This is a genomic window from Luteimonas sp. S4-F44, assembly GCF_022637415.1.
Classification (GTDB): domain Bacteria; phylum Pseudomonadota; class Gammaproteobacteria; order Xanthomonadales; family Xanthomonadaceae; genus Luteimonas.
Genome location: NZ_CP093340.1, coordinates 1589059 through 1703180 on the forward strand (window position 1 = coordinate 1589059; position 114122 = coordinate 1703180).

General features: G+C 69.0%; 100 protein-coding genes, 2 tRNA genes, 1 other RNA gene, 1 pseudogene and 2 riboswitches (2 of these 106 only partly in view). Of the genes and pseudogenes, 64 read left to right on the forward strand and 40 right to left on the reverse strand.

Annotated features, from left to right (window positions below; translation table 11 throughout):
* Nucleotides 1-1012 carry the 5' portion of a phospholipase D family protein gene (locus tag MNO14_RS07175; RefSeq protein WP_241946007.1) on the reverse strand. Its footprint begins 551 nt before the window's first position, so the window shows 1012 of its 1563 coding nt (coding positions 1-1012); the start codon lies at nt 1010-1012; the stop codon falls past the left edge of the window.
* 161 nt (nt 1013-1173) lie between these two features.
* On the opposite strand from MNO14_RS07175, the gene mltG reads away from it, so the two are divergent.
* The 4 genes from mltG to MNO14_RS07195 are packed head-to-tail and all read left to right on the forward strand — an operon-like array spanning nt 1174 to nt 4292.
* A complete protein-coding gene (gene mltG / locus MNO14_RS07180) occupies nt 1174-2334 on the forward strand; it encodes an endolytic transglycosylase MltG (RefSeq protein ID WP_241946008.1) in 1161 nt (386 codons plus the stop codon).
* Complete coding sequence (gene tmk / locus MNO14_RS07185; RefSeq protein WP_241946009.1) at nt 2331-2972, forward strand: dTMP kinase; 642 nt, start codon at nt 2331-2333, stop codon at nt 2970-2972. The genes mltG and tmk overlap by 4 nt, the downstream gene beginning before the upstream one ends.
* Nucleotides 2969-3904: a DNA polymerase III subunit delta' gene (locus MNO14_RS07190; protein WP_241946010.1), complete on the forward strand. Its 936-nt coding sequence runs from the start codon at nt 2969-2971 to the stop codon at nt 3902-3904. The genes tmk and MNO14_RS07190 overlap by 4 nt, the downstream gene beginning before the upstream one ends.
* 28 nt (nt 3905-3932) lie before the next feature.
* A complete protein-coding gene (locus MNO14_RS07195) occupies nt 3933-4292 on the forward strand; it encodes a PilZ domain-containing protein (RefSeq protein ID WP_183426345.1) in 360 nt (119 codons plus the stop codon).
* Nucleotides 4293-4325: 33 nt separating this feature from the next.
* On the opposite strand, the gene MNO14_RS07200 is transcribed toward MNO14_RS07195, so the two are convergent.
* A complete protein-coding gene (locus tag MNO14_RS07200; protein ID WP_241946011.1) occupies nt 4326-4586 on the reverse strand; it encodes a hypothetical protein in 261 nt (86 codons plus the stop codon).
* 74 nt (nt 4587-4660) lie between these two features.
* Between MNO14_RS07200 and MNO14_RS07205 the strand changes: the two genes are divergently transcribed.
* Entirely contained in the window at nt 4661-5239 is a 579-nt protein-coding gene (locus MNO14_RS07205; protein ID WP_241946012.1) for a TetR/AcrR family transcriptional regulator, read from the forward strand.
* A 33-nt stretch (nt 5240-5272) separates the two neighbouring features.
* Here MNO14_RS07205 and MNO14_RS07210 read toward each other — a convergent pair whose 3' ends face one another.
* On the reverse strand, nt 5273-7342 hold the full coding sequence (locus tag MNO14_RS07210) for a 3-hydroxyacyl-CoA dehydrogenase NAD-binding domain-containing protein (protein WP_241946013.1): 2070 nt from the start codon (nt 7340-7342) through the stop codon (nt 5273-5275).
* 220 nt (nt 7343-7562) lie between these two features.
* Here MNO14_RS07210 and rpoE point away from each other — a divergent pair, with 220 nt between their 5' ends.
* The 10 genes from rpoE to recO all read left to right on the forward strand — a co-directional run bounded on the left by rpoE (nt 7563) and on the right by recO (nt 16880).
* A complete protein-coding gene (gene rpoE / locus MNO14_RS07215) occupies nt 7563-8189 on the forward strand; it encodes an RNA polymerase sigma factor RpoE (protein ID WP_241946014.1) in 627 nt (208 codons plus the stop codon).
* Nucleotides 8186-9145, forward strand: coding sequence for a sigma-E factor negative regulatory protein (locus MNO14_RS07220; RefSeq protein WP_241946015.1), 960 nt, complete (start codon nt 8186-8188; stop codon nt 9143-9145). Before rpoE ends, MNO14_RS07220 begins: the two co-directional genes overlap by 4 nt.
* 86 nt (nt 9146-9231) lie before the next feature.
* Entirely contained in the window at nt 9232-10761 is a 1530-nt protein-coding gene (locus MNO14_RS07225) for a Do family serine endopeptidase (RefSeq protein WP_241946292.1), read from the forward strand.
* Nucleotides 10762-10942: 181 nt separating this feature from the next.
* On the forward strand, nt 10943-12739 hold the full coding sequence (gene lepA / locus MNO14_RS07230; RefSeq protein ID WP_241946293.1) for a translation elongation factor 4: 1797 nt from the start codon (nt 10943-10945) through the stop codon (nt 12737-12739).
* Nucleotides 12740-12832: 93 nt separating this feature from the next.
* Nucleotides 12833-13627 (forward strand): signal peptidase I, encoded by a 795-nt coding sequence (gene lepB, locus MNO14_RS07235; protein WP_241946016.1) that lies wholly within the window; start codon nt 12833-12835, stop codon nt 13625-13627.
* Nucleotides 13628-13655: 28 nt separating this feature from the next.
* On the forward strand, nt 13656-14036 hold the full coding sequence (locus MNO14_RS07240) for a DUF4845 domain-containing protein (RefSeq protein WP_183426337.1): 381 nt from the start codon (nt 13656-13658) through the stop codon (nt 14034-14036).
* Entirely contained in the window at nt 14020-14703 is a 684-nt protein-coding gene (gene rnc, locus MNO14_RS07245) for a ribonuclease III (RefSeq protein ID WP_241946017.1), read from the forward strand. Before MNO14_RS07240 ends, rnc begins: the two co-directional genes overlap by 17 nt.
* A 64-nt stretch (nt 14704-14767) precedes the next feature.
* Nucleotides 14768-15673 (forward strand): GTPase Era, encoded by a 906-nt coding sequence (era, locus tag MNO14_RS07250; RefSeq protein ID WP_241946018.1) that lies wholly within the window; start codon nt 14768-14770, stop codon nt 15671-15673.
* The gene (locus tag MNO14_RS07255) at nt 15670-16122 is read left to right on the forward strand and encodes a GFA family protein (RefSeq protein ID WP_241946019.1); all 453 of its coding nucleotides are present in this window, start codon (nt 15670-15672) and stop codon (nt 16120-16122) included. Before era ends, MNO14_RS07255 begins: the two co-directional genes overlap by 4 nt.
* 17 nt (nt 16123-16139) lie before the next feature.
* The gene (recO, locus tag MNO14_RS07260) at nt 16140-16880 is read left to right on the forward strand and encodes a DNA repair protein RecO (protein WP_241946020.1); all 741 of its coding nucleotides are present in this window, start codon (nt 16140-16142) and stop codon (nt 16878-16880) included.
* 12 nt (nt 16881-16892) lie between these two features.
* Here recO and MNO14_RS07265 read toward each other — a convergent pair whose 3' ends face one another.
* Entirely contained in the window at nt 16893-17627 is a 735-nt protein-coding gene (locus MNO14_RS07265) for a response regulator (protein WP_241946021.1), read from the reverse strand.
* A 34-nt stretch (nt 17628-17661) separates the two neighbouring features.
* Between MNO14_RS07265 and MNO14_RS07270 the strand changes: the two genes are divergently transcribed.
* From MNO14_RS07270 to MNO14_RS07310, 9 genes are all read left to right on the forward strand, one after another.
* Nucleotides 17662-19698 (forward strand): YdbH domain-containing protein, encoded by a 2037-nt coding sequence (locus MNO14_RS07270; protein ID WP_241946022.1) that lies wholly within the window; start codon nt 17662-17664, stop codon nt 19696-19698.
* 35 nt (nt 19699-19733) lie between these two features.
* Nucleotides 19734-20333, forward strand: a complete 600-nt coding sequence (locus tag MNO14_RS07275; protein WP_241946023.1) for a YdbL family protein — start codon at nt 19734-19736, stop codon at nt 20331-20333.
* A 543-nt stretch (nt 20334-20876) separates the two neighbouring features.
* Nucleotides 20877-22214, forward strand: coding sequence for a 23S rRNA (uracil(1939)-C(5))-methyltransferase RlmD (gene rlmD, locus MNO14_RS07280; RefSeq protein ID WP_241946024.1), 1338 nt, complete (start codon nt 20877-20879; stop codon nt 22212-22214).
* Between the two features lie 4 nt (nt 22215-22218).
* Complete coding sequence (locus tag MNO14_RS07285; protein ID WP_241946025.1) at nt 22219-22722, forward strand: CYTH domain-containing protein; 504 nt, start codon at nt 22219-22221, stop codon at nt 22720-22722.
* A gap of 34 nt (nt 22723-22756) precedes the next feature.
* Nucleotides 22757-23440 (forward strand): DsbA family oxidoreductase, encoded by a 684-nt coding sequence (locus tag MNO14_RS07290; RefSeq protein WP_241946026.1) that lies wholly within the window; start codon nt 22757-22759, stop codon nt 23438-23440.
* A gap of 88 nt (nt 23441-23528) precedes the next feature.
* Entirely contained in the window at nt 23529-24509 is a 981-nt protein-coding gene (gene nagZ / locus MNO14_RS07295; RefSeq protein WP_241946294.1) for a beta-N-acetylhexosaminidase, read from the forward strand.
* The gene (locus MNO14_RS07300; RefSeq protein ID WP_241946027.1) at nt 24506-25066 is read left to right on the forward strand and encodes a hypoxanthine-guanine phosphoribosyltransferase; all 561 of its coding nucleotides are present in this window, start codon (nt 24506-24508) and stop codon (nt 25064-25066) included. The genes nagZ and MNO14_RS07300 overlap by 4 nt, the downstream gene beginning before the upstream one ends.
* Nucleotides 25067-25177: 111 nt before the next feature.
* Nucleotides 25178-25933, forward strand: a complete 756-nt coding sequence (locus tag MNO14_RS07305; protein ID WP_241946028.1) for an S-methyl-5'-thioinosine phosphorylase — start codon at nt 25178-25180, stop codon at nt 25931-25933.
* A 93-nt stretch (nt 25934-26026) separates the two neighbouring features.
* Nucleotides 26027-26233 (forward strand): cold-shock protein, encoded by a 207-nt coding sequence (locus MNO14_RS07310; RefSeq protein ID WP_241946029.1) that lies wholly within the window; start codon nt 26027-26029, stop codon nt 26231-26233.
* A gap of 96 nt (nt 26234-26329) precedes the next feature.
* On the opposite strand, the gene MNO14_RS07315 is transcribed toward MNO14_RS07310, so the two are convergent.
* On the reverse strand, nt 26330-26887 hold the full coding sequence (locus MNO14_RS07315) for a TetR/AcrR family transcriptional regulator (RefSeq protein ID WP_241946030.1): 558 nt from the start codon (nt 26885-26887) through the stop codon (nt 26330-26332).
* Nucleotides 26888-26972: 85 nt separating this feature from the next.
* Here MNO14_RS07315 and MNO14_RS07320 point away from each other — a divergent pair, with 85 nt between their 5' ends.
* Complete coding sequence (locus MNO14_RS07320; RefSeq protein ID WP_241946031.1) at nt 26973-27716, forward strand: glucose 1-dehydrogenase; 744 nt, start codon at nt 26973-26975, stop codon at nt 27714-27716.
* An 87-nt stretch (nt 27717-27803) separates the two neighbouring features.
* On the opposite strand, the gene dld is transcribed toward MNO14_RS07320, so the two are convergent.
* From dld to MNO14_RS07350, 6 genes are all read right to left on the reverse strand, one after another.
* Nucleotides 27804-29516: a D-lactate dehydrogenase gene (gene dld / locus MNO14_RS07325; RefSeq protein ID WP_241946032.1), complete on the reverse strand. Its 1713-nt coding sequence runs from the start codon at nt 29514-29516 to the stop codon at nt 27804-27806.
* The gene (gene lldD, locus MNO14_RS07330) at nt 29513-30655 is read right to left on the reverse strand and encodes an FMN-dependent L-lactate dehydrogenase LldD (RefSeq protein ID WP_241946033.1); all 1143 of its coding nucleotides are present in this window, start codon (nt 30653-30655) and stop codon (nt 29513-29515) included. The genes dld and lldD overlap by 4 nt, the downstream gene beginning before the upstream one ends.
* A gap of 11 nt (nt 30656-30666) precedes the next feature.
* Nucleotides 30667-31470, reverse strand: coding sequence for a transcriptional regulator LldR (gene lldR, locus MNO14_RS07335; protein WP_241946034.1), 804 nt, complete (start codon nt 31468-31470; stop codon nt 30667-30669).
* 467 nt (nt 31471-31937) lie between these two features.
* Nucleotides 31938-33809, reverse strand: coding sequence for a TonB-dependent vitamin B12 receptor (btuB, locus tag MNO14_RS07340; protein WP_241946035.1), 1872 nt, complete (start codon nt 33807-33809; stop codon nt 31938-31940).
* A 132-nt stretch (nt 33810-33941) separates the two neighbouring features.
* Nucleotides 33942-34161: riboswitch (cobalamin riboswitch) on the reverse strand.
* Nucleotides 34162-34181: 20 nt separating this feature from the next.
* Complete coding sequence (locus tag MNO14_RS07345) at nt 34182-34538, reverse strand: TfoX/Sxy family protein (protein WP_343226417.1); 357 nt, start codon at nt 34536-34538, stop codon at nt 34182-34184.
* A complete protein-coding gene (locus MNO14_RS07350) occupies nt 34535-35017 on the reverse strand; it encodes a GAF domain-containing protein (protein ID WP_241946036.1) in 483 nt (160 codons plus the stop codon). Before MNO14_RS07350 ends, MNO14_RS07345 begins: the two co-directional genes overlap by 4 nt.
* A 72-nt stretch (nt 35018-35089) precedes the next feature.
* Between MNO14_RS07350 and bioD the strand changes: the two genes are divergently transcribed.
* Entirely contained in the window at nt 35090-35791 is a 702-nt protein-coding gene (gene bioD / locus MNO14_RS07355) for a dethiobiotin synthase (RefSeq protein ID WP_241946037.1), read from the forward strand.
* 49 nt (nt 35792-35840) lie between these two features.
* On the opposite strand, the gene MNO14_RS07360 is transcribed toward bioD, so the two are convergent.
* The 3 genes from MNO14_RS07360 to MNO14_RS07370 form a co-directional block, all read right to left on the reverse strand.
* Entirely contained in the window at nt 35841-39020 is a 3180-nt protein-coding gene (locus tag MNO14_RS07360) for an efflux RND transporter permease subunit (RefSeq protein WP_241946038.1), read from the reverse strand.
* A 63-nt stretch (nt 39021-39083) separates the two neighbouring features.
* Complete coding sequence (locus MNO14_RS07365) at nt 39084-40226, reverse strand: efflux RND transporter periplasmic adaptor subunit (protein ID WP_241946039.1); 1143 nt, start codon at nt 40224-40226, stop codon at nt 39084-39086.
* A gap of 56 nt (nt 40227-40282) precedes the next feature.
* Nucleotides 40283-41056, reverse strand: coding sequence for a TetR/AcrR family transcriptional regulator (locus tag MNO14_RS07370; protein ID WP_241946040.1), 774 nt, complete (start codon nt 41054-41056; stop codon nt 40283-40285).
* 180 nt (nt 41057-41236) lie between these two features.
* Here MNO14_RS07370 and MNO14_RS07375 point away from each other — a divergent pair, with 180 nt between their 5' ends.
* The 4 genes from MNO14_RS07375 to MNO14_RS07390 all read left to right on the forward strand — a co-directional run bounded on the left by MNO14_RS07375 (nt 41237) and on the right by MNO14_RS07390 (nt 49385).
* Nucleotides 41237-42445, forward strand: a complete 1209-nt coding sequence (locus MNO14_RS07375; protein ID WP_241946041.1) for an efflux RND transporter periplasmic adaptor subunit — start codon at nt 41237-41239, stop codon at nt 42443-42445.
* A gap of 4 nt (nt 42446-42449) precedes the next feature.
* On the forward strand, nt 42450-45668 hold the full coding sequence (locus MNO14_RS07380) for a multidrug efflux RND transporter permease subunit (RefSeq protein WP_241946042.1): 3219 nt from the start codon (nt 42450-42452) through the stop codon (nt 45666-45668).
* Nucleotides 45669-46400: 732 nt separating this feature from the next.
* Entirely contained in the window at nt 46401-47687 is a 1287-nt protein-coding gene (locus MNO14_RS07385; RefSeq protein ID WP_241946043.1) for an NAD(P)/FAD-dependent oxidoreductase, read from the forward strand.
* 57 nt (nt 47688-47744) lie between these two features.
* A complete protein-coding gene (locus MNO14_RS07390) occupies nt 47745-49385 on the forward strand; it encodes an acyl-CoA dehydrogenase family protein (protein ID WP_241946044.1) in 1641 nt (546 codons plus the stop codon).
* Between the two features lie 34 nt (nt 49386-49419).
* Here MNO14_RS07390 and MNO14_RS07395 read toward each other — a convergent pair whose 3' ends face one another.
* From MNO14_RS07395 to MNO14_RS07410, 4 genes are read right to left on the reverse strand one after another with little or no spacing between them, the layout of a single operon-like run.
* A complete protein-coding gene (locus MNO14_RS07395; protein WP_241946045.1) occupies nt 49420-51198 on the reverse strand; it encodes an ABC transporter transmembrane domain-containing protein in 1779 nt (592 codons plus the stop codon).
* Nucleotides 51198-51788, reverse strand: a complete 591-nt coding sequence (locus MNO14_RS07400; protein ID WP_241946046.1) for a YigZ family protein — start codon at nt 51786-51788, stop codon at nt 51198-51200. The genes MNO14_RS07395 and MNO14_RS07400 overlap by 1 nt, the downstream gene beginning before the upstream one ends.
* 7 nt (nt 51789-51795) lie before the next feature.
* Nucleotides 51796-52683, reverse strand: a complete 888-nt coding sequence (locus MNO14_RS07405) for a hypothetical protein (protein ID WP_241946047.1) — start codon at nt 52681-52683, stop codon at nt 51796-51798.
* Nucleotides 52680-53246, reverse strand: coding sequence for an RNA polymerase sigma factor (locus tag MNO14_RS07410; RefSeq protein ID WP_241946048.1), 567 nt, complete (start codon nt 53244-53246; stop codon nt 52680-52682). The genes MNO14_RS07405 and MNO14_RS07410 overlap by 4 nt, the downstream gene beginning before the upstream one ends.
* Before the next feature lie 193 nt (nt 53247-53439).
* On the opposite strand from MNO14_RS07410, the gene MNO14_RS07415 reads away from it, so the two are divergent.
* Complete coding sequence (locus MNO14_RS07415) at nt 53440-56319, forward strand: GGDEF and EAL domain-containing protein (protein ID WP_241946049.1); 2880 nt, start codon at nt 53440-53442, stop codon at nt 56317-56319.
* 18 nt (nt 56320-56337) lie between these two features.
* Here MNO14_RS07415 and MNO14_RS07420 read toward each other — a convergent pair whose 3' ends face one another.
* Entirely contained in the window at nt 56338-57591 is a 1254-nt protein-coding gene (locus tag MNO14_RS07420; protein WP_241946050.1) for a TIGR03862 family flavoprotein, read from the reverse strand.
* Between the two features lie 91 nt (nt 57592-57682).
* Here MNO14_RS07420 and MNO14_RS07425 point away from each other — a divergent pair, with 91 nt between their 5' ends.
* The gene (locus MNO14_RS07425; RefSeq protein WP_241946051.1) at nt 57683-57946 is read left to right on the forward strand and encodes a DksA/TraR family C4-type zinc finger protein; all 264 of its coding nucleotides are present in this window, start codon (nt 57683-57685) and stop codon (nt 57944-57946) included.
* Nucleotides 57947-58026: 80 nt separating this feature from the next.
* Nucleotides 58027-58374 carry a RidA family protein gene (locus tag MNO14_RS07430; protein ID WP_241946052.1) on the forward strand — a complete coding sequence of 116 codons (348 nt, stop codon included), beginning with the start codon at nt 58027-58029 and terminating at the stop codon, nt 58372-58374.
* A 115-nt stretch (nt 58375-58489) separates the two neighbouring features.
* Here MNO14_RS07430 and MNO14_RS07435 read toward each other — a convergent pair whose 3' ends face one another.
* The 3 genes from MNO14_RS07435 to MNO14_RS07445 all read right to left on the reverse strand — a co-directional run bounded on the left by MNO14_RS07435 (nt 58490) and on the right by MNO14_RS07445 (nt 59807).
* Entirely contained in the window at nt 58490-59107 is a 618-nt protein-coding gene (locus MNO14_RS07435; protein ID WP_241946053.1) for a mechanosensitive ion channel family protein, read from the reverse strand.
* Between the two features lie 197 nt (nt 59108-59304).
* A tRNA-Val gene (locus tag MNO14_RS07440) sits at nt 59305-59379 on the reverse strand.
* A 155-nt stretch (nt 59380-59534) separates the two neighbouring features.
* Nucleotides 59535-59807: a polyhydroxyalkanoic acid system family protein gene (locus MNO14_RS07445; RefSeq protein ID WP_241946054.1), complete on the reverse strand. Its 273-nt coding sequence runs from the start codon at nt 59805-59807 to the stop codon at nt 59535-59537.
* Nucleotides 59808-59911: 104 nt separating this feature from the next.
* Here MNO14_RS07445 and MNO14_RS07450 point away from each other — a divergent pair, with 104 nt between their 5' ends.
* Both MNO14_RS07450 and MNO14_RS07455 read left to right on the forward strand, forming a co-directional pair.
* Nucleotides 59912-60715 carry an FHA domain-containing protein gene (locus tag MNO14_RS07450; protein ID WP_241946055.1) on the forward strand — a complete coding sequence of 268 codons (804 nt, stop codon included), beginning with the start codon at nt 59912-59914 and terminating at the stop codon, nt 60713-60715.
* A gap of 32 nt (nt 60716-60747) precedes the next feature.
* On the forward strand, nt 60748-60981 hold the full coding sequence (locus MNO14_RS07455; RefSeq protein ID WP_241946056.1) for a hypothetical protein: 234 nt from the start codon (nt 60748-60750) through the stop codon (nt 60979-60981).
* A gap of 22 nt (nt 60982-61003) precedes the next feature.
* On the opposite strand, the gene MNO14_RS07460 is transcribed toward MNO14_RS07455, so the two are convergent.
* A complete protein-coding gene (locus tag MNO14_RS07460; protein WP_241946295.1) occupies nt 61004-61612 on the reverse strand; it encodes a protein-methionine-sulfoxide reductase heme-binding subunit MsrQ in 609 nt (202 codons plus the stop codon).
* Between the two features lie 41 nt (nt 61613-61653).
* A complete protein-coding gene (gene msrP, locus MNO14_RS07465) occupies nt 61654-62619 on the reverse strand; it encodes a protein-methionine-sulfoxide reductase catalytic subunit MsrP (protein ID WP_241946057.1) in 966 nt (321 codons plus the stop codon).
* A 131-nt stretch (nt 62620-62750) separates the two neighbouring features.
* On the opposite strand from msrP, the gene serC reads away from it, so the two are divergent.
* The 3 genes from serC (at nt 62751) to aroA (ending at nt 66462) form a co-directional block, all read left to right on the forward strand.
* Nucleotides 62751-63851 carry a phosphoserine transaminase gene (serC, locus tag MNO14_RS07470; RefSeq protein ID WP_241946058.1) on the forward strand — a complete coding sequence of 367 codons (1101 nt, stop codon included), beginning with the start codon at nt 62751-62753 and terminating at the stop codon, nt 63849-63851.
* Nucleotides 63852-64021: 170 nt separating this feature from the next.
* The gene (pheA, locus tag MNO14_RS07475; protein ID WP_241946059.1) at nt 64022-65143 is read left to right on the forward strand and encodes a prephenate dehydratase; all 1122 of its coding nucleotides are present in this window, start codon (nt 64022-64024) and stop codon (nt 65141-65143) included.
* The gene (aroA, locus tag MNO14_RS07480) at nt 65140-66462 is read left to right on the forward strand and encodes a 3-phosphoshikimate 1-carboxyvinyltransferase (RefSeq protein ID WP_241946060.1); all 1323 of its coding nucleotides are present in this window, start codon (nt 65140-65142) and stop codon (nt 66460-66462) included. Before pheA ends, aroA begins: the two co-directional genes overlap by 4 nt.
* A gap of 149 nt (nt 66463-66611) precedes the next feature.
* On the opposite strand, the gene MNO14_RS07485 is transcribed toward aroA, so the two are convergent.
* Both MNO14_RS07485 and MNO14_RS07490 read right to left on the reverse strand, forming a co-directional pair.
* A complete protein-coding gene (locus MNO14_RS07485; RefSeq protein ID WP_241946061.1) occupies nt 66612-67187 on the reverse strand; it encodes an energy transducer TonB in 576 nt (191 codons plus the stop codon).
* A gap of 76 nt (nt 67188-67263) precedes the next feature.
* Nucleotides 67264-67914 (reverse strand): energy transducer TonB, encoded by a 651-nt coding sequence (locus MNO14_RS07490; RefSeq protein WP_241946062.1) that lies wholly within the window; start codon nt 67912-67914, stop codon nt 67264-67266.
* A 118-nt stretch (nt 67915-68032) separates the two neighbouring features.
* On the opposite strand from MNO14_RS07490, the gene serS reads away from it, so the two are divergent.
* The 3 genes and pseudogenes from serS (at nt 68033) to MNO14_RS07505 (ending at nt 71036) form a co-directional block, all read left to right on the forward strand.
* Complete coding sequence (serS, locus tag MNO14_RS07495) at nt 68033-69313, forward strand: serine--tRNA ligase (protein WP_241946063.1); 1281 nt, start codon at nt 68033-68035, stop codon at nt 69311-69313.
* A gap of 135 nt (nt 69314-69448) precedes the next feature.
* Nucleotides 69449-70375: pseudogene (locus tag MNO14_RS07500) on the forward strand (LysR family transcriptional regulator); the annotation flags it as partial.
* A gap of 571 nt (nt 70376-70946) precedes the next feature.
* A tRNA-Ser gene (locus MNO14_RS07505) sits at nt 70947-71036 on the forward strand.
* A 10-nt stretch (nt 71037-71046) separates the two neighbouring features.
* On the opposite strand, the gene MNO14_RS07510 is transcribed toward MNO14_RS07505, so the two are convergent.
* Both MNO14_RS07510 and mntP read right to left on the reverse strand, forming a co-directional pair.
* Nucleotides 71047-71544, reverse strand: a complete 498-nt coding sequence (locus tag MNO14_RS07510) for a hypothetical protein (RefSeq protein WP_241946065.1) — start codon at nt 71542-71544, stop codon at nt 71047-71049.
* 107 nt (nt 71545-71651) lie between these two features.
* Nucleotides 71652-72242: a manganese efflux pump MntP gene (mntP, locus tag MNO14_RS07515; protein ID WP_241946066.1), complete on the reverse strand. Its 591-nt coding sequence runs from the start codon at nt 72240-72242 to the stop codon at nt 71652-71654.
* 53 nt (nt 72243-72295) lie between these two features.
* Nucleotides 72296-72424: riboswitch (yybP-ykoY riboswitch) on the reverse strand.
* Between the two features lie 198 nt (nt 72425-72622).
* On the opposite strand from mntP, the gene ssrA reads away from it, so the two are divergent.
* Nucleotides 72623-72975: a transfer-messenger RNA gene (ssrA, locus tag MNO14_RS07520) on the forward strand.
* Between the two features lie 88 nt (nt 72976-73063).
* On the opposite strand, the gene MNO14_RS07525 is transcribed toward ssrA, so the two are convergent.
* The 4 genes from MNO14_RS07525 to MNO14_RS07540 all read right to left on the reverse strand — a co-directional run bounded on the left by MNO14_RS07525 (nt 73064) and on the right by MNO14_RS07540 (nt 75049).
* The gene (locus tag MNO14_RS07525; protein WP_241946067.1) at nt 73064-73297 is read right to left on the reverse strand and encodes a hypothetical protein; all 234 of its coding nucleotides are present in this window, start codon (nt 73295-73297) and stop codon (nt 73064-73066) included.
* 354 nt (nt 73298-73651) lie between these two features.
* Nucleotides 73652-73918, reverse strand: coding sequence for a hypothetical protein (locus MNO14_RS07530; protein ID WP_241946068.1), 267 nt, complete (start codon nt 73916-73918; stop codon nt 73652-73654).
* Nucleotides 73919-74273: 355 nt separating this feature from the next.
* Entirely contained in the window at nt 74274-74531 is a 258-nt protein-coding gene (locus MNO14_RS07535) for a hypothetical protein (RefSeq protein WP_241946069.1), read from the reverse strand.
* A gap of 242 nt (nt 74532-74773) precedes the next feature.
* Complete coding sequence (locus MNO14_RS07540) at nt 74774-75049, reverse strand: hypothetical protein (protein ID WP_241946070.1); 276 nt, start codon at nt 75047-75049, stop codon at nt 74774-74776.
* 284 nt (nt 75050-75333) lie between these two features.
* Here MNO14_RS07540 and MNO14_RS07545 point away from each other — a divergent pair, with 284 nt between their 5' ends.
* The gene (locus MNO14_RS07545) at nt 75334-77487 is read left to right on the forward strand and encodes a CHASE domain-containing protein (protein WP_241946071.1); all 2154 of its coding nucleotides are present in this window, start codon (nt 75334-75336) and stop codon (nt 77485-77487) included.
* A 12-nt stretch (nt 77488-77499) separates the two neighbouring features.
* Here the strand turns inward: MNO14_RS07545 and smpB are convergent, their stop codons facing one another.
* Entirely contained in the window at nt 77500-78000 is a 501-nt protein-coding gene (gene smpB / locus MNO14_RS07550) for an SsrA-binding protein SmpB (RefSeq protein ID WP_241946072.1), read from the reverse strand.
* 38 nt (nt 78001-78038) lie between these two features.
* On the opposite strand from smpB, the gene MNO14_RS07555 reads away from it, so the two are divergent.
* Together MNO14_RS07555 and MNO14_RS07560 are read left to right on the forward strand one after the other, a co-directional pair.
* The gene (locus MNO14_RS07555) at nt 78039-78473 is read left to right on the forward strand and encodes an SRPBCC family protein (protein WP_241946073.1); all 435 of its coding nucleotides are present in this window, start codon (nt 78039-78041) and stop codon (nt 78471-78473) included.
* Between the two features lie 8 nt (nt 78474-78481).
* Nucleotides 78482-78748 (forward strand): RnfH family protein, encoded by a 267-nt coding sequence (locus MNO14_RS07560; RefSeq protein WP_241946074.1) that lies wholly within the window; start codon nt 78482-78484, stop codon nt 78746-78748.
* Nucleotides 78749-78755: 7 nt separating this feature from the next.
* On the opposite strand, the gene bamE is transcribed toward MNO14_RS07560, so the two are convergent.
* The gene (gene bamE / locus MNO14_RS07565; RefSeq protein WP_241946075.1) at nt 78756-79139 is read right to left on the reverse strand and encodes an outer membrane protein assembly factor BamE; all 384 of its coding nucleotides are present in this window, start codon (nt 79137-79139) and stop codon (nt 78756-78758) included.
* 129 nt (nt 79140-79268) lie between these two features.
* Between bamE and fur the strand changes: the two genes are divergently transcribed.
* The gene (gene fur, locus MNO14_RS07570; RefSeq protein WP_241946076.1) at nt 79269-79673 is read left to right on the forward strand and encodes a ferric iron uptake transcriptional regulator; all 405 of its coding nucleotides are present in this window, start codon (nt 79269-79271) and stop codon (nt 79671-79673) included.
* Between the two features lie 72 nt (nt 79674-79745).
* Here the strand turns inward: fur and recN are convergent, their stop codons facing one another.
* On the reverse strand, nt 79746-81413 hold the full coding sequence (gene recN / locus MNO14_RS07575; RefSeq protein WP_241946077.1) for a DNA repair protein RecN: 1668 nt from the start codon (nt 81411-81413) through the stop codon (nt 79746-79748).
* Between the two features lie 117 nt (nt 81414-81530).
* Between recN and hrcA the strand changes: the two genes are divergently transcribed.
* The 4 genes from hrcA (at nt 81531) to dnaJ (ending at nt 86545) form a co-directional block, all read left to right on the forward strand.
* A complete protein-coding gene (hrcA, locus tag MNO14_RS07580; protein WP_241946078.1) occupies nt 81531-82616 on the forward strand; it encodes a heat-inducible transcriptional repressor HrcA in 1086 nt (361 codons plus the stop codon).
* Nucleotides 82617-82724: 108 nt separating this feature from the next.
* Entirely contained in the window at nt 82725-83255 is a 531-nt protein-coding gene (grpE, locus tag MNO14_RS07585) for a nucleotide exchange factor GrpE (protein WP_241946079.1), read from the forward strand.
* 121 nt (nt 83256-83376) lie between these two features.
* Entirely contained in the window at nt 83377-85302 is a 1926-nt protein-coding gene (gene dnaK / locus MNO14_RS07590) for a molecular chaperone DnaK (RefSeq protein ID WP_241946080.1), read from the forward strand.
* A 115-nt stretch (nt 85303-85417) separates the two neighbouring features.
* Complete coding sequence (gene dnaJ / locus MNO14_RS07595) at nt 85418-86545, forward strand: molecular chaperone DnaJ (protein ID WP_241946081.1); 1128 nt, start codon at nt 85418-85420, stop codon at nt 86543-86545.
* A gap of 123 nt (nt 86546-86668) precedes the next feature.
* On the opposite strand, the gene MNO14_RS07600 is transcribed toward dnaJ, so the two are convergent.
* Entirely contained in the window at nt 86669-87028 is a 360-nt protein-coding gene (locus tag MNO14_RS07600) for an NmrA family NAD(P)-binding protein (RefSeq protein ID WP_241946082.1), read from the reverse strand.
* Nucleotides 87029-88123: 1095 nt separating this feature from the next.
* Between MNO14_RS07600 and dapB the strand changes: the two genes are divergently transcribed.
* From dapB to MNO14_RS07655, 11 genes are all read left to right on the forward strand, one after another.
* Complete coding sequence (gene dapB, locus MNO14_RS07605; protein ID WP_241946083.1) at nt 88124-88858, forward strand: 4-hydroxy-tetrahydrodipicolinate reductase; 735 nt, start codon at nt 88124-88126, stop codon at nt 88856-88858.
* Between the two features lie 131 nt (nt 88859-88989).
* Complete coding sequence (gene carA, locus MNO14_RS07610; protein WP_241946084.1) at nt 88990-90111, forward strand: glutamine-hydrolyzing carbamoyl-phosphate synthase small subunit; 1122 nt, start codon at nt 88990-88992, stop codon at nt 90109-90111.
* Between the two features lies 1 nt (nt 90112).
* On the forward strand, nt 90113-93397 hold the full coding sequence (gene carB, locus MNO14_RS07615) for a carbamoyl-phosphate synthase large subunit (RefSeq protein ID WP_241946085.1): 3285 nt from the start codon (nt 90113-90115) through the stop codon (nt 93395-93397).
* Entirely contained in the window at nt 93394-93870 is a 477-nt protein-coding gene (greA, locus tag MNO14_RS07620) for a transcription elongation factor GreA (RefSeq protein ID WP_183426838.1), read from the forward strand. The genes carB and greA overlap by 4 nt, the downstream gene beginning before the upstream one ends.
* Before the next feature lie 4 nt (nt 93871-93874).
* Nucleotides 93875-94834, forward strand: coding sequence for a phosphoglycerate mutase (locus MNO14_RS07625; RefSeq protein ID WP_241946086.1), 960 nt, complete (start codon nt 93875-93877; stop codon nt 94832-94834).
* Nucleotides 94831-96558 carry a single-stranded-DNA-specific exonuclease RecJ gene (gene recJ, locus MNO14_RS07630; RefSeq protein ID WP_241946087.1) on the forward strand — a complete coding sequence of 576 codons (1728 nt, stop codon included), beginning with the start codon at nt 94831-94833 and terminating at the stop codon, nt 96556-96558. The genes MNO14_RS07625 and recJ overlap by 4 nt, the downstream gene beginning before the upstream one ends.
* Before the next feature lie 147 nt (nt 96559-96705).
* Nucleotides 96706-98040 carry a hypothetical protein gene (locus MNO14_RS07635; protein ID WP_241946088.1) on the forward strand — a complete coding sequence of 445 codons (1335 nt, stop codon included), beginning with the start codon at nt 96706-96708 and terminating at the stop codon, nt 98038-98040.
* Nucleotides 98041-98133: 93 nt separating this feature from the next.
* Nucleotides 98134-99262 (forward strand): peptide chain release factor 2 gene (prfB, locus tag MNO14_RS07640; RefSeq protein ID WP_241946089.1). Its coding sequence is split into 2 segments (ribosomal slippage): nt 98134-98208 and nt 98210-99262, totalling 1128 coding nucleotides; the frame shifts between segments, so codons are not numbered across the junction.
* 229 nt (nt 99263-99491) lie between these two features.
* Complete coding sequence (gene lysS, locus MNO14_RS07645; RefSeq protein WP_241946090.1) at nt 99492-101012, forward strand: lysine--tRNA ligase; 1521 nt, start codon at nt 99492-99494, stop codon at nt 101010-101012.
* Nucleotides 101013-101107: 95 nt separating this feature from the next.
* Nucleotides 101108-102199 (forward strand): two-component system response regulator, encoded by a 1092-nt coding sequence (locus MNO14_RS07650; protein WP_241946091.1) that lies wholly within the window; start codon nt 101108-101110, stop codon nt 102197-102199.
* Between the two features lies 1 nt (nt 102200).
* Nucleotides 102201-104333: an ATP-binding protein gene (locus MNO14_RS07655; RefSeq protein ID WP_241946092.1), complete on the forward strand. Its 2133-nt coding sequence runs from the start codon at nt 102201-102203 to the stop codon at nt 104331-104333.
* A gap of 18 nt (nt 104334-104351) precedes the next feature.
* On the opposite strand, the gene MNO14_RS07660 is transcribed toward MNO14_RS07655, so the two are convergent.
* The 4 genes from MNO14_RS07660 to MNO14_RS07675 form a co-directional block, all read right to left on the reverse strand.
* Complete coding sequence (locus tag MNO14_RS07660) at nt 104352-105269, reverse strand: crotonase/enoyl-CoA hydratase family protein (RefSeq protein ID WP_241946093.1); 918 nt, start codon at nt 105267-105269, stop codon at nt 104352-104354.
* 168 nt (nt 105270-105437) lie between these two features.
* Nucleotides 105438-107117: a long-chain fatty acid--CoA ligase gene (locus MNO14_RS07665; RefSeq protein ID WP_241946094.1), complete on the reverse strand. Its 1680-nt coding sequence runs from the start codon at nt 107115-107117 to the stop codon at nt 105438-105440.
* Between the two features lie 198 nt (nt 107118-107315).
* Nucleotides 107316-110075 carry an aconitate hydratase AcnA gene (acnA, locus tag MNO14_RS07670; protein WP_241946095.1) on the reverse strand — a complete coding sequence of 920 codons (2760 nt, stop codon included), beginning with the start codon at nt 110073-110075 and terminating at the stop codon, nt 107316-107318.
* A 151-nt stretch (nt 110076-110226) separates the two neighbouring features.
* Nucleotides 110227-111144 (reverse strand): LysR family transcriptional regulator, encoded by a 918-nt coding sequence (locus tag MNO14_RS07675; RefSeq protein ID WP_241946096.1) that lies wholly within the window; start codon nt 111142-111144, stop codon nt 110227-110229.
* A 48-nt stretch (nt 111145-111192) separates the two neighbouring features.
* On the opposite strand from MNO14_RS07675, the gene MNO14_RS07680 reads away from it, so the two are divergent.
* The 3 genes in view from MNO14_RS07680 to MNO14_RS07690 are tightly spaced (at most 56 nt apart) and all read left to right on the forward strand, a layout consistent with a single transcriptional unit that may run on beyond the window.
* On the forward strand, nt 111193-112362 hold the full coding sequence (locus MNO14_RS07680) for a 4-oxalomesaconate tautomerase (protein WP_241946097.1): 1170 nt from the start codon (nt 111193-111195) through the stop codon (nt 112360-112362).
* A gap of 55 nt (nt 112363-112417) precedes the next feature.
* A complete protein-coding gene (locus tag MNO14_RS07685) occupies nt 112418-113443 on the forward strand; it encodes an ABC transporter substrate-binding protein (RefSeq protein ID WP_241946098.1) in 1026 nt (341 codons plus the stop codon).
* Between the two features lie 56 nt (nt 113444-113499).
* On the forward strand, nt 113500-114122 hold the 5' portion of the coding sequence (locus MNO14_RS07690; protein WP_241946099.1) for an ABC transporter ATP-binding protein. It continues 169 nt past the right edge of the window; 623 of the gene's 792 nt are visible here — the first part of the coding sequence; it begins with the start codon at nt 113500-113502; its stop codon lies off the right edge, out of view.

Consider the following 114122-nt stretch of genomic DNA (forward strand, 5'->3'; position numbering starts at 1 on the left):
AGTACGGCGAGATCAACAAGGCACTGCGCTCGGCCGCGCCGATCTCGCCGACCAGGTGCTCGATCAGCCAGTTCTCGCGGCTGTCGCCACGCCACTTGATCGGCGGATCGGACAGGATGCGGATGTGCTCGCTCCAGATCGGCGTCAGTTCCTGGGAAAAGTAGCGGCGCACGCTGGGCGAGATGTCCATCGCGTCGAGGAAGCGGCGCGCCTCGGGGCTGCCGGCCTCGTCGCGGATCCGCTCGAGCACCGTGCGCAGCGTGCGCGGCGGTTTGCGATTGAGCGCGGCGATCGGCACCGCGGCCTCGCTGTTCCAGAAGTCGTCGAAGATCGCACTGGCCTCGGCGACCGCAGGGCCGAACACGGCGATGTCGAGGTCGTGGAAGTTGAACGCCTCGGCGGCGCTGAAATACTCCACGCCGATGTTGCGCCCGCCGACCACCGCAAACCGCCCGTCGGCGATCCACGCCTTGTTGTGCATGCGGTGGTTCACACCCCAGGCACGCTGGATCATTTCCAGCACCCGCAGCGGGCCGCTGCGGTTGCGGAACGGGTTGTACACGCGCAGTTCGATGCGCGGGTGGGCGTCCATCGCCAGCAGCGTGGCGTCCATGTCGCCCACGCCCACGTCGTCGAGCAGGATCCGCACCCGGACGCCGCGCTCGGCCGCCTCCCAGGCCGCGTTGGCGAGCATGCGGCCGGTTAGATCGTCGTGCCAGATGTAGTACTGCAGATCGAGGCTGCGTCCGGCCTGGCGCGCGGAGATCGCACGCGCGGCGTAGGCGTCGATGCCGTCGGGCAGCATGATCGCGCCGGTCTGACCTGGATGTCGGGCGAGCAGCGGCGCAAGTTCGCGATCCAGCGCGGTTGCATCCTCGGACAGCGGCAGGGTCGTGCTCGGCACCCCGGTCGCCGGCGGCATCAGCCGGTCGGCGACGAACACGCTGCTGATCGCCATCACCAGCAGCGTGAACAGACCCCAGGCGAGGATTCTCTTGACGCGCTTCTTCATCGAGGGGCGGAGGCGGGGAAGGCCGGCTAGGATCGCAGAAGTCGGGTCGTCGCCGCGCCGTGGCGGTCTTGCGGCGCCGATCACGGGGGCAGGTCACGCCCTGCACGGGAGCGCCACGGTATCCTGACGCCCCGATTCGGAACCGACGGCCTTCGCCGCCCATGACCCCACCCGTGAAACGCCGCTGGCGCGGCCTCGGCCTGCTGTTCGTGCTCTCGGCGCTGCTGACCGGTGCCGGCGCCTACCTGCTCTACGACCGCTACATCCGCTTTGCCGATACCCCGCTGTCGGGCATCGAGGACGGCCGTACCTTCACCGTCGAGCGCGGTGATTCGTTCCAGCGGGTGCTGGCGCGGCTGCGCGAGGCCGGCGTGGTCGAGGGGCATGCGCTCGAATGGCGCCTGCTCGCGCGCCAGCTCGGCGCCGACGCCAAGATCCAGGTCGGCGAGTATCCGCTCGACGCCACGACGACGCCGCGCGCGCTGTTGCTGCGGATGCGCGACGGCAAGGTCATCCTCCACCGCTTCACGATCGTCGAAGGCTGGACCATGCGTGAACTGCGCGCTGCACTCGCGCGCAACGCGTTGCTGGAACAGCGCGTGCCCGAGCTCGACGACGCGCGCCTGATGGCCGAGATTGGCCTGGAGGGCGTGCACCCCGAAGGCCGCTTCCTGCCCGAAACCTACCTCTACAGCCGCGGCGACAGCGACCTGGACGTGCTGGTGCGAGCCAACGCCGCGCTCGAGGCCGCGCTGGACCGTGCCTGGGAGACGCGCGATCCCGGCCTGGCGCTCGAGAACCGCGAGCAGGCGCTGGTACTGGCGTCGATCATCGAAAAAGAGACCGGCGTGCCCGAAGAGCGCCCGCAGATCTCCGGCGTCTTCAACCGCCGGCTGCAACAGGGCATGCGCCTGCAGACCGATCCCACGGTGATCTACGGCATGGGCACCGCGTACGACGGCAATATCCGGCGTCGCGACCTGCAGACCGATACGCCCTATAACACCTATACCCGCGATGGCCTGCCGCCCACGCCGATCGCGATGCCCGGCCAGGCCGCGATCGAGGCGGCCACCCACCCGGCGCCCGGCGACACCCTGTACTTCGTCGCGGTCGGCGATGGCAGTGGGCGCCATGTATTCTCACGCAGCTACGCCGAGCACAACGCCGCGGTCCGCGAGTACGTGCGGCGCTACCGGGCGCGCTTCGGCGGCGGCGATGCCAGCGCCGGCAGCGCCGCCCAGGCCGCCGCCGGCGACGAGACCTTGCCGCCGAACGAGGCGGAGGTCGAGGCCGCGACCGGCGAGGAGGTGCAGCCGTGAGCGGGCTGCGGTCGTATCCGCGCTTCGTCACCATCGAAGGCGGCGAAGGCGCCGGCAAGACCACCGTGCTGCGCGCGCTGTGTGCAGCGTTGCAGGCCGACGGCAGCGAGGTCGTCTGCACACGCGAGCCGGGCGGGACACCGCTGGCCGAAATGATCCGCGGTCTGCTGCTCGATCCCGGGCACGAGCCCGCACGGGCGCACACCGAACTGCTGCTGGTGTTCGCCGCGCGCGCCCAGCATGTGGCCGAGACCCTCGTGCCGGCGCTCGAGCGCGGCGCCTGGGTGATCAGCGACCGGTTCACCGATTCAAGCTACGCCTACCAGGGCGGTGGGCGCGGGTTGGATGTCGCGCGGATCGCCGCGCTCGAGCGCGAATATGTCGGCATCGAGCCGGCCCTGACCCTGCTGCTCGACCTGGGCGTGGCGCAGGGCCGGGCGCGCGCGCGCGGCCGCGATCCGAGCCCGGATCGCATCGAGTCCGAGCAGGACGATTTCTTCGAGCGCGTGCGTGCGACGTTCCTGCAACGCGCGCAGGCGCATCCGGCGCGCTTCCGGGTGATCGACGCGGCCCGGCCGGCCGATGCAGTCGCCGCCGACGCCGTGCGCGCGCTCCAGGCACTGCAGGTGTCGGCATGAGCGCCGACGTGACCGGCTTCGCGCCCTGGCAGCAGCGCATCTATGCGCACACGCGCGCCACGCTCGATGCGCAGCGGCTGGGCCATGCGCTGCTGTTCTGCGGGCCTGCGTTGCTGGGCAAGCGCGCGGTCGCCGAGGCGCTGGCCGCGCATGTACTCGGGGCCGACCGCGAGCCGCGGGTCGCGCAGTTGCTGGCCGCGGGCAGCCATCCCGATTTCCACCCGGTGTCGTTCGTGCCGACCAAGGACGGCACCAAGCTGCGCACCGAGATTGTCATCGAGCAGATCCGGGGCCTGTCGGACAAGCTGTCGCTGACGCCGCAGTACGGGCAGGCGCAGGTCGCGATCGTCGATCCGGCCGACGCGATCAATCACGCGGCCTGCAACGCCTTGCTCAAGACCCTCGAAGAACCGCAGCCCGGACGTCATCTGTGGCTGGTGGCGGCCAATCCGGCGCGGCTGCCGGCGACGATCCGTAGCCGCTGTCAACGCATCGAGTTCCGTCTGCCGCCACGCGAGGAGGCGCTGGCGTGGTTGGCTGGTAAGGGCTACGCCCAGGACGAGGCGATCGAGGCGCTCGACGCGGCGAAGGGGCATCCGGGACTCGCGGCCGACTGGCTCGCGGCCGGCGGTATGCAGCTGCGTCGCGAGGTCCATCGCGATCTGGCCGGGTTGGCCAAGGGCGAACTGCCGGCGGTCGCGACTGCGCAGCGCTGGGCCGGCGACGAGCAGGCGGTCGACCGGCTGCGCCATGCCGCCGATCTTGCGCTCGCGCGCGCGGCCACCTTGACCGACCCGGCGGGAATCGCGAAGCTCGCGGCGTGGTTCGACGCGGCCAACCGCACGCGCGATCTGCTCAGGACTACCGTCCGCGCGGATCTGGCGATCGCCGAACTGCTCCAGGGTTGGCGCGGCGCCGCCGCCCGCCCATGACCATGACCATGACCTGGGAACCGAATCGATGAGCGCCACCGGAGCCGCCGCGCGCCAGGGCATCCTATCGCTGACCATCAAGGACAAGGCGGCGCTGTACAACGCCTACATGTCCTATCTCAAGCAGGGCGGGGTGTTCGTGCCCACGACCAAGCGCTACTTCATCGGCGATGAGGTGTTCCTGCTGCTGACGCTGCCCGAATCGAGCGAACGCCTGCCCACCGCAGGCAAGGTGGTGTGGGTCACGCCGGCCGGCGCCCAGGGCAACCGTGCGGCCGGGGTCGGGGTGCAGTTCGCGGACACGCCCGAGGGCGAAGCGCTCAAGGGGCGGATCGAGACCCTGCTGGCCGGCGTGCTGACCTCCGAGAAGCCGACCCACACGATGTAGCGCGACAGCGCGGTGCGTGCGGCGTGACGCCTTTCAGCGCGCGTCGGCGACCATCGCGCGCAGGGCGGGGTCGCGGATCTGCATGACGTCGAACAGGCCAGCGGCACGCAGATAGACCGCGCGGCGCAGTAGCTCGTCTTCGTAGCGGCGCCGCAGCGTTTCGTCATCGTCCTCGGCGATCGCCAAGCGGGCGAGCTCGACGAATTGCTCGACCCAGGATAAGGCCGCGTAGGCATCTGCGGCCGCGACGTTTGCGGTGTCGACGCGCGTCGGGCCTGGATGGAGGGAGGTCATCACGTTAAATCCTTGACTGTACCGGCTGGACGGTATCGTCTAGACTTATGGGCTCGTCGTCAAGCCCGGCAGCCATGACCCGTAAACCCCGCAGCGATGCCCGCGAACGCATCCTCGATGCAGCCTTGGTCGTGTCCCAGCAGGTGGGGGCCGCCCACCTCACGCTCGATGCGGTCGCGGCCGAAGCCGGGGTCAGCAAGGGCGGGCTGCTGTATCACTTCGCCAGCAAGGACGCGTTGCTGCGCGCGATGGTCGAGCATCATCTCGACGCGCACCGGGAGACCTTGCGGACCGCGATGGCCGAGTTCCCGGCCTCACCCGGCGGTTATCTGCAGGCGTTGGTGCAGGCGCATCGCGCCGAGCGCAAGGACGGCTTCCACGAGCCCCATGCCATGCGCTCGTTCATCGCGGCGGCGGTTAATACGCCCGAGCTGATGGAAGGTCCGCGGCGGTTCGCGAGCGAACAGGTCGCCCAGCTGCGGCGGCTGGGGCCGCATTTCTCCGAGGCCATGCTGCTGACGCTGGCCTTCGACGGGCTGTTCTTCGGCGAGACCTTCGAGATGCTCGATCTCACGTCGGCCGAGCGCGAGACGATCGTGCAGACGATCGCCGAGCGTGCCGCGGCCATCGCGAAGGCCGCCGACGGGCAATAGAGGATGGCCGGGCATCTCGCTCGGCCGTGCGCATCAGCCTTGGCGCAGCGCGGCGGCGTCCCAGCCTGGGCGCGGTGCGAAACGGTCGCCGTGGCGCGCCTGCAGCGTCCGCAGGCGCTCGAGCACCGCGTCGACACCGGTTTCGCGGATGTACTGGATCGGGCCACCGCGGAACGGGGCAAAGCCGGTGCCGAAGATCACGCCGGCATCGAGTAGGTCGGCGTCGGCGACGACACCGTCATGCAGCGCGGCGACCGCCTCGTTGAGCAGCGGCAGCACCAAGCGGTCCTGCAGGTCCTCGGGCGCGCGATAGCCCTTCGGCAGTTCCGGCTTCTTCGGCTTGCCGTCCACCCACGTGTACAGGCCCTGGCCGTCCTTCTTGCCACGCTTGCCGGTCTCGGGCGGCGTCGCCAGCGAGGCGGGAATCTGCAGGCCGAGGAACGGCGCCAGTTCCTGGCCTACGCCTGAGGCGATATCCAGTCCGACCGTGTCGATGAGTTCGATCGGCCCCATCGGCATGCCGAAGTCGACCGCCGCACGGTCGATTGCAGCCCCCGGGATGCCTTCTGCGTATGCGGTCGCGGCTTCAAGCATGTAGGGAAACAGCAGCCGGTTGACCAGGAAGCCCGGCGTGCCGGCGACCGGCACCGGCAACTTATCGATCGCCTTGCAGAAGGCCGCCAGCCGCTGGATCGTCGCCTCGGCGACGCCGTCGTGGTGGACGATCTCCACCAGCGGCATCGACGCCACCGGATTGAAGTAGTGCAGCCCTGCGAACTGCGCCGGCCGTTGCACATGGGCGCGCAACTCGTCGAGCGGGATCGACGAGGTGTTGGTGGTCAGCAGCGCGTCGGGGCCGAGCTTCGGTTCGACCGTCGCATACAGGGCACGCTTGGCCTCGGGGTTCTCAATGATCGCCTCGATCACCAAGTCCGCCTGGGCGATGCCGTCGCCAGCCAGATCCGAGCGCAGCCGGGCGGCGACTTCGGGGCGCTTGGCCGCGTCGCGGACCTTCTTCTCGAACAGCTTGGCCGCGCGCGTCTGCGCCTTGTCGATGAATCCCTGCTCGCGGTCCTGCAGTGTGACCTCCAGCCCCTTGTAGGCCGACCACGCGGCGATGTCGCCGCCCATTACGCCGGCGCCGACCACGTGCACGTGCCGGATCGGCGCCTGCTGCGCGCCGGCCTTGCCGCCCAGGCCCTTGAGCCGTTCCATCAGGAAGAACACGCGCGTGAGGTTGCGCGCCGTCGATGTGCCGGCGAGCTTGACCACCGAGCGGCGCTCGGCCGACAGCAGGGCGCGGGTGTCGCCGGACGCGCGCTTCCAGGTCTCGATCAGCGCATACGGCGCCGGGTAGTGCGCCTTCCTCGCCTTGCGTGCGACCTGTTTGAGCAGGACCGGGGCCAGCGCCTGACGCGCCGGCCACAGGTTGGTCAACCGGGCCAGTGCGCGTTGCTTGAAGGACCGCGTCGTGCCCTTGAGCGCAAGCGCGGCGGCCGCATCCACCAGGAGCGCCGGCTCGACGACCTTGTCGACCAGGCCGATCCCGCGCGCGGCCTTGGCCGGCAAGGCGCGTCCGGTGAGCATCATGTCGAACGCGGCCGGGGCACCGACCAGGCGCGGCAGGCGCACGCTGCCGCCCCAGCCGGGATAGATGCCCAGCTTGACCTCGGGCAGGCCGATCTTGGTCGAGGGATCGTTGCTGGCGACCCGGTAGTCGCAGGCCAGCGCGATCTCGGTGCCACCGCCCATGCAGAAGCCGTGGATCGCGGCCACGGTCGGGCAGGGCAGTTCGGCCAGGCGCTGGAAGGTGGACTGGCCGCGGCGGATCGAGTCGCCGATCGTGCCCTTGGCATCGAACGCCTGGAACTCGCGGATGTCGGCACCGGCGATGAAGCCCTTGGCCTTGGCCGAGCGGATCACCAGCGCCTTGGGCGGGTCGAGCGCCAGACGTTCGAGCAGCGTGTCGAGCTCGATGAGCACATCCTGGGCGAAGGTGTTGACCGACTCGCCTGCGCGGTCGAACGCGAGCACCAGGACACCGTCATCACGCGATTGCGCTTGCCAGTGGCTGAAGCGAAGCCCGTCGAGGCCTGCGAGCATACGGCACCATTCTTTAGAGTACGGAGGTTGGTCCTATGATCCCGAGGTCGCTTCCGTGCCGTCAAATCGTGCTCGATCGCCGGCTTGCGGAACGTCGGTCGCGGCCCCAGCACATGTGTTCCCGGTGCGGTGACGATGCCATATCCGTCGTGACGGAACTTTTCGCGCGACCGCCTGTCTTATTGCCCGTGCCAGGCCGGGCCCCAAGGAGGTCCGGCCGATGGCCGAACAACGCGACAGCTCGGAGTACGGCAATCTGGACGAGGAACTGGTCAAGCGGGTACAGCGCGGTGATACCGCGGCGTTCGACCTGCTGGTGCGCAAGTACCAGCATCGCATCGCTGCGTTGATCGGGCGCTACGTGGCCGATTGGAGCGAATGCCAGGACGTCGCCCAGGAGACCTTCATCCGCGCTTATCGCGCGATCGCCAGCTTCCGCGGCGACGCGCAGTTCTACACCTGGCTGCACCGCATCGCGGTCAACACGGCCAAGAACCATCTGGTCGCGCACAACCGGCGGCCGCCGACCGACGATGTGGACGTCGACGACGCCGAGCACTTCGAATCGGCGATCCGTCTGCGAGACGGCGACACACCGGAACGTGAACTGATGCGTCAGCAACTGGAACAAACCGTGGTGCGCGCGGTCGAAGCTCTGCCTGAGGAACTGCGTGTGGCGATCAATCTGCGCGAGGTCGATGGTTTGAGCTACGAGGAGATTGCCGAACGCATGGGCTGTCCGATCGGCACGGTGCGTTCGCGGATTTTCCGGGCGCGCGATGCGATCGATCGCGAACTCAGGCCCCTGATGGACAACGAGAGACAAGTGGAGCGCGTGACCCGATGAGCCCTTCCGACGACATCGATGCCCTGCAGCTCGGTCCCGATCCGGACAAACTCGAGCTGTACCACCGTCAGCAGCTGTCGGCGATGCTCGACGACGCGCTGCCCCAGGACCAGGCGCGCTTCCTGCGGCGCCGGCTGCAGCACGACGCCGAACTGTCGGCGTGCTTCGAGCGCTGGCAGGTCTGCGGCGACGTGCTACGCGGCCGCCACGTCTCGCTGCTGCCGCCTGATTTCGCCGATCGCGTCGCCCGTGGCATCGCCAACGACGGCGTTGCCGTCGCGCCGGCAGCGGCCGGGCGCCGTCCGCGTCTGCTGCGCTGGGGCGGCGGCGGCGCGGCGCTGGCCGCCTCTGTCGCGCTGGCCGCCTTGTTCGTCGGTCGCCCCGGCGGCGTGCCGGGCGCGGACGAGAAGATCGCGCTGCCGGCTGCGCGGGTCGCCACGACTAGCGAGCCGCTGGCCACCGATGCCGCGGCCGATGCGTCGGCCTTCGCACACGAGCCGACGGCACCGGTCCAGGTGGCCGCAGCCGCGGGTGCGGCGGCGATTGCGATCGCCGAAGTGCCCCGGCGCAGCCGTGCCGAGCGCGCGGTCGCGGCCCCGACGGCGCGTCGGACGCGCGACGCAGTGCCGGTGCAAGTGGCGGCCGCCGCGACGCCACCGGAGGTCGCGCCCGATGGCTCGCTGCCAGTGCTGGCTACCGCGTCGCGGGTCGAGGCCGCGTTCGCGTCCGCCGCGTCCGACGTCGGACTGCCGGCCGCGCCCTCGGGTACGCGGCCCTGGCCGAAGGCGAGCGAGCTGACGCCCGATGCCCGTTTCTCGGTGCGCTACAGCGGGGGCTTCGACGCACCGTCGTGGGCACGCAGCGATGCGCCGGCCAGCGATGTGCTGCCGAGCTTCCCGGTCGAGCCCGGCCATGCACGCCAGGCGCCCGACCAGGCGTCCGCCGCGCAGCCCTGAGCGACCGGCCGCAGCCGTCCGGTGTGTCGCCGCGCTGCGGCGACCGATCCCCCTGTCTCGAACTTTTCGGATGCCCCATGACTTCGATGAAGAAATCCCTGTTGGCCGTGTCCCTGGTCGCGGTGCTGTCGGCGGCGACCACGGCGCTCGTGCTGCCCAATGCGACCGCCCAGTCGAACGCGCCCTCGGCCGCTGATACCGCCAATACCGTCTCCGCCACGCCCCAGGCACCGCTGGTCAGCGGCCTGCCGGACTTCACCCGGCTGGTCGAGCGGGTGGGCCCCGCCGTGGTCAGCATCGAAGCGACCGCCGGCACCCGCCAGACGCGCGGCCAACAGGTGCCCGACGATGCGCAGATCCCGGAGATCTTCCGGCGTTTCTTCGGGCCGGGCTTCGAGTTCCCGGGCGGGCCCGGCGGTCCCGGGCAGGGCATGCCACGCGCCTCGATGGGCACCGGCTTTCTGATCTCGTCCGACGGCTATCTGCTGACCAACCACCACGTCATCGAGGGCGCCGACGAGGTCAAGGTGCGGTTGTCGGACCGGCGCGAGTTCCAGGCCGAGGTCGTCGGCAGCGATCCCGAATCCGATGTCGCGGTGCTCAAGATCAACGCCAGCGGCCTGCCGATGCTGCGCATGGGCAATGCGGCGGCGGTCAAGCCCGGGCAGTGGGCGGTCGCGATCGGGTCGCCGTTCGGCTTCGAGCAGTCGGTGACGGCCGGCATCGTCAGCGCGGTGCAACGCTCCAATCCGTACGCCAACCAGCAGTACGTGCCTTTCATCCAGACCGACGTGCCGATCAATCGCGGCAACTCGGGCGGCCCGCTGCTCAACGTCGCCGGTGAGGTGATCGGGATCAATTCGCAGATCTTCAGCAACTCCGGCGGCTACATGGGCGTGAGCTTCGCGATCCCGATCGATGTCGCGTCCAATGTCGCCGACCAGATCAAGCGCACCGGCAGCGTGCAGCGCGGGCAACTCGGCGTGCAGATCGGGCTGGTCGGCGCCGACGAGGTGGCCGGCTTCAAGCTGCCCGATGCGCGCGGCGCCCTGGTGACCGTGGTCGCGCCGGGCAGCCCGGCCGAGAAGGCCGGCCTGGAGCCGGGTGATGTGATCCGTGCCGTCGACGGCACGCCGATCAATACCTTCAGCGACCTGCCGCCGCTGGTCGGCAGCAAGGCGCCGGGGACCCGGGTCAAGCTCGAGGTCTTCCGTGACGGCCGCAGCCGCAACTTCGACGTGACGCTGATGCAGCTCGACGGCCAGGCCTCGGCCGGCACGCCGCGGACTGCGCCCGAGCGCGGGACCACGCCATCGACCCAGGGCAATCCGCTCGAGTTGGCTGGTCGTGACCTCGATGCCGCGCAGCGCCGTCAGTACGGGCTGTCGAACGACGAGGGCGTGCTGGTGACCGGCGTCGGCCGCGGTGCCGCAGCGACCGCGGGCATCGCTGCGGGCGATGTGATCCTGCGCGTGGGCCGGACCCCGGTCGCCAGCGCGGCCGCGCTGGACCGCGCGCTGCGCGACGTCAAGCCGGGCGACACGGTGATGCTGCTGGTGCGCGGCCGCGGCGGCGCCACCCAGTACCGCGCAGTCTCGGTGCCCGACGCGCCCTGACCGCGCGCCCAGTGCTGTGTTCATGCAAGGCCCGCGGTCATCGCCGCGGGCCTTCGCGCATCCGGGCGCCCGGGTGTCGCGCCGGCAGATCGCACGGCGACCGCGGCGCGGCGGCAGCGCTATGCGATAATCGCCCGTTATCCCGACGACGGCCCGGCCGCCGCACATGACCCACGATCCCATGCGGAACATCCGCAACTTCTCCATCATCGCCCACGTCGACCACGGCAAGTCGACCCTGGCCGACCGCATCATCCAGCTCTGCGGTGGCCTGCAGGCGCGCGAGATGGAGGCGCAGGTGCTCGACTCCAATCCGATCGAGCGCGAGCGCGGCATCACGATCAAGGCGCAGTCGGTCTCGCTGCCGTACACCGCACGCGATGGCCAGACCTACCATCTGAACTTCATCGACACCCCCGGCCACGTCGACTTCAGCTATGAGGTCAGCCGTTCGCTGGCCGCCTGCGAAGGCGCGTTGCTGGTGGTCGATGCGGCCCAGGGCGTGGAGGCGCAGTCGGTCGCCAACTGCTACACCGCGGTCGAGCAGGGGCTCGAGGTGGTGCCGGTGCTCAACAAGATCGACCTGCCCACGGCCGACATCGAGCGGGCGAAGAGCGAGATCGAGGCGGTCATCGGCATCGATGCCGAGGACGCGGTCGCGGTCAGCGCCAAGACCGGCCTGAACGTCGAAGAGGTGCTCGAGGCGATCGTGCACCGGATACCGCCGCCCAAGCCGCGCGACACCGACAAGCTGCAGGCGCTGATCATCGACTCGTGGTTCGACAACTACCTGGGCGTGGTCTCGCTGGTGCGCGTGATGCAGGGCGAGATCAAGCCCGGCGCCAAGCTGCTGGTGATGTCGACCGGGCGCAGCCACCAGGTCGATAACGTCGGCGTGTTCACGCCCAAGCGCAAGCCCTTGCCGCAGCTGCGGGCCGGCGAGGTCGGCTGGATCACCGCGTCGATCAAGGACGTGCACGGCGCGCCGGTCGGCGACACCCTGACCCTGGCCGGCGATCCGGCGCCCAGTCCGCTGCCCGGCTTCCAGGAAATGCAGCCGCGCGTGTTCGCGGGCCTGTTCCCGATCGACGCCGAGGACTATCCGGCGCTGCGCGAGGCGCTCGAGAAGCTGCGCCTCAACGACGCCGCGCTGCGCTTCGAGCCCGAGAGCTCGGAGGCGATGGGCTTCGGCTTCCGCTGCGGGTTCCTGGGCATGCTGCACATGGAGATCGTGCAGGAGCGGCTGGAGCGCGAGTACAACCTCGACCTGATCAGCACCGCGCCCACGGTGATCTACGAGGTGCTGCGCACCGACGGCGAGATCGTCAGCCTCGACAATCCGGCCAAGCTGCCACCAGTCAACCAGATCGAGGAGATCCGCGAGCCGATCATCCGCGCCAATGTGCTGACCCCGCCCGACTACGTCGGCAATGTCATCACGCTGTGCGAGGAGAAACGCGGTACGCAGATCGGGATCAGCTACCTCGGCAGCCAGGTACAGATCAGTTACGAACTGCCGATGGCCGAGGTCGTGCTCGACTTCTTCGACAAACTCAAGTCGGTCAGCCGCGGCTACGCCTCGCTCGACTACCACTTCCTGCGGTTCCAGGCCGGGCCGTTCGTGCGCGTGGACACGCTGATCAACGGCGACAAGGTCGATGCGCTGTCGCTGATCGTCCATCGCCAGCATGCCGACCGCCGCGGCCGCGAGCTGACCGAGAAGATGAAAGAATTGATCCCGCGGCAGATGTTCGATGTCGCGATCCAGGCCGCGGTGGGCTCGCAGATCATCGCCCGCACCACGGTCAAGGCGATGCGCAAGAACGTGCTGGCCAAGTGCTACGGTGGCGATATCTCGCGCAAGAAGAAGCTGCTCGAGAAGCAGAAGGAAGGCAAGAAGCGCATGAAGCAGGTCGGCCGCGTCGAGATCCCGCAGGAAGCGTTCCTGGCGGTGCTCAGCAACAGCCGTGATTCGTGATCGCGGGTCAGCGATCGGCGTGCGCCACGGCGACGCCGCGTTTGTCCCGACCCTCGATCGCCCATCAGGCACCACCGCTCCCAAGGAGCTCCCATGAAATGGTTTGAGACTGCATTGGTCGTTCTGACGCTGCTGACCGGCGTCATCTGGTTGCTCGACAAGCTGGTGCTGGCCAAGCGGCGCGCGCGCCGCAGCGGGCTGATCGAGGAGAAGGAGCCGGTCGCGGTCGACTACGCCAAGGCCTTCTTCCCGGTCCTGTTCGTGGTGCTGATCCTGCGCAGTTTCGTCGCCGAGCCGTTCCGCATCCCGTCCAGTTCGATGATGCCCACGCTGCTGATCGGCGATTTCATCCTGGTCAATAAGTTCAGCTACGGCATCCGGTTGCCGATCACCAACAAGAAGGTCATCGACATCGGCGAGCCGGCGCGTGGCGACGTGGTGGTGTTCCGGCCGCCGCAGCACCCCGACCAGGACTGGATCAAGCGCGTGATCGGCCTGCCGGGCGACACGGTCGAGTTCCGCGACAACCAGGTCTTCGTCAACGGCACCCCGTTCGGCTACCAGCGGCTGGGCACCTACGAAGGCGTGGGGCGCGGTGCGGAGATGACCGGCGCCTCGCTCTACGAAGAGACGATGCCCGGTCGCAGCCACGAGATCCTGCACATCGACGAGGCCGCGCCGTTCCATATGGGCGAGGGGCGCTACGAGGTCCCGCAGGGCCATTACTTCGTCATGGGCGACAACCGCGACCGCAGCGACGACGGCCGCTTCTGGGGTACGCTGCCGGAGACCCAACTGCGCGGCAAGGCGTTCCTGATCTGGATGAACGTCGATTCGCAGGCGCCGGGCTGGGTCGACTGGGGCCGGATCGGCAGCAGCATCCGCTGAGCCGGCGGGGGCGACTGAAGGGGACACCATGAAACGTACGCAACGCGGCATCACCTTGCTGGGCTTCGTCGTCGTGCTGGCACTGATCGGCTTCTTCGCCTATGTCGGCATGAAGCTGTTTCCGATGTACTCGGAGTACTACAGCGTCCGCTCCGCGCTCAAGGGCCTGGCGGCCGAGCCGGGTATCGCCAGTGCGGACACCGCGCGGATCCGCGAGCTGTTCTTCCGTCGGCTGCAGATCAGCTACGCGGAGACCGTCAAGCCCCAGGACGTGACGATTACCCGCGTGCCCGAAGGCCTGCGCATGGACGTGAACTACGAAGCCCGCAAGCCGCTGATCGGCAATCTCGATGTGGTGGGCCGCTTCCAGGCCACCCAGACATTCGCAGGCGATGGCGGGCGCGGTTGACCGCCAGCAGGGCCGGTTCGCAGGGCATGTGTTCCGCGATCCGGGGTTGCTGGCCCAGGCGCTGACCCACCGCAGCGCCGGTGCGCCCCATAACGAGCGGCTGGAGTTCCTTGGCGACGCTGTGCTCGGCGCGCTGATCGCCGAGGCGTTGTTCGCGCGTTGCCCCGGCGCCGACGAAGGCACGCTGACGCGGGCGCGGGCCGAACTGGTGCGCGAGTCCTCGCTCGCTGCGGTCGCGCGCGAACTTGATCTGGGATCGCGTCTGGTGCTGGGCCCCGGCGAGATGAAATCCGGCGGGCATCGTCGCGACTCGATCCTGTCCGACGCGCTCGAGGCGGTGATCGCGGCCGTCTATCTCGATGCGGGCCTCGACACCTGCCGCGCGGTGGTGCTGCCGCTGTTCGAGCGCGCATTGGCGGCGCTGGCCAGCGGGCGGATCGCCAAGGACGCCAAGACCCGGCTGCAAGAATGGCTGCAGGCGCGGCAGCGCGCGCTGCCGGTCTACGAATTGCTGGCCGAGACCGGCGAGGAGCATGCGCGGACCTTCATCGTGCGCTGTGTGCTGGCCGATGCCCAGATCGCTGCCGAGGGGCAGGGCAGTTCCCGCCGAGCGGCCGAGCAACAGGCTGCCGAGGGCGTAGTCGCGCTGCTCGAAGCCGGCACCTGAGCACGGCGGCGCTCGGGCGACGCTGGCCGCCGGCTGAAGCGGGTTTTTTCCGTAGAATGCCGGCATGACAGATCCCCACTCCGCGCCCCATCGCGCCGGCTTCGTTGCCGTTATCGGTCGACCCAACGTCGGCAAGTCCACCCTGGTCAATGCGCTCGTGGGCGCCAAGGTCAGCATCGTCTCCAACCGGCCCCAGACCACCCGGCACCGTCTGCTGGGCATCGCGACCCTGCCCGAGGGGCAACTGTTGCTGGTCGATACCCCGGGCATCCATCGCGAGCAGAAGCGCGCGATGAATCGCGTCATGAACCGCGCCGCGCGCGGTGCGCTGGAAGGGGTGGATGTCGCCTTGCTGGTCGTGGTGGCCGGACGCTGGGATGAGGAGGACACGCTGGCGTTCGATGCGCTGCGCGGCGCCGGCGTGCCGGTGGTGCTGGTGGTCAACCAGATCGACCGGATGAAGGACAAGACCGCGTTGCTGCCGTACCTGCAGCAGGTGGTCGAGGGGCGCGAGTTCGCCGGTGTGGTGCCGTTGTCGGCGCTCAAGCGCAACGGCCTGCAGCAACTGGTGGCGACGGTGCTGCCGCTGCTGCCCGAGCAGCCGCCGTTGTACGGCGAGGACGAGATCACCGACAAGAGCCAGCGCTTTCTCGCCGGCGAGCTGGTGCGCGAGCAGTTGATGCGCCAGCTCGGCGCCGAATTACCCTATGCCACGACCGTGGAGATCGAGAGTTTCACCGTCGACGGCGCGATGCTGCGCATCGGCGCGGTGATCTGGGTCGAGCGCGACGGCCAGAAGGCGATCGTCATCGGCAAGGGCGGCGCGCGGCTCAAGGACATCAGCACCAAGGCGCGGCTGCAGATGGAACGCTTGTTCGACGCCAAGGTGTTCCTCGAGACCTGGGTGCGCGTGCGCCAGGGCTGGTCCGATGACGAGGCGGCGCTCAAGGCGCTGGGTTACGGCGAATGACCGAGGCCGCGACGGTGCCGGGCCAGAACGAGGCAGCGAGACTGCAGGGCCGTTGTCTGTGCGGCGGTGTGGTGCTGAGCGTGCCCGCCGGGACGCACGAGGTGCATGCCTGCCACTGCGGGGCCTGTCGCCGTTTCCATGGCAGCCTGGCGATGCTGCTGCCGGTCGGCAGCGCGTTGCGCATCGAGGCCGGCGAGGCACTGGTGCGCAGGTTCGCGTCCTCCGATTGGGCCGAGCGCGCGTTCTGCGCGACCTGCGGCAGCAGCCTGTTCTTCACGACCACCGGCGACGGCCACCACTACGTCGCCGCGGGGCTGTTCGATGCGATCCCGGAGGCGCACTTCGCGCTCGAGATCTTCATCGACGCCAAGCCCGACTGGTACAGCCTGGCGGGCCCGGACGAACGCCTGACCGGCGAAGCGTTCTTCGCCCGTATCGGCGCAGGCTAAAGCGGCGCCGGACCGCCGTGCGCATCGAGAACGAGCCCGCGTTCGTCCTGCATGCGCGGCCGTGGCGGGAGACCAGCCTGCTGGTCGAAGTTTTGAGCCGCGAACATGGGCGCCTGGGCCTGGTGGCGCGCGGCGTGCAGGGCCCGAAGAAGCACGTGCTGCGCGCGGCGCTGCAACCGCTGCAGCATGTGCGGTTGGAGGCGCAACTGCGCGGTGAACTGGCACAACTGCGCGGAGCCGAGGCGCTCGACGCGGCGCCGCGTCTGCTCGGCGATGCGATGCTCGCCGGCTTCTATCTCAACGAACTGGTGCTGCGCCTGGCGCCGCGCCAGGACCCATTGCCCGAGTTGTACGACGCCTACGCGCAGGTGCGTGGGCGCTTGACTTCGCCGGGCCAACTGGCCTGGAGCCTGCGCCGGTTCGAACGCGCCTTGCTCGATGCGCTCGGCGTGGGCCTGCCGCTCGACACCGATGGCGATGGCCGGCCGATCGACCCGGCGGCGCGCTACCTGCTCGACCCCGAGCACGGCCCGCGCCGACTGCACCTCGATGGCGGCGCGGCCTCACGCAGCGCGGCGGCGACCGGACGTGCCTTGCTCGCGCTGGCCGCCGATGGCGCGGCCCCCGATAGCGAGGACCTCGCCAGCCTGCGGCGCGCGTTGCGCGCCGTGCTGGCGCATCACCTGGGCCCGCGGGGCCTCAAATCCTGGGAGCTGGCGTCCCAGTTCGCGCGACCCGCAACGCCGGCCGACCGCTAGGCGTCCACGCGCTCAGGCGGCCGCCAGCGTCGCGTCGATGGCGGCGAGGAACCGATGCAGCGCCGGCTCCGAGGCCGGGGCGGCGTGCAGGAGGGCGGCGGCTGCGCACAGGCGGTCGGCGCCGACGAAGCCGCAGCCGGCCCGCAGCTTGTGCAGCAGGCTGCGCATGGCCGGGGTATCGCCGCGTCGCGCCGCCAGCACGATGCCGTCGCGCGCTTGCGGCAGCTCGCCGAGGAACAGGCCGCGGAGTGCATCGGCGTTGCCGGCGTTGCCGCCCACGGCGGCCAGCGCGGCCCGGGTGTTCCAGACCGCCGGACGCCCGGCGGCAGAGGGCTCGAGGTCCTCGTCGGCCGGAATCGGGCGTGGCGGCGGGGGCGGGGCGACGACCGGCGCTGCGACCAGGGTGCGGATCGCAGCGCGCCAGTTGGCGGCCGTCACCGGCTTGCTCAGCGCGAGCAGGAAACCGGCCGCGCGCAGGGCGTCGAGCGATTCGCGTTCGCGCTCGGCGGTGTGCGCCAGGGCCGGCGTGTCCAGCCCTTGTGCGCGCAGGCGGGCGAGCAGTTCGATGCCGCTGCCATCGGGCAGGTTGGCGTCGATCAGCCAGGCGTCGTGGGTGTCGGTCGCGGCCAGCGTGAGGGCATCGGCGACCGTTGCGGCCACGTCCACCTCGGCCGGCAGTGAGGACGCCGCGGCGAGCAGGAAACTGCGGCTCGTGGGGTCGTCTTCGACCAGCAGCAATCTGGGCATCGGTCGCTCCATGCGATGAAGGTATCCTGCGGCGATGCCTCGCCGCCTGCTGCCGATCCTACCGCTGTTGCTGGCCTGTGTGCCTCTCGCGCAGGCGCGGACGGTGGCGGCCCGGATCGCCCATGTCGACACCCCGGTCGCGGCGATGACCCAGGTCCGGCTGGCGCTCGACTGGCCGGCCGATGCGCCCAACGGCCGGCTCCGGCTGCGCGCCGCGGACGTCGATGCCGGGGCGCTGGGGTGGCGGCTGCGCGATGTCGACTGGCAATGTCCGCTGAAACGGCTCGTGAACGAGGGGCGGGTCCGTTGGCACTGCGAGGGCCCCATCCGCGACCGCTCCGGAGCTGCGCTGCGGCTGGCGCTCGAGCTCGATGCGCAGGACATCGATGCCCGACTGGCGGGCGAGGGCGGCGCGCTGACGCTGGCGCGCCGGGCGGTTACGCCCGAGCGCACGACGATCGACCTCGAACGCGTGCCGGCGGCCTGGGCGCAGGCGCTGGTGCACAGCGCGTGGGAGGCTGCGCAACTGCGCAAGGGACGGCTGGATGGCGCGCTGCGGATCGATGCGCCGGATGCGCAGCCGCTGCGCGTCGCCGGCACCTTGGCCGTGCACGGACTTGCGCTGGAGACCCCTGACGGGGCGATCGCGGCCGAAGGCGTCGACGCCGATTTGCGGCTCGACCTACGCCTGCCCGATGCCGGCCCTGCGCTGCGGCTGGACGGCACACTGCACGGGGGCGAGTGGCTGTTCGGCGCGGCGTATCTGGCCTTGCCGCCCACGCCGATCGGGATCGGCCTCGACCTCCAAGGCAAAGCCGACGGCGGCTGGGACTTGCCGCGCCTGAGCTGGCGCGATGGCGATACGTTGCAGCTCGACGGCACCGGTGCGCTGTCGGCCGACGGCACGTTGCAGGCCTTGTCGCTCGATGCGACGAGCCGGGACGCCCATGCGCTGCCGGCGCGCTATTTATCCGGCTGGCTCGGCCCGGCCGGCCTGTCGGGGCTGTCGCTGCAGGGCGGCTTCGACGCGTCGCTGGCGCTGGCCGGCGGCGTGTTGCGCACGGCGGACCTGCGCCTGCGCGGCCTGGATGTCGGCGATGCGCAGGCGCGGTTCCGTTTCGATCACATGGACGGCGCGCTGCGCTATTCGGCGACCACGCCTGTACATAGCACCTTCGCCTGGCGGGGCGGGGCGCTGTACGGCATGCCGTTCGACGCGGCGGCCTGGAGCCTGGAGAGCGCCGGGGGACGTATGCGGTTGCGCGAGCCGGTCGCGTTGTCGTTCCTGGGCGGCGAGATCGGGTTCGAAGCGCTGGCACTGCAGTTGCCTGGGCACGCGGAGCGCGACGGCGACGGCCTGCGGATGCGCACTGCATTGCGGCTTGACGGCCTGGACATTGGCCGGCTGGCGCAGGCGCTGGCTTGGCCAGCGTTCGAAGGCCGCCTGAGCGGCCACATCCCGACGGTGCGCTATGCGGACAACCGGATCGACTTCGACGGCGGGATGGCGATGCAGCTCTTCGACGGCCGCGTCGACGTGTCGTCGTTGTCGATCGAGCGGCCGTTCGGCGTCGCGCCGACGGTCACCAGCGATCTCGCGTTGCAGGGGCTGGACCTGCAGGCGCTGACCGGCGTGTTCGGCTTCGGCAGCATCGAAGGGCGGCTGCACGGGCGGATCGACGGGCTTCGCCTGGTCGACTGGGGCGCCACCGCATTCGATGCCGAACTGCATACCGAACGCACGCCCGGGGTGCGCCAGCGCATCAGCCAACGGGCGGTGCAGGACATCTCCAGCGTCGGCGACGCCTCGTTCGTCACCAGCCTGCAGGGCAAGGCGATCGCGCTGTTCGACGACTTCGGCTATCGCGGCATCGGCATCTCCTGCCGGCTGCGCAACCAGGTCTGTCGCATGGCTGGCCTGCATTCAGCGGGCAACGCCTTTACTATCGTCGACGGCGCGGGCCTGCCGCGGCTGGACGTCGTCGGGCACAACCGCGACGTCGACTGGCCGACGTTGGTCGAACGCCTGGCTGCCGCCGCTGGCGGCGATGTGGCCCCGGTCATCGACTGAGCGCCACGCCCCGTACTGAAACAGGAGATCACCCGATGGCGCGTTGGATGGGACTGCCGGCCGTGGCCGCGCTCGCACTGACTGCATGCGTGACGATCAACGTCTATTTTCCTGCCGCCGAGGCCAAGGAAGCGGCGCGCGAGTTCGTGGAGAACGTGATCGGCGACACCCCGGCCGCGCAGCCGCCTGCGCCGTCGACGACGCCCGGCGGCGGCATGGCCCAGCGCGGCACGGGTTTCGATCCGTGGATGCTGCTGGGCATCGGCACCGCCCAGGCTCAAACCCCGGACGTCACGATCCGCACGCCGGCGATCCAGGCGATCCAGTCGCGCATGGAGCAGCGTTTCAACGGCACGCTGCGTCCGCATTTCGATTCCGGGGCGCTCGGCTTCGGCGGCAATGGCCTGATCGTGGTCCGCGATGCCTCGCAGTTGCCGATCAAGGACCGGGTCGCGGTCAACACCGCGGTCGCCGACGACAACCGCGATCGCCAGGCGGTGTACCGCGAGATCGCGGTCGCCAACGGTCATCCCGAATGGGAGTCGCAGATCCGCGACGTGTTCGCGCGGCAGTGGATCCAGAGCGCGCGTCCGGGCTGGTGGTATCAGCAGGGTGGGAGCTGGACGCAGAAGTAGGGGCTTTGTCGAGTACGGGAATGGGCTTCACTTCGAATGGGTAGCGGCCTGCCGGCCGGAAGTCGCTCTCCCCTCGGTCAGGACATCCTGTCCTGACTCGGGCGCGCGCCATCCCTGGCGCGCTTGGCGCGGCCACCGACCGCCAGTCCGCTGCTGTGGACGTAAGCAACCCGACTTCGGGTCGACGCAGAAAGCCATCTGGTTGAAGAAGTCGCGTGCTTCTCGGCCTCAGTGCGTCGTGCTGGTCGGGGATTGCGATAGCAGGCCAGGGATGGCCTGCGGCGGCGAGTCAGCCATGGAGGGCTGACCGAGCCGGGGAGCAGTCCCCGGCCGGCGCGATGCGCGCTCCGGAGAAGAACGCCTTAATGGAGTGAGCGTGAGCAAGATTCCCTCCGGAACGTGGTGAAGAATCAGAAGTAGTGGACTTCGGCACCTGATGGACGATCTGCGTCGGCGTATGTGATACCCGTCGCGCAGGCCCGGTCCGACGGAGTGCCGGCTTCTGCGACAATACGCGGCCTTTCCGCCCGCAGCCTTCGCCACGTGGCCCGCAAACGCCTCGATCAGACTCCTTTCCAGGTCGACATCCTCGACCTGACCCACGATGGCCGCGGTGTCGCGCGGCTGCCCGACGGCAAGGCCGTATTCGTCGCCGGGGCGCTGCCGGGCGAGCAGGTCGTCGCCCAGCGCACTGCGCGCTCGCGCAGCTTCGACGAGGCGGTGACGCTCGAGGTGCTGCGTGCCTCCGAGCACCGGATCGCACCGCGCTGCGCGCATTTCGGCGTCTGCGGCGGCTGCGTGCTGCAGCACCTGGACGCCGAGCAGCAGATCCAGGCCAAGCAGCGGGTGCTGCGCGAGAACTTCGAGCGCATCGGCCACGTCACGCCGCAGCGCTGGATGGCACCGCTGGTCGACCGCGCCTGGGGCTACCGCCGCAAGGGCCGCTTTTCGGTGCGGCGGGTGGAGAAGAAAGACAAGACGCTGGTGGGCTTTCGCGAGCGCGATCCGCGCTTCGTTGCCGACCTGCACGAATGCCACACGGTGATCCCGCCGATCGGCGCGGCGATCCCGGCGCTGTGCGCGCTGGTCGACGGCCTCGATGGCCGCGGCGACATTCCGCAGATCGAGTTCATCGCCGGCGACCCGACTCCCGAGTTCGACGGCGTGGCGCTGGTGTTCCGCCACCTGCAGCCGCTGAGCGAGCGCGACCTCGCGGCGCTGACCGCGTTCGGCCAGCAGCAGCGGATGGCGATCTTCCTGCAGCCGGGCGGCAATGACAGCGTGCACCCGCTGTGGCCGCAGGCGCCGGCGCTGTCGTTCCGTCTCGAGGCCTGGGATGTCGAGCTGAAGTTCCGGCCGCTGGATTTCATCCAGGTCAATGCGGGCCTCAACGGCACGATGATCGCGCGCACGCTCGAACTGCTCGACGTGCAACCCGACGACCGCGTGCTCGACCTGTTCTGCGGTCTGGGCAATTTCACCCTGCCGCTGGCGCGCCGCGTGCGCGAGGTCGTCGGTGTCGAGGGCGAAGCCGGGCTGGTCGCGCGCGCGCGGGAGAATGCCGTGCACAACGGCCTGGGCAACGCGCAGTTCCATGCCGCCGACCTGACCCAGGATCAGCGCGGCGCACCGTGGATGCGTCAGGGCTTCGATAAGCTGCTGCTCGACCCGCCGCGGTCGGGCGCGATCGACGTGCTGCGCCAACTGCCGCTCGAACGTTTCGCCCGCATCGTCTACGTCAGCTGCCACCCGGCGTCGCTGGCGCGCGATTCCGGCTATCTGGTCAACGAGCGCGGCTGGCGACTCGTCGACGCAGGCGTGATGGACATGTTCCCGCAGACCGCGCACGTGGAATCGATCGCGGTGTTCGAGAGGAAGTAGCGCCATGGCCCTGGAGATCGAACGCAAATTCCTGGTGACCTCGGACGCGTGGCGCGCTGCGGCGCACGCGGTGGTGCCGATGGCGCAGGGTTACCTCAACGACATGGCCGCGCTCGACAGCGGGGCGCAGAAGGCCTCGGTACGGGTGCGCATCGAGGGCGAGGCGGCGTTCGTGAACATCAAGTCGCGCGCGATCGGCCATACCCGTCAGGAGTTCGAGCTGCCCCTGCCGATCGTCGATGCGCACGCGCTGCTGACGCTGTGCGTCGGCGGCTTGGTCGAAAAGCGCCGACATCTGGTGCAACACGGCGACCATCTGTGGGAGATCGACGAGTTCCTTGGCGACAACGCCGGGCTGGTCGTGGCCGAGATCGAGCTGGACGACGCCGACGAGGCCTTCGCGCGTCCCGACTGGCTGGGCGAGGAGGTCACCGACCACAAGCGCTACTACAACCTGGCACTGGCCGCGTATCCGTTCTCCCGCTGGGACGCTGCGGAACGCGGTTGAGGCGCGCGGCCGGGGACCGGCGCATGATGCGCGCATGAGAATCGACATCTGGTCCGACGTCGTCTGTCCCTGGTGCTGGATCGGCAAGCGCCGCCTGCAACGCGCCATCGCCCTGCTGGGCGAGGGTGCGCCGACGATCGACATCCATTGGCATCCCTTCCTGCTCGACCCCGACGCCGACGCCACGCCGGTGCCGCTGTGCGAGGCCTATGCGCGCAAGTTCGGCGGCGCCGAGCGTACCGCGCAGTTGCTGGCGCAGACGCAGGCCACCGCCCGCGCCGAGGGCCTGCCGTTCGATTTCGATCGCGGCCAGGTCCGCGTGACCACGCTGCCGGCACACCGGCTGCTGGCGCTGGCCGCGCGCGAGGGCGACCCCGACGCGGTCGGCGAGGCGCTGTTCCATGCCCACTTCGCGCAAGGCCGCAACTTGGCCGATCCCGAGGTGCTGGTGGAGGCGGGCGCTGCGGGCGGGCTCGACGCGGCGCGCGTACGGGCGTTGTTGGCCGGCGACGAAGGCGAGGCGGAAGTGCGGGCGCGGATCGCGCAGGCCCAGGCAATGGGCATCCGCGCCGTGCCGACCTTCGTCATCGACGGGCGGCTGGCGGTGCAGGGCGCGCAGCCGCTCGAGCAACTGGCCCAGACCTTGCGCCAGGCGCTGGCTGCCGCAGCGCCTGCTTCGGCCACCGGCGCCGCTTGCGGGCCGCACGGCTGCGCCTGAACACCACGGTGCGCACGCCCGGCGCGATGCGCGCATCTGCGACAATGCGCGTCTGCGCCGACCGGCGCGCTCGATGGAGATGTCCGCAATGCTCGTGATCGGCGTGGCCGGCACCGAACTCACCGCGCAGGAGCGCGACTGGCTGCAGCACGATGCCTGCGCCGGCGTGATCCTGTTCAAGCGCAACGTCGCCTCGCGCGCGCAGATCGCAGACTTGGCGGCCGCGATCCGCGAAGCCGCGCCGCGTCCGCAGTTGGTCTGCGTCGACCAGGAGGGCGGCCGTGTGCAGCGCTTTGTGGACGGCTACACGGCGCTGCCGCCGCTGGCCGGCTTCGGCGTGCAGTTCCGCACCGATCCCGAGGCGGCGCTCGCCCAGGCGCGCGCGCATGCGCGGCGCATGGCCGAGGAGGTGCGCAGCAGTGGTGTCGACTTGAGTTTCGCGCCGGTGGTCGATGTCGGTCACGGCAACCTTGCGATTGGCGATCGGGCGTTCTCGGACGATCCGCAGATCGTCGCCGCGTTGACGCGCGCCTATGTCGAAGGCATGCATGAGGCGGGCATGGCGGCCACGCTCAAGCATTTTCCGGGCCACGGCTCGGTGCGCGAAGACACCCATGTCGACCAGGCGGTCGATCGCCGCAGTCTCGAGGAGATTCGTGCGCACGATCTGGTGCCGTTCGTCGCCGGCATCGACGCCGGCGCCGATGCGGTGATGCTCGCGCACGTCACCTATCCGCAGGTCGCGCCGGAGCCGGCGGGGTATTCGCCGCGCTGGATCGAGACCATCCTGCGCGGTGAGTTGGGCTTTCGCGGCGTCGTGTTCTCCGACGACATCGGCATGGCCGCCGCGTTCTCGGCCGGCGGCATCAAGGCGCGCGTCGATGCGCACCTCGATGCCGGCTGCGACGTGGTGCTGGTCTGCCATCCCGAGCTTGTCGCCGAATCGCTCGCCGCCGTCGAAGGCCGCGCGCTCAACACCATGGCGCTGACCGGCCTGATCGGTCGCGGCCCCCTCGGCTGGGACGGCGCCCTCGCCGCAACCGCCCATCGCAACGGAGACATCGCATGAACATCCCCCGGCTCGACGACGTGCTCGACAGCGCGGACCTGCTGTTCGACCGCGATGTGCTCGACGAGGCGATCGAAGCGATGGCCGACGGTATCGCCGACGACTACTGCGACGACGAGGTGCCGCCGCTGTTCATCACGGTGATGCATGGCGGCATGCCGTTCGCCGCGCAGCTGGCGTTCGCACTGGGCGAGCGCGAGCTGGATCTGCAGTTCGACTATCTGCATGCCACCCGTTACCGCGGCGCGACCACCGGCTCGGGCCTGGCCTGGCTGCACCGTCCGGCCACACCGCTGCAGGGCCGGCGCGTGCTGCTGGTCGACGACATCCTCGACGAAGGTCACACGCTCAAGGCCGTGCGGCACTGGTGCGAGGACCAGGGGGCGAGCGAGGTCCGTGTCGCGGTGCTCGCGGTCAAGGTGCACGACCGCTGCGTGGAGGGCGTGGAAGCCGACTACGTTGGCGTCGAAGTGCCCGACCGCTACGTATTCGGCTACGGCATGGATTTCCATGAGCAGGGGCGCAACCTGCCGGGAATCTACGCGCTGGCCGACTGAGCGCGTCTGGCCGGCGCCGCCCGGTCCGCGCGCCTGCGCTGTATCGGGACGGCGGCGGCCAGGCGCTATCATCCCCGTCCCGCGTCGCCCGGCGCCTGACGAGACTTCGCGATGACCGCATCCATCGACCTGGCCGTGATCGGCGGCACCGGACTGTACGCGCTGGCCGACCTGCAGGATGTCGAGGCGCACCAGCCGGTGACGCGCTATGGCGGTCTGTCGGGTCCGGTGCGCATCGGCACGCTGGATGGCCGCCGCGTGGCCTTCCTGGCGCGCCACGGCGAGGGTCACTCGCTGCCGCCGCACCGCATCAACTACCGCGCCAATCTCGCCGCGCTGCAGGCGCTCGGCGCCTCGCGCGTGCTCGCGCTCAATACGGTGGGCGGCATCACCGAGCGTTTCGGACCGCGCGTGCTGGCGTGCCCCGACCAGCTGATCGACTACACCTGGGGCCGGGTGTCGACGTACTGCGAGGAAGAGGGCAGCGAGGTGCTGCACGTCGATTTCGGCGATCCGTACACGCCGACGTTTCGGCGGGCGGTTGTCGCTGCGGCCGGGCGCGCGGGCGTGGCGTTGGTCGACGGCGGCTGCTACGGCGCCACCCAGGGGCCGCGGCTGGAAACCCGGGCCGAGATCGCGCGCCTGCGCCGTGACGGCTGCGACCTGGTCGGCATGACCGGCATGCCCGAGGCGGGCCTGGCGCGTGAGCTCGGCCTGGACTACGCGTGCCTGGCCATCGTCGCCAACTGGGCGGCCGGTGCCGGCCCCGAGGTCGACGAGGTCATCACCTTCGAGGACGTGCTCGCCAACGTTGCCGCGGCATCGTCGGGAATTCCGGCCCTGTTGCGGGCGCTGCTCGCGACCTGATTGCCACGGCGGTTGCATGCTTTGCATACTCGACCTGCCGGCCGTCCCTTGCAGGCAGGCCGGTATCACGTATCCAGACGAGGTCAGACGTTCATGCAATACGGCACAGTGAAGTGGTTCAACGATGCGAAGGGATTCGGGTTCATTGCGCCCGAGGACGGCAGTGCGGACGTGTTCGTGCATTTCTCAGCGATCAACTCGAGCGGCTTCCGCTCTCTGCAGGAAGGGCAGCGCGTGAGCTACGAGGTGACGCAGGGACCGAAGGGGGCGCAGGCCTCGGGTGTGGCACCGGTCGCCTGACCGCGCTCGCAGGCAGTCACAGAAAAGCCCTGCGTCCGCGGGGCTTTTCCTTGTAGGGGCTTCTCCAATGCGGGCTGGTCAGGCCGTGGGCATCGATCAACGTGCGCCGATGCCGTTGAGAAACAAGTCGATCAGATGCGCCGTGCGCGACGTTGATGACGCGTCCTGCTCTGCGGCGAGCGATATCGCGGTCGCGACATAGACCAGATCATCGAAGCCGACATCCTGGCGGATCGTGCCGGCGTCCTGCGCACGACGGAGCAAGCGCTGTCCTTCCTCGGTCATGGCATCGCAGCCGGGTGTGCCACCCTTCTGGAGCACTGTTCCGAGCGAGGCGGCCAGGTCGCGATACAGGATCGTGTCCGCGACCAGATCCTCGAGATACGCCCGCAGCGCGCGATTGGGATCAAGCGCTGTACTGCGCGCACGGCTGGACTCGGCCAGCGACACGAAGCGCGCGCTACAGGCGGCCGCCAGCAGGGCCTCGCGTGTCGGGAAGCGGCGATACAGCGTGCCGATGCCAACACCCGCGCGTTTGGCCACGTCTTCCAGCGAGGCGCCGGCACCTTTCTCCAGGAACACGGCTTCGGCCGCGGCCAGGATGCGTTCGCGGTTGCGTTGCGCGTCTGCGCGCAGCGGGGAGGGGTCGGTCATCGTCGTCGTTTCGCCACTTGCCAAGTGGAGGATACTTCCATATCTTAATCGGAGGAATCCTCCACTTACGGCAAGGGCCGATGACATGAACAAGCGATTCGAGAACAAGGTGGTCGTGATCACCGGTGGCAGCGATGGCATCGGTCTGGTCACCGCGCAGCACTTCGCCGAGGAAGGTGCGCACGTGTACATCACCGGGCGCCGGCAGGGGCCGCTCGACGCGGCAGTGAAGGCGATCGGCCACGGGGCCATCGGCGTGCAAGGGGATGTCGCCAGCCCCGCCGATCTCGATCGGCTCTACGCCCGGATCCAGCGCGACCATGGCAAGGTCGATGTCGTCTTCGCCAATGCGGGCATCCACGAGAGCGTGCCGCTCGAAACGATCGACGAGGCGCATGTCGACCGCATGCTCGGCGTCAATCTCAAAGGTCTGATCTTCACCGTGCAGAAGGCGTTGCCGCTGATGGCGGCGGGCGGCGCGATCGTGCTGATGGGCTCGTCGGCCGGCAGCAAGGGCATTCCCGACCAGTCGCTCTACAACGCGAGCAAGGCGGCGGTCCGCTCGCTTGCGCGCAGTTGGACGGTCGATCTGAAGGAACGCGGCATTCGCGTGAATACCATCGCGCCCGGTGGCACCGAGACACGCCTGATCCGCGGCTTTCTGGATGCCCAACCCGGATTCGAAGACGCCTTGGTCCAGACCGTGCCGCTCGGACGATTGGGGCAACCCGATGAGATCGCACGCGCCGTTCTGTTCCTGGCGTCGAGCGAGAGCAGCTACGTTGCAGGCGTCGAGTTGCTTGTCGATGGCGGGTACGTCGCCGTCTGACGCCACCTAGCCGCGCTGCGTGATCGCCAAGCGGCCGGCGCGGCGATCGCTGGCAAGGGGGCCGCCGGAGCGACGGACGCCCGATCATCACGGACAGTCGCAGTCGGTCCAATGCGCGCCCTTGGGGGTGTGGCCGATACCCGGGTTGAAGCTGTTGGTCGGGTCGAGCGCGCGATAGAACGCGGCCAGCGCCGGCTTGGCGGGGTAGAGATGGCCCACATTGTGTTCGGCCGGGTACTCGGCGCCGCGTGCGTCGAGCAGGGCCCACATCGCATGTTCGATCGCCAGCGGGTCGTGGCCCGCCTTGACGATGTAGTCCTGGTGGAAGACATGGCACAGGAAGTGCCCGTAGTACAGCCGGGCGGCGAGTGCGGACGCGATCGAGGGCGGCAGGGTCTCGACCCAGTCGCGATCATCGCGTCGCAGCGCGATGTCGAGCGCGACGATGTCGGCGACCTGGCGACGGTGCACCTCGCGGTAGCGGACCGCCGCGCCAGCGATCGCGAAGCGATGCAGGAAGGCCTTGCGGCCCTCGTCGGCGGTACAGCGGAACCAGCTGCCCGATGTGCCGGCGGCGTAATGACGGTCGAGGAACGCCTCGGTCGCGGCCGCCTGCGTGGCGCCGACCTTGAGCAGCAGGTGATGCGCATAGCGATCGCGGAAGTCGCGCAGCCGGCGCGGCAGGTGGTCGGGCAGCAGCGAGACGACCGCCTGCAGCGCCCGGTCGCTCGCGCCGCGCAGGCCGATGCGCTCGAGCACGCCGTCGACCCGACTCTTGAACGCGAACGCCGCCGGAACCTTGTCGGTGCCGAAGCGGTCGATCAACAGGAACACGTCCTTGCCGTACTGCGCGCCGATGTCGAACGCATCGCGGTGCACGTACTCGCCGGCGATCGGCAGGTCGCCCGGCATGGTCAGCAAGTGACGGCGGATCGCGGTGAGATCGTCGGGGTCGTTGCTGCCGATGTAGAGCACGGTCGCCGGTTCGCGCGGGAAAGTGTCGAGCCGCACCGCGAACACTGCCAGCCGGCCGGCGGAGCCGGAGGCCTCGTGCAGTCGTGCGGGATCGGCGTTGTAGCGTGCCGGTGTGGGCGCATCGACGTCGCGCACGTCGTGCGCGTAGCGCCGGTCGGAGGCGACGCGGTCCGGCGGGTCGTGGACGTCGCAGGTCCGGTAGTTGCCGGCCTCCAGTCGCGCGAGCATCGCTTCGGGGTCGTCGCCCAGCTCGATGCCCAGGTGGTTCACCAGCCGCAGCGTGCCGTCGGCGTCTCGCTGCGCAAACAGCGCCAGTTCGGTGTAGGCCGGACCGCGGCGCACCAGCGCGCCGCCGGAGTTGTTGCACACGCCGCCGAGCACCGAGGCGCCGATACACGACGAGCCGATCACCGAATGCGGCTCGCGGTCGAGCGGTGCGAGCGCCTGCTCCAGTCTGTCGAGCGTTGCGCCCGGCAGGCAGACCACTTGCCGGCCGCCGCCCAGCAACTGGATGCCCACCAGCCGCCGCGTGCTGATCAGCACGATGCCGCGGTCGTAGGCGTCGCCGTCCGGCGTCGAGCCGCCGGTCAGGCCGGTGTTGGCCGCCTGCATGAGTACGATTGCGCCGGCGTCGAGGACCGCCTGCAGCACGCGCCACAACTCGACCAGGCTGCCCGGACGGACGACCGCGAGCACCGGACCGTCGCCGAAGCGGTAGCCCTTGCGATAGCGCCGCGTTGCCCGGTCGCCGGTCAGCACATGGCCGCGACCCACGATGCCACGCAGCCGGTCGACCAGCCCCTGGGCGACCAGGCGTGGGGTCATCGCGGCGGCGCGACCAGGGTGTCGCGGCCAATAGCGGCGACGGTGCGTGCACCGGTCAGCGTCATCGCCACGCGCATTTCCTGCTGCAGCAGGTCGAGCAGGTGCGCCACTCCGGCCTGGCCGGCCGCGGCCAGCGCGTAGACGAACGCGCGGCCCAGCAGCACCGCATCGGCGCCCAGCGCCAGCATCCGCACGATGTCCAGCCCGCTGCGCACGCCGGAATCGGCGAGGATCTTCAGCGACCCGCCGACCGCGTCGGCGATCGCCGGCAGTGCATGTGCGGTCGACAGTACGCCGTCGAGCTGACGCCCGCCGTGGTTGGAGACGACGATGCCATCGGCACCGAAGCGCACCGCGTCGCGCGCATCGTCGGGGTCGAGAATGCCCTTGATGACCATCGGCCCGCGCCAGAACGCGCGGATCCACTCCAGATCCTTCCATGAGATCGACGGATCGAAGTTCGCGCCCAGCCAGCCGATGTAGTCGGCCAGTCCGGTCGCCGTGCCGCGGTAGGCGGAAATGTTGCCCAGGTCGTGCGGTCGTCCGTGCAGGCCCACGTCCCAGGCCCAACGCGGATGCGTGGCCGCCTGCCACAGGCGACGCATCGCCGCGTTGGGGCCGCTCATGCCTGAGTGCGCGTCGCGGTAGCGCGCGCCGGGCGTGGGCATGTCGACCGTGAACACCAGCGTGCTGCAACCGGCGGCCTGTGCGCGCTCAAGTGCGGCGCGCATGAAGCCGCGGTCGCGCAGCACGTACAACTGGAACCACATCGGCCGATCGATCGCGGGGGCGACTTCCTCGATCGCGCACACCGACACCGTCGACAGCGTAAAGGGGATACCGCGCGAAGCCGCCGCGCGTGCCGCCTGGACCTCGCCACGACGTGCGTACATGCCACTCAGTCCGACTGGCGCGAGCGCCGCGGGGAATGCCAACCGCTCGCCGAACAGCTCGGTCGACAGGTCCAGGTCGGCGACGTCGCGCAGCACGCGCTGGCGCAGGGCAATGCCTTCCAGGTCGGCGACATTGCGGCGCAGGGTCTGTTCGGCATATGCGCCGCCGTCGATGTAGTGGAACAAGAACGGCGGCAGCCGCCGCCGGGCGGCGGCGCGGTAGTCGGTCGAGGCGGCAATGATCATGGCAGCAGCCTTCAGCTGTGCGACGGCGGCAGGCGCGAGGCACGGGCGCGGCGCGCCTCGTTCTCGTCGAGTTCGCGCAGCGAGGTGTGCACGAACGCAAGATGGGTGTGCGCGGCGGCGCGGGCGGCCTCGGGATCGCCCGACAGAACGGCGTCGCGCATCGCCCGGTGCTGCACCAACAGCGGTTCGAACGTGCGCGCCGAGACGTAGAGCATTTCCCGGCTCTGCGAGATGTTGGTCTGCAACAGGTCGAACATCCCGCGCATGACCTGCAGCAGCACCAGATTGTGCGAGGCCTCGGCGATCGACAGATGGAATGCGGCGTCGGCGCGCGCTTCGCCGGCCGGGTCGTTGCGACCGTGCAGCGCCGTCATCGCGTCGAAGGCCTCGGCGATTCGCGCGCGGTCCTCATCGGTCGCACGCAGCGCGGCGTGCCAGGCAGCCATGCCCTCCAGGCCGTGCCGGATCTCCAGCACGTCGTAGCGGTACTCCGGATCGCTGCGGAACACGCCAAGGAACGGTTGCAGCGGTGCGATGCGCGGGAAGGCAGGCGCGTCGTGCGCGCACAGGTAGGTGCCACCGCCCTGGCGCGCATGCAGCACACCCTGACTTGCGAGGCGGGCGATCGCCTCGCGCAGGACAGTGCGCGACACGCCCAGCTCGAGCGCGAGGGCGCGTTCGGGCGGCAGGCGGTCGCCGGGGCGCAGCGCGCGTGCATCGATCAGCGCCAGCACGCGTTCTGCAACCTGGTCGGACAGACGCACGCGACGCGCGCCGATGGTATCGGGGCGGGTGGCAGGGGCGGGAAGGCGCATCCGGGACTCCATGTCAGTTCGCTTGCAACGTGCTGGCCGGCCAGGCATCGCCGCGTTCGCGCCGGCGATTCGAGATCGAATTGGTACGACCAAATTAAATACGATGGGCCGGCGATGTGCGACGAGTGTAACGAAACGAGCGCATTTATCGTCAAGACGACCAAAGTCTCAGATCATTGGTCACACCAATACATCGCGAGTCGATGTTCGCAGTGGACGCGCGGGGCGAGCGTACGGTCGGTGACGCCCTCGAAACCGCGCCGCCGCCCGTCGAGACGCGTTTGCATAGTCGAGCTGGCAGGGGGGCGCGACCAGCCGTGTGCTCATGCCGCTCGACGCGCCTACGACGAAGACGTCGCATTGCCTGTCCGTGCCGAGGTGTTGACGCCCGATGGTCTCGCCGATGCCGGGCGATGCGGCCAAGTCGCGGTCGGTGCAGGGGCATCCTGACCGCGACCGGCGCCGCGTCAGCGTGCGGACGGTTGCCAGCGCAGGGCCAGCCCGTACTCGCGCCCGGGCTGGCGATACCACGCCACCGTCTCGTAGTCCTTGTCGAGCAGGTTGGTCGCCCTTGCTTCGAGCGTCCAGGCCGGTGCGAACGCCCACGCCGCGCGCAGGTCGAGCGTGCCGTAGCCGCCGACGCGGAGCGTGTTGGCGGGATTGTCGTAGCGGCTGCCGGCGCCGCGCAGCGTGGTGCCGATGCGGAAGTCGCCGACGCTGCGGTCGATGTCGAGCCGGCCACTGTTGCGCGCGCGTCGGGCGAGCAGGTTGTCGCGGTAGGCGCCTTCGCTGCGGTCGCGCGGGTCGACGTGGCTCAACTCGGTCGACAGGTCCCAGCCGGCGAGGGTGGTCGCGAACGTCAGCTCGGCGCCACGGATGCGGGCTTCGTCGATGTTGCTGCCGCGACCGACATAGTCCGGCGGCAGATAGACGAACACGATCAGGTCGTCGATGCGGCTTTCGAAGACGTCGAACGACCAGCGCCACTGGGTCGCCTGCTGCGCGATCCCGAGGTTCATGCTCTTGGCGCGTTCCGGCTTCAGGTCCGGGCTCTCGGAGCCGGGGTAGTACAGGTCGTTGAAGGTCGGGGCCTTGAAGCCGGTGCCGGCGCTGGCGGTGACGCGGAAGCCGTGGGCCAGGTCCATGCCCCAGCCCAGGCTGCCGGTGCCGTGACCGCCGAACTGTTCGTTGTCGTCGTGGCGCAGGCTCGCCTGCAGGCGATGCGCACCGAAGCGACCGCGGTACTCGACGAACGTCGCGTAGTTGTCGCGCGCGGTCACCGCGTAGCGGGTGTCGCTGTCGACCTCGTCAGCCTGCCAGTCGAAGCCCAGGCTCAGGCTCTGGGTTGGCGCCAGACCGAAGTCGGCCTGCACCGAGGCGGTGTCGCGGCGGGTGTCGATGCGGCCAACATCGCTGCGCGTGCCAGTGTCGGCATCGCGGAAGTAGGTGCTCGACTTGTCGTAGGCGCGGCCGGCCTGCGCGGTTAGGCGCACGACGTCGGAAGGCGCATAGACCAGCGTCCCGCCCGCCACTTGCTGCACGGTGTCGGCCTCGTTGCCACCGAAGAGGCTGCCGTCGTACTGGTTGAACGCGTCGGCATGCAGCGCATGGCCTTCCAGGCGCAGCGCGTCGGTCAACTGCACACCGGCGCGCAGGTTCAGCGAACGGTTGCGGTAGCCGTCGCGGTCGGGCTCGTCGACGAAGCAGCCCTGGAACAGCGCCGCCGAGCCGCGGCAGGCATCGATGCCGTCGGTGCGCTGGAACGCCGCATCGACGCCGAACCAGCCCCGCCCGCTGCGGCCGCCGATGCCGGCGCTGGCTTCGCGCAGGCCGTGGCTGCCGGCACCGATCCGCGCGTGCGGCGAGATCGCACCCTCGTGGCGGCGGGTGAAGATCTGGATGACGCCGCCGATCGCCTCCGAGCCGTAGAGGCTCGAACGCGGGCCGCGCACGATTTCCACGCGCTCGATCTGGTCGACCGGCAGGTCCTGGATTGCTGGCATGCCGGCGGTCGCGCTGCCGATGCGCACGCCATCAACGAGCACCAACACATGGTCGGATTCAGCGCCGCGCAGGAAGATCGAGGTCAGCTTGCCCGGGCCGCCGCTGTTGCCGATCTGGATGCCGGCGCGGCCGCGCAGCAGTTCCGGCAGGTCGCGCGCCTGACTGCGTTCGATCTCGTCGCGGTCGATGATCTGCGCCGGCACGAGGCTGTCGGCCAGCGCGGTCTGGGTCCGGTTGGCGGTGACGAGCACGGCATCGAGTTCGCCGGGGGCGGCGAGCGCTGACGGAGCGAGCAGGGCAGTGGCGATCGCCATGGTCAGGGTGCGGAACGGCATTGCGGTCTCCTTACGCGCGCGCATCAAACGCGCGTCGGGCGGGCTGGCGAAGATCGCGGGAACGGGCGCGCACGGACCGCCGTCCAGGCGCAGGAAACGCCCGGAACGTCGTCGCAATGCCCGCCGCATCGCAATCAAGTGGAACTTCGAGGCCGGTCTCCGGACTTGCGCGTGGGCGTTCTGAGCCCAAGCGTCGCGCCTTCCCGTGCGCAGGGCACAGTGGCGAGAAGCGACGCTTGCACACGCTTACCGTTGCGGGGGCAGTGCCGGAATGGGGTCGCCTCGCAGCGCCCGTCACCGGCTTCCCGTTTCAACCCGGACAGGCCGGGTCACCGCGAAGCAGGCGCGATTGTACGCCAGCGCTTCGCCGGTTCAGCGCTCGGTAGTGTCCGGCATCGCGTCGTCGCGATCGCCCGCGTCGTGCAGGATCGTGGTGACTGGGCCGGCCGCGGTCCGTGCGCGCGTGTCGGGCAATTGCGCGGTCGCCGCCTCGGCGGCCTCGGCCAGTTGCAGGCGACGCGCCTCGGGCACGTCCTGCCAGTGGCAATCCAGCAGCGCGCCCTCGATCGAGTACAGCAGGTTGAGGCTGGGCCGAAAGCCCGCCCGGCGCACGCGCACGAAGGCCTCGACCGCGCCCGCCGCCTCGAGATCCTCGCGCGTCCGCAGCCCCACCTGCCGCAGCCACGCCGCCGACCTTGGGCCCAGGTTGCGCAGCTTCGGCGCGCTCAACGTGCGTGCTCGACGTAGAGCTGCGCGAGCGCTTCGAGCCCGGCCTGATCGTCGGCGTCGAACCGGGCCGGCAGTGGACTGTCGAGATCGAAGACGCCGATCAGGCGGTCGCCGGCGACCAGCGGCACGACAACTTCGGATCGCGACGCGGCATCGCAGGCGATGTGACCGGGAAACGCATGCACGTCGTCGATGCGCTGGGTCTGCCGGGTGCGCGCCGCGGCGCCGCACACGCCTTTGTCGAGCGGAATACGCACACAGGCCGGCAGGCCCTGGAACGGCCCGACGACCAGTTCGGTGCCGTCATAGAAATAGAAACCGACCCAGTTGAGGTGCGGCAGCGCGTGATAGACCAGCGCCGAAAGGTTCGCGGCGTTGGCGATGGGGTCGGATTCGCCGTGCAGCAGGGCGCGGGCCTGCGCCGCGAGCGCGGCATACTGGTCGGCCTTGCTGCCGCTCAGAGGTGTGGAAGTGAACATGTCGCGCAGTGTAGCAGCGGGGTCGCGCCCGCCCCGCCGCGTCGTCGCAGGCGTCTCGACCGGCGTGCCGGCATGAGCGCGCGCACGTGTCTGGTCACCGGGACCGATACCGGCATCGGCAAGACCCACGCCAGCGTGGCGTTGCTGCAGGCCTTGCGCGCCGACGGCCGCCGCGCGGTCGGCATGAAGCCGGTCGCCAGCGGCTGCGATTGGCAGGACGGCGGCTGGCGCAACGAGGATGCGCTGGCGCTGCAGGCCGCCAGCCGGCCCCGGCCGGCGTACGCCGACGTCAACCCGGTGGCACTGCCCGAAGCGACCGCGCCGACCCTGGCCGCGCGCGCGGCCGGCGTGGTCGTCGAGGCCGGCCTGCTGCACGCGGCGCACGCGCGGCTGGCCGCCACGGCCGACGTGGTGCTGGTCGAGGGCGCCGGCGGCTGGGCCGCGCCGCTGGCCGAGGACATCGAGCATGCGGACCTGGCGCAGTGGCTGGGCGGCGCGGTGGTGCTGGTGGTCGGGCTCCGGCTCGGCTGCCTGAGCCATGCCCGGCTGACCGCACGCGCAATCGCGGCCGACGGCTGCCGGCTCGTGGGCTGGGTCGGCAACCGGATCGATCCGGAGTTCTCGCGCGCCGACGACTATCTCGGCCTGCTCGCCGACGCATTGCCTGCGCCGTGCCTGGGGGTATTGCCGTTCGTCGGCGACGGGGGCGGCCCCGAGACCGGCGCCCTGGTGCTCGATCCGGCCTGGATCGACGCGCTGCCGCGTCGATCATGATCAAAGGGTGGGTGGCACCCGCGGCACGAGCCGCGGATGCCAGGTGGACTCAATGCCCCTGCGGCACCGGTGTTGCTGCATCGCCGTCGCGCCCATCGGCGTCGGTGGCGGCGGCCGCGTCGCGGTCATGGCTGTGGTCGCGCGCCAGCAGCAGGTAGAACGCCGGCAGCACGAACAGCGTGAACGCGGTGCCGATCGACATGCCGGCAGCGATCACCAGCCCCATCGAGAAGCGCGCCGCCGCGCCCGGACCGCTGGCGATCAGCAAGGGCACCATCGCAAACACCAGCGCGGCAGTCGTCATCAGCACCGGCCGCAGGCGGATCGCGGCGGCCTGCTCGATCGCCTCGGTCTTGATCAGCCCCTCGTTGATCTGCAGCTTGTTGGCGAACTCCACGATCAGGATGCCGTGCTTGGAGATCACGCCCACGAGGGTGACCAGACCCACCTGCGTGTAGATGTTGATCGACATGCCGGGGAAGGCCTCGATGCCGGCGAACTGCAGGATGCCCGACACCAGGGCCAGCGCATTGAGCACCAGCAGCGCGCCGCTGATCGCCATCGGCACGGTGATCAGCATGATCAGCGCGTCGCGGAAACTCTCGAACTGCGCGGCCAGCACCAGGAAGATGATCACCAACGCGAATGCCAGCGTGATCAGCATCGTCGTGCCTTCCTGCTTGAACTGCCGCGACTCGCCGGCATAGTCCACGCTGTAGCCCTGCGGCAGCACGTCGGCAGCAATCTCGTCGAGCACCCGCAGCGCCTCGCCCTTGGTCACGCCCGGCCGCGGCGCGAAGGTGATGCCCACTGCATTGAGCTGCTGGAAGCGCTTGAGCGACTGCGGCTGCGCACTTTCCTTGAATGAGACCACCGTCGAGAGCGGGATCAGTTCGCCGCTGCGGGTCCGGGTGTAGTAGTTGCCGAGCTGTTCGGCGTTGAGCCGGTCGGCGCGCTGCACCTGCGGGATCACGCGGTAGGAACGGTTCTGCATCGCGAAGCGGTTGACGTAGCCGCCGGCGAGCAGGGCGCTCATGTCGGCCGCCAGCGTGCGCATGTCGATGCCCAGCAGCGCCGCTTTATCGCGGTCGATCTGCACTTCCACACGCGGCTTGTCAATCTTCAGGTCCTTGTCCAGGAAAATGAAGCGTCGGCTCTGCTGCGCACGCGCGACGACTTCGTCGGCGATCTCCGACAGCTGCGCCAGCGAGCCGATGCCGCCGATCAGGAACTCGCCGCCGCCGTCGCCGCCGGCCGAGGGCAGGGACGGCGGTACCAGCGCGAAGATGTTCAGGCCGGTGATCTCGGCGAGCTTGGGCTGCAGGTCCTGCTGCAGCACCTGGTTGGTGGAGCGGTCGCGCTGGCTCCAGGGTTTCATCACGAAACCGCCCATCGCGCTGTTGCTGCCGCCCATGCCGCCGAAGCCGCCGTTGAACAGGAAGAAGTCGTTGATCTCCGGGATCTGCTTCACCACGTCGGACATTTCTTCGGTGTAGCGCTCGACGTAGTCCAGCGTGCTCGCGGCATCCGCGCTGCCGATCGCGAACACGAAGCCCTCATCCTCCATCGGCGCGGGTTCCTTGGGCGCGCCGATGTACAGGAATGCGCACGACACCAACACCACCGCGCCGAAAGCCAGGATCACGCCGCGAGTCTGCAGCGCACCGTGCAGGCGCCGCTGGTAACCGTGCTGGAGTTTGTCGAAGCGCTGATCGAGCCATTGCTCCAACCGGCTTTTGCTCGCCTCGCCGTGCGCCTTGAGGATCTTGGCGCACATCATCGGCGTGAGTGTCAGTGCGATCACACCCGACAGCAGCACCGAGCCGGCCAGCGTGAAGGCGAACTCGGTGAACAACACGCCGGTCAGCCCACCCTGGAAGCCGATCGGCAGATACACCGCCACCAGCGTCGTGGTCATCGCCACGACCGGCCACGCCAACTCGCGCGCGCCACGGATCGAGGCGTCGAACGGCGTCATGCCTTCCTCGATATGGCGGTGGATGTTCTCCAGCACAATGATCGCATCGTCGACCACGATGCCGATCGCCAGCACCATCGCCAGCAGTGTCAGCAGGTTGATCGTGAAGCCCATCAACAGCATCAGGAATAGCGCGCCGACCAGCGACAGCGGCACAGTGATCGCCGGGATGAGAACGCTGCGCAGCGAGCCCAGAAACAGATAGATGACCACGATTACGATGATCACCGCCTCGACGATCGTGCGGATGACCTCGTTGATGCCGTCCTGAATCGACTCGGTGCTGTCGTAGGGAATTGTCGCCTCGATGCCTTCGGGCAGCTGCGGCACGATTTCGTTGTCCCAGGCCCGGCGCACGTCGGCGATCACGTCCAGCGCATTGGCATCGGGGGAAACATAGATGCCCATGAACGTCGCCGAGGCGCCGTTGATGCGCACCGACGAGCCGTAGTTCTCCGAGCCGAGCGCGACATCGGCGATGTCACCCAGACGTACGATCGCGCCGTCGGCCTCGCGCACCACCAGCGCCTGGAATTCCTCGGGTGTGCGCAGATCGGTGCGCGCGGTGAGATCGACCGCCACCATCTGGCCCTTGGTCGAGCCCAGCGCCGAGAGCACGTTGTTGGCCTGCAGCGCGGCGTGCACGTCGCTGGCGGTGACGCCCAGCGCGGTCATGCGGTCGGGCTTGAGCCAGATGCGCATCGCGAATGCGCCCGGCCCCATGATCTCGGCGCGCTGCACGCCCGGGATCGTCGCGATCTTCGGCTCGACCGCGCGCGTGAGGTAGTCGGTGATCTGGTTGTCGTTGAGCGTGGCGCTGGCGAACGAGACGTACATCGCCGCGACCTGCTGGCCCTGCTGCAGGTCGATCACCGGGTCCTCGGACTCGGCCGGCAACTCGCTGCGCAGCTTGTTGACCTTCGCCGCGATCTGGGTGAGTGCTTCGTTGGGGTCGTAGTCCAGGCGGATGTAGGCCTGGATCACGCTCACGCCGGCCGAACTTGTGGAGGTAAGGTAGTCGATGCCTTCGGCGCTGGCGACCTCGCGCTCAAGTGGCGTGGTGATGAAGCCCTGGATCAGGTCGGCGTCGGCGCCGAAGTAGGTCGTGCTGATGTTGACGACCGCGTTCTGCAACTCCGGATACTGGCGCACGTTGAGCTCGGAGAACGCGCGCAGGCCGAACAGCAGGATGAACAGGCTGACGACCATCGCCAGCACCGGTTTGCGGATGAAGATGTCGGTGAATGTCATCTCGGTCTCCCCCGCGCATCGCGGCGCGGGCTAGGGAGCGGGCGGGCCGGAGCCCGCGCGGCGTCAGCGGTTCTCGGGCGTCGGTGCTTCGTCGGCGGACGGCTGGACGCGGTTATTGATCGTCACCACGGCATCGTTGCGCAGCTTCAGCAGGCCGCTGGTGGCCACGCGCTCGCCGGGCTTGAGCCCCTCGGTCACCGCGATCATGTCGCCGCGCGTGGGGCCGGTGGTCACGAAACGCTGGCTCACTGTCAGCGTCGGTCCCTGGTCGCCGTCCTTGGGCGCGTCCGCGTTCGCGTCGCCGCGCTGCTCCGAGACTACGTAGACCGCGTTGCCATAGGGATTGAAGCTGACCGCTGTCTGCGGGATCACGACCACCTTCTGCGCACCGCCGACCGCCAGACCGACGCGCGCGAATGCGCCCGGACGCAGCTGGCCGTCCGGATTGGTCAGCGTCGCCTGCACCTGGAAGTTGCGCGTGTTCGGGTCGACCGCTGGTTCGATTGCGGTGATCGTGCCTTCGAAGCGCCTGTCCGGCAGCGCATCGACCCGCGCCTCGACGGTCGCGCCCTCCTGGATGCGCGTGAGCTGCTGCTCGGGCAGCGCGAAGTTCAGGAAGATCGGATCGAGCTGCTGCAAGCTGACGATCGCAGCCCCCGGTGCCAGATACTGGCCCAGGTTGACCTTGCGGATGCCCAGCACGCCGTCGAACGGGGCGCGGATGGTCTTCTGCGCGATCAGTGCCCGCTGCGCATCGACCTGGGCCTGCGCGGTCGCCGCCTCGGTGGCGCGTTGCTCGACTTCCGCCTGCGACACCAGTTGATCGTTGCCGAGCTGGCGCCAGCGGTCGCGCTGCACCGCGGCCAGTTTGGCCGCCGCCTCGCTCGAGCGCAGTACCGCCAGTTCGTTGTCGGTGTTGAGTTCGACCAGCACCGTGCCGGCCTTGACCGGCTGACCGGGCTCGAACGATAACCGGCGAACGACGCCGCCGGCCTCGGTGGTGACATCGGTGCCGTTGACCGCGACCAGGGTGCCGACCGCTTCCAGCGGCGTTGTCCAGGCCTGCTCGACGGCATCGAACGTGGTGATCGCGACCGGCGGCTGCGGCATGTCATCGAAGAACGCGTTGACCGCGCGTCCCGACAGGAACTTGGCGAGGAACACGCCACCGAACACCAGCACGGTGATCAGCAGCACGACGAACATGCGGAGGCGGGGACGCGGGGCGCGTCGGGGCTCGGTCCTAGACATGGGGCGTTCCGTCAGGCGTAGAAAGGAGGGCAGGGCAGCGCCGGTGCGATGCTGGACCAGTCGGTATCGAAGACCTCGCGGCTGACCCGGTCGATCAGCGCGTCGAGCGCGACGTCGTCGCCGGCGTCGACCAGCGGTTGCCAGCCGTAGCCGTTGAACAGGTACTGCAGGTGCCGGATCAGCAGTCGATAGGGATGGCCGATCACGGCCGGGTCCACCAGGTCGCGCTGCTGGACCAGTGCCTGCAAGCCGACCGACATCATCCAGGGCCCCATCGTCAGCGCCGGGATCGGCAGCGTGGACGTCGGCAGTTCGCCGTTCGCGCGGGCCTCAGCAGCGATGCCGTCGATCAGCTCGCCCAGGGGCGCGAAGGCCTCCAGCGCCCGACGCCGGCTCTCGGCCGACGCCGCGCCCCAGACCATATCGGTCCAGACGAATTGCGCCAGGCGGAAATGCTCCGGCTGCTCGCGCATGATCAGCAGGTCGGCCAGGACCACCGCCAGCATCCGCTCGCGGGTGGGGCCTTGCCAGTGCGCGGCGCGCTCGAACAGTTCCACCCGGCTCACGCAGTTGCGCGTGGCCAGCGCCACCAGCAGATCTTCCTTGCTGGCGAAATGCCGGTACAGCGTGCCGATCGCATAGCCGCATTCCTCGGCCACACGCGCCATCTGCAACGACATCAGCCCATCGCGCTGGATCTGCGCCTGGGCGACATCGAGCAGCGCGACCTCGCGCTCGGCAATCTCGCGCTGACGTCGGGCGACGGTGGGGCTGATGGCGGACATCGGGATCTGAACAGCGGCGGCGTCACATTGTGAATCAGATTCATTACATGAGCAAGGTTCACGTCGCGCCGATGTGTCATCGACCGGTGAATGACTTTCTGCACAGTGTGAACCGATGCTGGAATTAGCTATACTGGTCGGTATAGTAAATCCCGTTCGACTCCTCCCCCAGGGCTTCCCATGCGCCGAATCCTGTCCATTGCCGTGCTCGCCGCGGCGCTCTCCGCCTGTGGCAATCAACAGGAGCAGGCCGCTCCGCCGCCCCCCGAGGTCACCGTGATGACCGTCCAGCCCGGTGCGCAGCCTCTGCGCCAGGATCTGGTCGGCCGTCTCGCGGCGTTCCGCAGCGCCGACGTCCGCGCCCGAGTGCCCGGTGTGCTCGAGCGCCGCGTCTACACCGAAGGCAGCGACGTGAAGGAAGGCGACGTGCTGTTCGTGATCGATCCGGCGCAGTTGCAGGCCGCGCTCGGCAACGCGCAAGCCGCCGAAGCCCAGGCCCAGGCGCAGTACACCAATGCCAAGACCGCCGCCGACCGCGCGCGTCAGCTGGCACCTACGAACTTCATTTCCAAATCCGACCTCGACAACGCACTGGCGACCGAGCGCAGCGCACAGGCCTCGCTGGAAGCGGCCCGGGCCTCGGTGCGCAGCGCGCAGATCAACCTCGGCTATGCCACCGTGCGCGCGCCGATCTCAGGCCGCGCCGGCAAGCAGCAGGTCACCGAAGGCGCACTGGTCGGGCAGGGCGATGTGACCCTGCTGACCACGGTCGACCAGATCGACCCGCTGTACGTGAACTTCTCGATGAGTGTGTCGGACATGCAGGCGCTGCGCGCCAAGCAGGTCGATCGCAACGATCAGACCTCGGTGCAGGTGCGCCTGCAGGACGGCACGATCTACGAGCACACCGGCACCCTGGATTTCTCGGCCGATGTCGTTGACCCGGCGACCGGCGCGATCGCGCTGCGTGCGACGGTGCCCAATCCCGATCGCCGCCTGCTGCCGGGCACTTACGTGACCCTGATCGCCGACATGGGCCGCCAGGACGGCATCTACGTGGTGCCGCAGTCCGCCGTCCAGCGCGACGCGACCAGCGCCTTCGTTCTGGTCGCCGGCCCCGATGACAAGGTCGTGCGCAAGGACATCAATGTGGTGCGCGCCGATGGCGGCAACTGGATCGTCGACGCCGGCCTGTCGGCGGGCGATCGGGTGATCACCGTCGGCCTGCAGCGCGTCCAAGTCGGTGCGCCGGTGAGCCCGAAGCCGGCCGAGGCCGCTGCGGCCAAGCCGGACAACGCCGCCACACCGCCGTCCGGCACGCAGGCTCCGGCGCCTGCAGCGGCGCCGGCCGCCGATGCGCCGGCTGCGGACGCCGCCGACCAGGACTGATCCCATGCCCAAGTTTTTCATCAATCACCCGGTCTTCGCCTGGGTCGTCTCGATCCTGATCTCGCTCAGTGGCCTGATCGCGCTGCTGAACATGGGCGTCGAGTCGTATCCGTCGGTGGCGCCGCCGCAGGTGACCATCTCGGCGACCTATCCCGGCGCGGACGCGCAGACCACCGAGCAGGCGGTGACCCAGGTCATCGAGCAGCAGCTCACCGGTATCGACAACCTGCTGTACTTCAGTTCCACGTCCAGCGCCAATGGCCGGGCCAGCGTCACGCTGACCTTCGAGACCGGTACCGACAGCGACATCGCCCAGGTGCAGGTCCAGAACAAGGTCGCACTCGCCACACCGCGACTGCCCAGCGAGGTGGTCCAGCAAGGCGTGGTCGTCGCCAAGGAGAACACCGGCTTTCTGATGGTCGTGGGCCTGCGGTCGAGCGATCCGTCGATAGACCGCAACGCGATCAACGACCTGATCGCAGCCCGCGTGCTCGAGCAGCTCGCGCGCGTGCCCGGCGTCGGCAATACCCAGCACTTCGGTGCCGAGTATGCGATGAACATCTGGCTCAACCCCGACAAGCTGCAGGGCTACGGCCTGTCGGCGACCGAGGTGCTGGCGGCGGTCCGCGGCCAGAACGTGCAGTTCGCCGCCGGTTCGATCGGTTCCGACCCGGCACCCGACGGCGTGGGCTTCAGCGCGACGGTGGCCGGTGAAGGCCGCTTCAGCACGCCCGACCAGTTCCGCAACATCATCCTGCGCACCGACGCCAATGGCGCGGTGGTGCGCCTGGGCGATGTGGCGCGGGTCGACTTCGGCCCGTCGAGCTACGGCTTCGACACCAAGTACAACGGCCAGCCGACCGGCGCGGTTGCGATCATGCTTCAGCCTGGCGCCAACGCGCTCGGCGTGGCCGAGGCGGTGACCGCGCGGCTCGACGAATTGTCGGCGACGTTCCCGCCCGGCGTCGAATGGTTCAAGCCGTTCGACAGCACCACGTTCGTGACGATCTCGATCAAGGAAGTGGTCAAGACGCTGATCGAGGCGGTCATCCTGGTGTTCCTGGTGATGCTGCTGTTCCTGCAGAACCTGCGCGCGACGATCATTCCGACGCTGGTGATCCCGGTCGCGTTGCTGGGCACGTTCCTGGGCCTGAGTGCGCTGGGCTTTACGGTCAACCAGCTGACCTTGTTCGCGATGGTGCTGTCGATCGGCATCGTGGTCGACGACGCGATCGTGGTGATCGAGAACGTCGAACGCATCATGGCCGAGGAGCACTTGCCGCCGCGCGAGGCGACGATCAAGGCGATGAGCCAGATCACCGGCGCGGTGGTCGCGATCACCGTCGTGCTGGCCGCGGTGTTCATTCCCAGCGCGCTGCAGGGCGGCGCCTCGGGCGAGATCTACAAGCAGTTCGCGATCACCATCGCAGTATCGATGGGCTTCTCGGCGTTTCTCGCCCTGGGCTTTACCCCGGCCCTGTGCGCGACGTTCCTCAAGCAGCACGAGCCGCACGGCAACAAGCGCGAGAACGTGGTCTTCCGCGTCTTCAACAAGTACTACGACCGCGTCAACGACACCTACGTCGGCCACATCACCAGCGTCGTGCGGCATTCGCCGCGCTGGATGATGGTGTTCGTGCTGCTGGCGCTGGTCTGCGGCCTGCTGTACGCGCGGCTGCCGAGCAGCTTCGTGCCCGAGGAGGATCAGGGCTACGCGATGGTGATCGTGCAGCTGCCGCCCGGCGCCAGCTTGCAGCGCACCCAGGCGGCGATGGATCGCGTCTACGAGACCTTCCGCGGCCAGGAGAACCCGGAGACCGGCGAGCGGACAGGCGGCGTGCCCGGCTTCAAGAACATCCTGCAGGTCTCGGGCTTCAGTTTCGTGGGCATGGGCGAGAACGTCGGCATGGCGTTCGTCGAGCTCGAGCACTGGGACGAGCGCGATGTCAGCATCGACGACTTCGTCAACCAGGCCAACGGCATGCTCTACGGCGCGGTGCCCGAAGCGCAGATCTTCGTCGTCAATCTGCCGACGATCCAGGGCCTGGGCCAGTTCGGCGGCTTCGACATGTACCTGCAGGACCGCACCGGCCAGGGCCAGGCGGCACTGACCGAAGCCCGCAACAAGCTGCTGGCCAGCGCGGCGCAGATGTCCGATACGGTCGTGGGCGTGCGTCCGAACACGCTCGAGGCCGCGCCGCAGCTCGGCCTGCATGTCGACCGCGTCCAGGCGCAGGCGATGGGCCTGTCGGTGCAGGATGTCTACAACGCGATCCAGCTGATGCTCGCGCCGGTGTACGTCAACGACTACTTCTCGGAAGGACGCATCAAGCGGGTGAACATCCGCGCCGATGCGCCCTACCGGACGGGGCCGGAGTCGTTCGAGCGCTTCTACACCCCGTCGCCGGGCACGGCCGCCAATGGCCAGCCAGCGATGGTGCCGCTGAGCAACGTGGTCTCGGCCGACTGGGGCACCGCCTCGCCGTCGCTGAGCCGCTACAACGGCTATTCGGCGGTCAACATCGTTGGCTCGCAGGCGCCCGGTCGCAGCACCGGCGAGGCGATGGCGGCGATGGAAGGCATCGTCAACGACGAACTGCCGCCGGGCTTCGGCTTCGACTGGGCGGGCATGTCCTATCAGGAGATCATCGCCGGCAACACCCAGACGCTGCTGCTGGTGCTGTCGGTGGTCGTGGTGTTCCTGTGTCTGGCCGCGCTCTACGAGAGCTGGTCGATCCCGGTGGCGGTGCTGTTGGTGGTGCCGCTGGGCATCCTCGGCGCGGTGGTGTTCACGATGCTGCGTCCGGGGCTGTCGAACGACCTGTTCTTCCAGATCGGCATGATCACCGTGATCGGTCTGGCGGCGAAGAACGCGATCCTGATCGTGGAGTTCGCGGTCCAGCAACGGGCAGATGGCAAGACCCTGCGCGAGGCCACGGTCGAGGCCGCGCGTCTGCGTCTGCGGCCGATCCTGATGACCTCGTTCGCGTTCATCCTGGGCGTGACGCCGATGGCGCTGTCGACCGGTGCCGGCTCCAACGCACGTCACGCGCTGGGCACCGGCGTGATCGGCGGCATGCTGTTCGCCACGTTCCTGGGCCTGCTGCTGATCCCGGTGTTCTTCGTCATCGTCCGGCGCGTGCTCGGCGACAAGATGGACGAGCCCGATCCCAAGGCGATCGCCGCGCACCAGGCACGCAACGAGACACCGCAGGCGCACTGACGCACGCGGTGGCATGACCCAAGGGCCGTCCCGTTCGCGGGGCGGCCCTTTTTTGTTCGTTCGTAACCCTAAGTCAGGGGAGCCTGCGTCTGCCGGCTCTATCTGGCGGCGCTTCTTCGGGACGCGCGTCGCGCCGGCCGGGGAATGCTCCCCGGCTCGGTCAGCCATCCTGGCTGACTCGCCGCCGCGGGCCATCCATGGCCCGCTATCGCAATCCCCGACCAGCACGACGCACTGAGGCCGGCAGTGTGCAACTTCTTCAGGCAGGGAATCTGCCCCGAACCGAAGTTTGGCTGCCAATGTCGGCAGCAGCGGACTGACGGCCGGTGGCCGCGGCGGACGCACCATGGGTAAGCCCGCTCTGTTTGCGCGGCATGCCGCGCGAGCGGGGGAACGCCCGGCGTGCTACGCCGGGCCGGACCGAGCCGCGAAGCGGAGCGGGCGCGCGCCCGAGTCAAGGCAGGGTGAGCATGGAGGGCCTGCGCGGCATGCCGCGCCTCCATGCGAACGCCACGCGAGCGACGCGTGGCCGGACCGCGAAGCGGCCTTGTCGAGGGAAGAGCGGCTTCCGGCCGGCAGGCCGTTGTCCACCCGAAGTCAAGCGCGCCTTCGACTTTTAAGACAAGTACTTCGTGTGCGCTCGCGCGAAAGGCAGACAAGTGGCGCGTGGTCTGTGAGCCCATCGGTCGTATGCTGTCGCGCCGCGATCGCCTCCCTCGTGTCATGACCGTGATGTCCGTATCCCCGCGCCGACCGCTGCGCATCGCCATCGTCGGCTACGGCACCGCCGGGCAGGCATCGGCTGTGCTGCTCGCACGCGACGGCCACCAAGTCGAGGTCTACGAGCGCGCGCCCGCGCCGGGGCCGGTGGGCGCCGGCTTCCTGCTGCAGCCCAGCGGCCTGCAGGTGCTCTGGCGCATGGGCCTGTTGCCGCAGGTGCTGCGCCATGGCGCACGCGTGGATCGCCTGTTTGGCGAAACGCCCTGCGGCCGCGCGGTCATGGATATGCGCTACGCCGGGCTCGACCCGCGCCTGTATGGCCTGGGCATGCAGCGCGGCGCATTGTTCGAACTGCTCGACCACGCCTGGAACAACCGCACCGCCTTGCATCCCGGCGTCACTGTGACCGGCCCCGACGAGGCCGACGACCGCTGGCTGGTCGACGAGACCGGCCAGCGCCATGGGCCTTTCGACCTGGTGGTCGTCGCCGACGGCGCGGCGTCACGGCTGCGTGCCCGGATCGGCGGCGTACGTCACGACCGGGTTTATCCCTGGGGCGCCTTGTGGTGCCTGCTGGCCGCGCGCGACTGGCCGTTCGCCGCCGAACTGCGCCAGCGCTACGTCGCTGCGCGCCGGATGGTCGGCCTGTTGCCGGTCGGCGGCAGGCCCGGCGATGCCGAGCCGCGGCTGAGTTTCTTCTGGAGCCTGCCGATCGCCGGATTCGCCGATTGGCAGGCGACCGCGCTCGACCGTTGGCACGACGAGGTCGCCACGATCTGGCCCGAGGCCACGGTCTTGCTCGATGCGATCACGACACATGCCCAACTGGCGCGTGCGAGCTATCGCGATGTCGGACTCCGGCGCTGGCATCGTGGCCGTTGGGTGCTGCTCGGCGATGCGGCGCATGCGATGAGTCCGCAGCTGGGGCAGGGCGTGAACATGGCACTGCTCGATGCCGAGGCGCTGCGCGAAGCGCTGCGCATGCACGCGCCTGCCGATGCATTGCCCGCCTACCAGCGGCTGCGCGCGCGGCACGTCGGGATCTACCAGTTCTGGAGCCGGTGGCTGACTCCGATCTTCCAGTCCGATCACGATCTGGTTGCGCGAGCGCGCGACGTGGCGTTCCTGCCGATGGGGCGCATGCCCGGCGGGCGTGGGCACATGCTGCGCGTGCTCAGCGGCACCCAGCGCGGCGCGTTCGGCGCACTTGCACTGGCGCCGGCCTTCGTCGATGCATTGTGGGCCCCGTCCACCGCGGTGATCGACGGGTCGGCCGCCGAAGCGCCGCCGGTGACCTGACCTGTACGCACGCCATGCGCGAGAATCAGCGCAGGTCCGAGGATGGAGACGTGCGCCATGGCTACAGACGCCACCCACGAGGTCGACAACCAGCCGCCGGAGTTCGCGCCACGCGACCTCTGGCATGACGATGTCGCGCTATGCGAGGCGGTGGCGCGCGAAGGCGGTGCCGCCTTTACCGATCGACTGGCGAGCTACGGCGCGCTTGCTGGCGATGCGCTCTACGCCGCAGGCTTCGACGCCAACCGCGATCGCCCGCGGCTGCGCACGCACGACCGCTTTGGCCACCGCATCGACCGCGTCGAGTTCCACCCCGCCTATCACCAGCTGATGGAGGCGGCCATCGGCCAGGGCGTCGCCGGCCTGTCGTGGGCGCAGCCGGTGCCCGGCGCGCATGTGGCGCGCGCGGCGCTGGCGTATCTGCATCACCAGGCCGACGCCGGAACCAGCTGCCCGCTGACGATGACTCACGCAGCGGTCCCGGTGCTGCGCCGCGAGCCGCGCCTGCGCCCCTGGGCCGACAAGGTCGCGGCGATGCGCTACGACGCCCGCGATGTGCCGATCGACGACAAAGCAGGCGTCACGCTGGGAATGGGCATGACCGAGAAGCAGGGTGGTAGCGATGTCCGCAGCAACACCACCCGGGCGTCCCCGACGCGCGACGAGGGCATCTACACGCTGCGCGGCCACAAGTGGTTCTTCTCGGCGCCGATGTCCGACGGGTTTCTGGTGCTGGCGCAGGCCGACGCCGGGCCGACCTGCTTTCTGATGCCCCGGCGGCTACCGGGCGGCGAGCGCAACGACTTCCGGCTGATGCGGCTCAAGGACAAGCTCGGCGACTGGAGCAACGCCTCGGCCGAGATCGAGTTCGATCGCGCCTGGGCGCTGCGGGTGGGCGAGGCGGGCCGCGGCGTGGCGACGATCCTGGAGATGGTGATGCTGACCCGGCTCGATTGCATGCTCGCGGCCGCCGCGCAGATGCGCATGGCGCTGGCCCAGGCGCTGCACCATAACCGTCACCGGCGGGCGTTCGGCCGCGCGCTTGCCGAGCAGCCGTTGATGCGCAACGTGCTCGCCGATCTCGCGATCGAGACCGAGGCCGCGGTCGCGCTGGCATTGCGCGTGGCCGGCGCGGTCGATGCCGCAAGTCGCGACCCGGCGCAGGCGGCCTTCGCGCGCGTGGCCACGGCGATCGGCAAGTACTGGCTGTGCCGGCGCGCGCCGACGTTCGTCAACGAGGCGCAGGAATGCCTTGGCGGTGCGGGCTACATCGAGGAGTCGATCCTGCCGCGCCTCTACCGGCAGGCACCGCTGAACTCGATCTGGGAGGGCAGTGGCAACCTGCAATGCCTGGACGTCCTGCGCGCGCTGACGCGCGAACCGGGCGTGGCGGCGGCGCTGCAGGCGCAGATCGAGGCCGCGCGGGGCATGGACGCAGGGTTCGACGCGGCCGCCGACCGGCTAGCGGAGCAGCTTGCGGACGCGGCGCGTGCGCCGCACGACGTCGAGTCGCAGGCGCGGCGGTTGGTCGAGGCGACCGCGCTGGTGCTGCAGGGCGCGGTGTTGCTGCGCGCGAACAGTCCGATCGCCGCGGCGTTCTGCGTCAGCCGGCTGGCCAGCGCCCATGCACTGGCGCTCGGCACGCTCGAGCGCGGGATTGATCTCGACGCGCCGCTGGCGCGCGTGCTGCCGACCTGACGCGCAGTGCTGGCAGCCGCGCCGGGGCGCGGCTTCAGTCGATGAACTGCAGCTTGGCCAGCTCCGCGTAGAGCCCGCCCTGGGCCAGCAACTCGGCATGCGTGCCCTGGGCAACGATCCGCCCGCGGTCGAGCACGACGATGCGATCGGCCTTGAGGATCGTCGCCAGTCGATGCGCGATGACCAGCGTGGTACGGCCCTGCATCAGGCGCGCGAGCGCGTGCTGGACCGCGTGCTCGCTCTGGGCGTCGAGCGCCGAGGTCGCCTCGTCGAGCAGCAGGATCGGCGCATCGCGCAACAGCGCGCGGGCGATCGCGATCCGCTGTTGCTGGCCGCCGGACAGCCGCGCGCCGCGCTCGCCCAACTGGGCGTCGTACCCGTCCGGCAGGTCGACGATGAACTCGTGTGCCTCGGCCGCGCGCGCCGCGGCCTCGACCTCGGCGTCGGTTGCGTCGAGCCGGCCATAGCGGATGTTGTCGCGGGCACTGGCGGCGAAGATCGTCGGGTGCTGCGGGACCATCGCGATCAGCTCGCGCAGCGCGGAAGGATCGAGCGTGCGCAGGTCCGCGCCGTCGATCGACAGCGCGCCGGTCTCCGGGTCGTGGAAGCGCAGCAGCAGCGACAGCACCGTGCTCTTGCCCGCGCCGGACGGACCCACGAGCGCCACCGTCTCGCCCGGCGCGACGTGCAGCGTGAAGCCATCCAGCGCCGCGGTGTCGGGCCGGCTCGGGTAATGGAAGGTGACCCCGTCGAAGCGCAGCGCGCCGCGCGCAGGCTGGGCCACCGCGGCAGGCGTGGCGGGTGCGCGGATCGACGGCGATTCGTCGAGCAACTCGGAGATCCGGCCCATGCCGCCGGCTGCGCGCTGCAGGTCGTTCCAGACCTCGGCCAGCGCACCGACCGAGCCGGCGCCGAACAGCGCGTAGAGCACGAACTGGCCCAGCGTGCCGGCGCTCATCCGCCCGGCCACGACGTCGTGCGCGCCCGACCACAACACCACGGTGACCGCACCGAAGATCAGCGTGATCGCGATCGCGGTGATGATCGCCTGCAAGCCGATGCGCCGCCGTGCGGTCGCGACCGAGGTGCGCACGGCGTCGCCGAAACGGCCGCGCTCATAGGGCTCGCGCGCGTGCGCCTGCACGGTGCGGATCGCGCCCAGCGTCTCGTTGGCCAACGCGTTCGCATCGGCGATGCGGTCCTGGCTCTGCCGCGAGACCTTCTCCAGCTTGCGCCCGCCCAGCACCAGCGGCAGCACGAACAGAGGAATGCCCACCAGCGTGTAGGCCGCCAGGCGCGGACTGGTGACCACCAGCATCGTCAGGCTGCCCAGTACCATCACCACGCTGCGCAGCGCGACCGACATGGTCGTGCCGACGACCGAGCGCAGCAGCTCGGTGTCGGCACTCAGGCGCGAGACCAGGTCACCACTGCGGTTCTGCTCGAAGAAGGCCTGGTCCAGGTCCAGCAGGTGCCCGTAGAAACGGTTGCGCAGATCGGCGACGACGCGCTCGCCGAGCAGCGAGACGAAAAAGAACCGCGCCGCAGTCGCCAAGGCCAGCGCCACAGCGACGACCAGCAGCAAGGCGAATGCGGTGTCGATCTGATCGCCGCCGGTGAAACCGTGGTCGATCATGCGCCGCACCGCCAGCGGCAGGCTCAGCGTCGCCAGCGACGAGGCCGCCAGCGCGATCAACCAAGCGACGAACAGCCCGCGTTGACGCATGACGAACGGCCACAGGGTTTTCAGTGCACCGATGCGCACCTTCGGTTTGCCGGGCTCAGCCACGGTGGATCGGGATTGGAAGGCCATCAGGCATTGTCGTCGATGCGGATACGGTTTCGGGTGGCATCGCGCAGCCGGGTTTTCAAGTCGGCGACACGATCCAGGGGTAATTCGACACGCAGCAGCGCGCCGTCGGCGTCGAAACGCTCGTCGAGCTTGTGCGCGGCGGCGGCCGGCAGCGCGGCATGCAGTGCGCCCAGGGTATCGAAGGGCGCACGCACCTGCAGAATGCAGGTGTCGATCAGCGGCATGCGTGCCGCGGTCCGCAGGCACTCGGCCGCGCAGCCGCCGTAAGCGCGGACCAGACCGCCGGCACCGAGCTTGATGCCACCGAACCAGCGCACGACGACCACGACCACCCGGTCGAACCCCTGGCCGTCGATCGCGGCCAGGATCGGGCGTCCGGCGGTGCCGGCCGGTTCGCCGTCGTCGCTGGAGCGGTATTGGTCGCCCAGTCGCCAGGCCCAGCAGTTGTGGGTGGCATCAGGCACGGTCATCTGCTGCAGGAACGCCGCCGCATCGTCGGCGACGGCGATCGGCGCGGCGTGGGCGACAAAGCGGCTGTGTTTGACCTCAAGGACATGGCTGGCGGTCGCGGCCAGGGTGTCGAGCGGCATCGCGATCTTAGTCCAGTAACGCGCGCAGGTCGGGCGGCAGTTCGGCTTGCGGATGGCGGCGATGGAACTCGGCCAGGCTTGCACGGGCGGCGCCGATGTCGCCGGCATCGAGCAACTCGCGCACGCGCGCCAGCCAGGCCTCGCGCACCTCCGGCGCGTCGGCCGACGCCGGCGGCTGGTCGTCGTCGGGCAGGTCGTCGATGATCGCCATGGCCTGGGGCTGGGCCCGCGCGGTCGCCGGACGGACCGTCGACGCCCGGTCGGCTTCGGCGGCCGCCTCGTGTTGCATCGACGCCGGCTCCGCGGTCGTCACGCGGTTGCCATAGGCCGTGGCGGCGGATTCGGACTCGCGCGGCGGGCCCCAGCCCGCCGTCTGGGGTGCGTCCGGCATGGGCAGGCCGGAGACGGGCGCCTCCGCCGTGCGGCCAACGGCGGGCGCCTCGACGGCGGCCGAGGCCTGCGGCGATTGCGGCGCGTCCTGGGTGGGCGTCGCCTCGGGCGCGTGCCTCGGCGCCGGCGCCCGTGCCGCGGCAGGGGACGGTGCGTCGTGGGCCACCGCCGGCGCAGTGTCCTGCATGCCCTCCGTGTGCTCGGCCCAGGCGGTGTGCGGCGCTTCGGGCACCGGCCGCAGTTGCCACGCCACACCAACGGCGACCGCCAGCGAAGCGGCCGCACCGAATGCCACCGGCCAGCGGCGGCGACGGCGCTGGGTCGTCTGTACGGGCGTCGCAGGGGCCGCGGCGTAGGCCGGCCCGGTCGCGTCCTGCGCCGCGTGGCGCGCGGCGGCCAGGATCGCGGCATCGACCGCCGGAGACGGTGCGGTCGGACCCGAGGCCAGCCGGTCGGCCAGCCACTGTTCCTCGGGCGTCAGCGGTTCGCGGTCGGGGCTGTTCATGAGGTCAACGTCGCGCGCAGTTTGTCCATCGCGTAGCGCAGCCGCGATTTCACCGTTTCGCGGCCGACACCGGTGATCTGGCCGATCTCTTCGAGCGTGAGCTCGTGTTCGAGCCGCAGCAGCACGACTTCGCGCTGCTCGTCGGGCAGCGCATCGAGTGCGAGCTGCAAGCCGCGCCGCTGCTCGAACTGCGACAACTGCCGCTCCGGATCGTCCGGGTCGACGATGCGCGCCGTCCGCAGGTCGGCGTCTTCGGGCGGTGGCGGGCGATGCTGCGCCGCGCGCCAGTGGTCGGCCAGGCGATTGTGGGCGATGCGGTAGAGCCAAGTGGCGAACAGCGCATCGGGTCGCCAGCCTTCGCGCGCCGCGATGACCCGCTGCCAGACATCCTGGAAGATCTCCTCGGCCAATGCGGGGTTGCGCACCTGGCGCACCAGGAAGCGGTAGAGCTTGTCGCGGTGGCGCCGATACAGGGTCTCGAATGCCGCCACGTCGCCCGCGGTCCACGCCAGCATCAGGGCGTCGTCGCCGGGGGGCTCCTGCTGGCTGGCGACATCGTGCATGCGTCGCAGAGTACGTGGCGCGACGCCGGGCGTGAAGCCCGCAGGTGCCGTGCGACAGGGGCGGGCGAGGGCGGCCATGCCCTGGACAACGCGCGGACGCGGCCGATGGGGTTGCGTGCGCGGCAATGGACGCGCTTTTGGGTATGCTGCCGCGGGATCTGAATCGTCGAGCACCGTGCCTGCCTGCCATCGCATGAACGCGGCCGCTGCCGCCGACGACGTCGAAGCGCCGCTCCGTGCCGTCATCGCGACGGCGCCTGCGGGTGCGGCGGTGGCGGTGACGTGGGCATCGCGCGCGTCCGGCAGCGGTGTGCTGACCTCCGACCATGCGCCCGACGACCTGACCACGCTGGCCGAGGCGACCCTGCGCACCGGCACCGAGGGCGATACGACGGCGCCGGCGGGCCTGCGGCGTCACGCCCGCGCGCTGACGCAGGACGACGACCGGCTCGCGATCGCGATCCAGGTCGATACTGGGAATGACGCCACCGCCGCGGCCTGGTTGCCCGCGGCCCTGTACGGCGTGGCCGGGGCGCTGGCCGTGGCCCGCGCCGAGTGCCGGCTCGAATCGATGCGCCGCGCCGAGCGGTTGCAGCAGGCGCTCTACGAGATCGCCGAGCTGGCCAGTTCCACACTGGACATGGACGAGGTGTTGGCGCGCATCCATGCCGTCGTCGGCCGGCTGACCACGGCCGAGAACTTCTACATCGTGCTCTACGACGACCTGCGCGAGACGCTGCGCTTCCTGTACTTCGTCGATGAACGCGATCCCTGGCAGGCCGACCCGCAGCAGGAGTTGTCCATCGCGCAGATGCCCGACAGCCTGACCACGGTGCTGCTGCGCGAGGGCCAGCCGATGCTGGGCCCGTCGGCCGCCCTGCGCGCGCAATACGGCCTCCCAGACAGCGACACGCTGCACGGCCCCGACAGTGCCGACTGGTTGGGCGTGCCGCTGCGCCGCGACGGGCGCATCTGCGGGGCGCTTGTGGTGCAGAGCTACGACCAGCCGGACCGCTACCGCGACGAGGATCGGGCGCTGCTGGAGTTCGTCGCCCAGCACATCCTGACCGCGCTCGACCGCAAGCGCGCCCAGGGCGAGCTCGAGCGTCGGGTGGCCTCGCGCACGCAGGAACTCCAGACCGCCAACCGTGGGCTGCAGGCGCAGATCGCCGAGCGCGAACGCGCCGGCACCTTGCAGCGTGCGCTGTACCGGATCAGCGAGCTGTCGGCCGCGCCCGGCAGTCTGGAACGGTTCTACGCGGACCTGCACGCGATCGTCGGCGAACTGCTGTACGCGCGCAATTTCTACATCGCCATGCTCAGCCCCGACGGCACCCGGTTGGAGTTTCCGTACTCGATCGACGAGCGCGATGCGGTCCGCCGGGCGCGGCCGCGTGGCGATGGTTTGACCGAGTACGTGATCGCGACCGGCGCGCCATTGCGGGCCATGCATGAGGACATCCGGCGGCTGGAGGCGGCAGGCGCGCTGCACAGCCACGGCACCCAGGCGCAGTGCTGGCTGGGGGTGCCGCTGGTCCGCGACGGTCGCCCGGTCGGAGTGATCGTCGTGCAGAGCTACGACCCGCAGATCGCGTTCTCGCCCAACGACCAGGCGCTGCTGACATTCGTCGCCCATCACATCGACAGCGCGATGGACCGCAAGCGCGCCCAGGAGCAGCTCAAGGCCGCACACACGGAACTCGAGTTCCGCGTCGAGGCGCGCACCCGCGAGCTGGAGCGGGCCAACCGCGAGTTGCGCGCGCAGATCGGCGAGCGCATCCGCGCCCAGCAGCGCCTGGTCCATCAGGCGCGCCACGATCCGTTGACCGGATTGCCCAATCGCGTGCAACTGCTCGAACGCCTGGATGCCGCGCTGTCGCCGCTGCGCGAGGGCGGGCGGGCGGCGTTCGCGGTGCTGTTCCTCGACCTGGACCGCTTCAAGCTCGTCAACGACAGCGTCGGCCATGCGGCCGGTGACGCGATGCTGGTCGAGATCGCCCAGCGCATCACCGCCTGGCTGGGGCCCGACGACATCGCCGCGCGACTGGGCGGCGACGAGTTCGCGATCCTGCTCGGCGGCGTCGACGATCCAGCGATCGCAGACCGCCGGGCGAGTGCGTTGCTGGCGGCCCTGGCCAAGCCGGTCTGGGTGGCCGGTCGCGAGTTGTTCCCGTCGGCGAGCATCGGCATTGCGATGTCCCATCCCGAGTACGTGGACGGCGACGGGGTGCTGCGCGACGCGGATGCGGCGATGTACCGGGCCAAAGCCTGCGGCCGCGACCGCAGCGAGCGCTTCGACGAGGCGATGCGGGCCGAGGCCATGCGCCTGCTGGACCTGGAGGCCGACCTGCGCCGGGCGATTCTGCAGGACGCGTTCGAGCCGCACTTCCAGCCGATCGTGCGTCTGGCCGATGGCGCGGTCGTCGGCCACGAGGCCTTGCTGCGCTGGCGGCACGAAGTGCACGGGCTGCTGTCGCCAGCCGAGTTCATTGGCGTCGGCGAGGACAGCGGGCTGATCGAGCAGGTCGACTGGCTGATGTACCGCCAGGTCTTCCGACACATGGCGGTCGATGGCGGTACCGGCTACGTCTCGATCAACGTCTCGCCGCGGCACTTCCGCTCGGAGAACTTCGTCGAGCGGCTGTTGCGGTTGATCGACGAGGCCGGCGCCGACCCGCGCCGGCTGCGGATCGAGATCACCGAGGTCGCGCTGCTCGACGATGCGCCGCGTGCGCTGCGCATGCTCAACGTTCTGCGCAGTCATGGCGTGCTGGCGCTGCTCGACGACTTCGGGACCGGGTTCTCGGCGTTGTCGTATCTGCACCGCTTCCCGATCCAGGCGCTGAAGATCGACCAGAGCTTCGTGCTCGGGCTGGGTGGGGAGATGCATGCCGAAAGTCTGGCGCTGGTACGCGCGATCCTGGCGCTGGCGGCAACCTTGGGCATCGACACCATCGCCGAAGGCATCGAGACCGCGCAGCAGCGCGATCTGCTCGCGGGCCTGGGCTGCCAGTATGGCCAGGGTTTCCTGTACGGACGTCCGGTCGCCGAACGCGCGACCGGCACCGGCTGAGCCGGCCTGGCGACGCGCTCAGCGCGCGCGTCGCAGCCAGTCCAGCGCGCCCTGCGTGGCGCGCCGGCCGCTGGCAAAGCACGCGGTGAGCAGATAGCCGCCGGTCGGCGCTTCCCAGTCGATCATCTCGCCGGCGACGAACGTGCCCGGCAACGCGCGCAGCATCAGCGCGTCGTCGAGTGCTTCGAAGCGGACGCCACCGGCGCTGGAGATGGCCTCGGCCAGCGGGCGCGGTGCGCGCAGGATCAGCGGCAGCCGCTTGATCGTCGCGGCCACGCGCGCAGCATCGTCGAGCGCATCGCGATCGAGCCGTTCGAACAGCAGCGCGGTCTTGGCGGCGTCCAGTCCGGTCGCCCGGCGCAGGTGCTCGCCGATGCTGCGGCGCCCGCGCGGGCGTTCGAGATCGCGCTGCAGGCGTGCAGCATCGCGCCCCGGCGCGAGGTCGAGCTCGAGCAGGGCGTGGCCATCGCGCGCGATGGTGTCGCGCAGCACGCCCGAGATCGCGTAGACCGCGCTGCCTTCGATGCCGGTCGCCGTGAGCACGCACTCGCCCTGCAAAGCCTGTGGCGTGCCGTTGGCCGCACGCCAGTGCAGGACCACCGGCTTGAGCGGCGCACCGGCATGGCGCTGCGCCAGATGGGCGCTCCAGCCGATGTCGAACCCGCAATTGGCCGGCACCAGCGGCGCGACCTCGATGCCGCGTGCCGCGAGCAGGGCCTGCCAGGCGCCGTCGGAGCCGAGTTCGGGCCAACTGCCGCCGCCCAGCGCCAACAGCACGGCATCGGCCGCATGCGCATGCGGTCCCTGCGGCGTCGCGAAGCTCAGGCGATCGTCGGCATCCCAGCCGGTCCAGCGATGCTGGACATGGAAGCGCACGCCGTCCTCGCGCAACTGGCGCACCCAACCACGCAACAAGGGGGCCGCTTTGAGATCTTCCGGGAACACCCGGCCGGAGCTGCCGATGAAGGTCGGCACCCCGCGCGCCTTCGCCCAATCGCGCAGCGCCTGCGCATCGAAGACGTCGAGCCAACGCCCGACCGCGCCCGCGCGTGCGCCATAGCGGGCGTCGAACCCCGGCCGCGGTTCGGAGTGGGTCAGATTCAGCCCGCCCTTGCCGGCGATCAGGAACTTGCGTCCGACCGAGCCTTTGGCATCGAACAGGTCGACCTCCACGCCGGCGGCGCGGGCGACTTCTGCTGCAAACAGACCCGCTGGGCCGCCGCCGACGATCGCCAGGCGGGAGGGGGCAGGGGGGCGGGGCGCATCGGACATCGCACCATTATGCCGGCCGGCGTCACTCATCCCCCAGCCACACGGGCATTGCTACGCTCCTGGTAGACGTTGCGAACAGCAGGAGTCGGCCATGGCGACCGGATGGGCAGGCGACGGTGCGGTGCAGGATCAGATCGATGCGACCGTCAAGGACGCGATCGAGCGCGCGCGCAGTCAACTGCGTCGTGGTCCGGGCTTGACCCATTGCGAGGAATGCGACGCGCCGATCCCCGAAGCGCGTCGCATTGCCGTGCCCGGCGTGCGGCTGTGCGTCGAGTGCCAGGCGCAGCATGACGAGGACCGCGCATCGGCCGGCTACAACCGCCGTGGCAGCAAGGACAGCCAGTTGCGCTGAGCGCGATACCTCGTGCGCCGCGCTTGCGGCGAGCCGCCCGCGATCGCTACCGTGGGCGGCCTTCACGTCAGGAACGCCCCATGATCCAGCGCATCGACGCCGGCCCGCGCATGTCCGAGGCCAGCATCCACAACGGCATCGTCTACTGCGCGGGGCAGGTGCCCGAGACCGCCGGCGCCGACATCGGCGTCCAGACCCGCGAAGTGCTCGAAGCGATCGACATGCTGCTGGCGCAGGCCGGCAGCGACAAGACCCGCATCCTGCAGGCGCAGATCTATCTGGCCGACATCAGCGATTTTGCCGGCATGAACGTCGAATGGGACCGCTGGGTGGTCCCCGGCCAGGCGCCGTCGCGTGCGACGGTCGAGGCGCGGCTGGCCGACCCGGGCTGGCGGATCGAGATCGTCGTCTCGGCCGTCGTCGGCTGACGCCCGACGCAGCGGGAGAAAATCGGAGTCAGAAGAACCGGGGTCGGAGTGCAAATTCACCTCGCGAAATCGCACTCCGACCCCGGTTTTCGCGGTTTACGTCCGGCGCGCCGGCTCACACGTCGAGCGGATCGCCCCGCTTGGCGCCCACGCCCCTGGGCTCGGGCAGCGCACCGCCGCGCCAACGTCGCAGCGCCCGCTGGAAAAACAGGCTGTTGGGCACCTGCAGCACGGTGCCCGCGCCGTCGCCGTCGTCGGTCTCTCGCAAGGTCGTGTAGACCAGATTGATGTCCACGACCTGGCCGCGCAGGCCGGGCTTCTCTCCGTTCTCCAGCAGCTCGACGTGGTCGTAGAGCCGGAACGGCCGCGTGGTCAGGATCAGCATCGTGCAGAAGATGTTCGACAGCACGCTCCAGGCCGCGAAGAACGCCACTGCGCCCACCGCCGCAAAACCCGTGAATGCAGTCCACAGCACCGTGCCCGACACGCCCATGCGCTCGAGTGCGAGCAGCAACGCGGCCGCGTAGATCAGGAAGGTCATGACCCGGCGTGCGCCCATCACCGCCTCGGGCGGCAGCGTGTAGCGGCGTCCGAGGCGGTCGAGCAGACGCCGCCCAAGCAGGCGCAGCAACCAGGCCGCGAGCAGGATCAGCAGGATCTGGCCGCCCGGCACGACGATGTCGAGCCACTCATGCAGCCAGGGGGGAAGACGATCGGTCAAGCGCACACCCACTTCGCACAGGGCGCCCGCGGCGCCGTCGTGGGAATTCTACGCGCGCCATCGTTGGGCCGTGGCGCGCGCGAAGCGTGGCATCGGGCCACGGTTGCCGATCGTGAATTCGGCATGCCGGGCGATGGACATCGGCATGTGATGCGACGCATGCGTTGGACACGAAAAAGCCGGCACTGGGCCGGCTTGTCCGATACTGCTGGTGGGCGGTGCAGGGTTCGAACCTGCGACCCTTGCCGTGTGAAGGCAATGCTCTACCGCTGAGCTAACCGCCCGAAACGCTGCCGCCAGGACTGAGAACGTCGCCGTTCCGCCGTCCGTATCGCCGGGGCCGCAAGGCGGCCGGTGCGATCGGGACGCGCATTCTACGGTCGAATCGACGCGCCGACAAGCTGTGCGTGCAGGCGTGTCGCGAACGCCGTCCCCGCGCTCAGAACCGCTCCGACAGCACGCGGCGGATCTCGGCCTCGATCGGGCCGCGCATGGCCGAGAGCAGGAAGCCCAGCTTGGCGGTCACGTGCAGGCTGTCGGGCAGCAGGGCGATCGCGCCGTCGACGCCGGAGCGGTTGAAGTTGAGCGTGTCGCCGCTCCACGCGTACTTCATGTCGAAACGCTCGGCCAGCAGGCGCGCGACGTCTTCGACCGCGCTGCGTGCCTGCGCCTGCGGCAGGGAGTGGGGATGGGTGATGTCGATACCGGACATGTCGGTCGCTTTGTCTGGATTGGGCGCTCATTCTGCGGCGCCGCGGCGCATCGACCAAGTGACGGATGCGGCGCGCGGCGCGGCTCGTGCTAGATTTCCGCCGCATGACTGCGCTCAAGCTGCGTTTTCCCGGCTCCTCGACCGATGATCTGCCCCTCGATGCGGGCGAGCTCGGGCTGGGCCTGCGCGCCGACGGCGCCGGGCTCGGCCCGGTGGCGACCGATGCGGCCTGCGTGCGCGTGTGCGTCGACCGCCGCGGCGTGTGGCTGACGGTCGGCGAGAACGCCGGCGGCGTCCACGTCAACGGACGCCGCATCCAGCGCGTGGCGATGCTGCGCACCGGCGATGCGATCTTCGTAGAGGGGCACGAGCTGCGTCTGCTTCCCGAGCAGACGCCCGCGCCGCCGTCCGCGGAGGACCTGCCGCATGGCGATGCGGCCGATCCCGATCCGCGCATGGTGCTGCGCGGCCTGGGCGGCCGCTACCACGGGCGCTGCTTCACGCTCGACCGCGCGCGCCTGATCGGTCGCCAGTCCGATGCCGACATCCGGATCGACGATCCGGGCTTCGCCGATCGTCATGCGCGCCTGGAGCGGGTGGGCGAGCGGGTGCGGCTGATCGACCTGGGCTCGGCGGAGGGCAGCGTGGTCAATGGCCAGACGGTGCGCGACGCGCTGTTGCAGCCCGGCGACCAGATCGTGTTCGACGCCCACCATCGCTTCGTCGTCGAAGCGCCGGCCCGCGGCGGTATGGTCACGTTCGGCCATGGCTCGGCGGACGCGTTCGACGATGCGGCCGATCCATTCGATGTCCCGTCGACCGGGCGCCTGCGCTTGCCCTGGCTGTTGCTGGCGGCGGTGCTGATGGCCGCGGCGCTGGGCGCACTGTTCCAGTTCGGCGCCAGCTGAGCTGGCACGCTTTTTTTGAAGGAGCGATCGCTATGTTTGCCTTCAGCATCTGGCACCTGATCATCCTGCTGCTCCTGGTCGTGATCTTCGCCGGCGTGGTCGGGGTCGTCGTCTGGGCGATCGTGCGCAGCCAACGCAGGCCGCCCCTGGCGCTCAACGAGGGGCTGGTGGCGCAGGTGGCCGCGCTCGACCGCCTGCACCGCGAAGGCGCGATCGATGCGGACGAACATGCGCGCCGCCGCGCCGCCTTGCTGTCGGGCCGCTGACGGCTGCGGCGGCGGGTGATCGTCAGCGCACCGCGGCGCGTCGTCGCGCCAGCGCTTTCCATATCCGCCACCCCAACAGCAGGGCCAGCAGTCCGGCATAGAGCGCCGGCTCGCGCCAGTCCGATTTCACGATCCACCAGAAGTGCAGCACCGCCAGTGCCGCGATCAGGTAGACCAGGCGGTGCAGCCGGCCCCAGTTACGGCCCAGCCGGCGCATCCAGCCGAGCGTCGAGGTCACCGCCAAAGGCACCAGCAGCAGCCAGGCAAGAAAGCCCACGGTGATGTAGGGCCGGCGCGCGATCTCGGTGGCGACCTGCGACAGGTCGCCCAGCAGGTCCAGCGCCAGCCAGGCGGCGAAATGCAGGCTGGCGTAGACAAAGGCGTACAGCCCGAGCATCCGCCGAAAGCGCAGCGGCGCGGTCCATCCGCTAAGCTGGCGCAATGGCGTGATCGCCAGCGTGATCAGCAGCAGGCGCAGGGCGCCGATGCCCAGTTCGTGCTCGATCGCCACCACAGGCTCGGCCCCGAGCGCGTCGATGTTGCCGCCGCCGAGCACACCCCATACGCGCCAGCCGAGCCAGACCAGCGGCGCAAGCGCTAAGGCGTGCACCAGTGCCTTGCCGGCGATGATGCCGGTCGGCGTCGCGCGGCGCTTGGGCACGCGCGACGGGCTCAATACCACTTGCGCAGATCCATGCCGGCGTAGAGCGAGGCGACCTGGTCGGCGTAGCCGTTGAATGGACGGGTGTCGATGCGGTTGGCGAGCAATCGGTTGGTGCCGGCGATCCGGCGCTCGGTCTTCTGGCTCCAGCGCGGGTGGTCGACCGCCGGATTGACGTTGCTGAAGAAGCCATACTCCGACGGCTGCAGGTCGTTCCACGCGGTGCTGGGCATGCGCTCGACGAAGCGGATCTGCACGATCGACTTGATGCTCTTGAAGCCGTACTTCCACGGCACGACCAGCCGCAGCGGCGCGCCGTTCTGTTGCGGCAAGGCCTTGCCGTACAGGCCGGTCGCCAGGAACGCGAGCGGGTGCATGGCCTCGTCGATGCGCAGGCCCTCGCGGTACGGCCAGCGGATCGAACGAAAGCGCAGGCCCGGCATCTGCTCGCGGTCGGCCAGCGTGGTGAAGGCCACGTACTTGGCCTTGGCGGTGGGCTCGAACCGGCGCAGCACCGCGGCCAGCGGCACGCCGGTCCACGGGATCACCATTGACCAGCCTTCCACGCAGCGCAGGCGATAGATGCGTTCTTCGCTGGTGATGCCGCGCAGCAGGTCTTCGAGCGCGATGTGCCCGGGCTTGGCGCATTCGCCAGCCACCTCCACGCTCCAGGGCGTCGTGCGCAGGGTCTTGGCCGCGCGCGAGGGGTCGGCCTTGCCGGTGCCGAACTCGTAGAAGTTGTTGTACGAGGTGATGTCCTCGTAGCGGGTCAGCGGCTCGTCGGTGCGAAAACCGCTGCGCGCCTGTGCGGGGGTGACCGGGGCGGTGCTGGGCGGCGGCGGTTCGGCCTCCGCGCAGCCGGCCAGGCCCAGCGCCGGGGTCGCGGCCAGCAAGGCGAGCAGGCGACGACGGTCGCGATAGACCGCCTCGTCGGTGATCTTGGATTCGGGAATCCGCAAGGCGTCGCGCAATGACATCGCTGGCTCCTGGCGCGTGCGCGCCGCAAGTAGGGCAACGCGGAATACGTTGCCATCGCAACCATTGGCCGCGCGTCAAGGCTGCTGCACTGCGGCATACTTGCCAGCCTGCGAACGAGCGGAGTCGAGCGATGGCGCGAGCCTACAACTTTGCCCCTGGACCTGCGGCATTGCCTGAAAGCGTGCTGAAACAGGCCCAGGCCGACATGCTGGAATGGGGCGATGCCGGCGCCTCGATTGTCGAGATGAGCCACCGCGGGCCGGAGTTCATGGCCGTGGCCACGCGCGCCGAGGCCGATCTGCGGACGCTGCTCGCGGTGCCCGACGATTACGCGGTGCTGTTCCTGCAGGGCGGGGCGACCACCCAGCAGGCGCTGATCGCGCTGAACTTTGCGGCGCCCGGCGATACCGTCGACTACGTCGTGACCGGCCATTGGGGACGCACGGCGCTGCGCCAGCTCACCCCGGCGGTTGCGGTCAACGTCGCCGCCAGCGGCGAGGCCGATGGCTTTCGCACGATCCCGGCGCGCGAGACCTGGCGCCTGACCCCGGGCGCGGCCTATGTGCACATCACCGCCAACGAGACCATCCACGGCGTCGAGTTCCGGCCGGCCTGGGGCGCGCCCGCGCCCGATACCGGCGATGTCCCGTTGTTCGCCGATTTCAGCTCCAGCATCGCGTCCGAGCCGATCGACATCACCCGCTACGGCCTGATCTATGCCGGCGCCCAGAAGAACCTGGGCCCGGTCGGCATCTCGGTCGTCATCGTGCGGCGCGACCTGCTCGGGCGTGCCGGCCAGCCGCGCGCCGACATCTTCAACTACGCCTCGCACCTGGCCAACGACTCGATGCTCAATACCCCGCCGACCTGGAACTGGTACCTGGCCGGACTGGTGTTCCGCTGGATGCTCGACCAGGGCGGCACCGCCGAGTTCGACCGCCGCAGCGACGAGAAGGCCGGACTGCTGTATGCCGCCATTGACAGCTCGGGTGGCTTCTACCGCAACGATGTCGCGCACAACGTGCGTTCGCGCATGAACGTGCCGTTCTTCCTGGCCGACCCCGCACTTGACGCCGACTTCCTGGCCGGCGCGCGCGAGGCCGGGCTGATCGGGCTCAAGGGCCACCGGGTGCTCGGCGGCATGCGCGCGTCGATCTACAACGCGATGCCGGTCGATGGTGTCCGCGCGCTCGTCGCCTACATGCAGGATTTCCAGCAGCGGCGGGGATGAGCGGCCCGCTATCCCGATGCCGTCCGGCATCGACAGTGACCCGCGAATGCCCGGCGATGGATCGCCGGATGTGGCCAGAGCGCACGATATTGCGGCGTCACGGACGGCGTCGGTGTGTCGGCGCCAGTGTTGTGCGACCGTAACCCAGCATCGATTCTGAGAGACCATTGATGGCCGCCAAGCCGAAGAAAACAGCCGCCGACAAAGCCGCACCGCCGCCCGACCTGGCCGCAGTGCGCGCGCAGATCGACGGCATCGACCACCAGATCCAGACGCTGATCGCCGAACGTGCGCAGTTCGCGCGCCAGGTCGGCAAGGCCAAGGGCAAGCTCGCCGCCGCAGTCGACTACTACCGGCCCGAGCGCGAGGCCCAGGTGCTGCGCCGCGTGGTCGACCGCAATGACGGCCCGCTGTCGGACACCGAACTGGTGCGCCTGTTCCGCGAGATCATGTCGGCGTGCCTGGCCCAGCAGGAGCCGCTGAAGATCGGCTACCTCGGCCCGGAAGGCACGTTCTCCCAGCAGGCGGTGCACAAACAGTTCGGTCATTCGGCGATGGGCCTGCCGCTGGCGAGCATCGAAGAGGTGTTTGACGAAGTCGCCGCCGGCCACGCTGATTTCGGTGTGGTGCCGGTCGAAAACTCCGGGCAGGGCACGATTCAGTCCACGCTCGACCTGTTCCTGACCTCGCCGCTGCGCATCTGCGGCGAGGTCGAGCTGCGCGTGCACCAGTACCTGCTTTCGCGCACCGGCCGGCTCGACGAGATCGAGCGGGTGTATTCGCATGGGCTGTCGCTGGCGCAGTGCAAGGGCTGGCTGCGCCAGAACCTGCCGCAGGCAGAGAAGCACGCGGTGGTCAGCAACGCCGAGGGCGTGCGCCGGGCGCAGAAATCCGACGATGCCGCCGCCATTGCCGGCGAGAACGCCGCACACGTCTACGGTATGAAGGTCATCGCCGGGCCGATCGAGGACCGCAGCGACAACACCACGCGCTTTCTGGTCATTGGCCGCGGCGCGTTCCCGCCGTCGGGCAATGACCGCACCTCGCTGATGGTCTTCATCCGCGACCAACCCGGCGCGCTCTACCGCATCCTCGAGCCGCTGGCGCGGCGCGGCATCAGCATGAACCGGATCGAATCCCGGCCCGCGCACGGCGCGCTGTGGCAGTACGCCTTCTTCATCGACGTCGCCGGCCATGTCGACGAATCCCCACTCAAGGACGCACTGGGCGAGATCGACGCCTTCGCCGGCGATGTTCGTGTACTGGGGTCTTACCCTGTGGCCGTGCCATGAGCGCCGCACGCTGGAGCGCCACCGCCGGCGCGCCGCTGCGCGGCGAACTCGACGTGCCGGGCGACAAGTCGGTCTCGCACCGGGCGATCATGCTCGCCTCGCTGGCCGATGGCACCTCGCGCATCACCGGCTTTCTCGAAGGCGAAGACGCTCGTGCCACCGAGGCGATCTTCCGCCGTCTCGGCGTGTCCATCGAGACCCTTGCCGGGGGCGAGCGTGTCGTCCATGGCGTCGGCATCGATGGTCTGCACGCCGCCGACGGCCCGCTCGACTGCGGCAATGCCGGCACCGGCATGCGCCTGCTGGCCGGCTTGCTCGCCGGTCAGGCCTTCGACAGCGAGCTGGTCGGCGATGCGTCGCTGTCCAAGCGGCCGATGCGGCGGGTCACCGAGCCCTTGGCGCGTATGGGCGCGCGCATCGACACCGGTGAGGGCGGCGTGCCGCCACTGCGCGTGCACGGCGGCCAGCGCCTAGCCGGCATCGAGTACGAGAACGCGCTGGCCAGCGCGCAAGTCAAGTCGGCGCTGCTGCTCGCTGGCCTGTATGCCGACGGCGAGACCGTGATCCACGAGCCGCGGCCCACCCGCGACTACACCGAGCGCATGCTCGCCGCGTTCGGCTGGCCGATCGACTTCTCGCCGGGGCTGGCGCGGCTATCGGGCGGGCATCGCCTGCGCGCAACCGATGTGCACGTGCCGGCTGACTTCTCGTCGGCGGCCTTCTTCCTGGTGGCGGCGTCGATCGTGCCCGGCTCGGACCTGTTGTTGCGCCGGGTCGGCATGAACCCGCGCCGCACCGGCCTGCTACACGTGCTGCGGCTGATGGGCGCGGACATCGAGGCCTCGAACGCCGGCGAACAGGGCGGCGAGCCGGTCGCCGACCTTCGCGTGCGCCACGCACCGCTGCGCGGCATCGATGTGCCGGAGGTCCACGTGCCGGACATGATCGACGAGTTCCCGGCGCTGTTCGTCGCCGCCGCCTGCGCCGACGGGCCGACCCGCGTGACCGGCGCCGCCGAGCTCCGGGTCAAGGAGTCGGACCGCATCGCGGTGATGGCCACCGGACTGCGCACGCTGGGTATCGCGATCGACGAGGCGCCCGATGGCGCGACGATTCCCGGCAGCGCCGGGGCAGGGGCGGTGTTCGGCGGCGGTGAGGTCGAGAGTCACGGCGACCATCGCATCGCGATGGCATTTGCGGTGGCCGCCCAGCGGGCGGACGGCGACGTCGCGATCTGCGATACCGCCAACGTCGCGACTTCGTTCCCCGGTTTCGTGCCGCTGGCGCGCGGGGCCGGGTTCGGCCTGCAGGGCGACTGAGGGCTCGGCGGCGTTCCGTCGACTCGCAGGGTCACGCCTGCAGTTTCAGATCCGCTGCAGCGCCACACCCAGCCGCGTTCGCAATGCTGACGTTGAAGCCTGCTCCCCATGACGGGGAGCAGGCCGAGGACATTGACGTATCGACGCGCTCAGTTGCGCGCGGTCGTGCCCGGCTGGTCTTCGAGGGTGAAGTCGACCGGGACCCGCACTGAACTCGCCTCAGGTTTGCCGTTGCGGATCGCCGGCTCGAAGGTCCAGTTCCGCGCCGCTTCCATCGCGGCGCGATCGAGATCGCGCGAGCGGCTGCGCTGCTCGACGCTGATATCGGTCGGCTTACCGGCGGCGTCCACCTGCACGAGCAATGTGACCGAACCTTCCTCGCGATTGCGCAGGGCCGCGGCCGGATAGTCGGGGCGCGGCTGGTTCACCACGCGGGCCGGACGATCCGCGGGCGCGGTCGACGCAGACGGGCGAGGGGTCCGTTCGGGCGTCCGCGCCGGCTCGCGCTCGGCCGGCGGTGTGACGCCATCGCCGATCGTCGGCGGCGGCGGCGGCAGCGGCTCGCTCTGCGGTATGTCGCGCTTGCTCAGGAAGTACCAGCCCAGTGCCACCAGCGCCACCAGCAGCAGGATCCAGATCAGCGGGCTGGAGCCCTTGCGCGGCGGCTCGGGGGGCGGGGCGGCCGGAGGGGGGACATCGTCGGGACGCCGCATCGGATCGCTCATCGTCGTAGCTCCACGCCGGAAGATGCGCCGAGCCTCCCACTGCCGATGTGGAGACTTTGTCAGCGCCGGCCGGGGCTCAGGAATCGTCTGTCGGGGAGAACGCGATGGGTACGCGCACCTCGCCGGGGACTGGCTGGCCGGCGCGCATCGCTGGTTCGAAGCGCCAGCGCCGCACCGCGCTGACAGCGGCGCGGTCCAGGCGCGTGTGCCCGCTGCCTGCGATCACATCGATGCCCGCCACGCGACCATCGGCGCCCACCTGCACCCGCAGCATCACATCGCCGCTCTCGCCCCGTCGCAGCGATGCGCGGGGATAGCGCGGTTGCGGCGTGGACAGCGGCCGCGGCGTGCTGTCGACGGCCTGCGCGGTCGTCTCCGGTGGCGGTGTTGCCGGCGCCGGCTCCGGTCCGCTCGCGACCGGTGGCGCGATCATGGCGGGGGCGCCTTGCGGCGCGTCTTCCGCAGGGCCGAAGCGCCCGCTGGCTCCATCCACGCTGGCCGGCAGCGGGGCGGGCAACGGCGTGGCCGCTCGATCCGACGCGTCCGGCGGACCGCTGATCGCGATGTCTCCGCCCGGGTTGCGCGTGTCGCGCTGCTGCCACCACAGCCCTGCGAACAGCAGGCCGCCCAGCGCGCAGGCCGCCGCGATCATCAGCCACGCGCGGCGGGTCGGCAGCCACTGCCGAAACGCATGGCGGGGGCGCGAGGCGGGCGAGGGTGCGGACACGGCGGGCTCCAGCGGGCAGGGCGCCCGATTCTGTCATACGTCCGCCGCGCGGCCGTCGCTTCGGCGCATCGCCGATCCGGGCGATAATGCCGCTCCCGCTTTCGATGACGACGCCCCGATGCTCGATCCCAGCCTGCTGCGCCAACACCTCGCCGACACCGCCGCGCGCCTGCGCGACAGCCGCGGGTACGACCTGCCGGTGTCGCGCATCGAATCGTTGGAGGCCGAGCGCAAGCAGATCCAGGTCCGCACCCAGGAGCTGCAGAACCTGCGCAACACGCGCAGCAAGGCGATCGGCCAGGCCAAGGCGCGCGGCGAGGACGTCGCCCCGCTGCTGGCCGAGGTCGCCGACTTCGGCGACGAACTCAAGGCCAGCGAGTCCCGCCTGGACGGCATCAAGGCCGAACTCGAAGCGCTGACCCTGAGCGTGCCGAATCTGCCCGACGCCAGCGTGCCGGTGGGGCGCGATGAGGCCGACAATGTCGAGCAGGCGCGCTGGGGCACGCCGCGCAGCTTCGACTTCCCGGTCCGCGATCACGTCGAGCTCGGTGCCCGCGACGGCTGGCTCGATGCCGAAGCCGCCGCCAAGCTCAGCGGCGCCCGCTTTACGGTGCTGCGCGGCCAACTCGCGCGCCTGCACCGCGCGCTCTCCCAGTTCATGCTCGACCTGCACACCGGCGAACACGGCTACGAGGAAACCAGCGTGCCGGTGATCGTCAACGCCGACAGCCTCTACGGCACCGGGCAGCTGCCCAAGTTCGAGGAAGACATGTTCGCCACCGCGCTGGGCGAGCAGACGCGCTATCTGATCTCCACCTCCGAGATCGCGCTGACCAACCTGGTCCGCGACGAGATCGTCGAGGCCGAGCGGCTGCCGCTTCGCATGAGTGCGCATTCGCTGTGCTTCCGGTCCGAGGCCGGCAGCCATGGCCGCGACACCCGCGGCATGATCCGCCAGCACCAGTTCGAGAAGGTGGAAATGGTCTCGGTGGTGCGCCCGGCCGACAGCGACGCCGAACTCGAGCGCATGACCCGGTGCGCCGAGACCGTGCTCGAGCGCCTCGGGCTGCCGTACCGCCGCATGCTGCTGTGCAGTGGCGACATGGGCTTCGCGGCGCGCCGGACCTACGACCTCGAAGTCTGGCTGCCTTCGCAGCAGACCTATCGCGAGATCTCATCGTGCTCGAACTGCGGCGACTTCCAGGCCCGGCGCATGCAGGCGCGCTGGCGCAATCCCGAGACCGGCAAGCCGGAACTCGTGCACACCCTCAACGGTTCGGGCCTGGCGGTGGGCCGCACGCTGATCGCGGTCATGGAGAACTTCCAGAACGCCGACGGCACGATCGAGGTCCCCGAGGTGCTGCATCCGTACATGGGCGGCATCACCCGCCTGGGCTGACCGGCCCGGCGCTGGGGGCGCCGTCACTGCATCGCTGCGATGAACCGCCGGGAAGCCGCCCGGCGGAATTCGTTGTGGAAATAGGATGGAAGTGGTCCAATATCGCCTATTGTCCTGATAGCAAGGCGGCTTCCCATGCAGGATCTCAATGATCTCTACTACTTCGCCATGGTGGTCGAACATGGCGGCTTCGCCGCGGCCGAGCGGGCGCTCGGGATCCCGAAGTCCCGGCTGAGCCGGCGCATCAGCCAGCTGGAAACCGAACTGGGCGTGCGCCTGCTGCAGCGCTCGACCCGCCGGTTCGCCGTCACCGACGTCGGCCAGAGCGTGTTCCGCCATGCGCAATCGATGTTGGCCGAGGCCACCGCCGCGCGCGAGGTCGTCGACCGGCTCAGCGCCGAGCCGCGTGGGCTGGTGCGCGTGAGCGTGCCGGTGAGCATCGCCCAGCAATCGATTCCGAAGATGTTGCCCGAGTTCCTGGCCCGTTATCCGCAGGTACGCGTGCAGTTGCACGTCAGCAACCGCCGCGTGGACGTCATCAACGAGGGCTTCGACGTTGCCGTGCGCGTGCGCGCCAAGCTCGACGACGACGGCAGCCTGGTCATGCGCAGCTTCGGCCAGATCCAGGAACTGCTGGTCGCCAGCCCCGGCTATCTCGATCGCATGGGCCGCCCCAAAGACCCGGACGAACTCGGCCAGCACACCACGATGAGCATGGGCGAGGACGAGGTGAAGCAGCGTTGGGACCTGCAGGCCGCCGACGGCACCACCCGCCGCGTGGAACTCAAGCCGCGCGTCGCCGGTTTCGACTTCCCGATGCTGATGGCGCTGGCCAAGCAGGGCCTGGGCATCACGATGCTGCCCGAGACCCTGTGCGCCGAAGCCGTGCGCAATGGCGAACTGGAGGTCGTGCTGCCCGACTGGCACCTGCCCCAGGGCATCGCCCACGCCGTGTTCGCCTCGCGTCGCGGCCTGCTGCCCGCGGTCCGGGTGTTCATCGACTTCCTGGCCGAGAAGCTGCCCCCGCTGATCGAAGCCTCGAGCCTGGATTGCCGTAACTGTGACGGCAAGGCCCGCGATAGCGCACCGACGTCCGTGTCCCGCATCGCACAGGGCGCCGCGCGTGCGACAATGTCCTGAGCCAGCGCCCGGACCTGAAGTCCTCGTGCTGACCCGCACATGCCACGCAAAGCGCGGTGTCATGTCGGGGGTTGCATTGAAACGGAGAGATGGCCGAGTGGTTTAAGGCAGCGGTCTTGATCCGGAGGCCTTAGGCCGGAGGAAACATCGACCGCAGGTCGATGGTCAAACCGCCGGCACCGCGCGAAGCGCGGTGTAGTGTGGGAAGCGCAGTAACAACGGAGAGATGGCCGAGTGGTTTAAGGCAGCGGTCTTGATCCGGAGGCCTTAGGCCGGAGGAAACATCGACCGCAGGTCGATGGTCAAACCGCCGGCACCGCGCGAAGCGCGGTGTAGTGTGGGAGCGCAGTAACAACGGAGAGATGGCCGAGTGGTTTAAGGCAGCGGTCTTGATCCGGAGGCCTTAGGCCGGAGGAAACATCGACCACAGGTCGATGGTCAAACCGCCGGCACCGCGCGAAGCGCGGTGTAGTGTGGGGAGCGCAGTAACAACGGAGAGATGGCCGAGTGGTTTAAGGCAGCGGTCTTGAAAACCGCCGAAGGGTCAAACCTTCCGTGGGTTCGAATCCCACTCTCTCCGCCAATCTCCTGCATCAACTCAACGCCGACGCCTCCTCATACGGCAGATGCCGCGCACCTGTGGCCTGCAGCGCGGCCTCCGCACGCGCCAGCGCGTCGCCTTCGCCGTCGATGACGATCAGGATGCGGCCCGCCTCGATCTCATCCTCGAACGTGCGCCGCACCGGATCGGGCAGGGAAGCGCCGACCAACGACGATGCCCAAGTCCCGACGGCGGCACCGCCCAGCGTCGTCAAGGCGACGCCAGCGAGAGTCAGTCCAAGCGGCGGCACTGCCACCGCCACCAGGCCTGCAATCAGGCCGGTCGCCCCACCCAAGCCGGCGCCACGCATCGCAGCGTGCTTGAAATCGGTAGGGGCTTCCTTCTGATGCTCGGGCACGCTTTCAAGCTCGATATCCGATCGGGCGATCACCGAAATGGCATCGTCTTCGATGCCCGCGTCGCGCACCTCACGGATGGCGGTCTGCGCGGCGGGCAGGGAATCGGTGCTGTAGACGCGGCGGACTTTCATCGAGGACGCTCCGGCTGACGATGATTCGAGCTTCGGGGCCTCCTCGTGTGGTTGCCGTGAACCGCGCGTATCGTGGCCACTCCCACCGCGCACGCATCGCGCGCCGGTTACAACGCAGGCACGCCGCCACCGCCGCCTAAGTGCTCATAGAGGATGGCCGCGCCGATGCCGATCAGGATCAATCCGCCGATGATCTCGGCGCGCTTGCCGGCGAGTGCGCCCAGCACGCGTCCGAGCATGATGCCGGTGGTCACCATGACCAGGGTGCAGATGCCGATGACGGTTGCCACCACGGCGATGTTGACGTCGAGGAAGGCCAGGCCCACGCCGATCGCCATCGCGTCGATGCTGGTGGCAAAGCCGGTCGCGGCGAGGTTCCAGAAGCCGTGCCGAGCAGGGACCGCGTCGGGGTCATCTTCGGGGGTCTTGCGCAGGCCGGCGTGGATCATGCGCGCGCCGAGCAGGCCCAGCAGGACGAACGCGATCCAGTGATCCCAGGCGGTGACATAGGCGGCTGCAGCCAGGCCCAGGGCCCAGCCGATCACAGGCGTCAGCGCCTCGATCGTGCCGAAGATCGCACCGGCGCGCAGCGCCTGGATAAAGCGGGGGCGTCGCATCGCCGCACCCTTGCCGACAGCGGCGGCGAAGGCGTCGGTCGACATGGCGAAGCCGATCAGGAGGATAGAAGCCAGAGACATCGTGCGTATCGATCGGGGCCGGGCAAGCGCGACGACGGCATGCCGGCACGCCCAACCCGCGTGATGCCGGTACACCGCTGGTCTCGCCAACCTGGACTGGTCGCACGCGCCACGATCGCAATGGATCGAGTGTGTTGACGCGGGCGCTTCCGCAGTGCGGAAGCCGGCTACTCCCCAAGGGGACGCGCATGCTAACAGCACCGATCGAACGATGCGACGTTATAGCCGATGACAATTCTCATAGTTGGAACGATTGCGCTGGGCACAGCGCCGTGGGGGCGGGCCCGCCGATGAACCTGCGCTCGCACGTCGTCGCAATGCGCTTGCATCGCCGCAAGCCGCCCCTATACTCCATGCATCAGCGTAAGTTCTGATTTCCCGGGGGTGCCATGGCTTCGACGGGGGTCGCGAAATTACCTGGTGCATGCCGAGGGGGCAGCTTTCCTCGTAAATCCAGCGGCAAACTTTTAGTTGCCAACGACGACAACTACGCTCTCGCCGCTTAAGGCGTAAGCCCCGAACCCACTTGTGCCTGTGCTCGTGGATGTAGGGTCATCATCACAGGAACCAGCCGCGGCGGCCGCCTGTCTGCCGTGGTTGAACTGACAGGCTGGTCCCGGGATGCGCTTTGCGCACCGTGCTGTTCCGGGGCGAGATTCAACGGGGCGCTAAGCATGTAGTACCGGGGATGGAGTGCCTTCGGACGCGGGTTCGACTCCCGCCACCTCCACCATTGAAGGTCCCTCGGACCAAGAAAGGCCGGAGAACCGCAATGTGATGCGGTCTCCGGCCCTTTTTATCCACATCGTCTATCGGTCAACTCAGTAGCATTCGGCAAGACCGTAGGTGATGTATCCGCCACCAGAGTCGTAGGTTTGGACTTCTTCGAATGCCGCACCTGAGTATCCTTGGCTGATGCACAGCTGGACGCCAAGTGTGCGAGCGTCATCGCGTGCCTGCTCCCAAGTAGCGCCATGGCCCCAGACCTCGTAGATTTCGCCGGCCGAAACAACACCAGCAGAAGTCAGTAGCGCGAGTGTCGCGACGGTGCGCATGCAAAATCCCTTCATTTATCGCTCCTATTTCGGCCTGTATGGCCGATGCGATCCTACCGCATCTTTCTTTCCTCGCCCGCTAGCGTTCGATGCGAGCTAGTTTGCGATCTGCCGCGCGCCAGAGCGATGTCTCGCAAGGAGCGCAGAGAATCTTGTTCGCGCTGTAGTACTCGGCTTCGCCGTTGTCGGGAACTCCGCATCTGCGAAAACGCCTTACTCCGGTTTGGCGAGGGCCGCAATGAGACGCCCGCAGGGGCAGCTGAGCGAGGGGGGTGATTCGCGTTGAGCGTCTACTTTGAGACGGGCTCAGCGTCTGAGCCCATCGTTGATATGGCGATCGAGTCGAGATGCAGTTCAGGTGACTTTGCAGAAAACCTCTACGATGGCTACCCAGGGACCAGAAGCTTGCTGCTCCACAGAGACGATCTGGTAATCGGTTACGACCCCGCGGTAGTTGGCCAGGCATTGGATTTCACCATTGCCAAGCGCATTTCTCACTGCGCCTTGTTCGGTACCGGCCACTCCCATGGCGTGAATTGAAATCACGCTCGCTGCCACAGCCGCTGCAGAAAGCAGTGCCAACATTACGCCCACACACGCGCTCTTCTTGATCTTTCGCATCTCGTTGTCCCTAACGTCGCAGCGTCAATGCTGCCATTGCGTTCAAGCATCAATCCGAAGCCGGATATGCGACGAGCTTCAATAATCAGCGAGCTTCCGACGCGGTTTGGCCGGAACGACATCCCGAGGAATGCGAGATCGCGTCGTGATACCACGAAGCGGGCACTTCGGTCGTCTGACGTTGCTGACAAACCTCGAGCGTGCAGTCCCCTAGGGTGTCTGCTTGTGGGCGAAGAGGCGCAAGAATGAAGGCCGGGAACGAGTAGCTCGGCACCTGTTTCGCTGTGGCGCTGGCTTGAGACGGGCTCAGTGATTGAGCCCATCCGTTGGATAACAGGTCAAGCCCGTCGCAGGCTCAAGGAACGTTACAAAGCACGTTGACCTCGGCCCACCAGAAGCCCGGGTAATGCTGCACGGACAGCACCTGCACGCCGGCGGCGATTCCGCCGAAGCTACTTTCACATTGCAGCGCGCCTTCCTCGAAGGCGGCATCGATGGCGTCGTTCTCGGTGCCCCCTTGTCCGGCCACGTTGATCGAAATCACACCTGCGGTGGCGGCAGCCGAGAGGCCCAGAAGCGAGCTCGCGATCAGCATTTTGGTGATCTTGCGCATCGTCGTCCTTAACGTCGCAGCGTCATTGCTGCCATTCAGTTATAGCACCGCCAGGACGGTGGCCAAACTCGGCCTGACTTGGCCATCGTCGATCTGAGTTTTTTCAGGCGCGGTGACGCGGGGATGGCTACGCGCGCTATCGGCGCCGACGCATCGCTTACGCATCGGAACACGCGCACGAACGATGGCTTGTGTTGAGGCGAAATCAGGATTGGGGGGGGACAGGCTTAAAGGCCGCGCCCTTAAACGCCGCGCCGCCGGCGTGCATTAAGTACGCCGCGTGCTGCGGTGTCGGAGGAGACACGCAGGTTCAGCGATTTGCAACGCTCGATGCCGGCCAGTTTCAGCGCCAGTTCGCCATCGGGCGTCCGATCGACCAAGCCGCTGGCGACGAGTCGGTCGATGAGCGGTAACGCCTTGGGATCCAGTGGCCGCTGCAAGTCGATGCAGGTCAGGCATTCGAGCAGATCCGACTCCTGATCGCCGATGGCATCGATTTCGATGGAGAAGCGGTGCATAGGGTGCTCTTGAGGCCAGGTGCCGCGTCCAGTGCCCTTGTGGTTGCCAGGTTAGCGGCCAGCCCGCGCCTGGTCGGTGCGGTTCCGCGCTCAGCGACCTGGATTCGGGCAGCCGTGCAGTGGGCGTGGCCGGCGGATCGCGCAGCCCGGGCGCCGGGCGGGCCCGGCTGTTTCCTGTTCTATGCCGGATGGCCGGGGCTGGGGCGGCTGTCTTCACGCCGCCGGGCCGCTATCCTGTCCAGATGGCCGGACCCTCGCCTTTTCAACGCCTTACGCCTGTCTCGTTGCGGGCCCGCTTGCGTCGCGGCTATGGGCTCGCGCTGCTGGTGCTGGTCGGCGCGCTGCTGATGGTGGCGCTGTACGCGCACAACGCGAGCGAGCGCGAGCAGCGGCTGGCCCAGGGAAGCTTCGTGGCCGAGGCCGAGCGCCTGGCCGATGCAGTCCGCCAGCGTCTGCTGCAGTACGAGCTGAGTATCCGGGGCGGGGTGGCGCTGCACAGCGCGGCGGCGGACATGCCGACGACGCGGCAATGGCGCGGTTACGTCGAGGGACTGGATATCGCCCGGCAGTTGCCGGGCATGGTCGGGCTGGGCTACGTCGCCTACGTCGATCCGCGTGGGCTGGCGGAACTCCAGTTGCGGCGGCGGGCACAGGGCGAGGGGCTGTTCTCGGTGCGGCCGCGCGGCGCGCGTGACAAGTACGGGGTGATCGTCTACTTCGAACCGGAGAATCCGGGCTCGCGCACGATGATCGGCTTTGACCAGTACAGCGATCCGGTGCGCCGCGCGGCGATGGAGGCGGCGCGCGACAGCGGACAGGTGCGTCTGAGCGCGCCGATGATGTTGCGGCCGATGGCCGCCGACGGCGGGCCCGGCGTGCTGATGTTCGGACCGGTCTACCGTACGGTGCGGTTTCCCGAAACGCCCGCTGCGCGCGAGAACGCGCTGATCGGCTGGGTGTTCGCCTCCTTCCGGTCTGCGGACTTCATCGACCGATCGGGCGTGAGCAGTGGTCTGCACACCGCATTCCGCATCGTGGATGTGACCGACGGCCGGGACGCGCCGGTGCTGCAGACGCACAACTTCGATGACGATCCCTCGGGACGGGTGCTCCACTCGCTGACCCAGACGGTCTACGGCCGCACGTGGCGTTACGACTTCCAGCACATCGGGCCGCTGACCTCGGGCGGCATGCGCGAGCTGCAGACCACCCTGGTGACTGGGGTGCTGGCCTCGTTGCTGCTGTTCGCGGTGGTGCTGACGCTGGCCAGGACACAGTCGCGCGCGGAGTTCCTGGCACGCCGGCTCAGTGATTCCTACCGCCGCAGCGAACAGCGATTCCGCAATGCGATGCGCTACTCGGCGATCGGTATGGTGCTGCTGGACCGCAATGGCACCATCGTCGAGACCAACCCGGCGATGGCGCAGATCGCGGGTCTGGAGCAGGCGTCGATGACCGGCACGCGGCTGAGCGATTACTTCGTCGATGCGCAGGACCAGGTCACACGGACGCAGGAGACGCAGGCGCTGCGCGAAGGGGTCCACCGCAGTACCCGGCGTCTGCGTCGGTGCGATGGCGATATCCGCCAGGTGCATCTGGCCTCGACGCTGGTGCTGGGCGAGGCCGACAGCGAGGTCACCCGGCTGGTGCAGGTCGAGGACGTGACCGAACGCTTGCGCGCCGAGGCGCAGGTGCATGCGCTCAATCGCACGCTGGAATCGCGCGTGGAGCAGCGGACCCGCGAGCTCACCCAGGCCAACCACGAGTTGGAATCGTTCGCCTACATCGTTTCACACGACCTGCGCGCGCCGCTGCGCAGCATCGACGGGTTCGGGCGGATTCTGGCCGAGCGCTACGGCAATGCGATCGATGCGCAGGGGCAGGACTATCTGGCGCGGGTGCGCAATGCGGCCGCGCGGATGGATGCGCTGATCGATGCATTGCTGAAGATGTCGCGTATCAGCCGCGGCGAGTTCAAGCGCAGCCCGCTGGATCTGAGCCGGCTGGCGGAGGAGGTGGTGGCCGAGCTGCGCCAGGCCGAGCCGGCGCGTCAGGTCGAGGTCGTCATCGCGCCGGGGCTGACCGCCGAGGGCGACGCGGCGCTGGTGCGCAACCTGCTGCAGAATCTGCTCGGCAACGCCTGGAAGTTCACCGCCGATACCGCCGATGCCAGGATCGAGTTCGGGTGCGGCGCCGATGGCGTGTTCTTCGTGCGCGATAACGGAGCGGGCTTCAACGCCGAGTACGCGGGCAAACTGTTTCGTCCGTTCCAGCGGCTGCACCGTGAGGACGAGTACAAGGGCCACGGCGTGGGACTGGCGTCGGTCAAGCGCATCGTCGAGCGCCACGGCGGCACGATCTCGGCCGAAGGTGCGCCTGGGCAGGGCGCCACGTTCCGCTTCACGCTGGCGCGCAAAACGGAGCCGTCGCGGCCCTGAGGTGCCCGGCGGTCAGGCGTCCTTGTTGTGCCGGCGCAGCAGCCGCTGCTTGTCGCGGGCCCAGTCGCGTTCGCGCTCGGTCTCGCGCTTGTCGTGCTTCTGCTTGCCCTTGGCGAGCGCGATCTCGGCCTTGATCTTGTTGCCCTTCCAGTACAACGCGGTCGGCACGACGGTATAGCCGTCGCGCTGCACGCGGCCGACCAGCACGTCGATCTCGCGCCGGTGCAGCAACAGCTTGCGCGTGCGGTGGGCGTCGGCGACGACGTGCGTGGAGGCCTGGATCAGCGGCGTGATCTGGGCGCCGAACAGGAACAGTTCACCGTGGCGGATGACGGCGTAGCTCTCGCCGATGTTGGCGCGCCCGGCGCGGATGGCCTTGAGCTCCCAGCCCTGCAGCGCCAGGCCGGCCTCGTAGCGGTCCTCGAGCTGATACTCGTGGCGCGCGCGCTTGTTCAGCGCGATGGTGCCGGTGCTGTTTGCTTTATCCTTGGCCTTGCCGCTTTTCTTGCTCATTTCCCCATTGTCCTCGAAGCACGTCCTCCAGGCGAGTCATGCCCAAGATCGAACGTAGCGCCCTTGTCGGGCAGCCGGCCGAGCGCATGTTCGCGCTGGTCAACGATATTCATGCCTATCCGCGCCGGTTCGCCTGGTGCGATGCGGCGCAGGTTCTGGAATCGGACGACGACCGCATCGTCGCCCGGCTCGATCTGGGCCTGGGCGCGTTGCGGACGTGGTTCACGACCGAGAACACCTTGTCGCCGCCCGATACCATCGACATGCAGTTGCGGGACGGTCCATTCAAGTCGCTGCACGGGCGCTGGACGTTTCGGGCGCTGGATCCGAGCTCGTGCAAGGTGTCGCTGTCGCTGGAGTTCGAGCCGAGCAGCCGCCTGATGCTGCCGGCACTTACGCTCGGTTTCCGCGGGCTCGCCGACCGCATGGTCAACGATTTCATCCGGGTCGCCGAGCGCGAGCCGGCCGACTGAGCGCGACGATGCGGATCGAGGTCGTCGACGCGCAGCCCCGTGCGCACCGCAGTTGGACGCTCGTGCTGCCCGATGGCGCCGATGTCGCGGCTGCGCTGGCGGCGCTGCCCGATCCGAGTGTGCTGGCCGGTATCGCTGGCTATGCGGTGTACGGCGTGCGTGTGGAGGTCGCCGCAAAACTGGCGGACGGCGACCGCCTGGAGCTGTTACGGGCGCTGCAGCTCGACCCGAAGGAAGCGCGCAGGCGCCGGGCGGCGAAGCGCGACGCGGGTTGACGCGCCGTCAGCGGCGCTTGCCGCGTTCCTTGGGCAGGTTGCCGAACTTGCGCATCTGCTCGGCCAGTTCCTGGTCGCGGTTGGGGAAGTAGTCGCCTTCCCAGCGTGCGAGCTGGTCGTTCTCGAAGTAGACGGTAAAGTTCTTCATCTCGGTGTGACTGCTGCGGCCGACCCGCTGCGTGGCGGTGTAGTCCCAGCGCTGGTGGTGGAACGGGTCGGCGATCGAGGGCGAGCCCAGCAGCGCCTCGACCTGCGGCTTGCCCATGCCCACCTGCAACTGTTCGACCGCGGACTGCTCGATCAGGTTGCCCTGATAGATCGGCTGCTTGTAGACCAGGGCGCAGCCGCTGGTGGCCAGGACGAGGGCCGAGACGAGAATGACGTTCTTCATGGCGGAGGGCAGGGGCCGGGGAGCTGCGGGGACCGGGCCGATGATACACTGCGCGTCACGCCGCCACCGCGATTCAGGCAGCCGGCGTTCAACCGCCAGTGAATGCCGGCCTGTACTCGGAGACACTTCATGGAATCGCTCGACCTGCGCAAGGCAGGACTGAAAGTCACCCACCCGCGCATGCGGATCCTGGACCTGCTGGAGCAGCGCACGCCGCGGCAGCACCTGACCGCCGAGGACATCTACCGGCAGTTGCTCGAGCAGGGCGACGAGATCGGGCTGGCGACGGTGTACCGGGTGCTCACCCAGTTCGAGGCCGCCGGCCTGGTGCTCAAGCACAATTTCGAGGGGGGGCACGCGGTCTACGAGCTCGACCGCGGCGGCCACCACGACCACATGGTGGACGTGGACACCGGCAAGATCATCGAGTTCGAAAGCGCCGAGATCGAGAAGCTCCAGCACGAGATCGCCGAGCGCTACGGCTATCATCTCGAAGACCACTCGCTGGTGCTGTACGTGCGCAAGAAGCGCTGAGGTCTCCAAAACCGATCATCGCGCTGCATGCGGGTGACCGCAGGCGCAGCGGGCGGGGCGGCGGTCCAGCCCTCAGGCCATGTCCTGCAGCAGCTTGCGGGCGGCCGCGCGGGCCTCACTGCTGACCTCGACGCCACCCAGCATCCGCGCCAGTTCTTCGGTCCGGGCGTCGGCCTCGAGCAGGCTGACGCGGCTTTCGGTCGTGCCGCCGCTCGTGACCTTGTGCACGCGGTAGTGGGTGTGGCCCTTGGACGCGACCTGGGGCAGGTGGGTCACGCACAGCACCTGGCGGCTGGCACCCAGGGCGCGCAGTTTGCGGCCGACGATATCGGCGACCGCGCCGCCGATGCCGGAGTCGACCTCGTCGAAGACCATCGTCGGCACCGCGTCGTGGCCCAGCGCCGCGACCTCGATCGCCAGCGAGATGCGCGACAGCTCGCCGCCCGAGGCGACCCGGCGCAGCGGCCGTGGCGGCTGGCCGGCGTTGGCCGAGACCATGAACTCGATGCGCTCGGCGCCCTGCGGATCGGGCCGGTCGTGCTCGACCGGTTCGAACGCGACCTCGAAGGTCCCGCCGCCCATACCCAGCTCGTGGATCAGCGCGGTCGTCGCCTTCGACAGCGCCTTGCCGGCCTTGCGGCGGGCCGCGCCCAAGCGGTCGGCGGCGGTGTGCCAGCGCGCGAACGCCGCGTCGATCTCGCCGTCCAGCCGCGCCAGGCGATCGCCGGCACCGTCGAGCTGCTCGAGCTCGGCAGTCAAGCGTTGCCTGACCTCGCCCAAGTCCTCGGGCGTGACCCGGTGCTTGCGCGCCAGTTCGTGCAGCCGGCTCAGGCGCTGTTCGAGCAACTCGAGCTCGGCGGGGTCGATGTCGAGGTCGTCGCGGACCTGGCCGAGCAGGCGGGTGGCTTCGTCGAGCTGGATCGTCGCAGCGTCGAGCATCGCGTCGACTTCGCCCAGCCGGGGCTCGTGCGCACGCATCCGGCCCAGCTCGTGGCGCAGCGCGTGCAGCGCCTGCGGCAGGCCGACGGCATCCTCGCCGCTCATCCGGGCCAGCGCCGCGTCGCAGGTCTGGATCAGGCCGGCGGCGTTGGCATGGCGGCGGTGGGCGGCGTGCAGCTCGGCGATCGCCTCGGGTTCCAGCCGCTCGCCTTCCAGTTCACCGAGCTGATGGCGCAGCCAGTCGCGGCGCTCGCCGACATCGCCGATGCCGATCAGCGCTTCGCGCTCGCTCTGCAAGGCACGCCAGTCCTGCGCCGCGCCGCGGACCGCCGCCAGCAACGCGCCATTGCCGGCCTGGGCATCGAGCAGCGCCAGCTGACTGCCGCGCGCCAGCAGCGCCTGGTGTTCATGTTGGCCGTGGATCTCGACCAGGCGTCCGGCGAGTTCGGACAGCTGGGCGATCGTTGCCGGCCGGCCATTGATCCAGGCCCGCGAGCCGCCGTCGGCACGCAGCGTGCGCCGCAACTGGCAGGTCGCGCCTTCGTCGAGCTCGTTGTCGCGCAACCAGCGCAGCGCCGGGGCGGCGTCGTCGAGCGTGAACTCGGCATGCAGCTCGGCGCGCTCGGCGCCATGGCGGACGATGCCGCTGTCGGCACGCTGGCCGGACAGAAAGCCCAGCGCATCGACCAGCAGCGACTTGCCGGCGCCGGTCTCGCCGGAGATGACGGTCAGCCCCGGGCCGAACTCGAGGTCGGTGGCGGTGGCGACGGCGAAGTTGCGGATGGCGAGGTGGGTGAGCATCGGTGGAATTGTGCCTGGGTGGCCTGCGGTCGTGTAGCGCCGGCTTGATAGCCCGCGCGTGTCTCACGGCCGGAGACCGCGCTTGCATCGGTGGCGGCGGCGCCGTATACCGCCCGCATGTCGTCCGACACCCGCCACCCGCTCGACCCGCGCGCCCGCCAGCTGCTGCGCACGCTGATCGGGCGGCACATCCGCGACGGTGAGCCGGTCGGTTCGCAGACGCTTGCCCGGCATGCCGGGCTGGACGTGAGCCCGGCGACCATTCGCAACATCCTGGCCGATCTGGAGGAGGCTGGGCTGCTGAGCTCCCCGCACACCTCGGCCGGGCGCGTGCCCACCGCGCAGGGCTACCGCGTGTTTGTCGATTCACTGCTGCAGGTCAAGCCGCTGCGCGAGCAGGAACTGGTGCGGCTGCGCGGGGAGCTGACCGGCGCCGGCGGGCATCAGTCGCTGCTGGGCAGTGCCTCGGAACTGGTTTCGGCGATGACGCGTTTCGTCGGGGTGGTTTCGGTGCCGCGGCGCGAGCAACTGGCGTTCCGGCATATCGATTTCGTGCCGCTCGACGGCCAGCGGGTCATGGCGATCATCGTCTTCGCCGACCACGAGGTGCAGAACCGGATTTTCCAGACCCGGCGCAGTTTCGACGCCGCCGAGCTCGAGCGCGTGGCCAACTATCTGAACCAGCATTGCGCCGGCCGACCGATGGCCGCGGTGCGGGCGACGCTGGTCGAGGAATTGCGCCACGCCCGCGACGAGATGGAGGCGTTGCTGGCGCAGACGATGGAGCTGGCCGAACAGGCGCTGGTGCCGTCCGACGAGGACATGGTGCTGGCCGGGCAGAGCCGGCTGATCGGCGTGCAGGACCTGTCGGACCTGGACCGGCTGCGCGAGTTGTTCGAGGCGTTTTCGCGCAAGCGCGAGATCCTGCAGTTGCTCGAACGCACCCTGCATGCACCGGGTGTGCGCATCTTCATCGGCGAGGAAACCGGCCTGGCGCCGCTGGAGGGCGTGTCGCTGGTCACCGCGCCGTACGCGGCAGGCGGACGGACACTGGGTGTGCTCGGCGTGATCGGCCCGACCCGCATGGCCTACGACCGGGTGATCCCGGTGGTGCAGGCGACCGCCGATCTGTTGGGCGCCGCGCTCGGCGGCCATCCCGCGGCCGCCGACGGCGCCCCGGGACGCACGCCCGACGCGGCCTGAGCGACGGGGTGGGCGGACGCGCCGATTCCCCGGTCGCGGCTTGAAACCTGGGCGGCCAGCCCCATAGCTGGGCGGGTCGGCGGCCAGACGCCCGCCCCGGAACCGGACATGACCCAGGAACAGCACGAGACGCAGCCCCCCGAAATCCACGAGTCCGACGACCAGGCCACGCCGGTCGAGGTCCAGCTGACCGAACAGGTCGAACTGCTGAAGGCCGAACTCGAACAGGTGCGCGCGCAGAGCCTGCTCGAGCGCGCGGACCTTGAGAACCAGCGCAAGCGCCTAGCGCGCGAGATCGAGACCGCGCGCCGGTTCGCCAACGAACGTCTGCTCTCGTCGCTGGTGCCGGTGTTCGACGCGCTCGAGGCCGGGCTGGCGAGTGCGCCTGAGAACGATCCGCTGCGTGCCGGCGTCGAACTGACGCTGCGCGAACTGGTCAAGGCGACCGAGAGCAACGGCCTGCGCGTGGTCGCACCGGCGGCGGGCGACCCGTTCGACCCCGAGCACCATCAGGCGATGAGCATCGTCGAGGTGCCGGGCGTGCCGCCGGGCGCGGTCGCCCAGGTCTTCCAGAAGGGGTATCTGCTTAACGAGCGCCTGCTGCGCCCGGCAATGGTGGTCGTGGCCAAGGCTGACTGAGCGCGACCGGGGCCATTGCGCGTCACACCGCTTGAACGCTGTGTTGCGCGTCCCCAGATACCTCGCATCGACGGCTTCGCCGCCGTCCCCGCACAACGACATTTCCTAGAGGAACACTGCAATGGCAAAGATCATCGGCATCGATCTCGGCACGACCAATTCGTGCGTGGCGATCATGGACGGCGGCAAGGCCAAGGTCATCGAGAACAGCGAGGGCGACCGCACCACGCCGTCGATCGTCGCCTACACCAAGGACGGCGAGGTGCTGGTCGGCGCCTCGGCCAAGCGCCAGGCTGTTACCAACCCCAACAACACGTTCTTCGCGGTCAAGCGTCTGATCGGCCGCAAGTTCAAGGACGCCGAGGTCCAGAAGGACATCGGCCTGGTGCCCTACAAGATCCTCGAGCACGACAACGGCGATGCCTGGGTCGCGACCAGCGACGGCAAGAAGCTGTCGGCGCAGGAAGTCTCGGCGCGCATCCTCGAGAAGATGAAGAAGACCGCCGAGGACTACCTGGGCGAGAAGGTGACCGAGGCGGTGATCACGGTGCCGGCGTACTTCAACGACAGCCAGCGCCAGGCGACCAAGGACGCCGGCCGCATCGCCGGCCTCGACGTCAAGCGCATCATCAACGAGCCGACTGCGGCCGCGCTGGCCTACGGCCTGGATAAGAGCGGCGGCGATCGCAAGGTCGCGGTCTACGACCTGGGCGGCGGCACCTTCGACGTGTCGATCATCGAGATCGCGGAAGTCGACGGCGAAAAGCAATTCGAGGTGCTGGCCACCAACGGCGACACCTTCCTCGGCGGTGAGGACTTCGACGCGCGCGTCATCGACTACCTCGTCGAGGAGTTCCAGAAGGATCAGGGCATCGACCTGCGCAAGGATCCGCTGGCGCTGCAGCGTCTGAAGGATGCGGCCGAGCGCGCCAAGATCGAGCTGTCGTCGTCGCAGCAGACCGAGGTCAACCTGCCGTACGTCACCGCCGACGCCTCGGGTCCGAAGCACCTGAACATCAAGCTGACCCGCGCCAAGCTCGAAGCGCTGGTCGAGGACCTGATCAAGCGCTCGATCGAGCCCTGCCGCATCGCGCTCAACGATGCGGGCCTGCGCGCGTCCGACGTCAATGAGGTCATCCTCGTCGGCGGCCAGACCCGCATGCCCAAGGTGCAGCAGGCCGTTGCCGACTTCTTTGGCAAGGAGCCGCGCAAGGACGTGAACCCCGACGAGGCGGTCGCGATCGGTGCGGCGGTGCAGGGCGGCGTGCTGGCCGGCGACGTCAAGGACGTGCTGCTGCTGGACGTGACCCCGCTGAGCCTGGGCATCGAGACCCTGGGCGGCGTGTTCACCAAGATCATCGAAAAGAACACCACGATCCCAACCAAGGCCTCGCAGACCTTCTCCACCGCCGACGACAACCAGTCGGCCGTGACCGTGCACGTGCTGCAGGGCGAGCGCGAGCAGGCCCGCTTCAACAAGTCGTTGGCGCGCTTCGACCTGACCGGCATCGATCCGGCGCCGCGCGGCATGCCGCAGGTCGAGGTGTCGTTCGACATCGACGCCAACGGCATCCTGCACGTGTCGGCCAAGGACAAGAAGACTAACAAGGAGCAGAAGGTCGAGATCAAGGCCGGTTCGGGTCTGTCGGATGACGAGATCCAGCGGATGGTCGCCGACGCCGAGGCGCACCGCGAGGACGACCGCAAGTTCCAGGAGCTCGTCGCTGCGCGCAACCAGGCCGATGCGCTGGTGCACGCGACCCGCAGCGCGATCAAGGACAACGGCGACAAGGTGCCCGGCGATGTGATCGGCAACGCCGAGGCGGCGATCGCCGAGGTCGAGACCGCGATGAAGGGTGACGACAAGGCGCAGATCGAGGCCAAGTCCAAGAAGCTCGAGGAAGTCTCTCAGCAGCTGTTCGCCGCCGCCGCCGCGGCCGGGCAGCAGGGCGGGGGCGACGTCGGCGGGCAGGGCGATGCGCCCAAGTCCGACGACGTGGTCGATGCCGAGTTCACCGAGGTCAAGGACGACGACAAGAAGGCGTAACCAGTGGAACCGTGATGCGTGATCGACAAGAAGCGGAGCTTGGCTCCGCTTCTTTCTCACGCGGTCACGTACCGACGCTTCGAGTCACCCATCACGCACGACGAATCACGGTCTCATGAGCAAACGCGATTATTACGACGTCCTTGGCGTCTCCCGCACCGCAAGCGAAGACGAGCTGAAGAAGGCGTATCGCCGTTGCGCGATGAAGCATCATCCGGACCGCAATCCGGGGGATGCCGCCGCCGAGGCCGCGTTCAAGGAGTGCAAGGAGGCCTACGAGGTGTTGTCGGACGGCGGCAAGCGCAGGATGTACGACCAGCACGGGCATGCGGCGTTCGAGCACGGCATGGGCGGCGGCAATGCCGGACCGGGCTTCGGGCCGGACATGGGCGATATCTTCGGCGACATCTTCGGCAACATCTTCGGCGGCGGCGGACGCAGCGGCCCGCGTCGCGGTGCCGACGTGGGCTATGTGATGGAGCTCGACCTCGAGGACGCGGTCGCCGGTGTCGAGAAGCGCATCGAACTGCCGACGCTGACCGGCTGCGACGACTGCAATGGCAGCGGTTCGGAGGACGGCAAGCGCGAGACCTGCTCGACCTGCGCCGGTCGCGGCCAGGTGCGGATGCAGCGCGGGCCCTTCACGATGCAGCAGGCCTGTCCGCATTGCGGCGGGCACGGCCAGGTGATCGCCAATCCCTGCAAGACGTGTCATGGCGCAGGGCGGGTCGAGGACGAGAAGGTGCTGTCGGTGAAGATTCCCGCCGGCGTCGATTCGGGCGATCGCATCCGCCTGTCGGGCGAAGGCGAGGCCGGTCCGGCTGGTGCGCCGCCCGGCGATCTCTATGTGGAAGTGCGGGTGCGCCCGCACGACATCTTCGTGCGCGACGGCGACGACCTGCATTGCGAGGTGCCGATCCGCATCTCGCAGGCCGCGCTCGGCGACACGGTGCGCGTGCCCACGCTCGGCGGCGAGGCCGAGATCCGCATTCCGGCCGAGACCCAGACCGGCAAGGTGTTCCGCCTGCGCGACAAGGGCGTCAAGTCGGTGCGCAGCCGCTCGGTCGGCGACCTGTACTGCAAGATCTTCGTCGAGACGCCGGTCAATCTCACCGCCGATCAGCGCGATCTGCTGCAGCGCTTCGAGGCGACGTTCACCACCGAGAACGCGCGCCGGCATTCGCCCAAGTCCAGCACCTTCATGGACGGTGTCAAGGGCTTCTGGGAACGCATGACGTCCTGATCCGTCCCAATGTGCGGGCGCTTCTGCGAAGCGCCTGAAGCGATGAGGGCGATGACGCCCTCCGCGAGCAGCCTGATTGCTCGGGCGTCACGCTTCAGACGGCTGTCCCGCGCAAAGCGGCCTTCAGGTGTGCGTGGCCGTCGCCCGCCAACCATGCGCGCAGCGAGACGAGCTCGGGATTGAGCGCGCGGATCCGTTCAAGGTGTACGCGCTCTGCGAGCCGGCCGGATTCCAGGCTGGCGGCATATGTGCCAGGTCGGGATGGGCGGCCAGGACCGCATCCGGAAGTCGGGCATAGGGGATGGGCCTGCCGGCGGCGTGCGAAAACGCGGCCTCCAGCGCGTCCCCGGTCACGCGATCGCCGGCGATCTTCAGCGTCATGCCTGCGAACCGCGCCCGGTCCGCGAACAGGGTGGCGACGATCTTGCCGATGTCCTCCACCGCGATGAGCTGGATCGAGTGCGCGCGGTGGATCAGCGACACCAGCGCAATTGCCGCGGGTCGAGGCGTTGCGTCGAAGTCACGACGGCAACCGCCGTTGATGGCGTATCGTCTGGCGAAGACCGGACGTAATCTTTGCCGGCAACAGGCCACCGGGTCGCCGCATCGATGCGGCTGTCTCGAGTGCGGACCGCTTGACGGATGGGAGCGCCCCAACTAGCGCAATCGGTATCCACAGTCGATGTGGATGTCATGACGACAAACGTGTGGATAAGCCGCGCCGACCCGCTTGCGATCGGGTGTGCTTTTGGCTGGTCATTTATTCGCCACCTGCCGATCCGCGACCCAACGCGGGGCTTGCGTCGCGCATTCGGATCTGCATGCGCACGCCGCATGCATGGACTGCGCGCCAAACGACGTGCGTGCAGCGGCGCGATGCGATGACCCGACCCACGGGGCGATGGCATTGCAGGCACGGTGATGCGGTCGAATCGCATGCGGGGAAAGCGCCTCACGACCGCTTGACGACGTCGCGTTTGCGGCCTCCACGCCGGTCATCCACAAGCGATGTGGATGGTCTGGTCACAAAGGTGTGGATAAGCATCGCGCGGCCGCTTCGCAGGCGGGTGGATTTCGACTGGTGAAGTTTTCGCCATCCGCGTCGGCTGACGAAGAATCCGGGCTTGACCCGCGCAGGCCCGGATGCATCGCCTGCAGCCGCCTCCGGATGGGCGAGGACGGCGGCGCGCTCGCGACTTGACGGCCGCGCCACGTCGCGTCCGGCGGCGGTCGTCCACAGCCGGTGTGGATGGCCTGGTCACAAAGATGTGGATAAGCGGCCGCGGCCCTTCATTGGCGCGGCGCGCTCGTAGTGGCGAAAAATTCGCCATGTATCACTCGGGTGCGGCGAGACTGTGCTTGACCCGCGCAGCGGATTGCGCCGCGCCCGCGGCGGGCCGTGCGTCATGCGCCGACTTACGCTCGCTGGTGGAACGCTCAGTCCCGGAAACGTTGCGGCGCGATCCCCGCCCCAGGCGCCCGGCCGCGCTTCCGTCTCGAGGCTAGAATGCGCGGCATGAAGACCCGACCCGATTGTCTTGCCGTTTCGACCCCGCCGCCGCGATCGGCGGTGGCCCGATGAGCCCGCCTGTCCGGGTGCTGGTGCACGGGGCATCCGGCCGGATGGGGCAGGCCGTCCTGCGTCTGGCAGCCTCGTGCGACGGTTTGGCGGTGGTGGCGGCAGTGTCGGGAAGCGCCCCGCGCCAACGGGTCATCGGCGGCGTGCCGTACTTCGGCGCCGCCGAACTCGGTGGCGCGCCGCCCTTCGATGTCGCCATCGACTTCAGCCTGCCGGCGGGCTTCGATGCGTTGCTGGCGCTGTGCGAGCGGCGTGGCGCGGCGCTGGTCTCGGGCACCACCGGGCTGTCGGAGGCGCAGAACGCCGCGCTCGACGCCGCAGCGGGGCGGATTCCGGTGCTGTGGGCCTCGAATTTCAGCCTCGGGGTTGCGGTCCTGCAGGATCTGGTCGCACGCGCGGCGGCGATGCTGCCGGGCTGGGACTGCGACATCGTCGAATCGCACCACACGCGCAAGCTCGATGCGCCGTCGGGGACCGCGTTGACGCTGGGCGCGGCCGCGCAAGGGCAGGGCGCCAGCCCGCGCTACGCCTCGATCCGGGCCGGCGACATCGTCGGCGAGCATCTGGTGCAGTTCACGACCCGCGGCGAGCGCATCGAGCTCGTTCACCGGGCCGGCGATCGCGACATCTTCGCGGCCGGGGCGTTGCATGTCGCAGCGCGGCTGGCCGGGCGCGCGCCGCGCCGTTACGGGATCGCCGAGCTGCTCGGCGCCGGCGCGACGACCTCGGCATGACCGATCGCGTGCGCCGCGCTGGCGCAGCGGGGCCGGCGTCGGTACAATTCTCGCTCGCCTGAACCTCTCGCCTCCGGACCGGCTGCCGCCGCTCTGGCGGTTTCCTGCAACCTGACGTAGGCGAAGACCACGTGACAGATTCCGCAATTCTCGTCCTTGAAGACGGCACCGTGTTCGAGGGCGTTTCCGTGGGCGCTCCTGGCTTGTCGGTCGGTGAAACGGTGTTCAACACCGCGATGACCGGCTACCAGGAAGTGCTCACCGATCCGTCGTATGCGCGCCAGCTGGTGACGCTGACCTATCCGCATATCGGCAACACCGGCTGTACCGACCAGGACGATGAGGCCGGACGGGTGTGGGCCTCGGGGTTGATCGTGCGCGACGTGCCGCGCCGTCCGAGCAGTTGGCGCAGCCAGATCGCGCTGCCCGAATGGCTGCGCGCGCGCGGGATCGTCGCGATCGCCGGCATCGACACCCGCAAGCTGACCCGCCTGCTGCGCGACCGTGGCGCGATGAACGGCGCGCTGATGGCCGGCGAGGTGAACGTCGACCAGGCGCTCGAGGCCGCACGCAAGTTCCCGGGCCTGAAGGGCATGGATCTGGCGAAGGTGGTCAGCACGACCGAGCGCTACACCTGGTCGGACGGCCAGCTGGATCTGGACGCGAATGCCTTCGTGTCGGCGCCGGCCAAGTTCAAGGTCGTGGCCTACGACTACGGCGTCAAACACAACATCCTGCGCATGCTCGCCGAGCGCGGCTGCGAACTGACCGTGGTGCCGGCGCAGACGCCGGCCGCGGAGGTGCTCGCGCTGAAGCCCGACGGTGTCTTCTTGTCCAACGGCCCTGGCGATCCGGCGCCGTGCGATTACGCGATCGAGGCCATCCGCACCTTCATCGAGAACAAGGTGCCGACCTTTGGCATCTGCCTGGGACACCAGTTGCTGGCGCTGGCGGCCGGCGCGCAGACGATGAAGATGCCGCACGGCCACCACGGCGCGAACCATCCGGTGCAGGCCGTCGATGGCGGCCGGGTGATGATCACCTCGCAGAACCACGGCTTCGCGGTCGACGAATCGACGTTGCCGGCCAATGTCCGCGTGACCCATCGCTCGCTGTTCGACGGCACCAACCAGGGCATCGCGCTGACCGACGCGCCGGCCTTTTCGTTTCAGGGCCATCCCGAGGCATCGCCGGGGCCGCACGATGTGGCGCCGCTCTTCGACCAGTTCGTAGCGCTGATGGAGGCGCGTTGATATGCCAAAGCGCACCGACATCCAGACCATTCTCATCATCGGCGCTGGACCGATCGTCATCGGCCAGGCCTGCGAGTTCGACTACTCCGGCGCACAGGCCTGCAAGGCGCTGCGCGAGGAGGGCTATCGCGTGGTGTTGGTCAACTCCAACCCCGCCACGATCATGACCGACCCGGAGACCGCCGATGCGGTCTACATCGAGCCGATCAACTGGCAGACGGTCGAGAAGATCATCGCCAAGGAAAAGCCCGACGCGCTGCTGCCGACGATGGGCGGGCAGACCGCGCTCAACTGCGCGCTCGACCTGGCCGACAACGGCGTGCTCGACAAGTACGGCGTGGAGCTGATCGGCGCCAAGCGCGAGGCCATCCGCATGGCCGAGGACCGCGAGCTGTTCCGCGTGGCGATGCAGGAGATCGGTCTGGAGTGCCCGAAGGCCGAGGTCGCGCGCACCTTCGAGCAGGCGATCGAGATCCAGGCCAAGGTCGGCTATCCGACGATCATCCGGCCCAGCTTCACGCTCGGCGGCTCGGGCGGCGGCATCGCCTACAACCGCGAGGAGTTCGAGGAGATCATCAAGCGCGGCCTGGAGCTGTCGCCGGTCGGCGAGGTGCTGGTCGAGGAGTCGGTGCTGGGCTGGAAGGAGTTCGAGATGGAAGTGGTCCGCGACACCGCGGACAACTGCATCATCGTGTGCTCGATCGAGAACCTCGACCCGATGGGCGTGCACACCGGCGACAGCATCACCGTCGCGCCGGCGCAGACGCTCACCGACAAGGAGTACCAGCGCCTGCGCAATGCGTCGATCGCGGTGCTGCGCAAGATCGGCGTCGACACCGGCGGTTCGAACGTGCAGTTCGGCATCAGCCCGACCACCGGTCGCGTTGTGGTGATCGAGATGAACCCGCGCGTGTCGCGCTCCTCGGCGCTGGCCTCCAAGGCGACCGGCTTCCCGATTGCCAAGGTCGCGGCCAAGCTGGCGGTCGGCTACACGCTGGACGAACTGAAGAACGAGATCACCGGCGGCAAGACCCCGGCCTCGTTCGAGCCGTCGATCGACTACGTCGTCACCAAGATCCCGCGCTTCGCGTTCGAGAAGTTCCCCACCGCCGACGCCCGCCTGACGACGCAGATGAAGTCGGTCGGCGAGGTCATGGCGATGGGCCGCACGTTCCAGGAATCGATGCACAAGGCGCTGCGTGGCCTGGAGACCGGCAAGGTCGGTTTCGATCCGACCGGCCTGGACCTGCATGACGAGGGCGACCTGGCGACGCTGCGCCGCGAAGTCCGCGAGCCGGGCCCCGAGCGCCTGTTCTACCTGGCCGACGCGTTCCGCGCTGGGTTGTCGGTCGAGGACGTGTACGGCCTGTCGTACGTCGATCCGTGGTTCCTCGATCAGATCGAGGAGATCATCGCGACCGAACGCGAGGTCGCGGCGAACGGCATCGACGCGCTCGACCAGGCGCGGCTGCGTGCGCTCAAGCGCATGGGCTTCTCCGACGCGCGCCTGGCGCAGTTGCTGGGCACCGACGAGCAGGCCGTGCGTGCACTGCGCCGTGCCTTCGGCGTGCGCCCGGTCTACAAGCGCGTCGACTCGTGCGCGGCCGAGTTCGCGACCGACACCGCCTACCTGTACTCGACCTACGAGGACGAGTGCGAGGCCAATCCCAGCGGTCGCGAGAAGATCATCGTGCTCGGCGGCGGGCCGAACCGGATCGGGCAGGGCATCGAGTTCGACTACTGCTGCGTCCATGCCGCCCTCGCACTGCGCGAGGACGGCTTTGAAACCATCATGGTCAACTGCAACCCCGAGACGGTCTCGACCGACTACGACACCTCCGACCGTCTGTACTTCGAACCGCTGACGCTCGAGGACGTGCTGGAGATCGTCGAGATCGAGAAGCCCAAGGGCGTGATCGTGCAGTACGGCGGCCAGACGCCGCTCAAGCTGGCGCGCGCGCTCGAGGCCAACGGGGTGCCGATCATCGGCACCTCGCCCGATTCGATCGACCTGGCCGAGGACCGCGAGCGGTTCCAGAAGCTGGTCGACGAGCTCGGCCTCAAGCAACCGCCCAACCGCACCGCGCGCAACCCCGAGGAAGCGCTGGTGCTGGCGCGCGAGATTGGCTATCCGCTGGTCGTGCGGCCGAGCTACGTGCTCGGCGGCCGGGCGATGGAAGTCGTGCACGCCGATGCCGACCTGGCGCGCTACATGCGCGATGCGGTCAAGGTGTCCAACGATTCGCCGGTGCTGCTTGACCGCTTCCTCGACAATGCGGTCGAGGTCGACATCGACGTGATCGCCGACAAGGACGGCAACGTGCTGATCGGCGGCGTCATGGAGCACATCGAGGAAGCGGGCGTGCATTCGGGCGATTCCTCGTGCTCGCTGCCGCCGTACTCGCTGTCGAGCGATGTGCAGGCACGCCTGCGCGAGCAGGTCGCGGCACTGGCCCGCAAGCTGAAGGTCGTCGGCCTGATGAACACCCAGTTCGCGGTGCAGACCGACGACGCGGGCGTGGAGACGATCTTCCTGCTCGAGGTCAATCCGCGCGCCTCGCGCACGGTGCCGTTCGTGTCCAAGGCGATCGGGCTGCCGCTGGCCAAGATCTCGGCGCGCTGCATGGCCGGCAAGACACTGGCCGAGCAGGGCGCGACGACCGAGATCGTGCCGTCGTACTACTCGGTCAAGGAGGCGATCTTCCCGTTCGCCAAGTTCCAGAACGTCGATCCGATTCTCGGGCCGGAAATGCGTTCGACCGGCGAGGTCATGGGCGTGGGCGAGAGCTTCGGCGCGGCGTTCGCGCGCGCGCAGGAAGCGGCCAGCATCCGTACCCCGCCCACCAGCGGCAAGGTCTTCGTCTCGGTGCGCGACCCGGACAAGAAGCGCGTGCTGCCGGTCGCCCGTGATCTGGCGGCCAAGGGCTATGCGATCGTCGCCACTGCCGGCACCGCCAAGTGGCTGCGCGAGCACGACATCGCCTGCGAGCAGATCAACAAGGTGGTCGAGGGCCGGCCGCACATCGTCGACCTGATCAAGAATGGCGAGATCGCATACATCGTCAACACCACCGAGGGCAAGCAGGCGATCTCCGACTCGTTCTCGATCCGTCGCGAGGCGCTGCAGCACCGGGTCACGTACTCGACCACGGTGGCCGGCGCTCGCGCGTTGCTGCACTCGCTGGACTATCGCGGCAGCGGCCCGGTGTGGGCCCTGCAGGAACTGCACGCGCAGCTCAACGGCGGCGCGTCGCCATCCAACCCACGCACAGGAGGGACGCCATGAGGGCACCCATGACCACGCGCGGCGCACAGCGCCTGCGCGAGGAACTCGAGGAACTGAAGTCGGTCAAGCGGCCGGCGGTCATCGATGCGATCGCCGAGGCGCGTGCGCACGGCGATCTGAAGGAGAACGCCGAGTACCACGCCGCGCGCGAGCAGCAGAGCTTCATCGAGGGCCGCATCAAGCAACTCGAGAGCGAGCTGTCGCATGCCGATGTCATCGATGTCGCCAAGCTCAACGCCGGCGACAAGGTGGTGTTCGGCGCGACGGTGGTGATCGCCGATGCGCAGACCGACGAGGAGAAGCGCTACCAGATCGTCGGCGACCTGGAGGCCGACATCAAGCAGGGCCTGATCGCGATCTCCTCACCGGTCGCACGGGCGCTGATCGGCAAGCACGAAGGCGACAGCATCAGCATCGATGCGCCCGGCGGCACCCGCGACTACGACATCGTCAGCGTCGAGTATCTCGGCTGAGCCGATGACCTCGGCGACGTTCCTGCTGCCCGCCGCCGCGCGCTTTGGCGCGCAGCGCTGGCAGCTGGACATCGTGCGGGCCCTGGGGCGTGCCGACCGCACCACGGCTGCGCCGGGGCGGCGGCCGCAGCTTGCGCGGCACGTCGCGCTTCCCGAGGGCGGCTGGCCGCTGGCGGCGCTGTCGCGCCAGGTCGACGTCGGCGATGCCGACGCGCCGGGCAGTGCCTGGCTGCGCGCCGACCCGGCATGGCTGCGGCCGGACATCAACGGCGTGCGTCTGATGGGCCACGGCGACACGCTGGGCCTGGTGCAGGCCGATGTCGACGCGCTGCTGCCGGTCCTGCAGCCGGTGTTCGCCGAGGCCGGCTTCGTGCTAGACGCCCCGGCGCCGTCGCGCTGGTATCTGCGGCTGCCGCGGGAGACGGCACTGCCGGCGTTCGTCGATCCGGCCGATGCGCTCGGCACCGATCTGGCCGAGCACGACGATGGCGGCGCCCAGGCGCGGCGCTGGCGGGTGCTCGCCAACGAGGCGCAGATTCTCCTGCACACTCATCCCTGGAATGCGGCGCGCAACGCGGCCGGGCGGCCGCCGGTCAATGCGCTGTGGTTCTGGGGCGGGGGGCCGCTGCCTGACGCGTCGACGGTGCCCCGCGGCGCACAGGCGCGCGTGCTCACCGATGATGCGACGCTGCGCGCACTCGCGGCGATCGCGACCGAGGTCGAGCCGTTGCCGTCGGCCTTGCCCGCGCTGCGCGACGCGCTGCTGATCGACCTGGGCGGGTTGCGCGATCTGCGCCAGCTGCAGGCCGACTGGCTGCGGCCGGCACTCGCGGCGCTGGCCGGTGGCCGGCTCGACGCCCTGGTCCTGGACGACGAGGATGGCCAGGTGCTGACCTTGCGTCGTTGGCACCGCCTGCGCGTCTGGCGCCGGCCCTACGTGCCGGCCACGGCGGCGCGGCCATGACCCGTCCGCCGCCGACGATCCGACGTCGTGACAGCGCGCCCGGCGGGGACTGGCCGTCGACGGTGCCGGCGCTGCTGCGGCGCATCTATGCGGCGCGCGGTGCGCACGACCTGCAGGCCGCGCAGCCACGCCTGGCCGGGCTGCTGCCGCCCGACGCGCTGTCGAATATCGATGCGGCGACGGCCCTGCTCGCCGATGCCATCGCGCAGGGCAGGCGGATCCTGGTGGTCGGGGACTTCGATTGCGATGGCGCGACGGCCTGTGCGGTCGCGGTGCGCGGACTGCGCATGCTCGGCGCGGGCGATGTCGTGCATGCCGTGCCCAATCGCATCGTCCACGGTTACGGGCTGTCGCCCGGCCTGGTCGATGCGCTGGCGCCGCTGGCCCCGGCACTCTTGCTGACGGTCGACCACGGCATCGCCTGCCATGCCGGCGTCGCCGCGGCAAAGGCGCGGGGCTGGCAGGTGCTGGTGACCGACCACCATCTGCCGGGCGACGCGTTGCCGCCGGCCGATGCGATCGTCAATCCGAATCTGCCCGGCGACCGCTTCCAGAGCAAGGTGCTGGCGGGCGTCGGGGTGATCTTCTACGTGCTGCTGGCGCTGCGCAGGCGGCTGCGCGAGGCCGTTGCCTTCGCAGGGCCGGCACCGGATCTGTCGACGCTGCTCGATCTGGTCGCGGTGGGTACGGTCGCCGATCTCGTGCCGCTGGACGTCAACAACCGGGCGCTGGTCGCGGCCGGGCTGCGCCGGCTGCGCGCCGGGCAGGGCTGCCCCGGCCTGCAGGCCTTGATCGATGTGTCGGGGCGACAGGCGGCGCGCCTGACCACGGGCGACATCGGCTTCGGCATCGCACCGCGCATCAATGCCGCCGGCCGCCTGGAGGACATGGCGATCGGTATCGAATGCCTGCTCACCGACGACGCGGCCCAGGCGCAGACGCTCGCGGCGACGCTGCACACGATCAATGCCGAGCGCCGCGCAGTGCAGCAGTCGATGCTCGACGACGCCGAGGCCGCGGTCGCCGGCCGGCCGCCGGTCGATCCCGCGGCGATCGGGGTCTGCCTGCACGATGCGCAATGGCATCCGGGCGTCGTCGGTCTTGTGGCCTCGAAGATGAAGGACGCGCTGCACCGGCCGGTGATCGCGTTCGCACCGGCCGAGCCCGGCAGCGATCAGCTGCGTGGCTCGGCGCGTTCGATCCCGGGCCTGCATATCCGCGACGTGCTGGCCGCGGTCGATGTGGCGCATCCCGGCCTGATCGAGCGCTTCGGCGGCCATGCGATGGCGGCGGGCCTGAGCCTGCGACTCGAGGCGTTACCCGCGTTCGAGCGCGCCTTCGGGCAGGCGGTCGCGACCCTGCTCGATCCGGCGCTGCTGCGGGCGGAGATCGTCACCGACGGTGCGCTCGGCCCCAGCGAATTCGACATCGTGCACGCCGCGCACCTGCGCGACGCCGGCCCCTGGGGCCAGGGCTTCCCCGAACCGCTGTTCGACGGCGAGTTCGCGGTTGTCGACTGGCGGGTGGTCGGCGGGCGGCATCTCAAGCTCAGCCTGCGGCTCGACGGCCGCCCGGCGACCGTCGATGCGATCCATTTCGGTGCCTGGCGCGAGGTCGCACCGGCGCCGCGCGAGCGCATCGTCTATCGCCTCGCGCCCGACGACTACCGCGGCGGCGATGCGGTGCAGTTGCTGGTCGAGCACCGCGAGCCGATGGCCCGCTGACCCCGGTTTTCGAGCGCCCATCGCCACTGGGGAAGCGACCTCCTTGGCCCCTGGCGGGTCCGTGATCCCTTTTTCCCTGAACGGGTGCGAGAATGCGCCGCCGCGCCCGCGATCGCGCAGGGCGCCTACTGTCGAAGGGAGATCCGCTTGAAGACCGTCCATACGCTTTCGCTGGCGATCGCGCTCGCTATCGCGCCTGCCTTGGTGCAGGCCCAGTCCACTGACCCGGCGCCGCTGACGATCGGCGGCGAGGTGCGCGGTGAGATCACCAGCCGTTCCAGCCTCAACCACCAGGACGGCTCGCGCAGCCAGCTCTACCGGGTGGACCTGCGCGAGGGCGAGGTCGCGACGTTCAAGGTCACCGGCGCGTTGCGTGCGCGGCTGGCGGCGTTCCTCGACAACGAACTGATCGGCTCGTCGACCGACCGGGGCGAGGCCGCGTCGCTGACGATCCGCGCCCGGCGCGCGGGCCGTTACACGATCGCCGTCAGCGGCACCGACGCCTCGTCGTATGGCCCCTACACGCTGATCTCCTCGCGCGTGGACACCTACAACGGCCAGGCGCTGCGTGTCGGTGCGACCATCGGCGACTGGACCGACGGCGAGCGGGAACTGCCGTTGCAGATCGACCGCGACGGGATCTACACGATCGACATGATGTCCGACGACTTCGATTCGGTCCTGGCGCTGGATGGGCCGGGCGTCTCGGTCAGCAACGACGACGGCGGCGAGGGCAGCAATGCGCGTCTGACGCTGCGTCTGGCGCCGGGCCGCTATCGCCTGACCGCCAAGCGCTACGGCAGCGACGGTGCCAGCGGCGCCTACCGCATCAGCGTCACCGCGTCGAGCTTCGACACCGGCGACCTGCGCGAAGGCGGCGACCTCGCGATCGGGTCGACGGTCACCGGGCTGTACGCCGGGCGCCCGCACAGCTACCGCTTCACGTTGCCCGAACGCCAGGTGGTCCGCCTGGACATGCGCAGCGACGAGATCGATCCGCTGATGCGGCTGTCGGGCCAGGGCGTGCAGAAGGAGGACGACGACGGCGGCGAGCGGCTCAATGCGCGCATTGGCATGCTGCTCGAAGCCGGCACCTACACGCTGCAGGCCGACAGCGCGACGCCGGGCGCAGGCCCCTACACGCTGTCGCTGACCGCAACCGCAGTGCCGGAAGGCGCAGGCGGCGGTGCCCTGACGATCGGCCGCCCGGTCGAGACCGCACTGCTGCCCGGCATGACCGACCGGTGGTCGTTTGAGGTCCGCAGCGCCGGCGATTACGCGATCGAAATGCGCTCCAGCCAGATCGACAGCTACCTGTCGCTGACCAAGGACGGCAACGAAGTCGCCAGTGACGACGACGGCGCCGGTGGGCTCGATGCGCGGATCGTCCAGCGGCTCCAGCCTGGCCGTTACGTGGTCGAGGCCTCGGCGATCGATGGCGATGCCGGTGGCCCTTACCGCATCCTGCTCGAACGCCGTTGAGGCGACCTCCCGGTCGGCGCTGTGCGCCGGCCGGGACTGCTGGGTGCGCGGCTTGCTAGAATCACCGGCTCTTTATGCGAGTCCCACCGCACCATGATCGAACTCAATCCTGTTCGCCAGCGCATCGCCGACCTTCGCGGTCGGCTGGATGCGCTGAGGGGGTATCTTTGACTACGACGCCCGTCGCGAGCGTCTAGAAGAAGTCGAGCGCGAGCTCGAGGACCCGAACATCTGGAACGACCCCGAACGCGCGCAAGCGCTGGGTCGCGAGCGCGCCACGCTCGACAAGACCGTCAATGGCATCCGCACGCTGACCGAGGGCCTGGACGGGGCGGCCGAACTGCTGGAGCTGGCCGAATCGGAGAACGACGAGGACACCGCACAGGCGGTCGTCGCCGATGTCGAGGGCTACGCCACCCAGGTCGACAAGCTGGAGTTCCAGCGCATGTTCTCCGGCGAGATGGACTCGGCCGCCGCCTTCGTCGACATCCAGGCCGGCGCCGGCGGCACCGAAGCCCAGGACTGGGCCGAAATGCTGCTGCGCATGTATCTGCGCTGGGCCGAAAGCCGCGGCTGGAAGGCCGAGCTGATGGAGGTCTCGGGCGGTGAAGTGGCGGGCATCAAGTCGGCGACGTTCCGCGTCGAGGGCGACTTCGCCTACGGCTGGCTCAAGACCGAGATCGGTGTGCACCGGCTGGTGCGCAAATCGCCGTTCGATTCCGACAACCGCCGGCATACCTCGTTCACCTCGGTGTTCGTGTCTCCGGAGGTCGACGACAAGATCGACATCGAGATCAACCCGGCCGACTTGCGAACCGATGTCTACCGCTCGTCCGGTGCCGGCGGTCAGCACGTCAACAAGACCGAGTCGGCGGTGCGCATCACCCACGTGCCGACCAACACCGTCGTCGCCTGCCAGACCGAACGCAGCCAGCATGCCAACCGCGACCGCGCGATGAAGATGCTCGCCGCCAAGCTCTATGAACTGGAACTGCAGAAGCGCAATGCCGAGAAGGACGCGCTGGAAGCGACCAAGTCCGACATCGGCTGGGGCAGTCAGATCCGCAACTACGTGCTCGACCAGAGCCGCATCAAAGATCTGCGCACGGGCGTGGAGCGCAGCGACACCCAGAAGGTGCTCGACGGCGACCTGGACGAGTTCGTCGAAGCCGCGCTCAAGTCCGGACTGGAGGCCGGCGCCAAGCGCCTGGATGCCAACTGAGTGCGGCGCTGCGGATCGGTGCGATGACCGCCGATCCGTCAGCACGCCGCCGTGCGCCGCCGGGTGTGCGCCCAGCGCAGGCGCTGGGCGAGACGTGCGCGGCGGGCCCGGCCCATGCCCCGGCACCCAGCGCCTGCAGGCATGATCGAACCCAAGCGCACGTCGTCCCGTTCTGATCCGTTTTCTCCGCGTCGATCCGCGGCCAACACCTGATTTTTCCGAGACCCTCATGAGCCAGCAGCCCGACAGTCCCCAGCCCGCCGACGACAACGCCTTGATCGCCGAGCGTCGCGGCAAACTGGCCGCGCTGCGCGAGCAAGGCGTGGCGTTCCCCAATGACTTCCGTCGCCGCGACGAGGCCGGGCCGCTGCAGAGCGCATACGCCGATGCCGAGCGCTGGACGGGCGAGGCGCTGGAGGCAGAAGGCCGGCGGGTCGCGGTGGCCGGCCGGCTGATGGCCAAGCGGGTCATGGGCAAGGCCGCGTTCGCGCAGATCCAGGACGTGAGCGGCCGGATCCAATTGTTCCTGCAATCGACGACGCTGGGCGAGCGCTACGACGCATTCAAGGGCTGGGACGTGGGCGACATCGTCGCGGCCGAAGGCACGCTGATGCGCACCAAGACCGGCGAGCTGTCGATCAAGGCTGAGCGCTTGCGCCTGCTGACCAAGTCGCTGCGGCCGTTGCCCGACAAGTGGCACGGGCTGTCGGACGTCGAGCAGCGCTACCGCCAGCGCTATGTCGATCTGATCGTCTCGCCCGACGCGCGCGCGGTGTTCGTCAAGCGCTCGCGCATCGTCGCGGCGATCCGCCAGTGGCTCGATGCGCGCGACTTCCTCGAAGTCGAGACGCCGATGATGCATTACCTGGCCGGTGGCGCGGCGGCCAAGCCGTTCACGACACATCACAATGCGCTGGACCTGGATCTCTATCTGCGGGTGGCGCCCGAGCTCTACCTCAAGCGCCTGGTCGTGGGCGGTTTCGAGCGCGTCTACGAGATCAACCGCAATTTCCGCAACGAGGGCGTGTCCACGCGACACAACCCCGAGTTCACGATGCTCGAGCTCTACGAGGCCTACGTTGCCTACGAAGAGGTCATGGACCTGACCGAAGCGTTGATCCGCGATGTGGCGGTGCAGGCCGTCGGCACCACCGCACTGGAATGGGACGGCCATGCGATCGACGTCGGCCCGGCTTTCCGGCGCTGGAAGCTCGAGGAGGCGGTGCGTGAACTCAATCCGCAGATCACCGTCGCCGACTGCCGCGACCGCGAGGCGCTGGCCGCGCATTGCGCGCGCCTGGGTGTGCACGTCAAGCCGGCCTACGGCTGGGGCAAGCTGCTGCTGGAGATCTTCGAAAAGACCGTCGAGACGGGGCTGATCCAGCCGACCTTCATCACCCATTACCCGGTCGAGGTCTCGCCGCTGGCCCGCGAGTCGGACACCGAGGCCGGCATCACCGACCGCTTCGAGCTGTTCATCGGCGGCAAGGAGATCGCCAACGGCTTCTCCGAGCTGAACGATCCCGAAGACCAGGCCGCGCGTTTCCGCGCCCAAGTCGATGCCCGCGACGGCGGCGACGACGAGGCGATGCACTACGATGCCGACTACATCCGTGCGCTCGAGGTCGGCCTGCCGCCGACCGGCGGCCTGGGCATCGGTATCGACCGTCTGGTCATGTTGCTGACCGGCTCGTCGTCCATCCGCGACGTGCTGCTGTTCCCGTACATGCGCCCGCAAAGCGAGGCCTGAGGCGGGCGTCGATCCGGTCGCGCCGGCGTTTTGACGTATTGCTGGATACGATTTCCCCTGTTGCTGGCAGGTCGCGCTAAGATCGCCCAAGCGCGATGCCACCGGTATCCGCGCATCGCCAGAAGGGGCCTGCGTTGAACATCGTGATCGTCGACGACCAGACGTCCGCGCGAACCATGTTGCGGCATATCCTCGAGGACATCAGCCCGGAGCTCGCTGTCTTCGACTTCGAGGATCCGGAGCAGGCGCTGGGCTGGTGCGACAGCCACAGCGCCGACCTGCTGTTGCTCGATTACCGGATGCCGGGCATGGACGGGCTGGAGTTCGCTCGCCGCTTCCGCAAGCTGCCGCCGCATCGGGATGTGCCGATGGTGCTGGTCACCGTGGTCGGCGACGAGCCGATCCGCCAGGCCGCGCTCGACGCCGGCGTCATCGATTTCCTGGTCAAGCCGGTGCGCCCACGCGAGCTGCGCGCCCGTTGTCGCAACCTGCTGCAGTTGCGCCAGCAGACCGAGTCGGTCAAGCAGCGCGCGTTGTCGCTCGAGCAGCGCCTGTTGCGCAGCATGCACGAGGTCGAGGAGCGCGAGCGCGAGACGCTGACCCGGCTGGCGCGCGCGATCGCCTATCGCGATGCCAGCACCAGCGCCAACCTCGAGCGTGTGGCCGCGGTCGCCGGCATGGTCGCCGAGGCGATGGGGCTGTTCGAGGACGAGGTGCGGATGATCGAACTGGCCGCGCCGCTGCACGACATTGGCAAGATCGCGATCCCCGATGCGATTTTGATGAAGCCCGGCCCGCTGGACGAGGCCGAGTTGGAGGTGATGCGCCAGCATCCGCGCATCGGTTACGAGTTGCTGAGCGACAGTCACAACCGGTTCGTCCAGCTCAGCGCGACCATCGCGTTGCGCCATCAGGAGCGCTTCGACGGCAGCGGCTATCCGGACGGTTTGTCGGGCGAGCAGATCCCGCTCGAAGCGCGGATCGTCGCGGTGGCCGATGTGTTCGATGCGCTGGTCTCGCGTCGCCCGTACAAGCGCGCCTGGTCGATGGACGAGGCGCTCGAGTACATCGGTCACAACAGTGGACGCGCGTTCGATCCGCGCTGCGTGGAGGCGCTGCTGTCGAATCGGGCGCGGCTGGAAGAGATCTGCGCACGCCTGGACCGGACCGCCACCCGGCTGCAATGACGTGAGGCGCGTCGTGCGCTGGGTCGGCAGCCGCCTGGCAGGGCGCCCCGACAGCGAGCACGGCCAGGCGGCCGTGCGCCTGGTCATGCTCTGCGTGATCTATGCCTACCTGCAGATCGTGGTGGGCCGCCATCCCGACGTTGAGCGCGAACTGCGGCTATCGGAGGCCTACCTGGCGGTGGAGGTCGCGGTCGCACTGGGCATCGCCGGCTGGCTGCTGTGGCGTCCCGGCGTTTCGCATCCGCGCCGGGTATTGGGCATGCTGGCCGACTACAGCCTCATGGGCGTGGGCCTGTACCTGCTCGGCGACCTGCTGGCCTGGCTGTACGTGGTGATCATGTGGGTCACGGTCGGCAACGGCCTGCGATTCGGGCCACGCTACCTGTACGCGGCGATCGGGTTTGCAGTGATCACGTTCGGGCTGGCGATCGCGTCCACCCCGTACTGGCACCAGCACAATCTACCGTTGGCGCTGGGCCTGCTCGCCGGGCTGGTCGCGGTGCCGCTCTACCTGAGCTCGCTGCTGCGCGCGCTTACCGACGCCACTGCTGCCGCGCGGGCTGCCAGCGAGGCCAAAAGCCGGTTCCTGGCCAATATGAGCCACGAGTTCCGCACCCCGCTCAACGGCATCGTGGGCATGTCCGAGCTGCTGGTGACCACACCGCTGAGCGCGGAACAGCGCGAGAGCGCGCTGGTCATCCAGACCTCGGCCAAGGCGTTGCAGGCCCTGGTCGACGATGTGCTGGATCTGTTCAAGATCGAGGCCGGCAAGTTCCAGCGCAACGACAGCGCGTTCGCGCTCCAGGACCTAGTGCACGGGATCGAGGTCATGCTGGGACCGAGCGCGCAGGCCAAGGGCCTGGCGCTGGCCTCGTCGATTGCCGACGACGTGCCCGCTACGCTGTATGGCGACAGCAACCGCCTGCGGCAGATCCTAGTCAACCTGTTGTCGAATGCGATCAAGTTCACCGAGCGCGGTGAGGTCTCGCTCGCGATCTCCACCGTCGATGCGGGTCCTGAGCGGGTGCGGGTGCGGTTCTCGGTTCGCGACACCGGCATTGGCATCGCACCCGATGCCCTGGTCCGCATCTTCGACGCCTTCGAGCAGGTCGATTCCGGGCTCGGGCGGCGCTATGGCGGCACGGGCCTGGGGACCACGATCGCCAAGGGCCTGGCCGAACAGATGGAAGGCAGCATCCAGGCCGAAAGCCAGCCGGGGCAGGGGTCGCACTTCTGGGTGGAGTTGCCGTTCGGCCGCGTGGCCAGCGATGCGCCAGCGCGTCGGGCGGGGGAGGGCAACGTGATCGCGTTCGCCGATCCTTTCGTGCGCCATCGGGCCCGGGTCGCGCCGCTGCGGGTGTTGGTCGCCGACGACCAGTCGGCCAATCTGATGGTGCTGCGTCGCCTGCTCGAGCGTGCCGGGCATCGCCCGCTGCTCGTGGACGATGGCGAAGCCGTGCTCGATGCGCTTGAGCGCGAGCACTTCGATGCGGTGATCACCGATCTGCACATGCCCGGCGCAGACGGCCTGGACGTCCTCCGGCAGACCCGCGTCATTGAGGCGGGCAGTGGCCGGCGCACGCCGTTCATCGTGCTGACCGCCGACGCCACCGCCGAGGCGCAGGAAAACTGTCGACGCGCGGGCGCGTTCGCTTACCTGACCAAGCCGGTGGTCATCGAGCGCTTGCTCGAAACGCTGGCCGAGATCGCGCCGGGCGTGGAGGCGGGGCGGCGTGCGTCCGATCTGCGACCACGGATCGATCGGCTGTCGACGCCGGTCATCGACGAGATGCGGGAGATGGGATTCGACGAGGCGTTCATCCGGCGCTTCCTGTCGGAATGCGCGCGCGACGCGCGCAAGTGCCTGGTCGACCTCGCGGGTGCATCGGGCGCGGGACGATGGGACGAGGTCCGCGACCTGTGCCATGCGCTCAAGGGCACGGCCGCCAACCTCGGCGCCTCCGAGCTCCAGGCGCAGGCAGCCCGCGGCATGCGGATGCCGTCCGACCGCCTGGCCATCGAGTGGCGGCTGCTGCTGCAGGGGCTGGACCGGGCGCTAGACGAGGCGCTGGAGGCGCTGCGGATTCGCGGCGATCTGCCGCGCACCGGCCTGCCCGGGTCAGACGCCGTCTGACCCGGGGGCGGTGTGCGCTCAGCCGCCGACGGCGGTGCGTTCGACCCCGGCCGCAGTGGGCTGCAGGCGCTGCTGCGCACGGACCAGGCGCTCCATCGTCCGCAGGTGCCGCGCCTCGAGTTGCAGGGCGGTGTCGACCCAGATGTCGGTGATGCGCACCAGCTCGGCGAGCGGAATCGGATGGGCGCCGTCGCGGACGCGGTGCAAGGCCAGCCGCGCGGTGGCGATCCGTCGATGCTTGCGGATCTGCTCGTGGACCGCAGGCACGCCTTCCCCGGGTTCGACCAGCACATCGACCAGGCCGAGCCGGTGCAGGTCCTCGCTGCTGTACATCGTGCCGCCCAGCATCATCTCCTCGGCGACCTGCGGGCTCACCCGCTGGGCCAGCAGCGAGTAGGCGCCCATGCCCGGGAACAGGCCGAACAACACCTCCGGAAAGCCCATCTGGACGCCACGCTCGGCGACGATGGTGCGGCAGGCCAGGGCGAGTTCCAGCCCGCCGCCCAGCGCATCGCCCTGGACCAGCGCGATCGTGTGGGCGTTGGGGTGCAACCGGGTCTGCAGCAGGTGGATGTTGTCCACGCACTGGCGGGCATAGCGGGTCAGGGCTTCCCGGTCGCGCTGTCGGATCAGATCGAGGAACAACTGCAGGTCGCCGCCGAGGTTGTACACCGGGGCATCGGAGGCCAGGACGATGTGCGACAGGTGCGCGGGCGCGACCCGGGCACGCTCGGAGATCCGCTCGATGCTCGCCTGTGCGAACAGCCGCAGTTCGCGCAACAGACCGAGGGAGAAACAGGGCCGGTAGTCAGGCTGGGCACTGGCCGGCTGGGCATGCATGAAGCACCAGTGCGCGTCGTTGGAGGCGTCGTGGTGCAGGCGGAGGAAAGAAGGCGCGGCAGCGCCTTCGCGACGAAAAGATTCGATGGCTTGCATTGAAAATCCCCTGAAACGGAGTCCACACCGCTCGGGCGCCGGCGCGGACCCGCGTGGATGCTGAATCGCCCGATGCGCGCTCTATGCGCGCATCGGGCTCTCAGGGCAATGGCTTCAATGGCTTGCCGACACTTTGGGACGGATATCCTGTCCAAAGTGTGATCGATGTCACGCTTCCGGGGCGGCCTCCCGCAGCTCGCGGCGCAGAATCTTGCCGACGTTGGTCTTCGGCAGCTCGTTGCGGAACTCCACGATACGCGGGTGCTTGTAGCCGGTCAGGTGCTCGCGGGCGTGGGCCTTGACCTGGTCGGCGGTCAGGTTGGGGTCCTTGCGCACGATGACGACCTTGACCACCTCGCCCGAACGCTCATCGGGCACGCCGATCGCCGCGACCTCGAGCACGCCCGGCATCATCGCGATCACGTCCTCGATCTCGTTGGGATAGACGTTGAACCCCGAGACCAGAATCATGTCCTTCTTGCGGTCGACGATGTAGAAGTAGCCGCCTGCGTCCATCCGCGCCATGTCGCCGGTGTGCAGCCAGCCCTCGCCATCGATGGCCTCGGCGGTGTCGCCCGGACGCTGCCAGTAGCCCTTCATGACCTGGGGCCCGCGGATACACAGCTCGCCGACCTCCTCGACCGGCAACTGCGCGCCGTTCTCGTCCTTGATGCAGGCCTCGGTGGAGGGCACCGGCAGGCCGATCGAGCCGTTGTAGTCGGCCAGCGTCATCGGGTTGATGCAGGCCGCAGGCGAGGTCTCGGTCAGGCCGTAGGCCTCCACCAGCGTGGTGCCGGTGACTGCCTTCCAGCGCTCGGCCACCGCGCGCTGGACCGCCATGCCGCCGCCCAGGCTCAGGTGCAGGCGCGAAAAATCCACCTGGTCGAAGCCGGGCGTGTTGAGCAGGCCGTTGAACAGCGTATTGACGCCGGTGATCGCGGTCATGCGGATGCCCTTGAGCTCCTTGACGAAGCCGGGCATGTCGCGCGGGTTGGTGATCAGGTGGTTATGGCCGCCGAACTCCATGAACACCAGGCAGTTCGCGGTCAGCGCGAAGATGTGATACAGCGGCAGTGCGGTGACGATCAGTTCCTCGCCGCGCTTGGCATCGGTGCCCAGCCACGCCGCCGCCTGCTGCATGTTGGCGACCATGTTGCGATGGGTGAGCATCGCGCCCTTGGCCACGCCGGTCGTGCCGCCGGTGTACTGCAGGAAGGCGATGTCCTCGTGCGCGATCGTGACCTCGGGCAACGTGTGCTTGCGGCCGCGCGCGAGCGCGTCGCGGAAGCGGATCGCGCCGTGGATGGTGTAGTCGGGCACCATCTTCTTGACGTACTTGACTACCAGATTGACGATCGCGCCCTTCGGGAAGCCGAGCAGGTCACCAAGGCCTGTGGTCACGACCTGCTTGATCTGGGTGTCGGCGATGACGTCCTGCACCGTCTTGCCGAAGTTGTCCATCACCAGGATCGCCGCTGCGCCGGAGTCGACCAGCTGGTGGCGCAGTTCGCGGGCGGTGTACATCGGATTGGTGTTCACCACCGTCAGCCCAGCGCGCAGGACACCGAAGATGGCGATCGGGTACTGCAGGCAGTTGGGCATCATGATCGCGACGCGATCACCCTTCTTGAGCTTGAGTTCGCCCAGCAGGTAGGCCGCGAACTGCCGGCTGTAGGTGTCGAGTTCGCCGTAGGTGAGCGTCTTGCCCATGTTGGAGAACGCGGGCTTGTCGCGGTAGTTCGCGATCGCCTCGTCCAAGACCGCGGGAACCGAGGGGTACTCGCTGGGATCGATTTCGGCGGGGATGCCCGCAGGGTAGTTCGCCAGCCACGGGCGTTGGTCGGTCATTCGGTCTTCTCCCTGATGAAGGCCGTCACTCGAAGCGGTGAGCGTACCTGCGCAATCGCGTTCGATTGGAGCATAGGCTTTCCGGGCGAGGCAAGGCGCGGCGCGGCAGCCGCACCGCGTCCGCACACGCGGCGCATGTCTCCCCGGCGGCTGCCCGCCGCACTGCGGCGGCGGGCAGGGGGCGCGCCCGATCCGGGCTCAGGCCGCCTTCTTGGCGGCGAGCTGGCGCAGCACGTAATGCAGCAGACCGCCGTGGCGGAAATACTCCACTTCCTTCGGGGTCAGCAGCAGCACGTGGACCTCGAAGCGGATCTGGCGACCGTCGGCCTTGGTCGCCACCACCTGCGCGCGCTTGGCGCGGCCGTCGTCGAGACCGGTGATGTCGATCGTCTCGGTCCCGTCCAACCCCAGCGTCTGCGCATTCTCTCCGTCTTGGAACCGGCACGGCAGCACGCCCATGCCGACCAGGTTGGAGCGGTGGATGCGCTCGAAGCTTTCGGCGATCACCGCCTTGATGCCGAGCAGGTTGGTGCCCTTGGCCGCCCAGTCGCGCGAGGAGCCAGTGCCATACTCCTTCCCGGCGAACACCACCAGCGGGACGCCATCGGCGCGGTATTTCATCGCCGCGTCGTAGATCGCCAGCTTTTCCGGCTCGCCCTTGCCGAAGTACAGGGTGTTGCCGCCTTCCTCGCCGCCGAAGAACAGGTTCTTGATGCGGATGTTGGCAAAGGTGCCGCGGACCATCACATCGTCGTTGCCGCGGCGCGAGCCGTAGCTGTTGAAGTCCGCCGGCTGCACGCCGCGCGACTGCAGGAAGCGCCCGGCAGGCGAGTCCTTCTTGATGTTGCCGGCCGGCGAGATGTGGTCGGTGGTGATCGAGTCGCCGAACAGACCCATCACCCGCGCACCGTGGATGTCGTCGATGCTGCCCACGTCCATCGTCATGCCCTCGAAGTAGGGCGGGTTCTTGATGTACGTCGAGGCTTCGTCCCAGGCATAGAGCTCGCCGTCGGGCGATTCGATGGTGTTCCAGCGGGTGTCGCCCTTGAACACGTCGGCGTAGTTCTTGGCGAACATCTCCGGGCCGATCGTGCGCGCGATGAAATCGCCGATTTCCTTGTTCGACGGCCAGATGTCGCGCAGGTAGACCGGATGGCCGTCCTGGTCCTTGCCCAGGGGGTCTCGGGTCAGGTCGATGTCGACCGTACCGGCGATCGCATAGGCAACGACCAGCGGGGGGGATGCGAGGTAGTTCATCTTGACCTCGCCGTGGATGCGGCCTTCGAAGTTTCGGTTGCCCGACAGCACCGCCGCGACCGCGAGGTCGTTCTCGGCGATGCCCTTGGACACCGCGTCGGGCAGCGGCCCCGAGTTACCGATGCAGGTTGTGCAGCCGTAGCCGACGACGTAGAAGCCGAGCTTCTGCAGGTCGTCCATGAGGCCGGCCTTCTCGAGATAATCGGTCACGACCAGCGAACCGGGTCCGAGCGAAGTCTTGACCCACGGGGCGGCCTTCAGGCCCTTGGCGGCCGCGTTGCGCGCCAGCAGGCCGGCGCCGAGCATCACCGCCGGGTTGGAGGTGTTGGTGCACGACGTGATCGCGGCGATCACCACCGAGCCGTCAGTGAGCGCGTGCTCGCCGTCATCAAGGGTGATCTTCGAGACCGGCCGGGCCGCCAGGCGCTCGGCCTGCGGCTGGCCGCCGCCTTCCTTCTCGAAGCGATCGATCTGGGTATCGTTGGCCGCATCGCGACGCGCGGTCAGCGCGCCGACATTGTCGACGAAGTTCTGCTGCACGTCTTCCAGCAGCACGCGGTCTTGCGGGCGCTTGGGGCCGGCCAGCGACGGCCGCACCGTCCCCATGTCCAGGGTCAGCACGCTGCTGTACTCGGCTTCGGGCGCACCGGGCTCGTGCCACAGCTGCTGCGCCTTGGCGTAGGCCTCGACCAGCGCGATCTGCTCTTCGCTGCGTCCAGACAACCGCAGGTAGGTCAGCGATTCGGCGTCGATCGGGAAGATGCCGCAGGTCGCGCCGTACTCGGGCGCCATGTTGCCGATCGTCGCGCGGTCGGCGAGCGGCAGATGCTGCAGCCCGTCGCCGAAGAACTCCACGAACTTGCCGACCACGCCGTGCTTGCGCAGCATCTGGGTGACGGTGAGCACCAGGTCGGTCGCGGTGGCGCCCTCGGGCAGCCGGCCGGTCAGCTTGAAGCCGACGACCTGCGGGATCAGCATCGACGACGGCTGGCCGAGCATCGCGGCCTCGGCCTCGATGCCGCCCACGCCCCAGCCCAGCACGCCGATGCCGTTGATCATCGTGGTGTGCGAGTCGGTCCCGAACACGGTGTCGGGGTAGGCCCAGCGCGTGCCGTCCTCGCGCTCGGCGGTCATGACCACGCGCGCCAGGTGCTCGAGATTGACCTGGTGGACGATGCCGGTGTTGGGCGGTACGACCTTGAAGTTGTCGAACGCCTTCTGGCCCCAGCGCAGGAAGCCATAGCGCTCCTTGTTGCGTTCGAACTCGATCTTGCCGTTGAGGTCGAGCGCGTCGGGCCGGCCGAACACGTCGACCTGCACCGAGTGATCGATGACCAGCTCGGAGGGGATCAGCGGATTGATCTGTTCGGGCCGTCCGCCCAGCCGCACGACCGCGTCGCGCATCGCCGCCAGATCGACCACGCAGGGCACGCCGGTGAAGTCCTGCAGCACCACGCGGGCCGGCATGAAGGCGATTTCGGTATCCGGCTCGGCTGTCGCCTGCCAGCGCGCGACGGCCTCGATGTGCCGCGCGGTCACCGTTTCGCCGTCCTCGTGGCGCAGCAGGTTCTCCAGCAGGATTTTCAGCGAGTAGGGCAGGCGGGCGATGTCGAACTTCGCCGCCAGCGCCGGCAGGCTGGCATAGGTGTAGCGCTGGCCGGCGACGTCGAGGTCGGCGTGCGTGGAAAAGGAATCGGTCATGGGGGAGCTCCTGTCGCGGTTGCTGGCGGTGACGCAGCCGGGCTGGTCATGGCGTGCTGCATGCGGCCGGGCATGGGCCCGGTCTGTGACGGATGGGCGGGTGTCACCGTGTCGATCCAAGCAGCTTAGATCGCACGGCGTGGCGGGGGTGTCATCGCCGCGAAGCCTTGGCCGGATCCTGCCAGGTGCTCTTGAGCATCTGCAGAAACCGCTCGGCCGCCGGCGACAGCATCGCACCGCGCCGCCGCACGATGCCGATCGTACGTGACACCACGGGGGGCGCGATCTCGCGGGTCACCAGAATGGAGTGTTCCTCTTGCGGCGTGGCCATGCGTGGCAGGACCGAGATGCCGACGCCGGCTTCGACCAGGCCCAACGACGTTGACAGATGGGTCACCTCGTAGAACCAGCTCAGCTTGAGGTTCTCGCGCGCCAGGGCGCCGTCGAGCAGGGTGCGGTTGCCGCTGGTGCGATGCACGGTGATCAACGGGTACTGGGCGATGTCGTGCCAAGTCACGCGGCGCTTCTTGGCCAGCGGATGATCGCGGCGGCAGGCGAGCACGAACGGGTCCTCGACCAACACGTCGAACTCCAACTCGGGGTCGGACGCCCCCATGAAGTTCACCCCGAACTCGACCTCGCCGCGCTCGACCGCCTGCAGGCCCTCGGTGGCCGGGATGTCGAGGATCCGGAAGCGGACGTTGGGATGGTCCTCGTGGAAGCGGGCGATGACGCTGGGCAGAAAGTAGAACGCCGCGGTCGGCAGGCAGGCGATCGTGACCTGGCTGCCGCGACCGTCGTCGACGCCGCGCGAGGAGAACAGCGAGCCGTCGAACTCTTCGATCATCCGCCGCACCAGCGGCAGCAGGTTCTGCCCGACCGCGGTGGGCGCGACGCTACGTGTGGTGCGCTCGAGCAACGGCGCCCCGACGGCATGTTCGAGCTTCTGGATGCGCCGGCTCAGTGCCGGTTGCGAGACGTGCAGCGCCTCGGCGGCGCGATGGAAGCTGCGGGTGTCGGCGACGAGCAAGAAGGCGCGCAGGTCGAGAATTTCGCAATTGATGCTCATATCGGATCAATCATCCAGAAGAAAGCAATTCACAGATCAATTCGACCCATGACAAGATCGGAACGAATCGAATTATTGATTCGATATAGATATCAATCTGGCTGCCCCATGTCCAATGACCTCTACAGCCTGCCTTGTGTCCTGATGCGGGGCGGTACCTCCAAAGGCCCGTTCTTCCTCGCCTCGGACCTGCCCGGCGATCCCGCCCAGCGGGATCGGCTGCTGCTCGATCTAATGGGCGCCGGGCATCCGCTGCAGATCGATGGTATCGGCGGCGGCAACGCCCTGAGCAGCAAGGTCGCGATCATCGGTCCGGCCAGCCGCGCCGATGCGGACATCGACTATCTGTTCGCGCAGGTCCGGCCGGACCAGAAGGTGGTCGACACCACCCCCAACTGCGGCAACATGCTGGCCGCGGTCGGCCCGTTCGCGATCGAATCGGGCATGGTCGCCGCGTCCGATCCGCAGACGCTGGTGCGCATCCACAACGTCAATACCGGCAAGGTGGTGCTGGCGACGGTGCAGACGCCGCGCGGCCGGGTCAGCTACCGGGGCGACACCGCGATCGCGGGTGCGCCGGGCACCGCGGCGCCGATCTCGCTGGCGTTTCTCGATGCGGCGGGCGCGCGCACCGGCAAGCTGCTGCCGACCGGCGCGGCCAGCGAATGGATCGATGGCGTGGAAGTGAGCTGCGTCGACTGCGCCATGCCGATGGTGATGCTGGCCGCGTCCGCGCTCGGCGTGACCGGCGAAGAGAGCGTTGCCGCGCTCAATGCCGACACTGCGATGCTGGCCCGTCTGGAACGGATCCGCGTCGAGGCCGGGCGGCGGATGGGCATCGCCGATGCCGCCGACCGGGTGATCCCCAAACCCGTGCTGCTGCTGCCCCCGCGTGCCGGCGGCACGCTCCAGGTGCGCTACTTCATGCCACACCAGTGCCACAGTGCGCTGGCGATCACCGGCGCGGTCGGGATCTCGACGGCGTGCGTGACCCCGGGCACCCTGGCGCAGCGCATGGCGGGCGACCTGGCATTGCCCGCCGACGTCGCCCTCGAACACCCCAGCGGCCGCCTGGAGGTGGCGCTGCACCGACCTGGCCCGGATGCCGCGATCGTCGCCAGCGTCGTCAGGACGGCACGGCGCCTGTTCGAAGGCCGTGTGTTCGCCAGCACGGATCCGCGCAAGGACGTGGCGGCGGCATGGAGCTCGGCGGCATGACCTGACTCACCCGGGCGTCGCCCGGACCGCACCATCACCATCCTGGGAGGGATCGATGTACAAGCGTTTCATTCTCGCCGCCTGCGCGGCGGCACTCGTCTGCCTGGCCGGCTGTACCGGTCGAAGCGGCGAGGGCAGCGAGTCCGTCCGCATCAGCGTCGGCTCCTACAACCTCAACAACCTGCCGTTCTTCATTGCCGATGCCAACGGCTACTTCGACGAGGTCGGGCTGGATGTGCGCACCGAGAACTTCGCCCAGGGCGGCTCCAAGGTGCTGCAGGCGCTGGTTGCAGGTTCCACCGATGTTGCGGTGGGCTTCTACGACCACACGATCCAGATGCAGGCCAAGCACAAGAACGTGGTCGGCTTCGTACTGCTGTCCCGCAACTCCGGCCTGGTGCTCGCCGGCCGGCCCGACAGCACGTTCGATCCGGCCAATCCGGCCTCGATCCGAGGCATGAATGTCGGCATCACCGCCCCCGGCTCGTCGTCGGACTTCTTCGTGCGGCATTTCCTCGCCCAGCATGGCATCGCGATCGATGACATCTCGATCATCGGCGTGGGCTCGGGCGCGGCCGCGGTCGCAGCGCTCGACCAGGGCAAGGTCGACCTGCTGGTCAATTACGACCCGGCGGCGACGCTGATCGCCGAGCGGGGCGTGGGCAAGATCATCATCGACGCGCGCAGCGACGCCGGTGCCCGGGAGGTGTACGGCGGTATCTACCCGACGTCGGTGATGTACGCCGATCAGTCCTTCCTCGACAAGCGCCCCGAAGTGGCCGAGAAGATCGTCCGCGCACAACAGAAGGCGCTGGCGTTCATCGCCGACCATTCGGCCGAGGAGATCGTCGCCGCGTTGCCCGACAAGTACGTGTCGGGCGATCGGGAGATCTACGCCAAGGCGGTCGAGGCCGCGCGCGCAATCTTCACCCGCGACGGTCGCTTCAACCCTGAGGACTTGCGCACACCGCTGATGGTGCTGCGCGAGTTCAACACCGATGTCGCCAACGCCGACATCGATCTGGAGAAGACCTACACCAACGCCTTCGTCGACCGCGCACTCGCGGATCCGGCCCAGTAACGCCAGGAGGTTCCATGGCTGTCGCCAGTGTTGCCCGACTGCGGGAAGTAGACCCGATGCCGATCCAGACCCGTCCCACGGTGGCGATCGACAATGTCACCATGTCCTTCGGTGATTTCACCGCCGTGCGCGATGTCGACGTGCAGGTCGCCGACGGCGAGTTTCTCGCCATCGTCGGTCCGACCGGCTGCGGCAAGAGCACGATCCTCAACGCCGTCGCCGGCCTGCTGACGCCGTCGGCGGGCAGCATCCACATCGACGGCAAGCCGGTGCGCGGCGTACAGGAAAGCGTGGGCTACCTGTTCCAGCAGGATGCCCTGCTGCCGTGGAAGACCGCGCTGCAGAACGTCGAACTGGGCCTGCGGTTTCGCGGCGTGGCCCAGGACGAGCGCGAACACAAGGCCCGCGCCTGGCTGACCAAGGTCGGCCTGTCGGGCTTCGAACACCGGTATCCGCACCAGCTCTCGGGCGGCCAGCGCAAGCGCGTGCAGATGGCGCAGGCGCTGATCGTCGAACCGAAGGTCATCCTGATGGACGAGCCGTTCTCCGCGCTCGACATCCACACCCGGCACCTGATGCAGAACGAACTGCTGCGGCTGTGGCAGGAGGACCGGCGCGCGGTGATGCTGATCACCCACGACCTGGAGGAGGCGATCGCGCTGGGCGACCGCGTGGTGGT

Coding starts and splice junctions, on each gene's coding strand:
- mltG (WP_241946008.1), top strand. CDS start 1,174: ATGACCCCACCCGTGAAACGCCGCTGGCGCGGCCTCGGCCTGCTGTTC.
- MNO14_RS07190 (WP_241946010.1), top strand. CDS start 2,969: ATGAGCGCCGACGTGACCGGCTTCGCGCCCTGGCAGCAGCGCATCTAT.
- MNO14_RS07195 (WP_183426345.1), top strand. CDS start 3,933: ATGAGCGCCACCGGAGCCGCCGCGCGCCAGGGCATCCTATCGCTGACC.
- MNO14_RS07200 (WP_241946011.1), bottom strand. CDS start 4,586: ATGACCTCCCTCCATCCAGGCCCGACGCGCGTCGACACCGCAAACGTC.
- MNO14_RS07205 (WP_241946012.1), top strand. CDS start 4,661: ATGACCCGTAAACCCCGCAGCGATGCCCGCGAACGCATCCTCGATGCA.
- MNO14_RS07210 (WP_241946013.1), bottom strand. CDS start 7,342: ATGCTCGCAGGCCTCGACGGGCTTCGCTTCAGCCACTGGCAAGCGCAA.
- rpoE (WP_241946014.1), top strand. CDS start 7,563: ATGGCCGAACAACGCGACAGCTCGGAGTACGGCAATCTGGACGAGGAA.
- MNO14_RS07220 (WP_241946015.1), top strand. CDS start 8,186: ATGAGCCCTTCCGACGACATCGATGCCCTGCAGCTCGGTCCCGATCCG.
- MNO14_RS07225 (WP_241946292.1), top strand. CDS start 9,232: ATGAAGAAATCCCTGTTGGCCGTGTCCCTGGTCGCGGTGCTGTCGGCG.
- lepA (WP_241946293.1), top strand. CDS start 10,943: ATGCGGAACATCCGCAACTTCTCCATCATCGCCCACGTCGACCACGGC.
- lepB (WP_241946016.1), top strand. CDS start 12,833: ATGAAATGGTTTGAGACTGCATTGGTCGTTCTGACGCTGCTGACCGGC.
- MNO14_RS07240 (WP_183426337.1), top strand. CDS start 13,656: ATGAAACGTACGCAACGCGGCATCACCTTGCTGGGCTTCGTCGTCGTG.
- rnc (WP_241946017.1), top strand. CDS start 14,020: ATGGCGGGCGCGGTTGACCGCCAGCAGGGCCGGTTCGCAGGGCATGTG.
- era (WP_241946018.1), top strand. CDS start 14,768: ATGACAGATCCCCACTCCGCGCCCCATCGCGCCGGCTTCGTTGCCGTT.
- MNO14_RS07255 (WP_241946019.1), top strand. CDS start 15,670: ATGACCGAGGCCGCGACGGTGCCGGGCCAGAACGAGGCAGCGAGACTG.
- MNO14_RS07265 (WP_241946021.1), bottom strand. CDS start 17,627: ATGCCCAGATTGCTGCTGGTCGAAGACGACCCCACGAGCCGCAGTTTC.
- MNO14_RS07270 (WP_241946022.1), top strand. CDS start 17,662: ATGCCTCGCCGCCTGCTGCCGATCCTACCGCTGTTGCTGGCCTGTGTG.
- MNO14_RS07275 (WP_241946023.1), top strand. CDS start 19,734: ATGGCGCGTTGGATGGGACTGCCGGCCGTGGCCGCGCTCGCACTGACT.
- MNO14_RS07285 (WP_241946025.1), top strand. CDS start 22,219: ATGGCCCTGGAGATCGAACGCAAATTCCTGGTGACCTCGGACGCGTGG.
- MNO14_RS07290 (WP_241946026.1), top strand. CDS start 22,757: ATGAGAATCGACATCTGGTCCGACGTCGTCTGTCCCTGGTGCTGGATC.
- nagZ (WP_241946294.1), top strand. CDS start 23,529: ATGCTCGTGATCGGCGTGGCCGGCACCGAACTCACCGCGCAGGAGCGC.
- MNO14_RS07300 (WP_241946027.1), top strand. CDS start 24,506: ATGAACATCCCCCGGCTCGACGACGTGCTCGACAGCGCGGACCTGCTG.
- MNO14_RS07305 (WP_241946028.1), top strand. CDS start 25,178: ATGACCGCATCCATCGACCTGGCCGTGATCGGCGGCACCGGACTGTAC.
- MNO14_RS07310 (WP_241946029.1), top strand. CDS start 26,027: ATGCAATACGGCACAGTGAAGTGGTTCAACGATGCGAAGGGATTCGGG.
- MNO14_RS07315 (WP_241946030.1), bottom strand. CDS start 26,887: ATGACCGACCCCTCCCCGCTGCGCGCAGACGCGCAACGCAACCGCGAA.
- MNO14_RS07320 (WP_241946031.1), top strand. CDS start 26,973: ATGAACAAGCGATTCGAGAACAAGGTGGTCGTGATCACCGGTGGCAGC.
- dld (WP_241946032.1), bottom strand. CDS start 29,516: ATGACCCCACGCCTGGTCGCCCAGGGGCTGGTCGACCGGCTGCGTGGC.
- lldD (WP_241946033.1), bottom strand. CDS start 30,655: ATGATCATTGCCGCCTCGACCGACTACCGCGCCGCCGCCCGGCGGCGG.
- lldR (WP_241946034.1), bottom strand. CDS start 31,470: ATGCGCCTTCCCGCCCCTGCCACCCGCCCCGATACCATCGGCGCGCGT.
- btuB (WP_241946035.1), bottom strand. CDS start 33,809: ATGCCGTTCCGCACCCTGACCATGGCGATCGCCACTGCCCTGCTCGCT.
- MNO14_RS07350 (WP_241946036.1), bottom strand. CDS start 35,017: ATGTTCACTTCCACACCTCTGAGCGGCAGCAAGGCCGACCAGTATGCC.
- bioD (WP_241946037.1), top strand. CDS start 35,090: ATGAGCGCGCGCACGTGTCTGGTCACCGGGACCGATACCGGCATCGGC.
- MNO14_RS07360 (WP_241946038.1), bottom strand. CDS start 39,020: ATGACATTCACCGACATCTTCATCCGCAAACCGGTGCTGGCGATGGTC.
- MNO14_RS07365 (WP_241946039.1), bottom strand. CDS start 40,226: ATGTTCGTCGTGCTGCTGATCACCGTGCTGGTGTTCGGTGGCGTGTTC.
- MNO14_RS07370 (WP_241946040.1), bottom strand. CDS start 41,056: ATGTCCGCCATCAGCCCCACCGTCGCCCGACGTCAGCGCGAGATTGCC.
- MNO14_RS07375 (WP_241946041.1), top strand. CDS start 41,237: ATGCGCCGAATCCTGTCCATTGCCGTGCTCGCCGCGGCGCTCTCCGCC.
- MNO14_RS07380 (WP_241946042.1), top strand. CDS start 42,450: ATGCCCAAGTTTTTCATCAATCACCCGGTCTTCGCCTGGGTCGTCTCG.
- MNO14_RS07385 (WP_241946043.1), top strand. CDS start 46,401: ATGTCCGTATCCCCGCGCCGACCGCTGCGCATCGCCATCGTCGGCTAC.
- MNO14_RS07390 (WP_241946044.1), top strand. CDS start 47,745: ATGGCTACAGACGCCACCCACGAGGTCGACAACCAGCCGCCGGAGTTC.
- MNO14_RS07395 (WP_241946045.1), bottom strand. CDS start 51,198: ATGGCCTTCCAATCCCGATCCACCGTGGCTGAGCCCGGCAAACCGAAG.
- MNO14_RS07400 (WP_241946046.1), bottom strand. CDS start 51,788: ATGCCGCTCGACACCCTGGCCGCGACCGCCAGCCATGTCCTTGAGGTC.
- MNO14_RS07405 (WP_241946047.1), bottom strand. CDS start 52,683: ATGAACAGCCCCGACCGCGAACCGCTGACGCCCGAGGAACAGTGGCTG.
- MNO14_RS07410 (WP_241946048.1), bottom strand. CDS start 53,246: ATGCACGATGTCGCCAGCCAGCAGGAGCCCCCCGGCGACGACGCCCTG.
- MNO14_RS07415 (WP_241946049.1), top strand. CDS start 53,440: ATGAACGCGGCCGCTGCCGCCGACGACGTCGAAGCGCCGCTCCGTGCC.
- MNO14_RS07420 (WP_241946050.1), bottom strand. CDS start 57,591: ATGTCCGATGCGCCCCGCCCCCCTGCCCCCTCCCGCCTGGCGATCGTC.
- MNO14_RS07425 (WP_241946051.1), top strand. CDS start 57,683: ATGGCGACCGGATGGGCAGGCGACGGTGCGGTGCAGGATCAGATCGAT.
- MNO14_RS07430 (WP_241946052.1), top strand. CDS start 58,027: ATGATCCAGCGCATCGACGCCGGCCCGCGCATGTCCGAGGCCAGCATC.
- MNO14_RS07445 (WP_241946054.1), bottom strand. CDS start 59,807: ATGTCCGGTATCGACATCACCCATCCCCACTCCCTGCCGCAGGCGCAG.
- MNO14_RS07450 (WP_241946055.1), top strand. CDS start 59,912: ATGACTGCGCTCAAGCTGCGTTTTCCCGGCTCCTCGACCGATGATCTG.
- MNO14_RS07455 (WP_241946056.1), top strand. CDS start 60,748: ATGTTTGCCTTCAGCATCTGGCACCTGATCATCCTGCTGCTCCTGGTC.
- msrP (WP_241946057.1), bottom strand. CDS start 62,619: ATGTCATTGCGCGACGCCTTGCGGATTCCCGAATCCAAGATCACCGAC.
- serC (WP_241946058.1), top strand. CDS start 62,751: ATGGCGCGAGCCTACAACTTTGCCCCTGGACCTGCGGCATTGCCTGAA.
- pheA (WP_241946059.1), top strand. CDS start 64,022: ATGGCCGCCAAGCCGAAGAAAACAGCCGCCGACAAAGCCGCACCGCCG.
- aroA (WP_241946060.1), top strand. CDS start 65,140: ATGAGCGCCGCACGCTGGAGCGCCACCGCCGGCGCGCCGCTGCGCGGC.
- MNO14_RS07485 (WP_241946061.1), bottom strand. CDS start 67,187: ATGAGCGATCCGATGCGGCGTCCCGACGATGTCCCCCCTCCGGCCGCC.
- serS (WP_241946063.1), top strand. CDS start 68,033: ATGCTCGATCCCAGCCTGCTGCGCCAACACCTCGCCGACACCGCCGCG.
- MNO14_RS07510 (WP_241946065.1), bottom strand. CDS start 71,544: ATGAAAGTCCGCCGCGTCTACAGCACCGATTCCCTGCCCGCCGCGCAG.
- mntP (WP_241946066.1), bottom strand. CDS start 72,242: ATGTCTCTGGCTTCTATCCTCCTGATCGGCTTCGCCATGTCGACCGAC.
- MNO14_RS07525 (WP_241946067.1), bottom strand. CDS start 73,297: ATGCGCACCGTCGCGACACTCGCGCTACTGACTTCTGCTGGTGTTGTT.
- MNO14_RS07530 (WP_241946068.1), bottom strand. CDS start 73,918: ATGCGAAAGATCAAGAAGAGCGCGTGTGTGGGCGTAATGTTGGCACTG.
- MNO14_RS07535 (WP_241946069.1), bottom strand. CDS start 74,531: ATGCGCAAGATCACCAAAATGCTGATCGCGAGCTCGCTTCTGGGCCTC.
- MNO14_RS07540 (WP_241946070.1), bottom strand. CDS start 75,049: ATGCACCGCTTCTCCATCGAAATCGATGCCATCGGCGATCAGGAGTCG.
- smpB (WP_241946072.1), bottom strand. CDS start 78,000: ATGAGCAAGAAAAGCGGCAAGGCCAAGGATAAAGCAAACAGCACCGGC.
- MNO14_RS07555 (WP_241946073.1), top strand. CDS start 78,039: ATGCCCAAGATCGAACGTAGCGCCCTTGTCGGGCAGCCGGCCGAGCGC.
- MNO14_RS07560 (WP_241946074.1), top strand. CDS start 78,482: ATGCGGATCGAGGTCGTCGACGCGCAGCCCCGTGCGCACCGCAGTTGG.
- bamE (WP_241946075.1), bottom strand. CDS start 79,139: ATGAAGAACGTCATTCTCGTCTCGGCCCTCGTCCTGGCCACCAGCGGC.
- fur (WP_241946076.1), top strand. CDS start 79,269: ATGGAATCGCTCGACCTGCGCAAGGCAGGACTGAAAGTCACCCACCCG.
- recN (WP_241946077.1), bottom strand. CDS start 81,413: ATGCTCACCCACCTCGCCATCCGCAACTTCGCCGTCGCCACCGCCACC.
- hrcA (WP_241946078.1), top strand. CDS start 81,531: ATGTCGTCCGACACCCGCCACCCGCTCGACCCGCGCGCCCGCCAGCTG.
- grpE (WP_241946079.1), top strand. CDS start 82,725: ATGACCCAGGAACAGCACGAGACGCAGCCCCCCGAAATCCACGAGTCC.
- dnaK (WP_241946080.1), top strand. CDS start 83,377: ATGGCAAAGATCATCGGCATCGATCTCGGCACGACCAATTCGTGCGTG.
- dnaJ (WP_241946081.1), top strand. CDS start 85,418: ATGAGCAAACGCGATTATTACGACGTCCTTGGCGTCTCCCGCACCGCA.
- dapB (WP_241946083.1), top strand. CDS start 88,124: ATGAGCCCGCCTGTCCGGGTGCTGGTGCACGGGGCATCCGGCCGGATG.
- carB (WP_241946085.1), top strand. CDS start 90,113: ATGCCAAAGCGCACCGACATCCAGACCATTCTCATCATCGGCGCTGGA.
- greA (WP_183426838.1), top strand. CDS start 93,394: ATGAGGGCACCCATGACCACGCGCGGCGCACAGCGCCTGCGCGAGGAA.
- MNO14_RS07625 (WP_241946086.1), top strand. CDS start 93,875: ATGACCTCGGCGACGTTCCTGCTGCCCGCCGCCGCGCGCTTTGGCGCG.
- recJ (WP_241946087.1), top strand. CDS start 94,831: ATGACCCGTCCGCCGCCGACGATCCGACGTCGTGACAGCGCGCCCGGC.
- lysS (WP_241946090.1), top strand. CDS start 99,492: ATGAGCCAGCAGCCCGACAGTCCCCAGCCCGCCGACGACAACGCCTTG.
- MNO14_RS07650 (WP_241946091.1), top strand. CDS start 101,108: ATGCCACCGGTATCCGCGCATCGCCAGAAGGGGCCTGCGTTGAACATC.
- MNO14_RS07660 (WP_241946093.1), bottom strand. CDS start 105,269: ATGCAAGCCATCGAATCTTTTCGTCGCGAAGGCGCTGCCGCGCCTTCT.
- MNO14_RS07665 (WP_241946094.1), bottom strand. CDS start 107,117: ATGACCGACCAACGCCCGTGGCTGGCGAACTACCCTGCGGGCATCCCC.
- acnA (WP_241946095.1), bottom strand. CDS start 110,075: ATGACCGATTCCTTTTCCACGCACGCCGACCTCGACGTCGCCGGCCAG.
- MNO14_RS07675 (WP_241946096.1), bottom strand. CDS start 111,144: ATGAGCATCAATTGCGAAATTCTCGACCTGCGCGCCTTCTTGCTCGTC.
- MNO14_RS07680 (WP_241946097.1), top strand. CDS start 111,193: ATGACAAGATCGGAACGAATCGAATTATTGATTCGATATAGATATCAA.
- MNO14_RS07685 (WP_241946098.1), top strand. CDS start 112,418: ATGTACAAGCGTTTCATTCTCGCCGCCTGCGCGGCGGCACTCGTCTGC.